This window comes from Paenibacillus sp. FSL P4-0176 (assembly GCF_037975265.1).
Taxonomy (GTDB): domain Bacteria; phylum Bacillota; class Bacilli; order Paenibacillales; family Paenibacillaceae; genus Paenibacillus; species Paenibacillus amylolyticus.
Map to the genome: position 1 here is coordinate 5589783 of NZ_CP150242.1, position 115343 is coordinate 5705125.

General features: G+C 46.9%; 95 protein-coding genes, 9 tRNA genes, 2 rRNA genes, 1 pseudogene and 1 riboswitch (2 of these 108 cut by a window edge). Of the genes and pseudogenes, 17 read left to right on the forward strand and 90 right to left on the reverse strand.

Annotated elements, in window-relative coordinates; translation table 11 throughout:
* From MKY95_RS25890 to MKY95_RS25920, 7 genes are all read right to left on the reverse strand, one after another.
* Window positions 1-63: the start of an S-layer homology domain-containing protein gene (locus MKY95_RS25890; protein WP_339195086.1), read on the reverse strand. Its footprint begins 1206 nt before the window's first position; only the first 63 of its 1269 coding nucleotides appear in the window; its start codon is at window positions 61-63; its stop codon lies off the left edge, out of view.
* Window positions 64-409: 346 nt separating this feature from the next.
* A complete protein-coding gene (locus MKY95_RS25895; protein ID WP_282320451.1) occupies window positions 410-1921 on the reverse strand; it encodes an extracellular solute-binding protein in 1512 nt (503 codons plus the stop codon).
* Between the two features lie 218 nt (window positions 1922-2139).
* The gene (locus MKY95_RS25900; RefSeq protein WP_339195089.1) at window positions 2140-3252 is read right to left on the reverse strand and encodes a glycoside hydrolase family 88 protein; all 1113 of its coding nucleotides are present in this window, start codon (window positions 3250-3252) and stop codon (window positions 2140-2142) included.
* 24 nt (window positions 3253-3276) lie between these two features.
* Window positions 3277-4776: an extracellular solute-binding protein gene (locus MKY95_RS25905; protein WP_339195092.1), complete on the reverse strand. Its 1500-nt coding sequence runs from the start codon at window positions 4774-4776 to the stop codon at window positions 3277-3279.
* Between the two features lie 62 nt (window positions 4777-4838).
* A complete protein-coding gene (locus tag MKY95_RS25910; RefSeq protein WP_017686862.1) occupies window positions 4839-5711 on the reverse strand; it encodes a carbohydrate ABC transporter permease in 873 nt (290 codons plus the stop codon).
* A 45-nt stretch (window positions 5712-5756) separates the two neighbouring features.
* Window positions 5757-6710, reverse strand: a complete 954-nt coding sequence (locus tag MKY95_RS25915; RefSeq protein ID WP_017686861.1) for a sugar ABC transporter permease — start codon at window positions 6708-6710, stop codon at window positions 5757-5759.
* Window positions 6711-6992: 282 nt separating this feature from the next.
* Complete coding sequence (locus tag MKY95_RS25920) at window positions 6993-9329, reverse strand: helix-turn-helix domain-containing protein (protein ID WP_339195095.1); 2337 nt, start codon at window positions 9327-9329, stop codon at window positions 6993-6995.
* Between the two features lie 527 nt (window positions 9330-9856).
* Between MKY95_RS25920 and MKY95_RS25925 the strand changes: the two genes are divergently transcribed.
* Window positions 9857-11860, forward strand: a complete 2004-nt coding sequence (locus MKY95_RS25925) for a DNA mismatch repair protein MutS (RefSeq protein ID WP_339195098.1) — start codon at window positions 9857-9859, stop codon at window positions 11858-11860.
* Between the two features lie 139 nt (window positions 11861-11999).
* On the forward strand, window positions 12000-12251 hold the full coding sequence (locus MKY95_RS25930; protein ID WP_074096180.1) for a cysteine-rich CWC family protein: 252 nt from the start codon (window positions 12000-12002) through the stop codon (window positions 12249-12251).
* A 60-nt stretch (window positions 12252-12311) separates the two neighbouring features.
* Here the strand turns inward: MKY95_RS25930 and MKY95_RS25935 are convergent, their stop codons facing one another.
* The 5 genes from MKY95_RS25935 to gcvH form a co-directional block, all read right to left on the reverse strand.
* Window positions 12312-13457, reverse strand: a complete 1146-nt coding sequence (locus MKY95_RS25935; RefSeq protein WP_339195101.1) for a mannitol-1-phosphate 5-dehydrogenase — start codon at window positions 13455-13457, stop codon at window positions 12312-12314.
* Complete coding sequence (locus tag MKY95_RS25940) at window positions 13454-13888, reverse strand: PTS sugar transporter subunit IIA (RefSeq protein ID WP_101314543.1); 435 nt, start codon at window positions 13886-13888, stop codon at window positions 13454-13456. The genes MKY95_RS25935 and MKY95_RS25940 overlap by 4 nt, the downstream gene beginning before the upstream one ends.
* Window positions 13885-15987 carry a BglG family transcription antiterminator gene (locus MKY95_RS25945; protein ID WP_339195105.1) on the reverse strand — a complete coding sequence of 701 codons (2103 nt, stop codon included), beginning with the start codon at window positions 15985-15987 and terminating at the stop codon, window positions 13885-13887. Before MKY95_RS25945 ends, MKY95_RS25940 begins: the two co-directional genes overlap by 4 nt.
* Window positions 15988-16025: 38 nt before the next feature.
* Window positions 16026-17480 carry a PTS mannitol transporter subunit IICB gene (locus MKY95_RS25950; RefSeq protein WP_076319876.1) on the reverse strand — a complete coding sequence of 485 codons (1455 nt, stop codon included), beginning with the start codon at window positions 17478-17480 and terminating at the stop codon, window positions 16026-16028.
* Window positions 17481-17899: 419 nt separating this feature from the next.
* Entirely contained in the window at window positions 17900-18292 is a 393-nt protein-coding gene (gcvH, locus tag MKY95_RS25955) for a glycine cleavage system protein GcvH (protein ID WP_047844042.1), read from the reverse strand.
* A 344-nt stretch (window positions 18293-18636) separates the two neighbouring features.
* A riboswitch (glycine riboswitch) is annotated at window positions 18637-18759 on the forward strand.
* A gap of 320 nt (window positions 18760-19079) precedes the next feature.
* Between gcvH and gcvT the strand changes: the two genes are divergently transcribed.
* The 3 genes from gcvT (at window position 19080) to gcvPB (ending at window position 23145) form a co-directional block, all read left to right on the forward strand.
* Window positions 19080-20216: a glycine cleavage system aminomethyltransferase GcvT gene (gene gcvT / locus MKY95_RS25960; protein ID WP_339195108.1), complete on the forward strand. Its 1137-nt coding sequence runs from the start codon at window positions 19080-19082 to the stop codon at window positions 20214-20216.
* Complete coding sequence (gene gcvPA / locus MKY95_RS25965) at window positions 20213-21568, forward strand: aminomethyl-transferring glycine dehydrogenase subunit GcvPA (RefSeq protein WP_339195111.1); 1356 nt, start codon at window positions 20213-20215, stop codon at window positions 21566-21568. Before gcvT ends, gcvPA begins: the two co-directional genes overlap by 4 nt.
* 137 nt (window positions 21569-21705) lie before the next feature.
* Window positions 21706-23145 (forward strand): aminomethyl-transferring glycine dehydrogenase subunit GcvPB, encoded by a 1440-nt coding sequence (gene gcvPB, locus MKY95_RS25970; RefSeq protein WP_339200050.1) that lies wholly within the window; start codon window positions 21706-21708, stop codon window positions 23143-23145.
* A gap of 237 nt (window positions 23146-23382) precedes the next feature.
* Here gcvPB and ptsP read toward each other — a convergent pair whose 3' ends face one another.
* The 8 genes from ptsP to MKY95_RS26010 all read right to left on the reverse strand — a co-directional run bounded on the left by ptsP (window position 23383) and on the right by MKY95_RS26010 (window position 33080).
* Window positions 23383-25095, reverse strand: a complete 1713-nt coding sequence (ptsP, locus tag MKY95_RS25975; RefSeq protein ID WP_047844045.1) for a phosphoenolpyruvate--protein phosphotransferase — start codon at window positions 25093-25095, stop codon at window positions 23383-23385.
* Window positions 25088-25363 (reverse strand): HPr family phosphocarrier protein, encoded by a 276-nt coding sequence (locus tag MKY95_RS25980; RefSeq protein WP_339195115.1) that lies wholly within the window; start codon window positions 25361-25363, stop codon window positions 25088-25090. The genes ptsP and MKY95_RS25980 overlap by 8 nt, the downstream gene beginning before the upstream one ends.
* Before the next feature lie 77 nt (window positions 25364-25440).
* The gene (ptsG, locus tag MKY95_RS25985; RefSeq protein WP_074096186.1) at window positions 25441-27492 is read right to left on the reverse strand and encodes a glucose-specific PTS transporter subunit IIBC; all 2052 of its coding nucleotides are present in this window, start codon (window positions 27490-27492) and stop codon (window positions 25441-25443) included.
* Between the two features lie 287 nt (window positions 27493-27779).
* Window positions 27780-28634 (reverse strand): PRD domain-containing protein, encoded by an 855-nt coding sequence (locus tag MKY95_RS25990; protein WP_047844046.1) that lies wholly within the window; start codon window positions 28632-28634, stop codon window positions 27780-27782.
* 165 nt (window positions 28635-28799) lie between these two features.
* Entirely contained in the window at window positions 28800-30356 is a 1557-nt protein-coding gene (locus MKY95_RS25995) for a flotillin family protein (RefSeq protein WP_036617002.1), read from the reverse strand.
* Window positions 30357-30419: 63 nt separating this feature from the next.
* A complete protein-coding gene (locus MKY95_RS26000) occupies window positions 30420-30956 on the reverse strand; it encodes a hypothetical protein (RefSeq protein WP_017686844.1) in 537 nt (178 codons plus the stop codon).
* A gap of 280 nt (window positions 30957-31236) precedes the next feature.
* Window positions 31237-32400: an iron-containing alcohol dehydrogenase gene (locus MKY95_RS26005; protein WP_076319873.1), complete on the reverse strand. Its 1164-nt coding sequence runs from the start codon at window positions 32398-32400 to the stop codon at window positions 31237-31239.
* A gap of 92 nt (window positions 32401-32492) precedes the next feature.
* Complete coding sequence (locus MKY95_RS26010; protein ID WP_256721343.1) at window positions 32493-33080, reverse strand: MSMEG_1061 family FMN-dependent PPOX-type flavoprotein; 588 nt, start codon at window positions 33078-33080, stop codon at window positions 32493-32495.
* 239 nt (window positions 33081-33319) lie between these two features.
* On the opposite strand from MKY95_RS26010, the gene MKY95_RS26015 reads away from it, so the two are divergent.
* Window positions 33320-35344: a leucine-rich repeat protein gene (locus tag MKY95_RS26015; protein ID WP_076319872.1), complete on the forward strand. Its 2025-nt coding sequence runs from the start codon at window positions 33320-33322 to the stop codon at window positions 35342-35344.
* A 62-nt stretch (window positions 35345-35406) separates the two neighbouring features.
* Here the strand turns inward: MKY95_RS26015 and MKY95_RS26020 are convergent, their stop codons facing one another.
* The 3 genes from MKY95_RS26020 to MKY95_RS26030 are packed head-to-tail and all read right to left on the reverse strand — an operon-like array spanning window position 35407 to window position 39192.
* The gene (locus MKY95_RS26020) at window positions 35407-37005 is read right to left on the reverse strand and encodes a UDP-glucose--hexose-1-phosphate uridylyltransferase (RefSeq protein WP_339195123.1); all 1599 of its coding nucleotides are present in this window, start codon (window positions 37003-37005) and stop codon (window positions 35407-35409) included.
* 14 nt (window positions 37006-37019) lie between these two features.
* Window positions 37020-38009: a UDP-glucose 4-epimerase GalE gene (gene galE, locus MKY95_RS26025; protein ID WP_017686840.1), complete on the reverse strand. Its 990-nt coding sequence runs from the start codon at window positions 38007-38009 to the stop codon at window positions 37020-37022.
* 1 nt (window position 38010) lies between these two features.
* Entirely contained in the window at window positions 38011-39192 is a 1182-nt protein-coding gene (locus tag MKY95_RS26030) for a galactokinase (RefSeq protein WP_076319870.1), read from the reverse strand.
* A gap of 153 nt (window positions 39193-39345) precedes the next feature.
* Here MKY95_RS26030 and MKY95_RS26035 point away from each other — a divergent pair, with 153 nt between their 5' ends.
* Window positions 39346-40317: an AraC family transcriptional regulator gene (locus tag MKY95_RS26035; RefSeq protein ID WP_256721342.1), complete on the forward strand. Its 972-nt coding sequence runs from the start codon at window positions 39346-39348 to the stop codon at window positions 40315-40317.
* A gap of 81 nt (window positions 40318-40398) precedes the next feature.
* Here the strand turns inward: MKY95_RS26035 and mgrA are convergent, their stop codons facing one another.
* The 6 genes from mgrA to MKY95_RS26065 form a co-directional block, all read right to left on the reverse strand.
* Complete coding sequence (mgrA, locus tag MKY95_RS26040) at window positions 40399-41406, reverse strand: L-glyceraldehyde 3-phosphate reductase (protein WP_036616991.1); 1008 nt, start codon at window positions 41404-41406, stop codon at window positions 40399-40401.
* A gap of 78 nt (window positions 41407-41484) precedes the next feature.
* On the reverse strand, window positions 41485-42225 hold the full coding sequence (locus tag MKY95_RS26045; RefSeq protein WP_076319869.1) for an NAD-dependent protein deacylase: 741 nt from the start codon (window positions 42223-42225) through the stop codon (window positions 41485-41487).
* A 42-nt stretch (window positions 42226-42267) separates the two neighbouring features.
* Window positions 42268-43035 carry an HAD family hydrolase gene (locus tag MKY95_RS26050; RefSeq protein WP_076319868.1) on the reverse strand — a complete coding sequence of 256 codons (768 nt, stop codon included), beginning with the start codon at window positions 43033-43035 and terminating at the stop codon, window positions 42268-42270.
* A gap of 64 nt (window positions 43036-43099) precedes the next feature.
* On the reverse strand, window positions 43100-43864 hold the full coding sequence (locus tag MKY95_RS26055) for an alpha/beta fold hydrolase (protein WP_076319867.1): 765 nt from the start codon (window positions 43862-43864) through the stop codon (window positions 43100-43102).
* A gap of 94 nt (window positions 43865-43958) precedes the next feature.
* Window positions 43959-44624, reverse strand: coding sequence for a bifunctional 2-keto-4-hydroxyglutarate aldolase/2-keto-3-deoxy-6-phosphogluconate aldolase (locus tag MKY95_RS26060; protein ID WP_017686833.1), 666 nt, complete (start codon window positions 44622-44624; stop codon window positions 43959-43961).
* A gap of 88 nt (window positions 44625-44712) precedes the next feature.
* Window positions 44713-45678, reverse strand: coding sequence for a sugar kinase (locus tag MKY95_RS26065; protein WP_076319866.1), 966 nt, complete (start codon window positions 45676-45678; stop codon window positions 44713-44715).
* A 222-nt stretch (window positions 45679-45900) separates the two neighbouring features.
* Between MKY95_RS26065 and MKY95_RS26070 the strand changes: the two genes are divergently transcribed.
* The 3 genes and pseudogenes from MKY95_RS26070 to ilvD all read left to right on the forward strand — a co-directional run bounded on the left by MKY95_RS26070 (window position 45901) and on the right by ilvD (window position 49310).
* On the forward strand, window positions 45901-46941 hold the full coding sequence (locus tag MKY95_RS26070; RefSeq protein WP_076319865.1) for a fucose 4-O-acetylase: 1041 nt from the start codon (window positions 45901-45903) through the stop codon (window positions 46939-46941).
* Between the two features lie 123 nt (window positions 46942-47064).
* Window positions 47065-47307 (forward strand): annotated as a pseudogene (locus MKY95_RS26075) (general stress protein); the annotation flags it as partial.
* Window positions 47308-47624: 317 nt separating this feature from the next.
* Window positions 47625-49310: a dihydroxy-acid dehydratase gene (ilvD, locus tag MKY95_RS26080; RefSeq protein WP_036616973.1), complete on the forward strand. Its 1686-nt coding sequence runs from the start codon at window positions 47625-47627 to the stop codon at window positions 49308-49310.
* Between the two features lie 85 nt (window positions 49311-49395).
* Here the strand turns inward: ilvD and MKY95_RS26085 are convergent, their stop codons facing one another.
* Window positions 49396-50799, reverse strand: coding sequence for a polysaccharide deacetylase family protein (locus tag MKY95_RS26085; protein ID WP_076319864.1), 1404 nt, complete (start codon window positions 50797-50799; stop codon window positions 49396-49398).
* 174 nt (window positions 50800-50973) lie between these two features.
* Between MKY95_RS26085 and MKY95_RS26090 the strand changes: the two genes are divergently transcribed.
* Window positions 50974-52170 carry an AI-2E family transporter gene (locus MKY95_RS26090; protein WP_076319863.1) on the forward strand — a complete coding sequence of 399 codons (1197 nt, stop codon included), beginning with the start codon at window positions 50974-50976 and terminating at the stop codon, window positions 52168-52170.
* Here MKY95_RS26090 and MKY95_RS26095 read toward each other — a convergent pair.
* The 15 genes from MKY95_RS26095 to MKY95_RS26165 form a co-directional block, all read right to left on the reverse strand.
* Entirely contained in the window at window positions 52149-53846 is a 1698-nt protein-coding gene (locus tag MKY95_RS26095) for a penicillin-binding transpeptidase domain-containing protein (protein WP_339195134.1), read from the reverse strand. The two genes, MKY95_RS26090 and MKY95_RS26095, sit on opposite strands and share 22 nt — an antisense overlap.
* 236 nt (window positions 53847-54082) lie before the next feature.
* On the reverse strand, window positions 54083-56371 hold the full coding sequence (locus tag MKY95_RS26100) for a methyl-accepting chemotaxis protein (protein WP_339195137.1): 2289 nt from the start codon (window positions 56369-56371) through the stop codon (window positions 54083-54085).
* Between the two features lie 234 nt (window positions 56372-56605).
* Complete coding sequence (locus MKY95_RS26105) at window positions 56606-57934, reverse strand: U32 family peptidase (protein ID WP_047844064.1); 1329 nt, start codon at window positions 57932-57934, stop codon at window positions 56606-56608.
* Window positions 57935-57951: 17 nt separating this feature from the next.
* Entirely contained in the window at window positions 57952-58881 is a 930-nt protein-coding gene (locus tag MKY95_RS26110; protein WP_047844065.1) for a peptidase U32 family protein, read from the reverse strand.
* 14 nt (window positions 58882-58895) lie between these two features.
* Window positions 58896-59936, reverse strand: a complete 1041-nt coding sequence (mltG, locus tag MKY95_RS26115; protein WP_339195142.1) for an endolytic transglycosylase MltG — start codon at window positions 59934-59936, stop codon at window positions 58896-58898.
* 76 nt (window positions 59937-60012) lie between these two features.
* Complete coding sequence (locus tag MKY95_RS26120; RefSeq protein WP_047844066.1) at window positions 60013-60327, reverse strand: DUF1292 domain-containing protein; 315 nt, start codon at window positions 60325-60327, stop codon at window positions 60013-60015.
* Window positions 60328-60627: a DUF1292 domain-containing protein gene (locus MKY95_RS26125; protein WP_017686820.1), complete on the reverse strand. Its 300-nt coding sequence runs from the start codon at window positions 60625-60627 to the stop codon at window positions 60328-60330.
* Window positions 60628-60639: 12 nt separating this feature from the next.
* Window positions 60640-61056, reverse strand: coding sequence for a Holliday junction resolvase RuvX (gene ruvX, locus MKY95_RS26130; RefSeq protein WP_036616953.1), 417 nt, complete (start codon window positions 61054-61056; stop codon window positions 60640-60642).
* Window positions 61057-61183: 127 nt separating this feature from the next.
* Window positions 61184-61444: an IreB family regulatory phosphoprotein gene (locus MKY95_RS26135; protein ID WP_036616950.1), complete on the reverse strand. Its 261-nt coding sequence runs from the start codon at window positions 61442-61444 to the stop codon at window positions 61184-61186.
* A 241-nt stretch (window positions 61445-61685) separates the two neighbouring features.
* Entirely contained in the window at window positions 61686-64316 is a 2631-nt protein-coding gene (alaS, locus tag MKY95_RS26140; RefSeq protein WP_105601814.1) for an alanine--tRNA ligase, read from the reverse strand.
* A gap of 435 nt (window positions 64317-64751) precedes the next feature.
* Window positions 64752-65819 carry an AI-2E family transporter gene (locus tag MKY95_RS26145; protein ID WP_339195147.1) on the reverse strand — a complete coding sequence of 356 codons (1068 nt, stop codon included), beginning with the start codon at window positions 65817-65819 and terminating at the stop codon, window positions 64752-64754.
* 296 nt (window positions 65820-66115) lie between these two features.
* Window positions 66116-66325 (reverse strand): hypothetical protein, encoded by a 210-nt coding sequence (locus MKY95_RS26150; protein ID WP_017686815.1) that lies wholly within the window; start codon window positions 66323-66325, stop codon window positions 66116-66118.
* Between the two features lie 10 nt (window positions 66326-66335).
* Window positions 66336-66857 (reverse strand): PRC-barrel domain-containing protein, encoded by a 522-nt coding sequence (locus MKY95_RS26155; protein ID WP_017686814.1) that lies wholly within the window; start codon window positions 66855-66857, stop codon window positions 66336-66338.
* 164 nt (window positions 66858-67021) lie between these two features.
* Entirely contained in the window at window positions 67022-68173 is a 1152-nt protein-coding gene (locus tag MKY95_RS26160) for a cysteine desulfurase family protein (protein WP_036674524.1), read from the reverse strand.
* 120 nt (window positions 68174-68293) lie between these two features.
* A complete protein-coding gene (locus tag MKY95_RS26165; protein WP_017686811.1) occupies window positions 68294-68713 on the reverse strand; it encodes an Rrf2 family transcriptional regulator in 420 nt (139 codons plus the stop codon).
* A 321-nt stretch (window positions 68714-69034) separates the two neighbouring features.
* Here MKY95_RS26165 and mnmA point away from each other — a divergent pair, with 321 nt between their 5' ends.
* The gene (gene mnmA, locus MKY95_RS26170) at window positions 69035-70159 is read left to right on the forward strand and encodes a tRNA 2-thiouridine(34) synthase MnmA (protein WP_036616942.1); all 1125 of its coding nucleotides are present in this window, start codon (window positions 69035-69037) and stop codon (window positions 70157-70159) included.
* Between the two features lie 131 nt (window positions 70160-70290).
* On the opposite strand, the gene crcB is transcribed toward mnmA, so the two are convergent.
* Genes crcB through MKY95_RS26190 form a run of 4 tightly spaced genes read right to left on the reverse strand, consistent with a single transcriptional unit; the run spans window position 70291 to window position 73322 of the window.
* Entirely contained in the window at window positions 70291-70650 is a 360-nt protein-coding gene (gene crcB / locus MKY95_RS26175; protein WP_036616940.1) for a fluoride efflux transporter CrcB, read from the reverse strand.
* Window positions 70647-71048 (reverse strand): CrcB family protein, encoded by a 402-nt coding sequence (locus MKY95_RS26180; protein ID WP_036616937.1) that lies wholly within the window; start codon window positions 71046-71048, stop codon window positions 70647-70649. The genes crcB and MKY95_RS26180 overlap by 4 nt, the downstream gene beginning before the upstream one ends.
* 33 nt (window positions 71049-71081) lie before the next feature.
* Window positions 71082-72389: a replication-associated recombination protein A gene (locus MKY95_RS26185; protein ID WP_036616934.1), complete on the reverse strand. Its 1308-nt coding sequence runs from the start codon at window positions 72387-72389 to the stop codon at window positions 71082-71084.
* Window positions 72390-72431: 42 nt separating this feature from the next.
* Window positions 72432-73322, reverse strand: coding sequence for a LysR family transcriptional regulator (locus tag MKY95_RS26190; protein WP_036616931.1), 891 nt, complete (start codon window positions 73320-73322; stop codon window positions 72432-72434).
* A gap of 136 nt (window positions 73323-73458) precedes the next feature.
* Here MKY95_RS26190 and MKY95_RS26195 point away from each other — a divergent pair, with 136 nt between their 5' ends.
* Both MKY95_RS26195 and MKY95_RS26200 read left to right on the forward strand, forming a co-directional pair.
* Complete coding sequence (locus tag MKY95_RS26195) at window positions 73459-74202, forward strand: SDR family NAD(P)-dependent oxidoreductase (RefSeq protein WP_036616929.1); 744 nt, start codon at window positions 73459-73461, stop codon at window positions 74200-74202.
* A gap of 53 nt (window positions 74203-74255) precedes the next feature.
* Window positions 74256-75101 carry an EamA family transporter gene (locus MKY95_RS26200; protein ID WP_327196678.1) on the forward strand — a complete coding sequence of 282 codons (846 nt, stop codon included), beginning with the start codon at window positions 74256-74258 and terminating at the stop codon, window positions 75099-75101.
* A 123-nt stretch (window positions 75102-75224) separates the two neighbouring features.
* Here the strand turns inward: MKY95_RS26200 and MKY95_RS26205 are convergent, their stop codons facing one another.
* From MKY95_RS26205 to MKY95_RS26275, 15 genes are all read right to left on the reverse strand, one after another.
* Window positions 75225-77405: a UvrD-helicase domain-containing protein gene (locus MKY95_RS26205; protein ID WP_339195153.1), complete on the reverse strand. Its 2181-nt coding sequence runs from the start codon at window positions 77403-77405 to the stop codon at window positions 75225-75227.
* Between the two features lie 137 nt (window positions 77406-77542).
* The gene (locus tag MKY95_RS26210) at window positions 77543-77713 is read right to left on the reverse strand and encodes a hypothetical protein (protein WP_179086561.1); all 171 of its coding nucleotides are present in this window, start codon (window positions 77711-77713) and stop codon (window positions 77543-77545) included.
* 45 nt (window positions 77714-77758) lie between these two features.
* On the reverse strand, window positions 77759-78550 hold the full coding sequence (locus MKY95_RS26215; RefSeq protein ID WP_179086562.1) for a DUF4097 family beta strand repeat-containing protein: 792 nt from the start codon (window positions 78548-78550) through the stop codon (window positions 77759-77761).
* 36 nt (window positions 78551-78586) lie between these two features.
* Window positions 78587-79252 (reverse strand): TetR/AcrR family transcriptional regulator, encoded by a 666-nt coding sequence (locus MKY95_RS26220; protein ID WP_076329180.1) that lies wholly within the window; start codon window positions 79250-79252, stop codon window positions 78587-78589.
* Window positions 79253-79398: 146 nt separating this feature from the next.
* Window positions 79399-81198 (reverse strand): ABC transporter ATP-binding protein, encoded by a 1800-nt coding sequence (locus MKY95_RS26225; protein ID WP_339195157.1) that lies wholly within the window; start codon window positions 81196-81198, stop codon window positions 79399-79401.
* A gap of 73 nt (window positions 81199-81271) precedes the next feature.
* Entirely contained in the window at window positions 81272-82570 is a 1299-nt protein-coding gene (locus tag MKY95_RS26230) for an NCS2 family permease (RefSeq protein ID WP_036616916.1), read from the reverse strand.
* 244 nt (window positions 82571-82814) lie between these two features.
* Complete coding sequence (locus tag MKY95_RS26235) at window positions 82815-83573, reverse strand: tRNA threonylcarbamoyladenosine dehydratase (protein ID WP_036616913.1); 759 nt, start codon at window positions 83571-83573, stop codon at window positions 82815-82817.
* An 18-nt stretch (window positions 83574-83591) separates the two neighbouring features.
* Window positions 83592-85370 carry an aspartate--tRNA ligase gene (gene aspS, locus MKY95_RS26240; protein ID WP_036616911.1) on the reverse strand — a complete coding sequence of 593 codons (1779 nt, stop codon included), beginning with the start codon at window positions 85368-85370 and terminating at the stop codon, window positions 83592-83594.
* A gap of 213 nt (window positions 85371-85583) precedes the next feature.
* Complete coding sequence (gene hisS, locus MKY95_RS26245) at window positions 85584-86837, reverse strand: histidine--tRNA ligase (RefSeq protein ID WP_036616908.1); 1254 nt, start codon at window positions 86835-86837, stop codon at window positions 85584-85586.
* A gap of 812 nt (window positions 86838-87649) precedes the next feature.
* Window positions 87650-88918, reverse strand: coding sequence for a tetratricopeptide repeat protein (locus MKY95_RS26250; RefSeq protein ID WP_076320349.1), 1269 nt, complete (start codon window positions 88916-88918; stop codon window positions 87650-87652).
* A gap of 631 nt (window positions 88919-89549) precedes the next feature.
* Window positions 89550-89996 carry a hypothetical protein gene (locus tag MKY95_RS26255; RefSeq protein WP_036616903.1) on the reverse strand — a complete coding sequence of 149 codons (447 nt, stop codon included), beginning with the start codon at window positions 89994-89996 and terminating at the stop codon, window positions 89550-89552.
* A 104-nt stretch (window positions 89997-90100) separates the two neighbouring features.
* Window positions 90101-90607, reverse strand: a complete 507-nt coding sequence (locus MKY95_RS26260; RefSeq protein ID WP_036616900.1) for a type 1 glutamine amidotransferase domain-containing protein — start codon at window positions 90605-90607, stop codon at window positions 90101-90103.
* 266 nt (window positions 90608-90873) lie between these two features.
* Window positions 90874-91041 (reverse strand): hypothetical protein, encoded by a 168-nt coding sequence (locus MKY95_RS26265; RefSeq protein WP_179086564.1) that lies wholly within the window; start codon window positions 91039-91041, stop codon window positions 90874-90876.
* Between the two features lie 76 nt (window positions 91042-91117).
* Window positions 91118-91579, reverse strand: coding sequence for a D-aminoacyl-tRNA deacylase (gene dtd, locus MKY95_RS26270; RefSeq protein WP_076320348.1), 462 nt, complete (start codon window positions 91577-91579; stop codon window positions 91118-91120).
* Window positions 91580-91591: 12 nt separating this feature from the next.
* Complete coding sequence (locus MKY95_RS26275; protein WP_036616894.1) at window positions 91592-93769, reverse strand: bifunctional (p)ppGpp synthetase/guanosine-3',5'-bis(diphosphate) 3'-pyrophosphohydrolase; 2178 nt, start codon at window positions 93767-93769, stop codon at window positions 91592-91594.
* Between the two features lie 373 nt (window positions 93770-94142).
* On the opposite strand from MKY95_RS26275, the gene uraA reads away from it, so the two are divergent.
* A complete protein-coding gene (gene uraA / locus MKY95_RS26280; protein WP_076320347.1) occupies window positions 94143-95459 on the forward strand; it encodes a uracil permease in 1317 nt (438 codons plus the stop codon).
* 153 nt (window positions 95460-95612) lie between these two features.
* On the opposite strand, the gene MKY95_RS26285 is transcribed toward uraA, so the two are convergent.
* The 6 genes from MKY95_RS26285 to MKY95_RS26310 form a co-directional block, all read right to left on the reverse strand.
* Window positions 95613-96125, reverse strand: a complete 513-nt coding sequence (locus MKY95_RS26285) for an adenine phosphoribosyltransferase (protein WP_017686780.1) — start codon at window positions 96123-96125, stop codon at window positions 95613-95615.
* Window positions 96126-96162: 37 nt separating this feature from the next.
* Window positions 96163-98571, reverse strand: coding sequence for a single-stranded-DNA-specific exonuclease RecJ (gene recJ / locus MKY95_RS26290; protein ID WP_047844085.1), 2409 nt, complete (start codon window positions 98569-98571; stop codon window positions 96163-96165).
* Window positions 98572-98611: 40 nt separating this feature from the next.
* The gene (locus MKY95_RS26295) at window positions 98612-99571 is read right to left on the reverse strand and encodes a cation diffusion facilitator family transporter (protein ID WP_076320346.1); all 960 of its coding nucleotides are present in this window, start codon (window positions 99569-99571) and stop codon (window positions 98612-98614) included.
* 73 nt (window positions 99572-99644) lie between these two features.
* Window positions 99645-100553 (reverse strand): protein translocase subunit SecF, encoded by a 909-nt coding sequence (gene secF / locus MKY95_RS26300; protein ID WP_076320345.1) that lies wholly within the window; start codon window positions 100551-100553, stop codon window positions 99645-99647.
* Window positions 100543-101793 (reverse strand): protein translocase subunit SecD, encoded by a 1251-nt coding sequence (gene secD, locus MKY95_RS26305; RefSeq protein WP_076252966.1) that lies wholly within the window; start codon window positions 101791-101793, stop codon window positions 100543-100545. The genes secF and secD overlap by 11 nt, the downstream gene beginning before the upstream one ends.
* 91 nt (window positions 101794-101884) lie before the next feature.
* The gene (locus tag MKY95_RS26310) at window positions 101885-102124 is read right to left on the reverse strand and encodes a post-transcriptional regulator (protein WP_036617497.1); all 240 of its coding nucleotides are present in this window, start codon (window positions 102122-102124) and stop codon (window positions 101885-101887) included.
* Window positions 102125-102351: 227 nt separating this feature from the next.
* On the opposite strand from MKY95_RS26310, the gene spoVB reads away from it, so the two are divergent.
* Window positions 102352-103986 carry a stage V sporulation protein B gene (gene spoVB / locus MKY95_RS26315; protein WP_076320344.1) on the forward strand — a complete coding sequence of 545 codons (1635 nt, stop codon included), beginning with the start codon at window positions 102352-102354 and terminating at the stop codon, window positions 103984-103986.
* A gap of 3 nt (window positions 103987-103989) precedes the next feature.
* Here the strand turns inward: spoVB and MKY95_RS26320 are convergent, their stop codons facing one another.
* Window positions 103990-104748, reverse strand: coding sequence for a DUF421 domain-containing protein (locus tag MKY95_RS26320; RefSeq protein WP_245838416.1), 759 nt, complete (start codon window positions 104746-104748; stop codon window positions 103990-103992).
* Between the two features lie 183 nt (window positions 104749-104931).
* Here MKY95_RS26320 and MKY95_RS26325 point away from each other — a divergent pair, with 183 nt between their 5' ends.
* Window positions 104932-105324, forward strand: a complete 393-nt coding sequence (locus tag MKY95_RS26325) for a TIGR04086 family membrane protein (RefSeq protein WP_036616878.1) — start codon at window positions 104932-104934, stop codon at window positions 105322-105324.
* 125 nt (window positions 105325-105449) lie between these two features.
* On the opposite strand, the gene yajC is transcribed toward MKY95_RS26325, so the two are convergent.
* The 19 genes from yajC to MKY95_RS26420 all read right to left on the reverse strand — a co-directional run.
* The gene (gene yajC / locus MKY95_RS26330; protein WP_036616875.1) at window positions 105450-105761 is read right to left on the reverse strand and encodes a preprotein translocase subunit YajC; all 312 of its coding nucleotides are present in this window, start codon (window positions 105759-105761) and stop codon (window positions 105450-105452) included.
* A 67-nt stretch (window positions 105762-105828) separates the two neighbouring features.
* Window positions 105829-106965: a tRNA guanosine(34) transglycosylase Tgt gene (tgt, locus tag MKY95_RS26335; protein ID WP_036616872.1), complete on the reverse strand. Its 1137-nt coding sequence runs from the start codon at window positions 106963-106965 to the stop codon at window positions 105829-105831.
* A gap of 35 nt (window positions 106966-107000) precedes the next feature.
* Window positions 107001-108029: a tRNA preQ1(34) S-adenosylmethionine ribosyltransferase-isomerase QueA gene (gene queA / locus MKY95_RS26340; RefSeq protein ID WP_076252968.1), complete on the reverse strand. Its 1029-nt coding sequence runs from the start codon at window positions 108027-108029 to the stop codon at window positions 107001-107003.
* 6 nt (window positions 108030-108035) lie between these two features.
* On the reverse strand, window positions 108036-110123 hold the full coding sequence (locus MKY95_RS26345) for a SpoIID/LytB domain-containing protein (RefSeq protein ID WP_143781167.1): 2088 nt from the start codon (window positions 110121-110123) through the stop codon (window positions 108036-108038).
* A gap of 105 nt (window positions 110124-110228) precedes the next feature.
* Window positions 110229-111239, reverse strand: coding sequence for a Holliday junction branch migration DNA helicase RuvB (gene ruvB / locus MKY95_RS26350; RefSeq protein WP_036616868.1), 1011 nt, complete (start codon window positions 111237-111239; stop codon window positions 110229-110231).
* Window positions 111240-111294: 55 nt separating this feature from the next.
* Window positions 111295-111909, reverse strand: a complete 615-nt coding sequence (ruvA, locus tag MKY95_RS26355; protein ID WP_036616866.1) for a Holliday junction branch migration protein RuvA — start codon at window positions 111907-111909, stop codon at window positions 111295-111297.
* A complete protein-coding gene (gene ruvC / locus MKY95_RS26360; protein WP_017686765.1) occupies window positions 111906-112409 on the reverse strand; it encodes a crossover junction endodeoxyribonuclease RuvC in 504 nt (167 codons plus the stop codon). Before ruvC ends, ruvA begins: the two co-directional genes overlap by 4 nt.
* Before the next feature lie 308 nt (window positions 112410-112717).
* Complete coding sequence (locus MKY95_RS26365) at window positions 112718-113410, reverse strand: BofC C-terminal domain-containing protein (protein ID WP_076320342.1); 693 nt, start codon at window positions 113408-113410, stop codon at window positions 112718-112720.
* Window positions 113411-113612: 202 nt separating this feature from the next.
* Window positions 113613-113686: transfer RNA gene (locus tag MKY95_RS26370), tRNA-Pro, on the reverse strand.
* A gap of 7 nt (window positions 113687-113693) precedes the next feature.
* A tRNA-Leu gene (locus MKY95_RS26375) sits at window positions 113694-113772 on the reverse strand.
* Between the two features lie 16 nt (window positions 113773-113788).
* Window positions 113789-113865 (reverse strand) — tRNA-Arg (locus MKY95_RS26380).
* A gap of 6 nt (window positions 113866-113871) precedes the next feature.
* A tRNA-Gly gene (locus tag MKY95_RS26385) sits at window positions 113872-113946 on the reverse strand.
* Window positions 113947-113969: 23 nt separating this feature from the next.
* Window positions 113970-114047 (reverse strand) — tRNA-Asp (locus MKY95_RS26390).
* Window positions 114048-114074: 27 nt separating this feature from the next.
* Window positions 114075-114148 (reverse strand) — tRNA-Met (locus tag MKY95_RS26395).
* A gap of 17 nt (window positions 114149-114165) precedes the next feature.
* Window positions 114166-114241, reverse strand: a tRNA-Val gene (locus MKY95_RS26400).
* A 6-nt stretch (window positions 114242-114247) separates the two neighbouring features.
* Window positions 114248-114319: transfer RNA gene (locus MKY95_RS26405), tRNA-Glu, on the reverse strand.
* 4 nt (window positions 114320-114323) lie between these two features.
* Window positions 114324-114399, reverse strand: a tRNA-Asn gene (locus tag MKY95_RS26410).
* An 83-nt stretch (window positions 114400-114482) separates the two neighbouring features.
* Window positions 114483-114599, reverse strand: a 5S ribosomal RNA gene (gene rrf, locus MKY95_RS26415).
* A gap of 76 nt (window positions 114600-114675) precedes the next feature.
* A 23S ribosomal RNA gene (locus MKY95_RS26420) occupies window positions 114676-115343 on the reverse strand; it runs 2258 nt beyond the window's last position.

Below are 115343 nucleotides of genomic sequence, written 5' to 3' on the forward strand. Positions count from 1 at the left end.
CAACCCGACGATCCAACCGTTCCGTTTTTTCTTCTTCTCGTGTCCTTTAATCTGCTTCTTCAATCTACTCACGCTCCTATGTACCTTAGTATGGGGATGCTTTACTTGGTCAGCCTAGTCACTTCTCTTCATAACCAAAACCTAAATTTGCCATAATAATCAATATTCTACCATGTTGTACTAGGCTATTGGTATTATTTTTCGTCCATCCCCATCACGTTAAGGCGTGCGCCCCTCCTTCCATAGACCCACTTCATTCGCCTAAAACACAAAAAAAGGCCATGAATCCGCAGATTCATAGCCTTATGCTTTAAGGGTGTGGTCTTTCTTATGATATTGGAAAATGAATTCACTCATAGAATAAACCATATCATTCCATTTGATCAACCTTTTTTTATTTCACCCAGCTTTATTTTCCGTTCAATTCCTTATAGGAAGCTTCCAATTCCGTAATCAATTGATCACCACCAGCTTTTCTCCAGCTTGCGATTTCCTGCTCCCAACCTGCATCATCGATTTTACCCATAATGTACTTGGTCTGGGCATCCCAGATCATCTGATCCAACTCCTGACCACGCTCGGTATAGATCGCCGAAGACAAGGTGAGTGCCGGATTGGCAATGGCATACTGCTCATTCTCACGCGCCATCTTTGTACCTTTCATACCAATGGGAACATCAACCAGTTCAGGTACATTATAACCTTCAATACTTAACAGATTATCCCGGTATGGCTTCACTTCACGCTGATAAGCGTCAAAATCTTTGAGTTCGGTTTTCCCATCCGCAGTCTTGGTGTAATGCACATCGAGCAACCCACGGAGCTGCAACGCGCTCAATTCCTCATCCATCAACTGATCCAGGAACGTGAGAACCTGCTTCAATTGCTCCTCATCCGTTACGGATGCCTTCGGGATGACCAGCATTCCGTAGTTTCCTGGCTCGCCGGCGATGCGAATACCATCGGTTCCTTGGAACGGAGCCACATCAATTTCTCCATCGGGTGCGTTAGGCGTAAGCCGCTGCTGAGAGGACTTTCCGTTCTGAGCCACACCATTCAGCTTCATGCCAACCAGGCCGGAATCCATTTTTTTGTCCGCATCAGAAGGGTCCAGAGCAGGAAAATCACTATTAATCAGTCCCTCGCTGAACAGTCGCTTGAAGAGTTTCATCGTATCCACGTATTCCGAGGTCAAGAACTCCGGGGTCAGTTTCCCAGCATCATCCACTCCCCATTTGTTAACACCGCCAATACTTACAGCAATCCGCGTCAGTGGGGAAGAGACACCCTCATTATACTTTTTGAAAAGCAGTGCACCGTACGTATCTTCCTTACCATTCCCGTCAGGGTCATCCTTACGAATAGAGCGCATCACTTCATACCAGTCATCTAGCGTTTTTGGTATATCCAGCTTCAACGTATCAAACCAGTCCTTGCGATATACGATCGCAGTCCGTCCAATATCCCGGAAGTTCGGAATACCGTAGACCTTGCCTTCAATTTTGATATTGTTAAAATAAGCTTCGGATTGGGCAGACAAATTTTTATAATCCTTCAAGTAAGGTCCCAGTTCCCAGAACAGTCCCGTTTTGGCGGCATTAAATGTTGTCGGTACATAATTCACACGCATAATGGTCGGCATCTCGCCTGAAGCAACCATAACATTCACCTTATCATCAAAAGCAGACTGCGGAATCCACTGTACATTAACATCCGTATTTGTATATTCCTCAATCTTCTTTTCAATCCCGTTCTCCTTGGCCGGTATATCTCCTACCTGCATTAAAGAGATGGAAATGGGAAGTTTACCTTCCCCTGCAGCAGGTGCTTTTTCTCCCCCGCAACCTGCAAGCAATCCAGCGGACATTGCACCAATTACAACGATTCCGCCTAAACGGGACATTGGACCTTTTGGACTCATGAACCATCTCTCCTTTTGGATAAGGTTATGTACATAGACCACTCCGATGACAGAACAACCTTCAGATCGCTGTTATCCCCAGATTTTTTGATTCCCTTTTAAAAAGGGGAAAATCCGGGGATAGCCTATGCTTCCGATGTAGCTTTCTTTCAGAAAGCTTTTAGGCGAACGCTTCGCTTCCTCAGATTATTTCTGCCCTCTCCGTTCTCATGTACATGTTAGTTGGACTTGTAAAGTTCAATCTCCACTCCCGCCAAAATGAACGGAGCGACCGACTTCGGATCATTAATCCGAATGGACTCGGTCACATAATACTCATAGGACCCGTCACGATACGGGCTTCCTCCAAGACCGGCTCCGCCATTACACTGCGTCAAGGACAGCACACCTTCACGGTCCGTTTGCAGCAGATGCTGTAGCAGACCCTGATACCCTTTTTCCGCAACCGCTTTGAACTTGCCACTCAGATATCCTTTACGCACACCTTTGGCCAATGCATAGACAAACATTGAGGTCCCGGAAGCCTCCAGATAGTTCCGCTCACGTCCCGGTTGATCCAACAAATGTGGCCATAGCCCGGTCTGCTGATCCTGCACATGCACTAGTGCGTTTGCTACCCGTTCGAAGATACCCACAATCTGCCCGCGCTGCGGATGATCTACCGGCAGATAATCCAAGGTATCCACAACCGCCATCACATACCAGCCCATCGCCCGACTCCAGACATGTGGTGAACATCCCGTCTCACCCGAACTCCAGCGTTGCTCTTTGCTCTCATCCCAGGCATGGTACAAGAGACCGCTACGCGGATCACGTGTACGTTGCTCCACCAGCAAGAGCTGCAGAGCCGCCTTGTCAAACCACTTCTCTTCACCCGTCACTGCGCCATACTGGGTCAGATACGGAGTAGCCATGTACAATCCATCCAGCCACATCTGGAAAGGGTAAATCTTTTTGTGCCAGAACCCGCCTTCACTCGTATGTGGCTGTCCCTTAAGCTGAGTCATAAGCAACTCCGCAGCTTTGCGATACTTCTCTTCTCCCGTTTTCTCATGCAACAGGAATAGTGATTTCCCCTGATTGATCTGATCCAGATTATATTCCTCGATTGTATAGGAGCGAATGGAGCCATCTTCCTGAACAAAATGATCCATCAGCTCACGGATATAGTCAAAATACTTTTGCTCCCCCGTGTGCGTATACAGCTCCTCCAGCGCTTTCAGTAAGCAGCCGTTCTCATAATGCCAAGTGGAATACAGCTCATGGTTGCGATAACTTTCCATGAATTGCTGTGCCATGCGCACCGATGTGAGTTGCAGTGTTTCCTTCATGATCAAGCCTCCGCTTCCGGCTCTTTATTGAGCCTGTTTTTTGTAATCTTCGGCATATTCCTCACGAATCTTGTTTCCACCAGCATTGCCCCAATTCTCAATTTCCTTTTCCCAGCCACTTTGATCGATCTTGCCCATAATGTATTTGGTTTGCGCATCGGCAATCACCTGATCTAGGTCTGCCCCACGGTCACCATACGTTGGAGAATATAACGTCAGCGCAGGGTTTGGCACAGCGTGCTCCGCCAGTTCCTTAGCAAGTGCAGTACCTTTTTCACCAAGTTCGGTATCCTTCAATTTCGGTACGTTATATCCTTCCACATAAGGAAGGTTGTCACGGTAAGGTTTCACTTCACGCTGGAATGCATCGAAGTCACTCATCTCCACCTGATCTTCGCCCACTTTGGTGTAATGTTTGTCTTCCATACCACGCATCAACAGGGTCGCCATCTCAGGGTCCATCAGTTTATCCAGGAAGGAGAGCAGGTTTTTGAGTTCTTCTTCCGATTTCACCGTTGATTTAGGGAATGCCAGAATCCCGGAGTTACCCGTCTGTCCTGCAACACGATCTCCGTTCGCGCCAAGCAAACCAGCGATGTCTACCACACCATCCGGATTGTTTTTGGACAGACGCTCTTGCTGACTTTTTCCGTTCTGCGCAACACCAACACGGATACCGACAACACCGGAATCATACTTTTTCTCCGCTTCCGTAGAGTCGAATACGGCAAAATCTTGATTCAGCAGTTTCTCATCGTACAAACGTTTCAGCAGATCCAGCACCTGCATATATTCCGGTGTCATGAATTCCGGCGTGAAGCTGCCATCATCTTCGACCTTCCACTTGTTAGGTGCACCAAAACTTACGCCAAGGCGCGTCGTGAAGGAGTATTGATCCTCATTATATTTTTTGAAAAGCATTAGTCCAAACGTATTATCCTGACCATCTCCATCCGGATCGGAGGTTGCCAGTGTTTTGATCGTTTCATACCATTCATCCGGTGTGGCTGGCACCTTGAGATTCAGCTTCTCGAACCAGTCCTTGCGATAGATCACTGTAGCCCGCGCAATATCGGAGAAAACAGGAACCCCGTAGATTTTGCCCTCTACCTTGATGTTGTCAAAAAAACGCTCGTTCTGTGCCGACAGATTTTTGTAATCTTTCAGCAATGGCCCCACTTCCCAAAACACGTCATTACGCATCGCGCTGGTCACCGTTGGGTTATATTGCACCTTCACAATTTTTGGCATATCGCTTGAAGCGATCATCACGTTAATTTTGTCATTGTAGGCCGAAGCCGGAATCCACTGGATATCCAGTTTGGTATTGGTATACGCTTCAATCTTTTGCTGAATTTCATTGCCCTTGCTTGGCACATCACCAACCTGTGCAATGGCTATGGACACATTTTGTACGCCGCCCTCGGCAGCCTGACCCTCGTCTGATCCGCATCCTGCCAGCAAACCTGTCACCAGTGCCAGTGTGCTCAAGACAGCTACGGCTTTCTTTTTTGTTGCTTTCATAACATGAAAACCTCCCTTTTTTTATGCAGTCATACTGAACTGACTTTGAACCATGTACCGACTCAACCTTTCACCGAACCCAGCATCACTCCTTTTGCAAAGTGCTTTTGCAGGAATGGATATACCAGCATAATCGGGATCGTGGAGAATACGATAACGGCCATACGAATGGTAAGCGGCTGGATCTCGGTCTCTTCGATACTTGTGTCTCCAATTCGGCTCTGTGCCAGAATGACAATCTCACGCAGCCAGACTTGGACAGGCCACTTCTCACTATCATTGATATAGATAACAGCGCTGAAGAAACTGTTCCAGTGAGCCACCGCGTAAAAGAGTGAAAATGTCGCCATGGCTGGCATGGACAACGGCAGTACAATCCGGAACAATACGCTGACATCGTTACATCCATCAATTTTGGCTGCATCCTCCAGTTCATCGGGAATGGCTTGGAAGAAGTTTTTCAGTACAATCAAGTTAAATGCACTAATAGCAGTAGGTAACATCAGTGACCACAACGTATCCGTCAGGTGCAAGGATTTCACGACAAAGTATGTTGGAATCATCCCGCCACTGAAGAGCATTGTGAACAATACACCCAGCAAAATGGGCTGGCGTCCACGCAAATATCTTCTGGAGAGCGGATACGCCATAAGTGATGTAAACAGCAGGTTAATGAAGGTACCGATCACGGTAATATAGACCGATACACCCAGACTGCGAATCAAGGTATCTGTAGAGAAAATGTAACGGTACGCAGCCAGAGAGAACTCTTTTGGAAAAAGAATGAATCCTCCCTTAGCCACTTCATGCGGACTGGTAAACGAGACGGCCAAAATATACATGAACGGGATGACCGTCACGATTCCAATCAACAGCAGCAAGCCGTGATTGAGAAAATCAAAGATCCGGTTGCCCCACGTTTTATCCTGTTGCATCTTAATGTTCACTCCTGTCTGGTGAAGAACGTCTGCTCCCGAGGGTTAGTAGACGCCTTCCTCCCCGAATTTTTTGGCCAGCGTATTGGCACCAAGAACAAGCGCCAGCCCGACAACCGATTTGAACAACCCGACAGCAGCACTATAACTGTACTGTGCCTGGGTAAGCCCCTTCGTGTACACGTAGGTATCAAACACCTCGCCCACATCCCGGTTTGTCGGAGTTAGCATCAGGAAGATCTGTTCAAAGCCTGTATCCAGGAAATTGCCCAGACGCAGAATGAGCAAAATGACGATTGTACTGCGAATGGCCGGTAGAGTAATGTGCCAGGTTTGGCGCCACCGATTGGCACCATCAATCCGTGCAGCTTCATAGAGCTGTGTATCAACACCGGAGAGCGCCGCCAGGAAGATAATTGTGCCCCAACCAACTTCTTTCCAGATGGATTGTCCGACAATCATCGTTCGGAACCATCCGGGTTCAAGCAGGAACGCCACTTTTTGGCCCGTCAGGTTATAGAGCAATTCATTAATCGCACCACCCTCAGTTGTGAACAGCATGTAGAACACACCGACAACAACAACCCAGGAAACAAAGTGTGGAACATAAACAAGAGTTTGTACAAATCGTTTGAAGCGTTCACGGCGAACTTCATTCATCATGAGTGCCAGTACAATCGGCAGTGGGAAAAAGAACACAATGTTATAAATGGCAAGTAAAAATGTATTCCGAAATAATGTCCAGAACTGCGGTTCTCCGAAGAAACGCTGGAAATGTTTGAACCCTACCCAGTCACTTCCCAAGATGCCCTTGTAAGGCGTGTAATCCTGAAAAGCCATCGTGATGCCATACATGGGTATGTATTTGAAAATAACAAAGTAAAGCACACCCGGTATTAACATGATATACAGCCACCGGTTTTTGATAATGTCCCTCCACAGCAGGTTTTTGTCACTGCGGGTAGCGGGCCGTGTTCGAGCCGCCGTTTCGGCTTTCATATTGTCTTCCTCCCCACATTGGAAACGATTACAAAATATCACTTCCTGAATTCATGTCTTCATTGTGGAGGATAAACGAATGACTGGCTATCGTCTCGTTTTAGCCTTTTGTTTTTCCTTATGTAGCAACGGTTTAGCTCATTTACATCACAGAGTTCAAAGGCGCAATGAACTGCTTTCAACCTCTATATTCCTGTCTTAACTTCATAGAGAAAAGTGGTCTTCTTCCTTCATCCAAACATAAAAAAGCCTGCCTGCCATGGCGGGCAGAGCAGGTTTGTTTTATCGCTGCTGCTCCCGGTACTTGCCGGGGGTGGTTCCTGTGATTTTGCGAAATGTACGGATAAATGCGGTTGGGTTGGTATAGTTTAATTTCTCGGCAATCTCCGATATTTTAAGATTTGTTGTTTGCAGCCAGGTCTTTGCTTTTTCCATACGATACTCTGCGAGATATTCCGTAAAATTGACTCCTGCTTCCTTCTTGAATACCCGACTTAGGTAAACAGGGTGAAAATTAAGCTCAGCGGCACAGGCTTCCAGCGATAATTCACGATCATAACGTTCCTCAATCAAACGAATCATACGTCTCGCAATATTCATGTATTGGGATTCTTCTTGCTCTCGCCAGAAACGGATGACGGGCAGGAACAGCCGCTTGCGGAACCAATTGGTCATTTCGTCCAATGTGGACAACTTCAGCAAATGTGACATGGATGCTTTTTCACCCAGTACTTCGGCTACATCTCCACCTTGCTCCTGCACAAGCTGATATACACGAGACAATAACTGAACCATAATGACGGGGTATTCACTGAAATGAAGCTTTTTGTCTGCAAGCAACCCCAAATATTGCTTAAAGTAGGCGTCCGTCTTCTCTTCATCTCCTTGCTTGAGCGCAGACGCGAGCTGATCCTCGATCATACGTAACTGGGTATACAACGCGGCCTCCATCTGACCACGTGGCTGAATATCCTCGTAATGCAAAATAATACGGCTGCCCAGACTGACCCGGCCCTGCAGAGCCTCTCGGCTCTCTTGAACCGCTCTTGGCGTATCTCCGATACAAGCGTAAGAACGACTGATGCCAATACTTACGGGCAGATTCAGGTAGGTCACGACACGTTCGCGAATCCAGTCTGCCTGAGTATGCATCCATTCCTTCAGTTTCACCTCATCCGTGAGTTCGGAGGCAAGAACGGTGACCTGAGCATCATCCAGCATGACTGGGGTGAACCGAACTGCCGAAGGGAGGAGCTCACCTACCATATTATTGACAGCAAACAGCAGCAGATCGCGATCTTGTTCCTCATATCGGGTCCCTTCCAAGGTATCGATCTGGAGCATGAGTACACCAAGACTCGCCCAGCCTGTCGGGAAATCGTACAATTCTCCCTGATATCTGAAATCTTCTTCCGAGATTTTACCTGTCAGCAGTTTGGTCATAAAAAACTCCTGGAGGTGCACATGCTGCCCCTTCATCTGCTCACGCATCGTTTTCTCCGAACTGAACAAGGTTGACAATTGCTCCTCAATATAGATAAATTCATCTTGACGGCGTCCTGACGGGGCAACTGGGGAATCCAAACCCTTCGTAAATTGTAGCAGTCTGGAGATTGGTGAGTACATCCGCCGACTGCCGTATATGGCGAACAATCCCGTTACACATAACATGACCAGTGTAGCGATACCAGTAACCAATGCAATTTTCTGTGACTGGGCCGTGATCTGTCCAAGAGATACAACGGACACGTATAACCAGCCATTGAGCGGAGATTGTCTATAGCTAACCGCCACTTGATTACCTTCCACCTCCGCACTGAAGAAACCCTCTGGCTGGCCCGTCGTTTGCACCATTTCCTGAATTTCCTTATTCAGCCCGTCATATTTCCCGCCTTGCTGCATATCGTTCAGAAAATACTTCTGCTCCCGATCCAGAACGTACATATCTCCAGAATTCGTATTTCGGCTCAAGTATGTACTCAGTTCCGTATCAGCGATATCAATTACAAGAAATCCCTTTGGTTTCACATTGGTTGGTATCATCGGGATTTTGAATACCATACTGACCACATTATCCGATGATATAAGAGCAGGTGCCTGTTCGGGTGTTAGTTCACCCATACCTGCTGACACAGGTACACTTTCTTTGGCTGAACTAGCATTCTGAGTGACCCAGAACAGGCTGTTGGTATAACTTAGGTAGGAGCCAATTCGGTCTCGAATGCTGAAATCATCCAATTTGCCAAAAGAACGCATCGAAACGACCCAATCTTCATCCAGATTAACCAGATAGGCTTGGTCAATGTTCGTAACCGCTTGCAAGTTGTTAAAACCGGAGGTTAGATCACGAATCTCCTGAAACTCGCTGCTGTCTAGTGGTTTCTTCATCGCTTGTAGTACCAGGGGCGAATTAACATACTGGATGGATGATAATTGCAGGCTACGCAGAACTTGTTCTACCCTCATTTGGGTCTGATGTAATATCTGAAGATTGCTCTCACGCACTTTCTGTTCAATGTCACGTGATGCAATCGTATACGAGACCGAACCAATAACAATGACCGGAAGGGCTCCGAGGATCAGGGTAAAACAGAGCAAACGCAGTAAATACTTCGGCAAGAAGAGCATCCTCCTTTATACGTATGTTTATTAAAATAAATCGCTTTCATTGGATTAATTTACTATTGTTATTTTAAAACCCATTCTTATTCAAGTCCACTCATTTATTCTAAAGGTTGACTTCAAACCAATTTCCAGTTTATATTGGTTGCATATTCCTCAATCAAAGGAGAGATTTTTAATGTCGGTGAATGTTCTTAACTAACCAAGTTTCATATTCAGGAGTTTGGCCTTTCATTGCGCTTGTGCCCATATGGCATACGTGTATTTCATGATGCGCCAGATCCCTGTACTTAGTTAAGAACAGCGGATATCATAAATCGCCTCCGGGATCGTAATTGTCCGGGTCTATTTCCGCGCTGAGTTCAGCGCGGATTTTTTAATATAGACCTGTAGTGGACTTTGCTTTCCCATACGTTTAGGGCGGAGAATGACGTTTGTTCATTCTCCGCCCTTTTTGCGTTTTCCAGGAATATGTTTCAGCGCGTCAACTGAAATTCCAATTCCAATTCAAGGAGAGATTACGCATGAATGAGAACACATTAAACAGTTTGGGCTATCCACAAATTCAAAAAAATGTTGCAGACTGCGCCCTGTCTTATCTGGGCAAACGTTATGCGAGAGAACTAAAACCGATGGTAGATGCTCACCTGATCGAGATTCGCCTGGAAGAAACAGCAGAAGCTGCTACATTGATTCGCTTCGGGGCCAGTATCCCCCTCCCTTCACTCGACGGAATGGAAACCATTATGGATCTGCTTGGCACCGGTTATCTATTCAGTGAACGCGACTTCAGTCATCTCGCTCAGTTCCTGCGGAGCTGTGCACAACTCATGAAATACATGGAGGGCAAATCCGGGGCCGCTCCCACCGTCAGTCGTTATGCAGCGTCCATGATCATGATCGAACCTTTGCTGAGTGAGATTGAGCGCTGCATCCATAGTGGAAGCATTCAGGATCAGGCGAGCAAGGAACTGATTCGTATTCGTAAAAAAATAACGGTGAATGCGGAACGCATGAAACGAAAACTTGATTCTCTGGTGAGTAAACATCGCTCCATTATGCAGGAACATGTCATCAGCCAACGGGGAGGAAGAACGGTGCTGCCCATTAAGAAAGAGTTTCGCAAACAGGTGAAAGGCAGTGTGCTGGATGAATCGGGGAGCGGGCAAACCGTGTATATTGAACCCGTTGAATTAGTAAGTCTGCAGATGGAATTGGCTGCTCTACAAGCCGAGGAGTCCCGAGAGGAGATGAGAATTCTCGGTGATTTAACCTCTCTGGCCGAATCGTATAACCGTGAAATCGCCCTCAACACCGAAACGGTAGGTGTATTGGACTTCCTGTTTGCCAAAGCCAAATATGCGGCCACCATGGATGGGCGTACCGTTCGAGTCAATACTCAGGGCCACATTAGCCTTCAACGTGCACGTCATCCGTTCATGGGTTCTTCTATGGTTCCCCTCGATTTTGCCATCGGCAGAACGTACTCGTCGCTCATTATTACGGGCCCGAATACCGGTGGTAAAACGGTCGCACTCAAAACACTTGGTTTGTTAACCCTGATGATGCAATCCGGTTTGCTTATTCCGGTCGAGGAAGGTGGCGAGATGGCTGTTTATAACGAGGTAGCGGTTGATATTGGTGACGGACAGAGTATGGAACAAGCACTCAGTACATTCTCTGCACACATTCGCAATATGATCGGCATACTGGAACAGGCCAATACTTCGACGCTGGTGCTCATTGATGAGATGGCTTCCGGCACAGATCCCGGTGAAGGCGTCGGACTGTCCATCGCCATGCTGGAGGAACTTCACAGCCGCGGAGCAACCGTTGTGGCGACAACACATTTTGGTGAAATCAAACATTTTGCAGCTGCCACGCCAGGATTCGAAAATGCCCGTATGGAATTTGATACCGTATCTCTCCAGCCGCTGTATCGATTGCGTATCGGAGAAGCTGGTGAAAGTTACGCCTATTCCATTGCATTGAAGCTGGGCATGCCACAGCGAATTATAGAGCGCTCCAAGTCCCTGTCCGATCAAAGTATTTCGAGAGATCGTACATTAGGGTTCACGTCACCTCCTTCCGAAACTAAGGCCCTGACGCCTGCTCGTTCTGGTACAGAATCAGTCAGCCCAGCAGAGTTATCCAGAAAGAACCAGTCGAAACAGTCAAAGGATCCAATCCGTCTCAACAAAAAGACAACAACCAGAGAGTCGGATTCTCCTGCTCCTGCCAAAACTTTTCGCAAAGGAGATCGGGTGTATGCGGCCTATCTTAATCAGTCGGGCATCGTCTGTGATGTAGAGGATAGCCGTGGAAATATCGGGGTCATGTTACGTGGACGCAAAATAAAAATCCATAAGAAACGCCTGACCCTGCATATATCTGCCGATGAGCTTTATCCGGGTGACGATTATGACTTGGACATTGTGCTAGAAACAAAGGAAAATCGAAAGAAACGTAAGTTGATGGGACGCAAACATGTGGAAGGCCTACAGATCGAATTACCGCCTGAAGAATAGCCGATGGGAGAAACAGATGTGGTGAACTGGAAGTCATATATACAGAGTGAAATCCATAATCACCAACACATTTCTGTTATACTGGGACCAGTATGTTTAACTTCAGCTCGTAGCTATTGCACAGGGAGGGAAGAACTGAATGTCTGCAGAACAAGACGATCAAGAGCACATCCATATCGATGTTCTTGTCTGCCCATTATGCGGGGAAGCTAATCGCTGTTCCTATGCCGCAGGACATCCCCATTCGGAATGCTGGTGTAACCGGGCTACTTTCCCCGAAGGTGTATTTGACCGCATTCCGGCAGAGCAGCGCCGAAAATCGTGCATATGTCAACGCTGTTTGGATGACTATGCCGATAAACATCAACCAAAAGAAGAGCCACACAGTTAACGACTGTATGGCTCTTCTTCATTATGCATCATCTATACTATTAGCTGGCTAACACTACTCTTACATTTGGTTATACTGGGCAACAGCCTGTTCAAGCACCGGATGTTGCTCATCCATGGACGTATAATGGTGGAGGGCAACTGTAATCCCCTTCTCGCGGATCATATCCTGCAGTTCAACTGCTTCCGGATCATCGGAGACATCGAACTTGCAGGCTGCTGCCATGCCCATAGCCAGATAAGTTGTTTCGCTTCCATCCGCATAGGCCTGAAGGGCCGGACGAACCAGACGATCATTTGGAGACAACTTGCGCAGCGGGGAACGACCAACACGAGTAACCTCATCGGTAAGGTACGGGTTGACAAACCGTCCCAATATTTTGAAAATATACTGCTCATGTTCTTCCGGGTTGAATGCAAAACGCTTCACTAGAACTTTTCCAGTTTCCTGCAAAGCGCCGTATACAATGGATTTCACCTTTTCATCAGCAATAGCCTTCTGAATCGTGTCATACCCGTGCACATTACCGATATATGCTGCAACGCAGTGTCCTGTATTAACCGTGAACAGTTTACGTTCGATATATGGCTCCAGATCATCGACATATACAATGCCCTCAACCGGTTTGAATGCAGGAGCCATCTGGGAACGATCCACCACCCACTCGTAAAAAGGCTCCACCTGTACATGAAGAGGATCTTCATGATGCTGAATAGGTACAATCCGGTCTACGGCCGAGTCGGGAAAATAAATGTACTGATCTGCAAGGGAACGTACCTTTTCATCGAGCAGACCATATACATGCTCTTTCAATTGCGTACTGGCTCCAATGGCGTTCTCGCAAGCGATAATGTGAAGCGGGTTTTGTACCGGACCCGAATTCAGTCTTTTCTCAAGTCCCCTTGCAATACCTGGTGCAATATGTTTCAGCACGCCTACGCCCACCGCGGTTGTAATCAGATCCGCTTCCACCACGGTTTGGGCAACCGTCTCCAGCTGGGTTCCATCGATTGCATTTACACCTGTGACGGTCTCCTGATCCTTGCTCTCGTTGGCCAGTTCCACCGTATATTGTCCCCGTTGCTGGAGAGCCGTTACCAAGGTCTGATTCACGTCGGAGAAAATCACCTCATACCCTGCACGGGAGAGAATCAATCCGATAAACCCGCGTCCAATGTTACCTGCGCCAAAGTGTAGGGCCTTCATAGCTCCATTTCACTTTCCAGAATAGTTATAACTTCTTCGGCTGTTTTCGCCAGACGCAAGGCCTCCATATTCTCATCCTCAGCACAGATCACCGCGATGCTAGTCAAGATCTCCATATGTTCCCCGCCTTGAGCCGCGATACCAATGACCATATAAGCCTTTTCTTCGCCAAAATCAACACCCTGTGGATACTGAATGACAGAGATACCTGTGGATAAAATGAAAGCTTTGGACTCCTTTGTACCATGCGGAATAGCCAGGCCGTTCCCTACATAGGTCGAGACAATCTCTTCACGTTCAATCATCTTCTCAATGTAATCAGCGGTAATATGTCCCGCATCCTTCAGAATCTGTCCTGCCATACGAATCGCTTCGTATTTGTCCTGAGCCGTCGCATTCATGATGACTTTATCTGTTGTTAACATACTCATAATGGTTGACCTCCAATTTCGGTTTTACTGCGATAAAATCCAACAAGTTCCTGGGACAGGTAATGAATGAGTTCATCCCTGATTCCTTTTTCCAGCAATGTAATCATTTCTTCCTGTAATAACAGGGCGCTGATCTCACTGAGAACCTCCAGGCTTTCCTTGGATAATTCTCTGGGACCAAGCATCAAGAGGACATGGGTAACTCCTGCCGGATCATCCGGCGTACAGAGGAGTGGCTCAGTGAGCTGAAACAAGCTAATGGACGGCCTGTAGATTCCCTCACTGCGTGTATGAAACAGCGCAAGTCTTGTACCGGGAATCTTCTGACTCCCCACTGCTTCACGTGCCTCCAACCGTTTTGCGATCTCCCCCGGTTCCTTCAGCACACCAGATCCATGGAGTACGTTGCACATCGCATATACGGTTTTATAGAAACCGATATCTTGGTTATCCAGCGGATACACCTGAAACTTGCCAATAATTCGGACGATTTCAACTAAAATAGCTTCCAGTCCATCCGGGTCGGAGTAACGACTTGTCGTCTGAACCTCTGCTTCACGGGGTTTATTATGCTGTCGTTGTAATGTTGTTGTTCGGATAAAATGACGCAGACGTTCGCTCTCTTCTGCCGTAAGCAGTGGACTCACTTTGTAATACTGATGCTCATCCATCGGCAGATCAACAGTGGATAACACCAGATCATATTGATCTGTAGGCATCCGGGCAGCTTCATACCAGGACACGCTATCCATGATCCGAATCTCGGGAATCTCCTTGGACAGTCGGCTGGAGAGCATACGTGATGAGCCGATTCCGCTTGTACACACGATGATCGCCCTGATCTCCCGTTTCAATGCACGTAACCTCTCGATGGAAGCCCCAAAATGCATGACCAGGAAACCAATTTCTTCATCCGGAACGTCTGTACCTGGCCAAGCTTGATGCACGGATTGTTTGACCTCTTCGAAGAGGGAATCATAATCCTTGCGAATCTGCTGCAGTAGCGGGTTACGAATCATCTGTTGTCCTTCAATTCGCTCCATGACAGGTTGCATATGACCAAGCAGACCTTCACGAAGCAAACGATCCTCATGAAAGGCGTAATGCGTTCTCGCCTGCATCTGATCAATCAGTGAATGTACCCTGTCCAGTAAAATCAAATCGTCTATTGGCAACAGCCGCGAAGAATGAATCCGCTGCTCTGTCTCAACTAATAGTCTGTGAAAATAAGCTTGCTCATCTTGGGAGAATGTCAGCCCCAGCTGGGTCGATAACACACCACACAAGCGGGAAGCCATATAAGGTGGAACCTTCATCTCATCCTGCTCTGCGACTTCATCTCCATTGTTCTCCAGGGGAGGTATACGGCCAATGCCAGAGCCTTTACGAATACGTACAACCGCTACGGATAATTGAATCAGCAACTTCATGTATTGGCGTTCCGGGATGTTCTCCAGCCATTCGATGTCTGGTTGCCATAATGCATTTTCGACCGTAAGCACATCACCGTGTCCAATCATATCCAACAATTTTTGGTTTACGATGGAGCCTCCCTGTTCTGGCTGTCTTCCGAACAGGTCGGACTCATCCAGAAATTCCAGAGCAAGTGCAGCTATGGCTGTGCGATGAATCGTCTCACTTCCGTTAATCTTGACGCCATATCCTCGTCTGCGAACCAGCTTTAGTCCCGCCTGACGAATTCGTGACTCCAGATCGTCCAGATCAGTGGTTACGGTGGATACGGTCACTTTCAGATCCGAAGCCAAGGCGAGTAACTTTACAGGCTCCGGTTCATCCAGCAGGATGCAAAGCATGAAGAGCTTACGCTCTTCTGGCGTAAACTCTACATATTCTTTACCCTCTAGTTGCTGGCGCAATACAGCCAGATCATCGGAACCGGCATCGATTCGGATACCGGTTCCTGATTTTTTTTCCAGCTTCATACCCAAAGGTTCAAGCCATTGTTCAATCATTTGCAGCTCCCGGTGAACCGTTCGGGTACTGACCTTTACTTCAACGGCGATTTCGCCGGCAGTTACTTCATGTGGATGCTCCAGCAGGAACTCCACGATTTCACGTTGTCTTTTGGTAATACTCATATCTCAGCCTCCGGCTCAGGGAAAACAAATGCGTGCAATTACTTCAGACGTTCAACGAGCGCATCGTATTCCGGGCTTTTTAGGAAGTTGTCGATGGATATATGTTCTGCGTTCGGCGCAACGGAGCGGGCACGATCGGTCAATACTTGTTGTGTGATCACCACGTCTGCATCCGGCGGGATATCACTGATAGCCGTATTGGTCACCGTAACGTCAATCCCCTCTGCCTTCATCTTCTTGCGTAGAATGGAAGCACCCATGGCACTTGACCCCATGCCTGCATCACAGGAGAAGACAATTTTCTTCACGTCTGTTTTGACGGTAGAAGAAGCCATATCTGCGGCTCTGTCTGCTTCACGTTGATTAGCCGTAATACCAGCGTTTGGCAGGGTTCCTTGACTCTTCATGTCTTTCATCCGACTGGATGCGGACTCCAGATCTTCGTCCTTTTGTTTACCCGTTTTCAGCAACACTGCTGCAACCAGGAAAGAAACGACGGCTGCTACAAGCACCCCTGCGAACATCGGTAGGTATCCACCTTTTGGTGTTAAGAAGAAATACGCGATAATACTACCCGGTGATGGTGCTGAAACAAGTCCTGCTCCGGTGAGCATGAATGTTAATGTACCTGCGACGCCACCCGCAATTGCGGCAAGAATCAGAATCGGTCTCATCAGAATGTAAGGGAAGTAGATCTCATGAATTCCCCCGAAGAAATGAATGATTACGGCACCCGGTGCAGAAGATTTGGCCATTCCGCGTCCGAAGAAACAGTAAGCAAGTAAGATACCAAGTCCCGGACCCGGGTTTGATTCAAGCATGTATAATACGGATTTCCCTAATTCTCTCGCTTGATCTGTTGCAATTGGTGTAAGAATCCCGTGGTTGATTGCATTGTTCAGGAACAATACTTTACCTGGTTCAATGATTAGGTTGACCAGCGGCAGCAAACCAAGATTCATTAAGCCTTGTACCCCGGCAGATAATACTTTGCTAATCGCTTCTACAGCAGGCCCGATGCCCAGTAGCGCAAAAATCCCCAATATCCCACCAATAATACCGGCTGAGAAGTTGTTAACAAGCATTTCAAATCCGGCTTTAACTTTACCTTCAATGGATTTATCAAACTTTTTAATGATCCATGCTGCCAGTGGTCCGGCAATCATGGCACCGAGGAACATCGGAATATCACTACCCACGATGACCCCGATGGTCATAATGGCACCCACGACACCACCACGCTGACCATGCACCATCGTACCCCCGGTGTAACCAATTAACAGTGGCAGCAAATATTTGATCATCGGATCGACTAGCTGTGCAAGCGTCTCGTTAGGGAACCAGCCTGTTGGAATGAACAGAGCTGTAATTAATCCCCAGGCGATGAACGCTCCCATATTTGGCATGACCATACCACTCAGGAATCGGCCAAAACGCTGAACACCTACCCGTAGCCCACCTTTGGAATTGGACGATTGGTCCAAATTACTCATTGTATTATCCTCCTTGGATCAAGTGATTATGATTTATGAAAGGGGTATCATTTCTCCCCTGCTGTAATCCTAAGCGAGAATGCTCTCCTGTTCAATGAAATGAAAGCGTACTTTCGTCATGAACAATGATGACAACATTAGGTTATGTAATCGTTTTAATGGATGCATAATGGCTGAACCCATTGATACACAAGGCTTTTCTTGCCTATGACTTTTATCATTTCCAGAATAATTTTCCTACCTATAGCTTGGTCCAATCTGGTGATGTACATCCACAATCTGCTCAAATCCGCATTGGAAACCATTCTTGGAAAGCACAAAAAACCTGTGCAAGCATCCGGCTCACACAGGTCGAAACAATATGAAGCTCATATCATTTAATTATAAAATATATGTTAATAAGTACAAGTTCGTTGATACTATTCTTCCGTATGTTTCCGATACGCGTCTGCATTCATCAATGTAGACAATGCTGCTGTCAGATCTCCCTCAACACGGATCTCAATCATCCAGCCTTCCTCGTAAGGAGAGCTGTTCACAAGTTCAGGGGAGTCCTGCAACGAATCATTCACTGCAATAATTGAACCTGTGACGGGAGAGAACAAGTCCGAAACCGTTTTGACCGATTCGATCGTTCCAATGCTGTCCTCTGCTTTTACATTGGTTTCAAGGTCAGGCAATTCCACAAACACAATGTCACCCAGCTGATGCTGCGCGAACTCGGTAATGCCAATACGTACAGTATCCTCCCCTACGGTTTGCACCCATTCGTGCTCTTCACTGTACAGGAAATCACTTTTCAATTCGCTCATCGATATCCGCCTCGCTTTTCATTAAATGAGTGCATGCGTTCTTTGACCTTAACCTTTTTCCCAGAACATAGCGTATGACATTTTTGAATCAAATGTCAAGATACCTCACAATTTATTTGCTGAACACCTCTAAATCCTGTAACCGGATTACACTCTTTCTTCATATACTGGTGAATATTAGAATAGTAAGCGCAGTCTTTTTAAATAGACGAACAATAATATCGAAAGAAAAATAAATATTCGGTTTTTAATTATTATCTATGACATCGTTCTTGACATCAGCAGTGGATTCACGTTTTAATGAGAGGAGTAAAAGTGTTTATTGGACTATGTTATACCCGCGGATGAATGTAAAGGGAGAGATTACCCGTGACACCCGATTCGGGATGTACATGAGGTAACGCCGAAGGAGTAAACCACCGATAAGCGGAGGTGAATCTCTCAGGCAAAAGGACTTTTACGGGACGCAACTCTGGAGAGCATCTATTCGCCCTGTGCGGGCGTTATGATCACCCAAGGGGAAACCTGCTGCACAACGCAGCGGGGTAACTCTCAGGTACAAGGGACAGAGCCTTAGAATACAGCGTGCTACTTGGCATGCCGATTCTTTGGCCTGTCCTTTTCCTTTTTCCCAAAAAACGAAAAACAGGATGTAGAACGGCGCTGCCATAGCTGCCTTACCATACTTATGTGATGAAAATATCTAGCTAAAAATTTAAAAATACCCTGGTTCATTGATCCACGATTGTATATCCGGCCGGCTCACGGCCCATGACGAGGTGATTTGATGTCCGATTTGCTTAGAACACCACTCTTCCCACTATATCAGCAATACGAAGGCGTACGGTGCATTGATTTTGGAGGCTGGGAGCTTCCGGTACAATTTAGCGGAATCCAGAAAGAACATGAAGCGGTACGCGAGCGCGCGGGACTGTTCGATGTATCCCATATGGGCGAATTCACGGTACAGGGTGAGCAGGCTGAAGTTTTTTTGCAACAAATGATGACTAATGATGTGACCACGCTGGTTCCCGGTCAAGCCCAGTACACCCTGATGTGTTATCCAGATGGCGGTGTGGTGGATGATCTGCTCGTGTATAAGCTGGAAGATCAGCATTATATGCTTGTGGTTAACGCCTCCAACATCGACAAGGATTGGGCGTGGCTGCAAGAGCACTTGATCCCCGGCGTAAGTATGACCAATGATTCGGAGCAGACAGCGCTGCTCGCCTTGCAAGGTCCACTGGCTGTAGACATTATCGGGAAAGTTACAGATACGGATCTATCCTCGATTGAACCGTTTCGTTTTGTTCAGGATGCTGAAGTATGTGGAGTAAAATTACTGTTGTCCCGTACCGGTTATACCGGTGAAGATGGCTTTGAGCTATATGTTCCTGCGGACCAGGCCGCTGTGGTCTGGAATGGATTAATGCAAGCCGGTGAAGGTTACGGACTCGTACCAACCGGACTTGGTGCCCGGGATACACTGCGCTTTGAAGCAAAGCTCCCTCTGTATGGACAGGAATTGTCGGCAACTATCTCTCCACTCGAAGCTGGCGTAGGTATGTTTGTGAAGCTGAATGCCGGACCTTTTATCGGACACGAAGCCTTGTTACAGCAAAAAACTGACGGGCCCGCCCGCAAACTGGTCGGCATCGAAGTGTTGGAGCGCGGTATTCCCCGCCCCCACTATCCGATTTACGCCGAAGGCGTACAGATTGGTGAAGTGACAACAGGCACACAATCACCTTCATTGAAGCGTAATCTGGGTCTTGCCCTCATCGACAGCAAATACGCTGCGCTGGGAACCCCACTTGAGATTGAGATCCGCGGCAAGAAACTAAAAGCCGAGGTCGTAAAGACCCCTTTTCATAAACGGACACGTACGTCGAAGACACCTACTCAAGGAGCTGATCAAGCATGAGCAAGCACCGTTACATTCCCATGACTGAGCAAGATCAGAGCGCCATGCTCGCAACCATCGGTGTGGATACGCTGGAGGATTTGTTTCAGGACATTCCAAAAGAGATTCGTTATCAGGGCGAGCTACCTGTATCCTCCAAACTCGATGAATATGCGCTGACACGTCACATGTCCAAACAAGCCGGCGCCAACGCCAATTTTGAAACACACGCCAGCTTCCTCGGCGCAGGCATATACGATCATCATGTTCCTTCCGTCATCAATCATGTCATTTCCCGTTCCGAGTTCTACACTGCCTACACACCTTATCAGCCTGAGATCAGCCAAGGTGAACTACAGGCCATTTTCGAATTTCAATCCTACATCTGTGAATTAACCGGTATGGCTGTAGCCAATGCCAGTATGTATGACGGCGCAACAGCTTTTGCGGAAGCCGGTAATTTGGCCGCAGCGGCAACTCGTCGCAAACAGCTCATCGTACCCCGTACCGTTCATCCGGAAGCCCGTCAGGTATTGCAGGCATATGCGCACGGACTCCGTCTGGAGATTGTCGAGATTGGTTATAAGGATGGCGTCACTGACTGGGATGCCCTGCAAACCGCCATATCAGACGATACCGCTGCTGTCATGATCCAGAGTCCGAACTTCTTCGGTGCCGTGGAAAATGTGAAGCAGGCTGCCGACCTCGTGCATGCGCACAAGGGCCTGCTCGTTGTAAGTGCCAACCCGCTATCGCTGGGTCTGCTGGAAGCCCCAGGCAAGCTGGGTGCCGACATCGTTGTTGGCGATGCGCAGCCCCTCGGTATCGCCGCTTCACTCGGCGGCCCGACATGCGGATATTTCGCCGTGTCCCAGCCTCATATGCGCCGAATTCCTGGCCGAATTGTAGGCCAGACCACGGATCGCAACGGCAAACGTGGTTTTGTACTCACACTGCAAGCACGTGAACAGCATATCCGCCGCGAAAAAGCGACATCCAACATCTGTTCCAACCAAGCTTTGCTTGCACTCAGCGCATCTGTGTATATGTCCATCATGGGTAAACAGGGTATGATCGATGTCGCGGATCTGAATTTGCAAAAGAGTCATTACACCCTGAATACATTAACTGCAATTCCTGGAGTTTGTCTTACTTTTAATGCACCAACATTTAATGAATTCGTGATTAAACTTCCTGAAGGAACAGACGTGGATGCTCTTCAGTTGAAACTGCTGGATGCAGGCTTTATTGGTGGCTACGAACTTGGACGTTATTATCCTGAGCTTGCCGGACATATGCTGATTGCTGTTACCGAACGGCGCACTAAGGAAGAGATTGACGAATTCGCACGAGCATTGGAGGGATCGCTGTGACTCAGGAAACGACGACGACAACGACAACATCGGTACACGGACAATCGAAAACAGGTACCTCTGTCTCCACCTCGGTTCAACCTGAGACGGATACAACATTTAGTGCACAGACCTTATCTCCTGCTCCAGAAAAATCATTGATTTTTGAACTCAGCAGCCCCGGACGTGTCGCTTATTCCTTGCCAGAATGTGACGTTCCTCGCCAGTCTGCCGATACGTTGATTCCCCGGGAAATGCTCCGTTCGGAAGCAGCGGCACTACCGGAAGTGTTCGAGGTAGATGTTATTCGACATTATACTGCGCTCTCCCGTCGCAACTTCGGTGTAGATAACGGATTTTATCCACTGGGCTCTTGTACGATGAAATACAATCCAAAGATCAATGAGGATGTTGCTCGTTACAATGGATTCGCCAAAATCCATCCGTACCAGCATGAATCCAGCATTCAAGGTGCACTTGAACTGTTATATACGTTGCAAAACGACCTTGCAGGTCTGACAGGTATGGACGCTGTGACCCTGCAACCAGCCGCTGGTGCTCATGGAGAATGGACTGGACTTATGATGATTCGTGCCTACCACGAAGGTCGTGGCGAACAACGTACCAAAGTCATCGTGCCCGATTCCTCTCATGGTACCAACCCGGCAAGTGCAACCGTTGCAGGATTTGAGACTGTGACAATTCCGTCCCGTGCAGACGGACTGGTCGATCTGGACGCACTCCGTGCAGCCGTTGGTTCCGATACAGCAGCATTGATGCTGACAAACCCGAATACACTTGGTTTGTTCGAGAAAGACATTCAGGAGATTGCATCCATCGTACATCAGGCTGGTGGCTTGTTGTACTACGATGGAGCCAACTCCAATGCCATTATGGGCATTACCCGTCCGGGTGATATGGGCTTTGACGTGGTGCATCTGAACTTGCACAAAACGATGAGTACGCCTCATGGCGGTGGTGGACCAGGCGCCGGACCAGTCGGCGTGAAGAGTCGTTTAGTTCCGTTCCTGCCTAAGCCAATGGTAATCAAAAATGATGATGGTATGTATGCATTCGATCGTGAAGGCGATCAATCCATTGGGCGGGTAAAAGCCTACTACGGCAACTTCGGTATTTTGGTACGTGCCTATGCCTACATTCGCACCTATGGGCCGGAAGGGTTACGCCGAGTCTCTGAATGCGCGGTACTGAATGCTAATTATATGATGGCCCGTCTCGCACCTTACTACGAGATTCCGTATCCAGGCGTATGTAAACATGAATTTGTCATGTCTGGTCGGGGTTTGAAGCAATACGGTGTGCGCACACTTGATGTTGCCAAACGATTGCTTGATTTTGGATATCACCCACCTACGGTGTACTTCCCGCTCAACGTGGAGGAATGCATCATGATCGAGCCGACAGAAACCGAAAGTAAAGAAACGCTGGATGGCTTCATTGATACGATGATACGGATTGCCAAAGAAGCGGAAGAGACACCAGAATTGGTACTCAACGCACCTTACGGAACACCGGTCACTCGTCTGGATGAAACCACCGCCGCTCGCAAACCTGTACTGAACTGCGCTTGCAGTTAAGCACTAAGTGTATTACTAATCATGCTCTTGTTGATGTTAACTACATCAGTAAGAGCATTTTTTTGGCTAGACATTACAGGACCTTTCTCCTCGTACTCCCCTTCTAATTCCTATACGTTCGAGCAACAAAAAAAGCCAGTACCCGCTGTAACAGCGGATACCGGCAAAATCGCTGCATGGATGCAGCTCATTATCGGAAAAAGAAAAACCTCAAATACGGAGGAAACCCCGGCAAAATTACGCTTGAATGCTTTGAACCAATTCAACGACTTGTTCAGCCGTTTGCATATCCAGAGCTTTAGCAGCCAGTTCCTGCATATCCGCACGGGACAGCTTGGTGATCTGACTACGAGCTGGCAGAATGGAGGTTGCGCTCATGCTGAACTCATCCAATCCAAGACCAAGCAGCAATGGAATTGCTGTTTCGTCTCCTGCCATCTCACCACACATGCCAACCCATTTGCCTTCACGATGCGCTGCATCGATAACCATTTTAACCAAACGCAAAATGGCCGGGTTGTAAGGTTGATACAGATACGCCACTCGTTCGTTCATACGGTCAGCAGCCATCGTGTATTGAATCAGATCGTTCGTTCCGATACTGAAGAAATCCACTTCTTTTGCAAACTGATCCGCCAGAACTGCAGTCGAAGGAATTTCGACCATGATTCCGAGTTGAATGCTGTCAGAAACAGCAATACCTTCAGCAACCAGCTTTTCTTTCTCTTCGAGCAAGACAGCTTTTGCTTCACGGAATTCACCGAGTGTTGCGATCATTGGGAACATGACACGCAGGTTTCCATGTACGCTTGCACGCAGCAATGCACGCAATTGTGTACGGAAGATATCCAGACGGTCCAGACACAGACGAACTGCGCGGAAGCCGAGGAATGGATTCATTTCTTTTGGCAGATCCAGGTATGGAAGCTCTTTGTCTCCACCGATGTCCAGTGTACGAACAACGACAGGTTTGCCTTCCATTTTTTCCAGTACCGCTTTGTAAGCATTATACTGAATGTCTTCGGAAGGAAGCTTGTCTCTGCCCATGTACAAGAACTCGGTACGGTACAGGCCTACAGCCTCGCCGCCGTTTTCCAGAACACCCGTTACGTCATTTGGTGTACCAATGTTAGCTGCAAGTTCAACATGAACGTTGTCCACCGTTACCGTTGGCTCATCACGAAGTTTTCTCCACTCTGCACGTTGTGCATCATACTGTTCCTGTTTGGCACGGTATTCAGCAATAACTTCATCAGTAGGGTTAACCAGTACGTGACCATCCAGACCGTCAACAATAATCATATCGCCTTGTTTCGCTTGAGCCAAGATGTCCTTGGTTCCAACAACAGCCGGAATCTCAAGAGAGCGAGCCATAATTGCCGAGTGAGAAGTACGTCCACCAATGTTGGTTGCAAAACCTTTAACAAATTGGCGGTTCAATTGAGCCGTGTCGGAAGGTGTTAGATCCTCCGCAAGCACAATCACTTCTTCATTGATCTCAGCGGGACTCATGAAGTCGATACCAAGCAAGTGATTTAGCACACGTTTGGTAACGTCACGCATATCTGCAGCACGTTCCTGCAGGTAAGCACTCTTCATGTTCTCAAACATGGAGATAAATTGCGATGCTGTTTCGTTCAAAGCAAATTCTGCATTGATCATGTCATCCGCAATTCTAGCTTTAACCGGATCAATGAGTTCAGGGTCATTCAGAATGAGCAAATGCGAAGCAAAAATTTCAGCTTTTTTCTCGCCAAGCTCTTGTAAAGTACGCTCTTTGATCGCCTCAAGCTCAGCCTGGGATTTACCCAGAGCTGAGTCGAGTTTCGCGATCTCTGCGTCAACGTCGTTAATTTGGCGTTTTTCTACAGAGTAGTCAGGATGCTCCAAGATAAACGCCTTGGCGATAGCAATACCCGCCGAAGCCGCGATCCCGGAGACATTAAGCATTAATTTCGCCCAACCCTTCGTTAACCATAACGTCAGTCAAAGCTTGAAGAGCTTCAGATTCGCCTTCGCCTTCAACGATGATGCTGATGGTGTCGCCTTGTTCCAATCCGAGGGAAAGAACACCCAGGATGGATTTCAAAGTTACTTTTTTACCGTTAGCTTCTGCAAAGGATTCTGCACCTTTGAATTTGTTTGCTGTATTAACCAGGGCTGTCGCCGGACGTGCGTGGATACCATCTTCGTCTGTAATTCTGAATGTTTGTTGCATTACAATCATCTCACTTTCAGTAGTTTGGTTTAGGCATTGCATATATTTACACTTGCTTGCCATCGTCGTAACACTTCTTATTTTATCTCAATGATTGGCTGTTCGCCAACTTTCAGCACTCCACTCTTCTTCAGAGTTACTGTAGAGCCCTCTGGCAGGTTAGTGAAAATAACTGGTGAAATGATCGAAGGAGCGTTTGCTTTGACATACTCCAGATCCACTTCCATAATCGGCTGACCTGCCGATACCAGATCACCTTCCTGTACCAGTACGTTAAAGCCTTGACCTTTCAGCTTCACCGTATTAACACCTATATGAACAAGCACTTCCTTACCACCATCGGACATGATGCCCACGGCATGTTTGCTTGGAAATACATTAAACACTTTACCATACACAGGAGAAGTTATCGTACCATCATGTGGCAAAATTGCGAATCCATCACCTGTCATTTTCTCAGCAAAGACCGGATCAGGTACGTTTGTAATGTCCAGCAATTCACCATTGACTGGCATGACGATATCCTCAGCAACGATGCGCTCGCCCTGCTCACCTTGTGCCTTCTCCTCTTCAGGAGTTGGTTTGGCAGCTGCTGGCGTTGGTGCTGGTGTTCGACCTGCAATAATATCCTGCATTTGAGATTTGATCGTGTCGGAACGTGTTCCGAAGATGGCTTGAACATTATTACCCACTTCAAGTACACCAGATGCACCCAATTGTTTCAAACGATCTTTTTTCACATTGGATTTCTCATTAACTTCAATCCGCAAACGAGTAATACAAGCGTCCAGATGTTTGATATTCTCTTTGCCACCAAAAGCTTCGAGAATGTTATGTGGCAGGTCATCCGTTGAACCAGAGCCTCCGCCAGATTCGGTTTCAGGCGTTGCATCTTCACGTCCTGGTGTTTTGAGATTGAATTTGCGAATGATAAACCGGAAACCGAAGTAATAGATCACCGCAAGAATCAATCCGACAATAATAACGTCCCACCATGGTGTACGGTTCGGAATAATCCCGAAGATCAGGAAGTCAATGAACCCACCGGAGAAGGTCATACCGATCTTGACACCCAGAATTTGCATGGTCATGAAAGACAAACCTGCAAAGATACAGTGTACTGCAAACAGGATTGGTGCTACAAACAGGAACGAGAATTCAAGTGGTTCTGTGATACCTGTCAGGAACGAGGTCAGCGCAGCTGAACCCATGATCCCTGCAACATACTTTTTGTGTTCCGGTCTTGCTTCATGGTACATCGCAAGTGCCGCTGCTGGCAAACCGAACATCATGAACGGGAATTTACCAACTTGGAATGTTCCCGCTGTGAGGTTCACACCATCACGCAATTGATTGAAGAAGATTTGCTGGTCACCACGGATGACATCTCCAGCTTTGTTCACATACTCACCAAACTCAAACCAGAATGGGGAGTAGAAAATGTGGTGAAGACCAAACGGAATTAATGACCGTTCTACAACTCCGAAGATGAATGCCGACAATGTCGGGCTTGTATCTACCATGAAGTGAGATACAGTATTCAATCCATTTTGAATCGGCGGCCAGATAATCACCAGAAGCAACCCGATTAAGAGGGAAACAACCGAAGTGATAATCGGTACAAATCGTTTACCTGCAAAGAAACCGAGGTAAGACGGCAGTTCGATTTTGAAAAATCGATTGTAACACAGCGCGGCGGCAATACCTATAATTATACCTCCGAACACGCCTGTACTTAATGTTGGGATGCCCAAGATGCTGGCATAACCCGGTACTTCACCGATCATGGCCGGAGTAACCCCTACTGCGGTACCCAGTGTGACGTTCATGACCAGATAACCGATGATCGCTGCCAGACCTGCAACCCCTTCGCCACCAGCCAATCCGACGGCTACACCGACGGCGAACAGCAATGCCAGATTATCGAATACGATCTGACCTGCGTTCATCATAATTGTTGCGATCGAGTTCACCCAAGGGGTGTCGAGCGCCGTTACATATTGCAAGAAATCTGGATTAACCAACATGTTACCGATTCCGAGCAGCAAACCTGCCGCAGGTAGAATGGCTACAGGCAACATGAGAGCTTTACCTACTCTTTGCAATACACCAAAAAGCTTTTTGAACATCGCGTCGTTTCTCCCTTTCGTCTAATTTATATGTTGTGATGCAAGCAAGGGAACACAAAAAAAGGCATGAATTAATAAAGTAAACTGTGCCAACCTTGGGGTATAGCATACCCTGTACAAGGAAAGAACAATCACACTTTAATTAACTCATGCCTGATCGAGTCAGTAACACGTCGCTTATGTTTATTCAGTTGCTTGATTACGGAAACCATTGTAGCACCAGTTCTAATCTATTGCAAGCCTTTACACCAAAAAAATAAATTCCGCATTCCATCACTGGAATGATCTCACTTATTCTCTTCTTCCTTCCGCTGATTCAGCCTTTGCAGATGAATGGTCAGATAACCTACCTCCGCAGGATAAACCGGCAGTTTCAGTCTTTTCTCCATTACTTTGGTCAGTTTCCATGCAAGCGAGTACATTTCGGGATACTCCAACTTAAGCAGGGAATCCAACTTATGAAGCTCTTCCACTTTGTCTCCACGGCGAACACGCTCAAGGGCGAACCGAAGATGAGTCAGCAAACGAGAGTAATCCAGCGATTCCGTTTCAAACGAATAATCGAGTTGATCAGACACCAGGTTCACCAAATCAGTGATCAATTGTGAATGCTCACGTACCTGGGATATATTTTGATTGGTCATTGCGCTATAGATATGGAGGGCAACAAAACCAATCTCGTCCATCCCCAGATCTACACCCATTTTCTCTTTGATCAGACGAACAGCGTATTCTCCCATTCGATATTCTTCAGGGTAAATCTCGCGGGTTTCATATAAAAATGGATTTTGTATGATAATGCCCTGCTCCTTGCGTTTTAACGCGAAAGAAATGTGATCGGTTAATGCAATATGGATATGTTCATTCAGAGGAACGTCCGTACGCTCTGCAATATACGTAATAACTTCGTTAATAATCTCGATCAGTGCTTCATCCACCTGTGGAAGAAGCTGCTTGTACTGCTCTTGCTCCTGCTGGTTTTTCAAAATAAACATTTTCTCCACAGCCATCAATGGAATGTGATCACTCGGTTTTCGGTTAAAGCCAATGCCTTTACCAATAACAACGACTTCCCCGTGTTCTGGATGCTGTGCAATGATTACATTATTATTTAGCGCTTTATCTACATGCAAGCTGCTCATTGTTTGCACCTCTTTTTCACACCATCTTAGGTGTGGTTAAGTCACACCCTGTTACGAACGAAAAGACACCCGGAGCGGGCAAACCGCGCCGGACGTCTCGCTTAAAAAGTAACAAAAATTCGCCTTAAGGTCAATAGAGCAACCATGCAAGATTGGAAGTGCTTCTTACTCGTCAACTCCAGCTCTTTCCACAATCTTGTCGATTATAGAAGGAGTTGTAACAGCCTCGCTCTGTTGAATGGCAACTGGCGCAGGTGTTTTAGACTTCGTAAGGCCTTTAATCAGCTGCTCTACATCGATGCCGGATACACTTTTGAGCATCTCTGGAGCGGTCGCCATAAGTTCGGTAACATAGTTACTCACTCGTGCTGCACCTTCACCTTTACCTGTATCTACCACCGTCAGTTTATCAATGGATGCAATTGGCTCTGCAATTTTGCCAGCCAGTTCAGGCAGCATTTTGACAATGATATCGAGTACAGCCGCTTCGCCAAACTTCTGGAACGCTTCTGCCAGTTTTTCTTTTGCTTCTGCTTCTGCAAGACCACGCAAACGAATAACTTCTGCATCTGCTGTACCTTTGGCAAGTTCTGCATCCGCCATGGCCTGACCTTCAAGTCGCTTCTGTTCAGCTGTTGCTTTGGCATGTGTTTCGATGGAATACTGTACTGCATCAGCTTCACGCATTCTTTTGGCTTTATCCGCTTCGGCAGCCTGCTCTACCGCATAACGATCCGCTTCTGCCTTTTTCTTCACTTCGGCATCGTATTGCTTCTCACGTACAACGATTTCTTTTTCTTGGAGATCGATCTCACGTTCTTTACGAACGAGTTCAACCTTCATTTCTTCTTCCACCACGGTCTGTCTCGCACGAGCTTCATGGATATGGTACGCCTGGTCGGCTTCCGCTTTGGCTGTATCCTGATCCCGCTTAAACGTGGCTACTTTCAGTTCTTTCTCTTTGGCTGCCTCAGCGATATTGGTATCACGCAGCAACTCTGCTTTTTGACCCTGCTCTTCCGCATTGGCCTTCTGAATACGTGCATCACGCATCGCTTCCGCTTCAGCTATCTCGGCATCACGCTTCACAGCAGCAATTCTCGGTTTACCGAGAGCATCCAGGTAACCCTGTTTGTCACGCACATCCTTGATGGTAAATGAGACAATTTGAAGGCCCATTTTCTTCAGATCTCTAGCTGCTACGCCTTGAACCTCTTGCGCAAACCGATCCCGGTTCCGATATACTTCTTCCACCGTCATTGTACCGAGGATGGCCCGCAAATGCCCCTCCAGTACCTCCTGTGCTTCGCTTCTCAGCGCTTCTACAGGTTTACCGATGAATTGCTCAGCTGCCGTAGCAACGTCTTCTACAGCGCCTCCAACCTTGATAATAGCTACACCGTCAGCAATAACCGGAACCCCTTGCTCCGTGTACACTTCAGGTGTGGAGACATCCAGCTTGTGGGACAATAAGGAGATAAATTCGGATTGCTGGAATATCGGCAGGATAAATGCACCGCCACCACGAACAATCTTAATTTTTCGGCCAGAATCATCATCGGAGATATTTTTGCTACCCAGGAATGATCCCGTAACGATCATCGCCTCATCCGGTCCAACCGTTTTGTATCTCGCCCAGAAAGCCAAACCTAAAATTAGAATGACACCGACTACAACTATAGGAATCAGCAATACATCCCAATTCAAATTCAAATTATCCATTCCACATCTCTCCCCTTATTCATTCATGATGAGTGCTTAAACTACTTAGGTGATAAGAATACTTTATAAATCTTTAAGTACATTTTCATCCCATTCCGACACACGCAGTACACCATCTACAACATCCACCACAACTACACGTGCTCCCGCCGCAATGGGGAGGTGTTCAAAGCTGGATGCCGTTTGAATCGTACTTCCGGAAGCAAAACGAATCATCACTTCGCCAAAACCTTTTTCCGGCACCGGAATGGTAATTTCCCCAATTTTCCCAGATAACTCTTTCATTGAAAATGCAATCGAGACATCGCTGTTACGCATCGGTTTGATATATGCGAAGAATACCAGCATGGCTGCAGCAATACCTATAAGTAGGGATAGTATTAGACCCGACATCGCACTTAATGAACTATAACGTGTCAGCATAATGCCTGCCCCACCGAAGGTTGTAATGGAACCAGCTAACACAACGGGTTTGAAAAAATCAAGACCTGGCATTTCGAAGGCTCCGTCCAGCAAGCCGTCAATCAAGTCACCCAGCACAAGGCTGACAACCGCAAATATCGCTCCTCCGATTAGACACCCCCAATAAATTGTCTCCATCCCCTGTTCCTCCTCTCTCTGCCGCAAATTCATCCTAACTGGGCATTCCACATGTAAATAAATACGTAGCTAACATCAAAATGTTTCAAAATCTTTCCTCAAATGTATTCTGAACCCGATAATGGGTATTATCACGACATTCTGTTCTTCTTGCTTCATGTTCCTCCATCATTCACGTGTACAGCCCGAATACATGAAAAAACCGCAAGGCCCCCATGAAGGAGACTTGCGGTTTATTGGACAACAGGATGTGTCCGTTCACTTGTCAGTGATTATAGAATTACAGAGAATCCTTGTAGATGGATACAACATCTTCCCGTTGCAGTTTCTTGAAATTACCGAATGGGCCAAACAGCATCGCTTTGTCTGCCATTACGTCGATCTGGTTATCATCGATATCGTAATCAGCCAAACGGTTAGGTGCACCAATGGATGTCCAGAATTTGCTGAGCGCATCGATACCTTCTTCGGCAATCTGTCTGTCCGACTTGCCTTCAGGGTTCACTTCGAATACATTAATTGCCAGACGTTTGAATCGATCCACATTCACGTCCAGGTTATGTTTCATCCAATGTGGGAACAAGATTGCAAGTCCACCGCCGTGTGGGATATCATACACTGCGGAAACCGCATGTTCAATATTATGTGTTGCCCAATCTCCTGCGAGACCCATATTCAGCACGCCATTCAGTGCCATTGTTCCGCAATACAGAATTGTTTCGCGCAGTTCATAGTTCTCCAGGTCTTCAACCAGACGAGGCGCTGCTTCCATGACAGTACGCAGAATCGTCTCACAGAAGCCGAGTTGAACCGGTGTATTGGCATCCAGATGGAAGTAATGCTCCAATACGTGGGACATCATATCCACCATGCCGTATACCGTTTGGTCCAGCGGAACAGTGTATGTATTCACCGGATCCAGGATAGAGAATGCAGGGAATGAGTATGCGCTACCCCAACCCAGTTTTTCTTGTGTATCCTGATTCGTAATAACCGAACCGGAGTTCATTTCCGAACCAGTTGCCGCCATGGTCAATACGGTACCGAGTGGAAGAGCGTCCTGTGCAACGGCTTTGCGCTGAGCAAAATCCCACATATCGCCATCATATTTGGCACCTACAGCAATAGCTTTGGAGCAGTCCAGTACACTGCCGCCACCTACAGCGAGGATCAGGTCGATGTTATTTGTTTTACAGAGGTCTACCCCTTTATGCACCGTAGAAAGACGTGGGTTAGGTTCCACACCTGCCAGTTCAGTCACTTCTGCTCCAGCTTCCTTAAGCAAACCGATCACTTGATCGTACAGACCACTGCGTTTGATACTGCCGCCACCATATACAAGCAGAACCCGTTTACCGTATTTCGGCACTTCTGTCTTTAATGCTTCCAGTTGTCCTTTGCCGAAAATCAGCCGGGTTGGATTATAGAATTGGAAAGATCTCATATCTATTGTCGCCTCCAATGGAGTTTAGTATTTTTGTGCAACTCCAATTATAGTACCCTGTTTATAGAAAAACAAATCGATAGTCACTCACTTTATAACAACCCGTTAATCTCCAAATGAGCTCGAAACATCTCGCTTGATGAAGGCAAATTCTCAGCATCCACCCATGTTTCTGAGGCCCATAATCCAGCCTGTTTAAATGCCCGCGGACAATGGATAAAACACTCTTCCACATCTACAATGACAGCCGCACCTATGGTTTTACCACTCCAGCCCATACTGGCGATGAATTCCTCATCCTTAGTAATGGATGCTGTGCCATTAATACGCAGCACTTCATTCATACCCGGAATCAAAAAGAGCATACCAATACCAGGGTTCGACAACATGTTCAACAACGAGTCTATCCGCCGATTGCCTGGGCGTTCGGGATAAACGAGCCGATATGTATCATAGACTTTCACAAATCCTGCTCCATCACCCCGAGGTGACACATCACTTTTTCCATCACGATCGGAGGTGGAGAGGAAAAATAATGGTGACATGGATATAAAGTTCTGAACATGTGAATCCACAAATGAAATTGCCTTGTTACGCACATGTTCATGCGGTTCACCCACCATGCCTTGCAGTTCCTCAGCATCTGTAATCAACGGAATATTCAATACCTGCTTTTCCAATTATTCGTCCCCGTTTCTTCATTGAGTTATGTTTTCAATGGCTTTCCACCATTATACATGCGGGAACTGACATCTTCCATTTCTGAGAACGAATATGAGTGCCGTCATCCAAATACCGCGCCCCCATGTCCCCTCGGGTCACCTATTGGAGATTCAGTATTGTTAATCTCATCGAACAGTTGTACTGTAACCAAAAGAACTTCAAAATTCTTAAAATAAATATTAAGGAGGTTATTGGATTGAAAAAAGCAAGCATCTTCGTCTTTGCTCTGCTAATGTTCCTCGTACCCTGGGGACAGATGGTTATGTATGCTGAGCCGAATAAAGAAAAAGACTTCATAACGAGCGCTAATGCTCATGGAATCACAATAAACGACTATGTGGGCACTTCGAAAGATGTCATTATTCCCGAAACCATTGGCGGTCAACCAGTTACTTCTATTGGTGAAAAAGCATTTTACAGCGATCATTTGACTTCTGTAGTTATTCCGCATACCGTCTCCACTATTGGAGAAAGGGCATTTGAAATCAATCAACTGACTTCTATCGTCATTCCAGAGACTGTCACGACTATTGGAGACTTGGCATTTGCATACAACCGGCTGACCTCTGTCGTCATTCCGGACAGTGTATCCACAATTGGGAACTCCACATTCACTAACAACCAACTGGCCTCTGTCGTTATTCCCGAGACTGTTATGTCGATCGGAAATAGTGCATTTACAAACAATAAACTGACTACTGTCGTTATCCCAGAGAATGTCTCAACTATTGGATACTGGGCATTTGCATCTAACCAGCTGACTTCCATTGTTATTCCAAATCGTGTCTCTTCCATTGGACATGCTACATTTATGGACAATCAACTGACTTCTGTCGTCATTCCGGATAGTGTCTCCTCTATCGGGGCGATGGCATTTGCGGACAATCGGTTGGCGACTGTCTTCATTCCAGCTAGTGTCTTGTCAATTGGTTTCTTAGCGTTTGATGGTAACTCATCCCTTATTATTACGGGTTTTGATCCTTCAGAGGCTCAAGATTTCGCTTACTGGGATGACATTCCCTTTCAAAAACTAAATGTGGTCGTCTCCTTTGACTCCATTGGAGGGAACACGGTTGCAGTCACTCAAGCCACTTATGGGCAAACCATTGTACCTCCCAATCAACCTACCAAGGACGGGTTTTCGTTTGAAGGCTGGTACATAGATTCGGTATACTCCCTTCCCTGGGATTTTGCCAGAGATATCGTGACTGGGGACATCACGCTATACGCCAAGTGGACGAGTTCAGTGACAACTGTGTCCAAAGATACGAATAAGGACGATCCCATTTCAACTTTGACCGTCTCTTTTGACTCTCAAGGCGGAAGCCCCGTTTCCTCTACTATTACTAGGAATAATCAAGCAATAGCGACTCCCACTCAGCCCAGCAAAAGCGGGTTTTCATTTGATGGATGGTACATAGATTCGGCATTATCTCTTCCCTGGAATTTTGACCGAGATACCGTAACTCGGGCCATAACGCTATATGCCAAATGGGTAAAGACTAATAGCTCTGAAAACCATGGTGGCAGTCCTTCTTTCTGGACCAGTAGCTCTATTACTGACGCATCATCCCACGAACCTGATACAGGAATGGAACTTAAAACCGAACCTAAACTTAAAGTTGAACCTGAACCTAAAGAACCAACAATATCATTGACCCCAGTTGTGTTCAGTGATATTTCAACCCACTGGGCACGCTTGATGATTGAAAGTATCGCTGCACGTGGTCTGATAAAGGGATATCCCGATGCCACATTCAGACCTAACCAGCCAATCTTGCGTAAACATATGGCTCGTATAATCAACGGAGCGTTTGAGCTACCGATAATCCGAAAGGCTGCTCCCTTTGAAGATGTAGAGTCCACACATCCCTACTTTGATGCTATATCTCGACTACAAGAGATCGGCCTTATTGATGGATTCCATATTTCAAACGGCTTAAATGATTTCTTCCATCCGGATGCGGTACTTACACGGGCTGAGGCAGCAAAAATTCTGGTACTCGCGCTGGACCTGCCGCTGATCCAAACGAGTTCTTTTGAGGATGTGCCCTCCTCCCACTGGGCTCACGACTACATAGCCACACTGGCCGAGACTCGAATGGTTGTGGGATATCACGGACAGTTCAGGCCGGATGACTCCCTAACCCGAGCCGAGCTGGCTGCCCTGATCTATCGTTCAATTCCAACAGAACAAACGACTGGCTTACAACTCCGTTAAAAATCATATTCAAAAAAACACCAGCCCTTGTATTATGGGCTGGTGTTCATCGTTATACATGTCTATTCAGTATATCCCATGCTGCTTACAAAACGACGGAAAGCCTGGCGTCCTGCTTCATCATATTTGTAGACCCCTGCATGTTCCAGAATCTCGGCAAATTTCAAGCCAACTTCCTGCTGTACAATGGCAACGGCTTGTTCTTTGTCCAGGTTAGGACCAAACCGTTCAATCAATTCTTCCGCCCAGCCCAGATGTTTGTTCAACACATGATCAGAAGCTTTGGCGGCTTCAGCAAGTTTGGCATCTCCAGCGAGAATATCCGCGATACTGTCGAGTTCTTCTTTCAAACGACCTGGCAGGATGGCAAGCCCCATCACTTCGATCAGACCAATGTTTTCTTTCTTCAGATGGTGCATTTCACGGTGCGGATGGAAAATGCCTTCTGGATGCACATCATTCGTACGATTGTTACGTAATACAAGATCCATCTCATAACCACCATCTGCACTGCGACGAACGATTGGTGTTACCGTATTGTGTGGCACTTGTTCCCCGTCCACTTCACTGAATGCTTCGATATCCACTGTTGAATCACTGTAGACCTTCCACGCTTCATATACGGCGTTACCCGCTTCAAGCAACTCTGCAGGATCGTGTGAAGCCAGACGCATTACAGACATTGGCCATTTTACAAGACTCAATGTAAGTCCAGGTGCATCCGCATGGCGGAAGACCGCCTCTGGCTGTGCATTTTGAATGGCGAATGTATGACGTCCACCCTGGAAATGGTCATGTGTCAGGATAGAACCGCCTACAATCGGCAGATCCGCGTTAGATCCGATAAAGTAATGCGGGTACTCCCCGACAAAGGCAAGCAGTCTGCGCAGTGTATCCTTCGTCAGCTTCATCGGCACATGATCATGATGGAAAATGATGCAGTGCTCGTTGTAGTACACATACGGCGAGTATTGGAACAACCAAGGCTCGCTGTTAAGTTCCAACGGAATGACTCTCAGATTCTGGCGGGCCGGGTGATTCACCCGACCAGCATAACCTACATTTTCACGACACAGTTGGCATTTAGGATATACCGGCGGCGGAAGCAATTTCGCCATGGCAATTTCCTTTGGACTTTTCTCCGGCTTCGACAGGTTGATAGTAATCTCCATGTCTCCATAGGCCGTGTCCTGTGTCCAGTAGACGTTCTTCGAGATCCGATCCATACGGATGTAGTTGGAGTTAATCGACAAGTCATAGAATTGAGATGTGGCCACCTCAATGCCTTCCGTCTGCTCCGTGTGGCGGAATGCGCGTACCACCTCGGATGGACGAGCCATCAAATGACCCATGATTTTGGCATCCAGCAAATCACGGAACGTATCACTATTTTCAGGAATGAGTCCAATGGAAAATCCATAATCGATCAACGTATCCAGCATAGCCTGTGGGCCATCGGGCACATTCGTGTCCAACTCGCCGGCATAAGGCTCTGAGAATCCGAATTGTTCCAGCAAGAGGTTGCGGCTGTAATCCCAATCCGCTTCCTCGATTAATTGTTTCTGCAAGGCAAATGCAACCAGACGTTCAATGGCATGCAGTGCTTCCTGCTGCTCCGGTGTCCGCTCTGTGGCACCTGCTGCAATATGAGTCTGTGACATAAGGTGTTCGCCTCCTAGTTTTTTCCGTAGCCGTCAGGACGTGATTGGTGCCAGCTCCAAGCGCTTTGAATGACATCTTCCAGATTGGTCCATTTTGGATTCCAACCCAGGACAGATCTTGCTTTTGCAGATGAAGCTACCAGCACAGCCGGATCACCTGCACGACGTGGCTCCTGTACAACCGGGATATCCAGGCCAGTCACTTTTTTAGCTGTTTCGATCACTTGTTTTACCGAGAATCCTGTACCGTTACCAAGATTGAACACATTACTGTTCTCACCTTTACGAAGATAATCTACTGCACGCAGATGTGCATCAGCCAAGTCGCTCACGTGGATATAGTCACGGATACATGTGCCATCTTCTGTTGCATAGTCGTCACCAAACACGGCGATGTGCGGGCGTTGTTTCAATGCTGTTTGCAGTACAAGTGGAATCAAGTGACTCTCTGGTTGGTGATCTTCACCAATTTTACCGCTGTCATGTGCACCAGCTGCATTGAAGTAACGCAGGGAAACGTATTTGATATCCTGAACTTTATCGAACCATGACATCATGCGTTCCATCATCAGCTTTGTTTCACCGTATACGTTGGTTGGTTCTGTACGATCGCTCTCTTCGATTGGCACTTTCTCAGGCTCACCGTAGGTAGCTGCTGTAGAGGAGAAGACGATGCGGCGTACGTTCGCTGCATTCATCGCTTCCAACAGACAGAGTGTACCAAACACGTTGTTGTCATAATATTTAACCGGGTCTTTCATACTCTCGCCTACGAGTGAGTTGGCTGCAAAGTGAATGACTGCATCGATTGAATTCTCAGCGAACAGCTTCGCCAGAATTTCTTTGTCACGCAGATCCCCTTCATACAACTTACCGCCGAGCAACGCTTCACGATGCCCTGTCTGCAAGTTATCCAGTACAACAACCTCTTCTCCACGTTCCAACAATGCTGCTACCGTATGAGAACCAATATACCCTGCTCCACCTGTCACCAAAATTGCCATTTTACTTCGCCTCCTTCAATTCTTTAACACCGTCACCTACACCGCATACATAGAAATCACCTTTGAGACGGGTACGCGCTTCATATGCAGCGCCCACTTCACTTACAAAACGCTCGACATCATCTTCATGCACAAGTGATACGGTACAACCGCCAAATCCTGCGCCAGTCATCCGGGCACCAAGCGTGCCTGGAATCCGCTGAGCTTCTTCAACCATAACATCCAGCTCATCACAGCTTACTTCGTACAAGTCACGAAGTGATTCATGAGAAGCGTTCATCAGCTTGCCGAAGGTTTCCAGATCGTTACCCTGCAATGCTTCGACTGATGCGAGAACACGTGCGTTCTCTTCCACGACATGCTGCGCACGCTGCCTTACTTTCTCATCCTTGATCTGATCCTGTAGTGTTACGAACTGCTCTGGCGTCAATTGAGCCAGATAATTCAGTGCAGGCAGCTGTTCCTTCAAGATGGCAAGTGCCTGCTCGCATTGGGAGCGACGTTCATTGTAAGCCGAATCCACCAGCCCGCGGCGTTTGTTTGTGTTACCGATGACCAATTTGTAGGAGCCTGTACGGAAAGGAACCTTTTCGTACTCCAGTGTGTCACACATCAGCAGGATCGCGTGATCTTGTGCACCGTTTGCGACAGCGAACTGATCCATGATTCCACAGTTGACACCTACGAACTCATTTTCCGCTTTCTGGGACAAAAGCGCCAGTTGAACCGTATCAATATCCGCTACGCCCTCCAGAGACTGAATCGCGAAGCCCGTGAGCACCTCCAGTGATGCAGACGATGAAAGTCCTGCCCCATTCGGAATCTCCCCGTGATACAGGAAGTCATACCCTTTTGTTACATTCACGCCTTTGCCCTGCAATTCAACCATGACACCAACAGGATAGTCGGTCCATTCTCCGGTTTTTTCCTTACCTATGGAGGAAGTGTCTAGTACCCCTTCATAAGACATGTTCGTGGAAGCCAGTTGCAGCTTGTTGTCCTCACGCTCACGAATGATCAATGTTGTTCCGAATTCAAGTGCTGCCGGAAGCACGTAGCCACCGTTATAGTCAATGTGCTCACCGATCAGATTCACACGCCCAGGGGCATGAAATACACGGATGTCCGCTCCACTCTCTCCGTACTTCTCAATAAACTTTTGTTTCAATTCAGTTACGTTCACTGCTGGTGCACCTCGCCTCGTTGTTGTGGTTTTCTTAATGTTATTATATAAGAAAGCGGTGCCTCTTGTAATGCAACCATGTGTGTTTCATATGGATAAATGTGACCTTAAGGCGTATAATGATCGGAGCATCCCGGAAAGAAGGAAACGACCATGTCAGATCAATCCAACCCCAAGAAAGAATCCCTTGCATCTTCTAACGAAAAAATACAGGAATCACCTTCCGGTAAAAGCGGAGCACTCAGTTATTCGGTTGCCTCCAATCCGGTCTATTATGAACAAGGCGCACTGCATGTCCTGTTTGCCGGAGCAAGCCAGACCCTTCCGGGTCACGCCCTCGGTCCTAAATTGTTTGATTATTATCTGCTGCATTATGTAGAAAAAGGGGCGGGTACGTTCCGTACCGAACTGCACACCTACGAGTTATCCGCAGGTGATTGTTTCCTCATTCATCCTGGGCAACTGGTAAGTTACCAGTCTCACGCCCGCAACCCATGGCAATATCGCTGGATTGCCTTCACAGGTAGCCAGGCTGGCCAACATACCGAGGAAGCCGGGTTCCGCCCGGAGAAGTCCGTTTTTCATGCTGGACCATCCTGTGGAATATCCGATTGGCTATCCGTGATGCAGGATGCTTTTGCCGAGCGCAAAGAAAGCTCCCATTTCACATCACTGGGTACGTTATATATGATTCTAGCCGAAGCACAGAATCACCTTTCGCAGGGCCAAACCTTAATTCCAGGTGAATCCTCCATCCGACGTACGGTGAAACAGATGATTCAATATATGTCTACCCAATATGCCTACCCTGTCTCCATTGAACAAATGTCTGCGAGTCTTGGATACAACCGCGCGTATTTATCCCGTATTTTCAAACAGGAAACCGGTCTTTCACCAGTCACCTATCTGCTAAAACTACGGATCGACAAGTCGCGCCAACTCCTGAGAGAACGCCCGGATCTGTCCATCGAACAGGTATCTGCATCGGTTGGACTGCCAGACGCACTATATTTCTCCAAACAGTTCAAACGATTTCACGGTGAAGCGCCCAGCTTGTATCGAGAGAAAATACTGTCCCGTTTTCATCAGGGTTTACAGAAAAATGCTCAACAAATCAAACGGTGAGCAACATAACGGACGGAACCACGTACGACAAAAAAAGGTGCCTTCCGCCATTATGGCTAAGATGCACCTTTTACACTTTATTTATTTGTCATCAGGCTCCGGAGACAGGATGGATTCAATCCGTTCCAATTCCTCTGTAGAGAAATCCAGCTGACTGAGCGCAGCCACATTCTCTTCAATCTGGGAAGGACGACTTGCGCCAATCAGCGCAGAAGTTACCCTGCCATTACGCAGCACCCACGAAAGTGAAAATTGGGCCAAACTCTGACCACGGGCTGCTGCAATCTGGTTCAGCGCACGCACTTTGCGGAGCGTCTCTGGAGAGATGTTGTTTTCATTCAGGAATACCGACGGTCCTTTGGCACGTGAGTCTTCCGGGATACCATTCAAGTATTTGTTCGTGAGCACACCTTGTGCCAATGGACAGAATGCAATACTGCCTGTTCCATACTCATCCAGCACGTCCTGCAAACCATCTTCAATCCAGCGGTCCAGCAGCGAGTATTTCGGTTGATGGATTAACAGGGGCGTACCCAGACCTTTCAGAATTTCGGCAGCCTGTCTTGTCTGCTCTGCGGGATAGTTGGATATCCCCACATAAAGGGCTTTGCCCGAGCGAACAATATGATCCAGTGCCATCATCGTTTCTTCCAAAGGTGTTTCGGGATCATAACGATGTGAATAGAAAATATCCACATAATCCAGGCCCATACGCTTCAAGCTCTGATTCAGACTGGATACCAGATTTTTGCGTGAACCCCACTCGCCATACGGCCCGGGCCACATATAATACCCCGCTTTGGTGGAGATCACCAGTTCATCACGATAAGGTTTCAGATCCTGGGCCAGTACCTGTCCAAATAACTGCTCTGCCGAACCTGCCGGTGGGCCATAATTGTTGGCAAGATCAAAATGTGTAATACCCAGATCAAATGATCGGGTAATCATATTACGGCCATTCTCAGCGTTATTAATACCGCCAAAATTATGCCACAGCCCCAGTGAAATCGCTGGCAGTTTCAAACCTGAACGTCCAACGCGGTTATATTTCATCGTTTCATAGCGAGTATCGCTTGCTACGTAGACCATTATGAATCCCTTCTTTCCCCAGGTTCCGCCTCTTGTATCCGGTCTATACCGGAGAATGCGGTTAATCAGTCCATACGTTTAACCAAGAAGCTGGTCCACATTATTCATTACCTCGCCAATTGGCTCTGTAATCAGCAAATCAGCCCTGCGGTCGTAAGCGGTAGGTGTAGCGTTGAGCAGAACGGTATGTTTTCCCTGAAAATACGTAATTAACTGGGCCGCTGGATACACCGTCAGTGACGTGCCTCCCACGAGTAACAGATCTGCAGAAGACAGTGCATCAATGGAACGATACAATGTCGTCTGATCCAGCTCCTCTTCGTACAGCACCACATCCGGTTTGATCACACCACCACATGTGTTACAGCGAGGCACGGTATCTTGGGACTGTATAATATCATTCAGCGTATAAAACTGCTTGCAATCCATGCAGGCATTACGATGAATTGAACCGTGAAGCTCAAAAACATTGCTACTGCCTGCCTTCTGATGTAGTCCGTCGATATTTTGCGTGATCACTGCCTGAAGTTTTCCCTCCTGCTCCAGACGGGCCAATAGTCGATGGCACCCATTCGGTTCCGCATCTGGATGAAGCATTTTGCCACGATAAAAATCATAAAAAATATCGGCATGTTGATCAAAAAAATGTCGGCTTAATAACTCTTCCGGTGGATAAGGCGAATGCTGCTCCGTCTGATACAGACCCGCAGCCGAGCGAAAGTCGGGAATCCCGCTTTCCGTTGAAGTCCCGGCCCCTCCGAAAAAAACAATCCGGGAGCTTTCCTGAATCCAGGCAGCCAGTTGTTCTGTTGCGTTCATCCTCTCTCCTCCTTTTATATCGTTCAATCAGGTCAGGGTGACTTATAAAATAACGCTTATCTCATTATAATGACGAATAATGGCATGGGCATCAACCAGGTGAGATCCTTGATCTAACTGCGGACAGTAACCGAGCGTATAGGATACCTCTGCGTGCCGCCCCATCTGCATATCCCCATTGCTGTCTCCAATTACAACGACCTCCGCAGGATCGATATGTAATTCACGGCAAGCCAAGAGTGCTGCTTCTCTATCCGGTTTGCCCTGGGTCACCCGATCACAGCCCACAATGGATGTGAAAAAGGACCGAATCCCCATCCAATCCAGATGTGTTTCTGCTGCCGCTGTACTATCTGAAGTGACGACCGCCAGTGGTATGTCTGCTGCCCTGCATTTCTGCAAGAAATCCAGCAATCCTGGCATCGGTTCAGCCGATTTGCGCTCTCTTACCGATCTCATGGCTACACTTGAAAATTTGCGTATCGTTGTGATCGCTTCATTCCATGGTATGCCTGCTGCATATAGTTGCCCGGCAAGCAATCCCGTGCACTCATCCACAGTCGCAATGGCCAGCGGGCCTTGCGGATCATAGCCGACAATGTGACCTTCTGCATTATGAATGGTGCCTAAGACGTGCTCCCGTTCAACCGTAAATGAAGCTCCAAGCTCATTCATACGTGCTTGTAACTGACTCAGCAACGTCTCTGCCCACGGCCCCCATAGCTGAAGGAATTCCAGCAGTGTTCCATCTTTATCGAACAGGATCCCTTTACATGGGATCTGCACTCCATTCACTTGAAGCATGGTCATCCATATCACCTCCATCAAGTTATGCTATAAATGCATTCAACCCTTAATGCAGAATAATCAAAACCTACTTCATGGTACTTAACCAAGCGAGTACAGTCTTGACCGTCTGATTCAGCTGTTCTTCCCCACTCACTTCCGCCTCGCCATCTCCTTTTTGATGACCATAATCACCGAACTGGGCGTGGTTACCACCTTCAATGGTGTAATATACCGTGTCTTCTGGAAGATACATCCGTCCACTCTGATACTTCGTAGCATTCACGACTTCATCTTTAGTACCTAGAATAGATAAAGCAGGTATTCCAAGTGACTTTACGCTTCCTTTTTCATCCGGGTAAGATGCCAAGAAGAAAATCCCGTGAAGTGCATCAGGATGTGCCGCTACATAACGTGCAGCCATCGACCCGCCGAGAGAGTGTCCACCCATAACAAATTGTTCGTCCGGATATGCGGCCAGAATCTCATCTGCCAAGTTTGGCTTAAGCACTGCCAGGTTAACTGGCATCTTGGCAATAATCGTGTGATGACCCGCAGCAGCCAGCTCATGCGCAAGTGGTGCATAACTTTCCGGTTTTACCAGTCCACCAGGGTAGAAAAGCACACTTTTCCCCGTCGGTTTATCTGGCACAAAATCAATCCAGTTCTCTTGTTCACTCACCGTCACCGAATTGGCTGTTTCCATAGCTGTTTGAGCTGTTTCCTGTGGACCGTATGGTGTGAATAATTTCCACGCAACAAATCCACATCCAATGACAATGAGCGCCAGAAGTACGAGCAGGAATTTCCCGATGCCCCTCTTCTTGCGCCCTGTATTATACCGATTTCTCAACGTTAATCACCTTTCTTCACTTCCGCAGGTGCCGCGGCTCACAGAATTGGGAGCCTTTGTTTATCAGGCTCCCCTTCTACGAATTGAAAAAATATTATTCAGCCTTGGCCTTGCGGTAAGCATCCATATATTGTTCCGCTTTGCGACGGACATGACTCAGGTCACCCGTCTTCACAGCTTCCGATGTCAAGTCGGAGCCGATCCCTACAGCCACTGCTCCACCCTTGATCCAATCTCCCAGATTAGACAAGGATACCCCGCCAGTTGGCATAAAATTCGCCTGCGGCATAGGGCCCTTCATCGTTTTGATAATCGAAGGATCATACAGATTACCCGGGAACAACTTCACAATGTCCACACCGAGTTCCAATGCGCGTTGAACATCAGCAATCGTCATCACACCCGGCAGAATCGGAATTCGATACAGGTTGCAGATCTGAACCGTATCCGGGTTCAGGGAAGGTCCGACTACAAACTCGGCACCAGACATGATAGCCGCTCTTGCCGTTTGCGGTTCAAGCACCGTTCCCGCACCAATAATCGCGAATTTCTCTGGATCTTGTGTGTTCCAATGGTATACACGGCTTAATTTTTCAATGGCTTTGAGTGCACTGGGTACTGTCATCGTAATCTCGATAACTTTAATGCCACCCGCAATCGCTTGCTCGGCCATGGCAATGACTTGATCAGCAGAATCTGCACGCAGAACTGCCACAACCCCATTGTCCGTAATCTTTTGCAACAGCTGAAGCTTCTTCATTTCATTCTCTCCCTTGTCAATGTGGTGGTTGTGTATACAAGCCTTACATTTAAGAACGAAGATGAGCCATATATGATTTCAGCAGCGACTAACGCTCAACATGAGCAACGTTGTTCAGCTTGGCCTCGACCTGCCCCCACGTCGGGAGCGCCTCCCAATCGCCAACAGCCTGTATAACCATGGAACCGGTCAAATTGCCGAGACGGGTTGCTTCCTGCGGGGGGTATCCTTTTAATATACCCGATAAAAATCCCGCGCAGAATCCGTCTCCTGCTCCTACCGTATCCAGAACATTATCCGCCTTAAAGTACGGAACTTCAGTTAGGGTACCATTCGCCAATACGTAGGTCAAATCAGGGCCACCCTTCACGATGCACACAGCATTCATGGCAGATAAACGCTCAAGTACTTTTTGATCATTTTCTTCGTTATATAGAAGTTTCATCTCGTCCAGACCCGGTAAAAAGTAGTCCGCCAGTTCAGCTAAACGCAGTATAACCGGACGGGCCTCATCCGCAGACCATAGTTTGAGACGCAGATTTGGATCAAAGCTTACTTTCACACCTGCCTGTTTGGCAATATGTATGGCAGCCTCTACCGTAGCAAGTCCGGACGGGCTTATCGCTGCCGTTATACCCGTAACGTGCAATATCTTCGCCCCGGCAATATAATCAGGATCCAGATCATCAGGTGTGATCGCACTTGCAGCAGATAACTTCCTATAATAATGCACCGAGGCTTTCCCGGAAGCGTTCTCACGAATCATTAAACCAGTGGGCTCGTGATCACTCAACCTTACCCTGGATACATCTACGCCTTCACCGCGAATGGCTTTCAGAATCATACTGCCAATAGGATCATTGCCCAAGCGTCCAAACCAACCACTGGTATGCCCCAGGCGGGATACGCCAATAGCCAGATTGCTCTCAGCACCCCCGAAAGACTTGTCCAGTGTGGCTGCATATTCCAGCCCTCTTGTATCCTTGGCAGTCAGCAAACCCATACTCTCCCCAAACGTAATAATTTCCGGGCTTGGATAGGGACTCGTTGACATGATTTCTTCCCTCCTTATAGTTACATTCCCTCATCTTCTTTTTCTATTGTCATCCTCTATGCAACCGTTGTCAATCCCGTTGCGTTCATTTTGTTGTCACAGCTTTGATAAAAGATAACGCTTACTAATGTGAATTAAATCACAATAGATAATGAACATCCATATTACCCTTATTACAGATGCAAATGACCTTGCAAACAGGGTCTATAAGGGGGCTACACCATGAAAAATCAGACACTGATCCGGGATGATCAGGAATCTTTCTTTTACAATCTGCGCTTTATGCTTATCGTCTGTGTCCTAGCTGGTAATGCACTTGAACCACTCATTACACGTTTTGCAGGAGCGGAAGCTCTGTTCCTGTGGATATATACGTTTCACATGCCACTCTTTGTATGGGTAACCGGGTATTTTGCGACACACTCACTCCAAGGTGCATCTGGACGAAACGTTCTGAAGCAGATTGCACTACAGTATGTACTGTTTCAGTCCTTATACGCATTGATGGACTTTACCGTATTCCACACACCCCATATGCGGCTATCCTTCTTTGCACCTTACTTGCTGTTATGGTTTCTCGCGAGTCATTTCTGTTGGCGACTGTTGCTTCGTCTGACGATTTCCTGGAAACCGATATATCGGCTGATTGGATCAATTGCGCTCGGTGTAATTGCCGGGTATTTGCCCATCGACGGGTTCTGGCTCAGCTTCAGCCGTACGTTTGTATTTCTGCCGTTTTTTGTCATCGGTTATGACTATGGAGCAACCATCCGTTCACGTTTATTATCCGGTTGGGGGCGAAAAACCGCAGCCATCCTCTCTGCTGCACTGTTGGTATGGATCGGGTATGGTGGTTTGAACATTTCATCCGGATGGTTACTAGGCAGCATGACGTACGCCGAACTGGGTCACCACGAATGGTATGCCGGTATCTTCCGACTCGGAGTCTACCTATTGGAAATCGCATCGGCAGCACTGTTCTTGGCTTGGGTACCTTCCTTGACTTCCAGACTGACGGACCTTGGACGACGCACACTCTATGTGTTCCTGCTGCATGGGTTTCTCGTTCGTCTCGCGATCTGGTCCGGAGTCTACAGTTATATGGGAAGCTCGGCATATATTCCAGTCATACTGGTCATTGCCGTACTCTTTGCAGTCACACTGGCTCTGCCGGCTGTACGCCACACGTTCAAACCCTTAATTGAACCGGATATATCCCGCTTTTCTTTCAATCGTCATGAGGTGTTTAAACGGTCGGCCTAATGCTCTGACGGATCTCTTCACCATCGATTCTATCCTAGTGAATTGTTTCAGGCTGGAAATAAGGTGGTAAATTAGGGATACGCGCTACAAAAAACAACTTATCGTTGTAAGGAGTGATTTGTAATGGCACGTCAACCGACGTCAGAACACAAGATGAGCCGTGAGGAAGCTGGCAGATTAGGTGGCAAAGCGACTTCCAAGAACCATGACCGAAGCTTCTACCAGATGATTGGAAAAAAAGGTGGAGAAGCGACTTCAGATGCCCATGACACTGACTTTTACAAGCAGATTGGTCGCAAGGGCGGCGAAGCAACCTCCGAAACTCATAATAAGGAATTCTATCGTGAGATTGGACGCAAAGGCGGAAGCAACTAATTAATTCCGCTCGCCACATCGAAACATGATCATAGCTTTCCCGTAAATCAAGAAGTCTAATTCCATGAAAATGGTTTGAGGCTTCTTTCTATTGATTGTAGAAATATGACGACGGTTGTGATAGACTCAATAGAAAAACCGGGTGTTCACGGGTTTAAAGCAGCAAAGAATTTCACAAACTACGGGGAGCTCGACACCGGCATGCCGGTCCTTTTTTTTAGAGTACGGATGAAATTAAACGACAGATGCACTGCCATTTACTTTTCCATTCATGTTGCTCAATATTATATATTTGGGGGGAATACACCATGTCAGCCAAGAAGATGCGTTCCGATATGATCAAAAAAGGTTTTGACCGTGCACCACACCGGAGTTTGCTCCGCGCAGCGGGCGTTAAAGAAGAGGATTTCGGCAAGCCGTTTATTGCCGTATGTAACTCATACATCGATATCGTGCCCGGCCACGTCCACCTTCAGGAATTCGGTAAAATTGTAAAGGATGCTATTCGTGAAGCCGGTGGCGTTCCATTCGAATTCAACACCATCGGAGTAGATGATGGTATTGCCATGGGACACATTGGTATGCGTTACTCGCTGCCAAGCCGTGACATTATCGCGGATTCCGTGGAAACCGTTGTATCTGCACACTGGTTCGACGGCATGGTATGTATCCCGAACTGTGACAAAATTACACCAGGCATGATGATGGGTGCGCTTCGCGTAAACATCCCTACCCTGTTCGTAAGTGGTGGACCAATGAAAGCTGGTCGTGACAGCAATGGTAAAGCTCTTTCCCTGACTTCCGTATTTGAAGGTGTAGGTGCTTACCAAGCAGGTAAAATCGATGATAAGAGCTTGCTTGAACTTGAACAGTTCGGCTGTCCAACATGTGGATCATGTTCCGGTATGTTTACGGCAAACTCCATGAACTGTCTGGCAGAAGCGATGGGACTGGCTATGCCAGGTAACGGAACCATCCTTGCCGTTGCTCCTGAGCGTCGTGAGTTTGTTAAACAATCCGCTACCCAATTGATGGAACTCATCAAAATGGACTTGAAACCACGTGATATCGTAACTGTAGAAGCGATCGATAATGCGTTTGCACTGGATATGGCGATGGGCGGATCTACGAATACAGTACTGCACACGCTGGCACTGGCTCATGAAGCAGGTATCGAGTATCCAATCGAACGTATTAATGAAGTAGCTAACCGCGTTCCACATCTGGCGAAACTTGCACCTGCTTCCGATCTCCACATCGAAGACGTTCACAATGCAGGCGGCGTAAGCGCAGTGCTGAACGAATTGCTCAAGAAACCAGGCGCAATTCATGGAGACTGCATTACAGTAACAGGTAAAACAATCCGTGAGAACGTTGAAGGAAAAGAAATTCAGGATACAAATGTCATTCATCACCTGGATAACCCGCATTCCGAAAAAGGCGGCCTGGCTGTATTGTTTGGTAACCTTGCACCACAAGGCGCTATCATCAAAGTTGGTGCAGTTGATGCTTCGGTTGGCGGATACCACAAAGGTCCTGCCATCTGCTTTGACTCCCAGGAGCAAGCGCTCGAAGGTATTGCTAACGGCAAAGTAAAAGAAGGACATGTTGTTGTTATCCGTTATGAAGGACCAAAAGGCGGACCAGGTATGCCTGAGATGCTGGCTCCTACTTCCCAGATCGTAGGTATGGGATTGGGTGCCAAAGTTGGTCTGATCACCGATGGACGCTTCTCTGGAGCATCCCGCGGAATCAGTATCGGACATATCTCTCCGGAAGCAGCTGAGGGTGGTCCAATCGCCTTTGTTGAAGAAGGAGACATCATCGAGCTGGATCTGAACAACCGTATCATCGAATTGCACATCAGTGACGAAGAGTTTGAACGTCGTCGCGCAGGTTGGAAAGGCTTTGAACCGAAAGTAAAAACCGGTTACTTGGCTCGTTATTCCAAACTGGTTACCAATGCAAGCAACGGTGGCGTACTGAGTATCTAATTCACTAATAAATAAAGGGTTGCTCTTCTGCCAAATCTGGCGAACGGCAACCCTTTTCTTTTGCTGGTAGGTGTGATCAGTCCGTTTAGTTCCGCTCTGGCAGTATCTCTTGTTCAATTAACAACGATTCATCTCTGGATTCTTCTACCGTTGCTGCCACCTGCATCGTATGTTGACCGTAACGTTCCAACAGTAGATCCAGCGGCATGGCAATCATCTTGGGTACCAGTTGTTCTGTACGCTGTTTCAAACGTTTGGTTCCTGCCGGGTGGATTACACTTAACAGCAGCTTCAAGTATACTTTGGATGCAGCACTGAACGGTCCAGGAGGCAAGTCTTGTATGGTAAATCCGAATTTTTCTGGGCCTCTGTTAATCATGCTCACACCGTATATAGCCTTGGCAGAGCGTAATTCAGGTTCGAGTGCCACCATGCGTGCCAGATCCGGCAATTGCTGTTCCATGGTCCGAATCATGCGAATAGCCAAGTGCATACTGGAACGTGACGTCACTCCAAGTTCAAACAACTTCTGATTGTCAAAATGTAGTTCTATTACCGGATCTCCATTTTGAATGACATGGCCATCATTCATCTCCACCCGTGCTCCGTGATATACACGTGATCTGAAGTGCAGCATGGGGTCCTCTGGCGAAGCCGTCCGTAGATGATATACCCAGTGGAACAACTTCTCCCAGCCCAGCCATAGGGCAACAACGATTCGTTTCCATAGCTTCAATGGTGTCTGTAATTGCGTTTTGTTCTGAGATTCGCTCACTATGATACCTCCCATCAACGTATCAACGCGTACGCTTTGCAGGCCTAACCGTTCAGCTTCCTGTAATACGACTTCCAGCGCCTGAAGCATCTGCTCCGGCGCGCGTGCATCAGCACCAAGGGTCGTTCCTCGATCATGCAGCAGCATGACCTCTCCGCCTCTCAGTTCCTTCAGCATCCGTTCGGTCAATCTCTGGGCACCTACTCGGCTTCTCCAGTCTTCAAACATGGAAGACCACAGTACAATCTTTCGTTCTTTCTTGCTGAAAAAATCAAAAAAATTCATAATCCCCCACGGTGGACGATAATAACAAGTCTTCACGCCGGTTACTTCATGAATAATCTGACCTGTTCGCTGAATCTGATCTCGAACGGTACGTGGCCGCATGAGCCAGTTCGTCTTGTGAATATAATTATGAATGCCAATAAGATGACCTTCCTCATGTATGCGCTGTATGAGTTCAGGATGACTCGCTGCATGTTCTCCAACGACAAAAAATGTGGCTTTTGCTTGATGCTGACGAAGCAGATCGAGCAGTCTTGGCGTATAATGTGGATCTGGCCCATCGTCAAACGTTAATGCAAATTGTGTATCACTTCTTCCCCGTCGAAATACACGAAAACCAAAAAGCCTGCTGATCAAACTTGGAATAAAGGCGTAAAAAGATGAAAGATACAATAACCACAGTAAAATACTATGAAGTATCGTTGTCATGTTGCGAGCTCCCCACTTCTGCTGCTGAATTACGGTGCACTATGGCACTATCTAAAATAAACCGCCTTTAATTTTATCATAGTTCAGACTTTTCTTGAATCCTGTTTTCCCAAAAAGATAGCTATCGTGTACAATAAATACAATCTAATTATTGCCATCAAAGGAGCCATGTCCATGCTACCGCTTTACAAAAAATACGGGCGAACTGTCTTTGACATCGCATTGCTCGTATTAACCGTGTATGTGATCATGTACGGTTTCAGTCAATTATACCATGTGGCTGCACCGGTCTTTCTATCATTCATTGTGTATTGGATGATTGAACCGCTGGCCAAATTTTTACATCGCAAAGGATTGCCCAAGACACTTGGAGCCGCCATCTCCGTCTTGTTGTTTCTTGCATTAATTGTCGCTGCCTTTTTTGGGGTAGGCTTGATTATCATTTCACAAATTTCCAATCTTCAAGATAATTTCCCCGTATACATTGAAATGATACAACGTGAATTCACCAATCTGGTGTTATTCATTCAGGACAAGTCAGACGCTCTCCCTGATGGAGTTATGGAAAAAGCGAATGATTACTTTGCAACACTGACCGGGTTCCTGTCCAAATGGGTAACTAGCGGAGCGCAATTCGTCGTAGGTTTCCTCAGTTCATTCTCTTCGTTTATTACGAACTTCGGAATTGCGATTATTCTGGCATTTTTCCTCAGTATCGAGATTGAATCCTGGCGCAAGTTCGCCCGTGCGAAAACGCCCAAAACATTAAAGTTAGCTATTGAATTCATGCGTAATCACGTGTTCAAGACAATCCGCTCGTATCTGAAAGCACAGATGATCATGATGCTCATTACGTTTGTATTGATTTATGCAGGGCTGTTGATTTTGGGAACCTCTAACGCCTTTACCATTGCAGCAGTCTGTGCGGTTTTTGATCTGGTACCCTTGCTTGGCGTTCCTGTTGTATTTATTCCATGGATCGTCTACTTATTCATTATTGGCAATAGTAGCCTGGCGATTGGCCTGATTGTGATTCTGGCAGTGACGATGCTGACAAGACAATTGCTGGAACCAAAAATATCGGGTAACTCGATTGGTGTATCTTCGGCGTACTTGATGCTTTCGTTTATGCTGATCTCCCTTTCGATCTTTGGCCTGGCTGGTGTAGTGTTATCTCCAGTGCTTCTGATCCTTCTGAAAGAACTGTTACAACAAGGCTACCTGCAAAAGTGGATTCACCTGCCAAAAGATGAATTTGAATCCTCTCCATTGGTCATGGACCCACCCGTTAATAAGGCCTCAGCGAATTCTGCCGAATCTACTGTACAACGTCCCGTTCCTGCGAAGGATCATGAGGACTCCGCCAAATAGTCCATCACCTTCCTGAAGAGAGCCGTCGCCTGATGTTGGCTGTCAGGAGAGACATTTTGAACAAGAACAGCTACAGCATATTGGGGTTGTTCTACCGGTCCATAACCAATGAACCATTGATTGTTGCGCTTCTCTCCATGTTTCTGTACCTGAGCTGTACCTGACTTCCCTGCAACATGCCACCGCGCACGCTGCAGGGATTTTCCTGTTCCCTCACGAACTACCTTATTCATCCAGGATAACAGTTTATGCGCTGTTGCGGGAGCAATCTGTCCTGATGCTGAAGGTGAATCATGCAAGGGCATTTCCAACATGGTGCCACCATCCGCATATCGGATGCGCTTAACGAGACGTGGGGCACTAACCTTTCCATCATGTAACAGTGTAACGATCAGATTGGCAGCTTGCAGCGGTGTGACCAAGACATCTCGCTGACCAATTGCTGTCTGTATTTTTGCACCTTCATCAGCAGAAGAAACAGCCTCTGTTCTCACACGCCCGTGATCCTCATGATCAAAGTGTCGTAACACAGGCATTCCTGCCATCTGCTTCCCTTCCCAGCCAATTGGACGCGCGAGTCCCAGACGATCAGCCGTGTTCTCCAGTTGTTCCATACTCAGCCTGCGCGCCGTTTCCGCAAATACGATGTTGCAAGACTCAGCGAATCCTTGCTCCAGATTCAGGTCTCCATGCCCATGCTCCTTCCAGCAAGACAACCCATATCTTCCGTACTCACCACCACAATGGAATTTTTCTCCGTTAGAAACCGCATGATACTCCAAAGCAGCAGCCGCAGTGACAATTTTGAAAATGGAACCCGGTACGGCTCCCTGTACTGCACGATTCCCCCAGGCCGATTCTTTAGGGTCCACATGTTGTGGCTGATAGAAAGGACGGGAGATCATGGCGCGAACATCTGCGTTAGCGGTATCTAACACAACAATGGCCCCTTCTTGTAATCCAGATTCTTGCGTCAACTCCTCCAACCCACGCTGTAACTCAGCATCCACAGTGGTTTCTACACGTAAAGGATAATGGCTATTGGTCGGTGCAATGACGTGCGGCTGAATATCAGGGATAATCTCTCCACCACCTGAGACCATGCGTGATACAAGCGTAGGGCCAATTCCCCTTAACAGCGGTTCAAGTGTCCTCTCCAGTCCAGCTGCTCCTGCTTTCATGGCAAATGGCTGTTTCACTTCATCCTGATGCCCAGTTAGAACTTTGGAGGACTCAGGCTGTTCAGCCAGATATCCCATCCACTGCATTCCTGTATGCTCATGAAGATACCTTGTCATCATCGGATAGATGCCAGCTCCTTGCAGGTGCAAACTACGTAGGCGCTCCACCTGGGCAACGGTCAAATGAACAGGCTGATGTGTACCTGCTGTCCAGAAATGAGGTATACTTTCCTGATTCCATTCCTTCTTCAATTGATCCGGATCGGTATGTAATATAGCTGCCAACTGTACCATCTCGGAGCCTTCTAATGCCCCTTGCTTGCGTAATTTCTCTAACGGACTTGCCTGTGGAAAAAGAACCAGTCCCCATTGCAGCTTACCGGTCAACGCCTCACCCTTGTAATCCGTAAATTGCCCCCGCCCCGGGTCAAGCATCACCCCGCGTTCACGCTGCAATACAGACATTTCACGTACCGTTCGGTGAAATCCAGGCATCGTCTGATTCACCTGAACGATCTGGACCCATCCCAATCGTAATATAAGCAATCCAAAGACAAGAGTTAGAAGAATACAAGTTATATAGATTCGCCGTTTCGCAAGGAGATGCATCCCAATCTCACCTTTTGTCGTTTTGACATATTATTGCTGATATGGCTTGGAATTATCCGGTAAACAAAAAGAAAACCTGTCCGATGTGCGGGACAGGTTCTCCTCATTTCAACCTTGACTTGTTACACCGTAAAGCGTGACAAGGTTTCTTTCAGTTCAGTAGACACATTCTCCAGTTTGCCAGACAGATTGACCAGCTGGTTACTGATATTTTGCTGTTCACTGCTCAAGGAAGCTACTTCTTGGGACGTTGCAGAAGATTCTTCAGCTACAGCGCTGACATTGCTCATGGCTTCAGACAACGTACCTTGAGATTTGTTCAAATCTCCAATAGAACCTGTCACCATACCCAGACGTTCCACAAATGCACCCATCTGTTCCTGCACGGAAGCAAAGATGACGTTGGTGTCTTTAACCGCATCCATCTGTTCCTTGAATAACGGATAGGCTGCAGACAAAGCATCCACGGTCTCATTCATTTCAGTCATGATTTTGTCTGTAATCTCTCCAACCATCTCAATGGATTGTCTGGATTGAGCCGCGAGCTGACGAACCTCATCAGCCACCACCATGAATCCGCGTCCGGCAGCACCGGCACGTGCTGCTTCAATGGTTGCATTCAGGGAAAGGATATTTGTCTGTTTCGTTATGTTTTGAAGCACTTCAAGCACTTTCAGAACAGAAGACGTACTCTCTTTCAGTGAATCAACCTTATTCACCAGTGCACCAATCATTTCTTCTGTCTTCTGCGTTTTGGTCATCAACTGATTCAGATGTTGTGTTCCTGTCTGACTGGACTTCTCTACATGACGAGCAGAATCACCCATCTGTTCATTAGCAGCGATTACACTCTGCATCTGACGAGAGATATTGTCAGTTAATTCATTGCCACGTTCCGCTTCGGTTGCCAAACTGCCTGCACCGCCTGCGATCTCTTCTGTAGCTACGGCAATCTCCGAAGCAGACACAGCCGTTTTCTTGGATGCACTGCTCAGCTCAGAGGCCGTATCCAATACTTCCTGCGCAGAACGATTGGTTTGTTCAACCAGCTTAGTGATCTGCTCCATCATCAGATTGAAGGCAGTCGAGAGCTGACCAATTTCATCCTGGGAGCTATATGGTGTACGAACTTTAAGATTACCTTTTGCACCTTCCTGCATCAGGTCTTTCAATTTGCCAAGTGGACGAGCGATCATACGCACCATCCAGATCCCGATCAATACTGCAATCCCCGCATCAATCAGCGCCATCCACAGGGTCAGAGTCAGAATGCCTTTTGCGTCCTGAACCAAAACAGAGGTAGGTATCATACCAACCAGTTTCCAACTGGATGTATCCATCGTACTGTATACAGCCAGCATTTCCGTAGATTTGCCATCTACCGTATACTCCGTATTTGTACTACCTGCTGGTTCGGTCAACTCTTTGACAAATGCAAGCTCTGTTTCTTGTCCTGTACGATCCGAGATGGAGGATGCAACCACTTTATTATCCGGAGCAATTAGTTGAAGAATAGCTCCTGGCCCAAGATCAAGCGATTTCAATTGTTCCTCCAAAACTTCCAGTTTCAGTTCAATAACCAGAACATACGACTGAGTCGTCCCCTGCAAGTTTTTCATGGAACGTGCAATTTTAAACGTTGGCGTTGAGCCATCTTCTTTGACCTCTGTTGGAAGCCAGCGATAACCGCCCGCCTCAATTAACTCACTGTACCAAGCTTCCTGGCGAATGCTGCCCATGGATGAACTATTGCTGCCGGTACCCATAATGGACTTTGTATCGTCCGTAGGTACCAAATAAATCGCTTCCATAGATTTATTTGTAAATGCAACATTGGACAGTTGCTTGTTGATGGAACTTGAGTTCACGAATGTATCATACGCAGTCAAATTCGTATCTGACATTTTTTGTAGCAAGGACTGCATTTCCGGATCAAAGAAAATCTGTGTGGATGTATCGACAAACCTCTCCAAAATGATGTCCATTTTTTGCTTGGTCTGATCAATGGTCTCCTGATTGGCACGCGAGGCATTTTTCTCTATCGTACCTTTGGCCTTCGAATAGGATAATAGACCTAAACTCACTACAAAAATCATAATTCCCGCAAAAAAGATCAAGAACAATTTAACCCCTACGGATTTAACCGGATTTGCCTTCTTAATCTGTTGGAAAGAAGACCCTCCAAGGTTTTTCCAATCCCGGTTTTTAAATTGTTTCTTCACCCAATCAGTCTTGATCCAGCCCAGCTTGAGCTTGCTGCGGTCAATCTTAAACAATCTTTTGCCATTACCTGTTGTTTTGCTTTTGACTACTTTTTCTTTCTTCACTTTCTGAACCTTCTCAGGATTAACCTGCTCGACTTTTGTCACTTGCTCCCCACTGTCTTCCTGCTTCTTTTGAACCAATCCCATTCACCTGCCAGTAATTTACTTGTTAGATTTTTCTTTCTCTCCCCTATAAATATGTAGTATTCGACAGCTTTCTTCGTTCCCCTTTCACTTCCCAGAAATATTTTACAACTTTATTCCTATTTTTCTATAAAAAAAAGACCCCCATCTGCCGATAAACGGAGGTCCCCATGTAAATTCCATAACACTATGTTGTTAAATCATAATACAATATTGACACATTATAGGTATTTGAGCCTACTTCTTTTTTCTCATCATATCGAAGTACGAAACCGGTTGATCTACCTTCATTTTAATCAGTTGCAACGGGTGACGAGCAGCATCTAGAACATTGCCTACTTCATCCTGTATTTCACCGACGACCTGTTTGAAAAAGTGACCTCCCGGACCGAAAAATTCGATTTCCTGTCCTGGTTTGAAGTGATTGCGCTGTTGAATGGTTGCCATTCCTGTTTCAGCATCATACCCCATGACCAATCCAGCAAAGTCAAAAGGTACGGCCTTTTCTTCCGGTTCATAGATATGATCTTCATGGTCTGGTGTATCATAGAAAAATCCGGTATTCAGCGGGCGATTTGCCGCTTTGTTCATTTCTTCAACCCATTCAGGTTTCAGAACATAATTTTCCGGGTCCGCCATATAGGCATCAATAGCTTGACGGTAGACGTTAACCACAGTTGCCACGTAGTGGATCGATTTCATACGTCCTTCGATCTTGAAACTGTCCACACCCACATCAATCAACTCGGGAATATGGCCAATCATGCACAGATCCTTAGATCCCATGGAGAATGAATTATCTTGTTCCTGGAAAAGGGGAAGCTGGTTCTCACCTAGTTTGAATGGCGCAGGGGCCTTCATCTGCATGTCCTCTTCGCTGACCCACACCGTATCTTCTCTCGCATCCTCAAACAGATCATACTTCCAGCGACAAGATTGGCAACAGCCGCCGCGGTTGGAGTCCCGATCCGTAAAGTGATTGGAGAGCACACAACGTCCGGAATACGAGGAGCACATCGCCCCGTGAATAAAGGCTTCAATTTCGATATCCACATTGGCCTTGATCTCTTCGATCTCTTCAAAGCTGGTCTCACGTCCGAGAACAACACGTGGAAGTCCTTCATCTTTCCAGAACTTCACGGCTTGCCAGTTGAGTGTGGATTGTTGAGTACTTAGATGTACCTCAAGGCCTGGCACAGCACGAAGCGCTACTTCAATAATAGCCGGATCGGCTACGATGATCGCAGAGATTCCCGCATTATAGAGGTTTTGCAGGTACGTTTCGATACCCTCAACATCCTCATTATGTGCATAGATGTTTGTCGCTACGAACACCTTGGCTCCATACTTTTTGGCAAACTCCACACCTTCACGCATCTCTTCAAAGCTGAAGTTATCCGCGTTGGAACGCAGTCCATAGGCCTGTCCACCGATATATACGGCATCTGCACCGTAATGGATCGCAAATTTCAGTTTTTCCAGATTACCCGCCGGAGCTAGCAGCTCCGGTTTGTCCAGACGGTTACGTTTCCCCGAGAACTTCCGCTGTACCGCCACTGTTTCCATTCTGTTCACCTCGTCTATTAATACACTTGTTCTTTATAGAAAAATCCAAACGACAATTCACGTTCAGGGTCCTGTAACTTCCGCACCTCAGCGAGCCACTCTTCAGAGAACGCATATGCATCAGCATCGGCTACATAACTGTCAATCGCTGTCCGATATGCACGTACAACAGCTTCATTGTAGGTGAGTGATTTTAACATACCTTCAATTTTGAAACTGTGCACACCCGCCTCCATCAACAGATGAAGATCTTCGAGGATACATATATCCTCTGAGCTCATAATGTGTGTACCGTTAATATCCTCGTAGATCGGGAATTTCTCATCCCGACGTTCAGCCTCGATCAGGAACAATCCCCGCTCTTTCCCCAGATGTCCCTCAACCGGCCGCCCTTGATGAGCCATGTAACTTTGTACCAGACTGCGCTTGGAATGATAAATATTCGTCATGCCATGCACCTGAACCTGAGCTTCCACCTTCAAAAAAGGAACCATTTCCGTCAACTCGTCCATATTCAACTCTCGGGCAAGTACAACTCGACTAGCTCCCTTGGTTCCCCAATAGTTAGCCGTCGCATAGTTCGTTGAAGTCATCTCCGCATTCCAGTGCAGCTTCACATGTGGAGCGTATTCCTTCATGGTAGCCAGCACGGATGGATCATTAAACTCCACACCATCAATACCGATTCTGCCAAGTGCTTGAACATATTCAGGCAATTCTTTCAACAGTTCGTTGGACATCAGATTAGTCATGGATACATACACACGCGCCTGATGTTTGGCTGCAATGGCAACCACCTCTGCTGTCTCTTCCACGCTAAAGTTGCCTGGAAGACGCATGCCGAATCGATCATCTCCAATGACCAGAGCATCTGCTCCAGCCTGGAGCAGCACTTCTGCCTCTTTCACATTCGCTGCTGTAACGAGCAGTTCATGTTTCTTACTCATATAATCCCCTCCGCTTATTGCGCAGCCTTACTTTTGGCTATATTTTGCTGGTGTTCCTTATACGTTTTGGCAAATAGATGTCCAGACGAGCCATCCTTTTTTGTCACATAGAACAGATACTCCGAAGCTTCCGGATTTAGCGCTGCCTCAATGGACGGAAGACTTGGACTGGCAATTGGACCGGGTGGCAAGCCTTTGTTCAGATACGTATTATAGGGACTTTTCACCTTTAGATCCTTGAAAAACAATCGTTCCTTCGGTCTGTCGAGCAGATATTGCACGGTAGCATCAATCTCCAGCTTCATATCCTGATTGATCCGATTGTAGATTACACCTGCAACCAGAGCACGCTCCTCGTCCACTACAACTTCTTTCTCCACGAGTGACGCAATCGTCAGCAGTTCATGCAGGGAAAGGTTCTTTTCCTGGAGCTTGGCTTCCAAATCAGGAATGGAATTAATCTTGGTCTGGAATTCTTCCAGCATCCGTTGCATCACATCATGCGTGGAACTTCCCTTTTTCAGCTCATACGTCTCCGGGAATAGATACCCTTCCAATACGTAGCGAAGTTCTTCATCCACTGGAATATCTTTGATGATATCTACATCAAAGGCCGAAGGATCATTGGCCAGCTTGATGAATTCATCTCGATCTACAACATGCTCATAAGAAAGCTTACCCGCCATTTGCAGAACGTTATAACCCTCCGGAATCGTAAATTTCACCATTTCCTCCGGTACAACTTCACCACTACTCAGCTTGCTAACAATCTCATCATATGTCACGCCAGGATTCATTGAATATGTACCCGCCATGAAATTAGAACCTAGTTTTTTCCACTTTAAATACCCTTTAAAGGTTAACCCACTTCGAATGAGGCCTTCTTCTTGAAGCTGATCCGCGATTTTCGAAGTTCCCGATCCGCTCTTAATCTCGAATATGACCGGTTCTGTAGAAGCTTCCACAGGACGCATCATACTCCATACGTAACCGCCTGCGCCTCCGGCAAGAACTACAATGATAAGCAGTATGACTACAATTGCTTTCCCTTTCAAAAAAGAAACAACTCCTTTACACAACCAAAAAGAGCGGACTTCTCCGCCCTCCCGGTTTCTTCAATTTGAAGCTGATTTAATCTTCGTCAATGGGGAGTGTACACTCATCATACAGTTCCGAGATGTTCTCCCACTCATCATCATCGTCGATCGTAACTAACTCTGGCATGATCTGGTCTTCACTTCCAGGTGATACCCGCAGAAGTTCAACCTCGTCATAAGGTCGCAACGAACTGCGGAGCACCGCGTACTGCTGACCGTTCACTTCGAACTCAGCCAACAAGTCATACGGTTGTGATTTACCGTTCTCTTCCTCGAGCTCAACATGAGCACCGAATGCCAGACGCAGTGAATCTGTCCATTTCAGGTCTTTGCGGCTATATTCCGTCATTTAGTTCGCTTCCTCTTCATCTTCAGCAAGAAATGTATTAAACGTCTCCTCGACGATATCCCATTCAGCATCATCTTGGATGACGAAAAGTTTAATATCGTCGCCCTCTTCTTCATAACGGAATGCATATACATCCGTTTCGCCATCTTCAGGTTCAACCGGAGCAACCATCATGTACTTGGCCTCCGAACCATCTACTTCAAACTTCATGATGACTTCAAATTCCTCTTCATTACCCTCGTCATCCGCAATGTAAATAATTTCCGCTTCTTCTTCCATACCCAGTTGATCTTCAGCCATTGTTGATCCCCCTCACCTTCTACTATTGGCATCCAAATAATTTTGCAAAATCAAGCTTGCGGCCATTTTGTCCACAACCTGCTTGCGTTTTTTCCGACTGACATCCGCTTCAATCAGCGTACGTTCTGCTGCCATGGTTGTCAGCCGTTCATCCCAAAGGTGAACAGGTAAATTCAGTTCATCCCGCAGGCGATCGGCAAAAGCAATGCATATCTCACCGCGCGGTCCTACGGTGCCGTTCATGTTTTTGGGAAGTCCGACTACGATCTCACTAATCTCATGCTCACGCACAAGTTCGGCAATCCGAGCGAACTCGCCTTCATCACGGCGGCGTTCTAGCACTTCCAATCCCTGGGCAGTCCAACCGAAGGCGTCACTCGCGGCAACTCCGATTCTTCGGTCCCCATAGTCCAAACCTAATATTTTCATCCATGCTCTCCCATCCTGTGCCTGCTCAGGTCGATTACGAATAATCGCCTTCTCAAGCTTCAGGCTGTCTTCTGTCGGTTCATTTCCCGCTGTCTGCAAGGCTGCAACACAGCGGAAGCGGCGTACATTACCGGTGATTGGCCAGATAGGAACGTACAAGCTCTTCAATCAGCTCATCGCGCTCCTTTTTACGGACCAGACTACGTGCGTTGTTGTGACGAGGAATGTATGCCGGGTCTCCGGAAATCAGATACCCAACAATCTGGTTGATTGGATTATACTCCTTATCGACCAATGCATCATATACCGTGAGAAGAATCTCTTTGGATGATGCTTCCTGTTCGTCACCTTTCACATTAAATTTAACCGTCTTATCCATGGAGTCCATTGATGACACCTCGCTCCTGCATGAACATGGGGACCATGTCCTGCCGAATTGATTTCTGTTTATATAATAACATATTCTGACTGCCACAAGTAAACAAAGGATAAGGCAATTGTGTTTTTTGCTTGTCCTTTACTGGCTTCAGCATATTGCATCATTCGATTCCACACGCTCTCGGGTACAAAAAATAAACGAACAGAACCATTTCGATTTATTTTTGACGATTGAAAGCCACTCAATGGATTTATGCATTATGCCCGCTAACCAGCGAAACTGCCAGTTTCAGCGCTTCATCCAGCTTGGTCGCATCCTTACCTCCGGCTTGCGCCATATCTGGACGTCCACCGCCACCGCCGCCGCAAACTGCTGCGACTTCTTTGACTATTTTGCCTGCGTGTAATCCTTGTTTCACTTGTTCAGCAGGTACTGCTACAACAAAATTCACTTTGCCGTCCGCTGGAGCACCCAATACGAGTACCGCGTTAGGCAATTTTACTTTCAACTCATCTGCCACTGTACGCAGCGCATCCATGTTCGGAGCATCTACGCGTGCTGCCAGCAATTGTGTATTTCCTGCTTGTACCACTTGATCCGTCAATTGACCAGCTTCCATGGCACTCAGCTTGCTTTGCAGGGATTCAGTCTCTCTGGCTGCTTCTTTCAGTTGTTGGTTCAGACCTTCAATCCGTTTAGGTACATCAGCCACATTTGCTTTGAGCAGTGCTGCTGATTGTTTAAGCAGTTCCAACTGGCTTTCCACATACAGATATGCGCCGCGGCCAGTTACAGCTTCGATCCGGCGTACGCCGGAGCCAATTCCGCTCTCGCTCACCAGTTTGAAGATTCCGATCTCTGAAGTATTATTTACGTGACAGCCGCCACAAAGTTCCAAACTGTAGTCTCCGACTTGAACAACACGTACAATATCTCCATATTTTTCGCCAAACAGGGCCATCGCACCCATTTCTTTGGCTTCATCAATAGCTTTCAGCTCGATGTTCACGTTCAGACGATTCCAGATCTGTTCGTTCACCTGACGCTCAATTTCTGTCAACTCTTCCGGCGTAATGCTGCCGAAGTGAGAGAAGTCAAACCGCAGACGCTGTGGCTCTACGAGCGACCCTGCCTGGTTTACGTGTGTGCCGAGCACATCTTTGAGTGCCTTGTGCAGCAAGTGGGTGGCCGTATGGTTTTTGATAATGTCGCCACGTTTCGCTGAGTCTACTTCGGCGTTGATCACATCACCTACACGCAGTTCACCAGACTCCACAGTCACCAGATGTACATGTTGTCCAAGTGGAGCTTTGAACAAACCTTGTACTTTCGCTGTTACACCAGCACCTCGCAGCAAGCCCTGATCACTCACTTGACCGCCACTTTCCGCGTAGAACGGAGTCTTGTCCAGAACAACCTGACACGTCTGTCCTTCGCCTACAGATTCAACAAGGGCGTCACCAGCTACGATGGCTACCACTTTTGCTTCCGTCAACAGGTCAGTATAACCAACAAACTCGCTTTTAACCTCCAGGTCAGCAAGTGGTCCGCCTTGGACTTTCATGCTCTCGTTCTCTTGACGTCCAGCACGCCCAAGCTCACGTTGTTTCTGCATGGAAGCATCAAAACCTTCACGGTCCACAGTCAGACCATGCTCTGCTGCATAATCTTCTGTCAGGTCAAACGGGAAACCGTACGTATCATACAGTTTGAAAGCTTCAGGTCCGCTAATAACGGTGCGTCCTTCGGATTTGGCTGTGCCGCTGATATCAGCCAGAATAGCCAGACCATCTGTGAGTGTTTCGTGGAAACGCTCTTCCTCGGTTTTGATTACTTTGGCGATGAACTCCTGTTTGTCTACTACCTCAGGGTAGTACATGCCCATCACTTCACCAACGGTTGTAGTCAGTTCATACAGGAATGGACGGTCGAGTCCAAGCACTTTTCCATAACGAACTGCACGGCGAAGCAAGCGACGGATGACATATCCACGTCCTTCATTACTTGGCAGAACGCCATCACCTACTGCAAAAGCAACCGTACGGATATGATCGGCAATGACTTTCAATGCAACATCAATCTCTACGCTGTCGTTATATTTCACACCCGCAAGAGCGGCTGTTCTTTGAATCATCGGTTGGAACAGGTCTGTGTCGAAGTTGGAATCCACATTTTGCAGAATGGAAGCAAAACGCTCCAAACCTGCACCTGTATCAATGTTTTTGTTAGGAAGCGGTGTGTAGCTACCGTCCTTGTTATGGTTGAACTGGGAGAATACCAGATTCCATACTTCCAGGTAACGTTCGTTTTCCCCACCTGGATACATTTCAGGATCGCTCATGTCGTTTCCGTAAGCTTCGCCGCGGTCATAGAAGATCTCGGTACAAGGTCCACATGGGCCTTCGCCGATATCCCAGAAGTTTTCATCCAATTTAATGATACGCTCAGCAGGCAGTCCTACTTTTTCGTTCCACAGTTTGAAAGCTTCTTCATCTTCCGGATATACCGTTACGGAAAGACGTTCCGGATCGAATCCGATCCACTCTTTGCTGGTCAAGAATTCCCAAGCCCATGTTACGGTCTCCTCCTTGAAGTAATCTCCAATAGAGAAGTTGCCAAGCATTTCGAAGAACGTATGGTGACGACGCGTTTTACCAACATTCTCAATATCATTGGTACGGATACATTTTTGGGAGTTCGCTAGACGCGGGTTCTCCGGCTTCTCACGTCCGTCAAAATATGGTTTGAGCGGTGCCATACCTGCATTGATCCACAAAAGAGAAGGATCGTTGTGAGGTACGAGCGATGCGCTTGGCTCGATTTTGTGACCTTTACTTGCAAAAAACTCTATCCATTTGGACCGGATTTCACTGGCTTTCATACTGGATGCCCCCATTAAATTATAATAGTCCGTTGCGTATTCGCTCCGGTTGGTCAACATTGTTTTTGTAAAAATAAACACAAAAAACGCCCCTGAATAATCAGGGACGATGTTATCGCGGTACCACCCTGGTTATTGCTGTTTATCCCTTGCTGCCCGGACAAACAAACAATCTCCTCGTTCATGCGAAATAACGGTCGCTCCCGGCAGGGTTGTCCTGCACTCCGAAATTAGCTTTCCGCCGCTTCATCTTTCAAGACTCTTCCAGCCATCAGTTCAGGCTCACCCTGATCCGATGAAGTCTATTCTCTGAGGAAAGGAACCCTCGGCGTACTTTATTTCATCATCGATTTCATGTTCTCAACATACACACTCATTATATCGGTAGCACAAGCGGGTGTCAACGCGGCCTCGTTGATGTTTTAACCCTGCTATTTAGTCGGTCCTTCGTTTGATGTAATAGGCGAAAAAGTGTTGCACAATCACCTTCAGCACGGCAAAAACAGGTACTGCCAAAATTAAACCTACAATGCCTGCCAATTCACCCCCGACGAGCAGTGCAAATATAATCGACAGTGGATGCAGATGCAACGTACGTCCCACCACCTGAGGAGAAATAACGTTACTCTCCAACACCTGGCACAGTGTGTTCACAATGGCAACAAGTAGTACCATTTTAAACGATACGGTTGATGCCATGACCACAGCAGGAGCAGCTCCAAGGAACGGCCCCAAGTAGGGCACAATGTTAAACACAGCTACAATGCTTGCAAGTAGCAGGGCATACGGCATATCAATGATGATATAACCAATGTAGGCAAAGATACCAACAATGACACAGACAATAAACTGTCCCCGAATGTAGTTCCCCAGTGCAGTATCGATCTCTTTCATCACCGAGACAATCGCTTTACGACGTGAACGCGGAAGATACGCCACAATGGTGCGCTCAAACACCTCAAAGTCTTTTAACATATAAAAGATCAGAAATGGCACGATAAACACATTGAATAACACATTAATGGTCGCCCCGATATTGTCCATGAGCACGGTAATCCCCTGAGTTAGTCGATCCTCCATCTGAAAAAACCAGCTGTTCATGCCTGTTCGCACACTTGGCGGCATTAATTTGTGATCCATATTGTTCATCAGGCTCTGGGCACGCATGGACAGTTCCGGCATATGCTCGTTGAGTTCTCCCAGCTGTTCAATCAATACCGGAATGACATTCATCAGAATGACACCGAGGCAGGTCAGGAAAAAGGCATATATGAGTAGTACCGCAATCGTACGCGGCACCTTGCGCCCTCCCAGCATGCTGACAATCGGATTAAGTACATAGGATATGATAAGGGATACGATAAAGGGTGCCAGCACTGTTTTCAGGAACGCATATATGTGAAGCAGTAAAGGCCGCAGCAGCCAAATAAAATATAAAATGATCAATCCGAGCAGCAGCCAGATCGCGTAACGGAACAGCTTGTTTTTGGTTAATTGCTCCACTTGCATCTCTCCTTTTGGACTGGCTCTGAGAGTCAGTATATGTAGGAAAGGTAATATTTATTAACACAGCGCAAAAGTGGAAAGGAGTAATCCGAACATTTTTTTCTTAAAAACCAAAAAACGCCTCCTTCATTAGAGAAGAAAGCGCATTTTGCAGTACGGGTTAGCATATAATCAACCATACACCAGCCCAACCATTATGTAACCGCATCTATATACATCTGCCAACAATTAACGACAGCCTCCCATGACAGACATTGTCATGAAACCGCATATAGAGGAAGTTATTCTGCTTATTAAGAAGAAGCGTGAAGATGAGGGAAGTCTTGTGGCAGCTCGTCCCCGAAAAACAGATCATCCAGGGAACTCAGCGTACCATCTTCTTCCACCTGATATACAGACATTTTCTCACCGTTCACCGTTAATTCGATAAAGCATCCCCAGCAATAAAACTGGTGGGAACCAATTTTCCCGATATCTTTGGAACTACAGTTTGGACATTTCATATTCATTCACCTATCCATTAACAGAATGAATGGCATTTTCCAAGCGTTGTTCACTCAGAGACGGCACCATAATGGCACTTTCCCCGATGGACATATCGCTTGTACATGGCAGCCATTTGCGGCCCTCGATCAGATCGGACACAAAACCGTCCGTAATTTCAATCCCTATTATTGTATTTCCCAACTCTTGGTCAAAATAAACATCGGAGACACGCCCAAGCAGCAAACCTTCTTCGGTGAGCACGGACATCTCCTTCAATTTAGACCGACCGAGGAGGTACGTGTATTTTATGTCGTCGGCTCCCGTCTTGCGGACAGCCTGTTGATTACGGATCATGACGGCATCTTCGCCGTAGGCAACGATATCTTGCCACTGCACGATTTTGACATGATTGGTAAACAGACCTTTGTTCTCAAGCTCAATGCCTTCGATCTCCCAATCATCATTCACAATGAAATCCTGGATTTTACCGACCTGCTTCCCGTCCTCAACATCAAAAACGGCAAGTCCGATCATTTCCTGAAGCTTCATCGCTGGGTCCCCCTCATCTTCTTATCATTAAATAGGCGCGGCGCTATTGCTAGGTATGCCCAAAGTTGATGAGTGGCAATCAGACGCCGTTCATCAAAACCGCTTCTATCCAACCGATGAAATGGAACTTCTTCCCTCCTTCTGTTCCATGTGTAAAGTTCCCCTTAGGGTCTATTACGCAGTCGTCCAAGAATGGTTCCAATTTTTTCGGCGGTTATCATGATTTCTTCCGTAGTATTACCCAATCCCCAGCTAAATCGAATCGCAGAGTGTAAAAATGTTTCAGGCAATTTCATCGCTTTGAGCACATGAGAGACTTCAAGTGAACCGGAAGTGCAGGCAGAACCGCTTGCAACAGCAATTCCTTCCATATCCAGATTCATTAACATCGTCTCTGTGGACACTTCCGGAAAGCTGATATTCAGGATGTTTGGCAGCGTATGCTCCAGGTGTCCATTCACGTGAAAGTGCTCCGTACCCACATGAATTTCAAGCTGTTCCAACAAAAGTTTACGCAATTCCAAATCATGCTGACGATGCACCTCCGTCTGTGCTGATGCAATCTTGAGAGCCTCTGCAAATCCGGTAATACCTGCGATATTTTCCGTACCAGCCCGACGCTGACGCTCTTGCAACCCACCGTGAGCTCTTGCTTCCAGCACAATTCCTCGCCGTACATAGAGTGCACCCACGCCCTGAGGTCCGTTGATTTTATGCGCAGAGAAGCTGATCAGATCCACAGGCAGTTCCTTACAGGAAATATTCTGGCTGCCCAGAGCCTGAACCGCATCGGTATGGAAAAGGATATTATGCTGACGGGCAAGCTCACCTACCTCGCGAATCGGCTGAATGGTGCCCACTTCATTGTTGGCATACATCATGGTAATCAGCACCGTATCCGGCCGAATGGCCTCTTGCAACTCATCCAGATTTATTCGTCCATGACGATCCACAGATAGATAGGTTACTTCATAACCTTGCCGCTCCAATTCCTGACACGTATGCAAGACAGCGTGGTGCTCAATTGCGGTCGTAATGACGTGTTTCCCCTTATCCTGCCTGGATGAGACTGCTCCAAAGATTGCCAGATTGTCGCTCTCCGTGCCACCTCCGGTGAATACCAATTCGTCCGGGAAACAGCCCAAAGACGCCGCAATGACATCCCTTGCTCCGCTGACAGTCCGTTTGGCCTCACGCCCAAAGGCATGGATACTTGATGCATTGCCAAATTGTCCTGTCATGACGTTCATCATCGCTTCTGCGACTTGTGGATGCATAGGTGTCGATGCGGCGTGATCCAAATAAATTCGTTTCATTTATCTTCACCCCGTTATATGTTAAAATATCTTATTTTTTTATTTTTCTGTTAAGGCATGGATAAAGCCCCCAAATGGGGGCTCAAGTATGTTACCATGTCATGCTCATCGCAGTCATTGTTAAATGTAAAACATGTAGCTATCTTTTTTGTCCTGATCCTGGAAGGTAATCAAGTCTTTCAGTGTTGTGGAATCCAACACTTCCGCAATGCCGTCACGAATACGCAACCACAGATCACGTTTCGCCGGATCATCTTCCTCCGTGAAATCTACTGGAGAGATTGGCCCTTCCAGTACACGGATTACATCGCCTGCAGTCACAGTTGCAGGATCACCCGCAAGGATATAACCGCCGTAAGCACCTCTAATGCTTTTCACCAGTCCTGCATTACGCAGTGGAGCAATCAGTTGCTCCAAGTAATGCTCCGAGAGCTGGTTGCGCTCAGCAATGCTTTTAAGTGATGTAGGGCCTTCGCCTATTCTGGCAGCAAGCTCCATCATGATTGTGAGGCCGTAACGGCCTTTTGTCGATATTTTCAAAGGAGTCACCTCTTTCAATTTTCAGAAACGATTGGAAACTTTATATTTAATCCTATGGTCCATGACCGTCTATTTCACGATCTGTCCACAGCGGAGATGCATTGAGATTAGCATAAACCTTCTAATCCTCCGTATTCCGATCATAACCCTCAGCTAATGTTAACATATCTGCATGCTTTATGGAAAAGAAAGATTGACGATATTCCAAAATGTGCGTCTGTGGTGGACACTATCCAAAATTGGCCGGGTGTATCGTATCTTGAGTCCGGTTATGCTAGAATAAGAAACGAAACACATTTATATATAGAAATGGTGATAACGATGTCCAAAACAATTGAAAATACACGGGTCGTCGTTGGCATGTCCGGAGGTGTCGATTCTTCCGTTACCGCACTGCTGCTGAAAGAGCAAGGGTACGATGTCATCGGCATTTTCATGAAAAACTGGGATGACACCGACGAGTTCGGCCACTGTACCGCTGAAGAAGATTCAGAGGATGTACGCCGCGTATGTGAACAGATCGGCATTCCTTACTACACTGTCAACTTCGAGAAAGAATATTTTGATAAAGTATTTACCTATTTCCTTGATGAATATAAGTCGGGCCGCACGCCAAATCCGGATGTCATGTGTAATCGTGAGATCAAATTTGGTGAATTCCTGAACAAAGCTCTGGATCTCGGCGCAGATTATGTAGCTACAGGACACTATGCTCGCCTGATTGAAGAAGATGGCACACTCAAGTTGCTTCGTGGTGTGGACAACAATAAGGATCAGACCTATTTCCTTAACGCGCTCAATCAGAACCAGCTGTCCAAAGCCATGTTCCCGATTGGTCATCTGCCCAAACCCGAAGTACGCAAAATCGCAGAAGCGGCTGGTTTGTATACTGCCAAGAAAAAAGACAGCACAGGTGTCTGCTTCATCGGTGAGCGTAATTTCAAAGAGTTCCTGAGTAACTATCTGCCTGCCAAAGGCGGAGACATGGTTGATATCGCAACCGGTGAAGTCAAAGGTCGTCATGACGGTCTGATGTACTACACACTTGGACAGCGCCAAGGTCTTGGCATTGGCGGTTCCGGCAATGGTGAACCTTGGTTCGTTGCAGACAAGAATCTGGAGAAGAATCAACTGCTTGTTGTTCAGGGCGATGCCCATGCAAGCCTGTACTCCACAGGTCTAACCGCAACGGGTGTGAACTGGATTGCTGGTGCAGAGCACATGCCTAATGTGCCATACCGTTGTACTGCCAAATTCCGCTATCGTCAGCCGGATCAAGGTGTAACATTGACCTGGCAAGAAGATGGAAGTGTCGATGTCCAATTTGACCAGCAGCAAAAAGCCATTACACCAGGACAAGCCGTTGTTTTCTACGACGGAGAGGTCTGCCTGGGTGGGGGTACGATCGATCAGGTGCAAAAAGTACCTGTACCCGCAATGCAATAATAGAGCTTGTCCATTAAAATGCGGATTATACACAATACCGTGTATCCCTATTAAAAAAGCCGTCTTTCATGTATACCATGAAGGATGGCTTTTTTCCTGCTTATTTTTGCAAAAAAATTAAAAATAGTTCGTTATGCAGTCAACCAGACTCCTGCCCAGGCGGCCAACACCCCAACTACAACCGAACTGATGACGTAGAGCGCCGCGCTTGCATATCGTTGTCGACCCATAAGTCCTAAGGTTTCATAACCAAAGGTAGAGAACGTCGTGTACGCACCGCAAAATCCGGTTCCCCAAATCACCCAGATTCCATCTGAGATCATTGCAGATTCATGCCATCCATATAACAACCCAAGCAACAATGAACCACTGATGTTGATGATCCATGTTCCCCATGGAAAAGCCGTTCCCAGCAAGCCAGAGACCCATTTTCCCAGACTGTAACGCAGTACCGCACCCAGCACACCTGCAAAACCAATCCACAGGATCATGAGGCATCACCCTCTTGTTTTTGTGCTCCCAACATACGATGTCCAAGGCTCATTCCCAGCGCACAGAGCAACAATCCTGCCAACAGACTCACGATCATATAAATAGCGGCACTGATCCATTCGCCCCCTTCGGATAAACGAACAATATCAAGCGTAAACGTGGAGAATGTCGTAAATGCGCCAGTAAAACCTGTACCAATCGCCAGTCGAAGTTGTGGTGTTATTTTGCCTGGAACAGCTATGGTAAAGAACCAACCCAAAAAAAGGCTGCCCATCGCATTGATTAACAGCACTGCCCATGGGAACCCCCCATGGACAGTTGGTATCCCTAACTGTATGGCATATCGGGTCAATGTACCGAGAGATCCACCCGCCCCTATATACAAAAGCTCTTTCATGTTGTGTGCATCTCCCGAGTGATCTGACTGATCTTATAGATCTCTGCGCCGCTGTTGGTTCAGCCTGATCTTCGATTCGTTACCCTGCTCCGTTGCCTCATAGAATACTCTCCGTGAGAGCTGCTTTGGCAAATATTCTTGTTTCACGTAATGCCCCGGATAGTTGTGTGGATATTGATAGCCCTCATGTCCAAGCTTCACGGCACCTGAGTAATGCGTATCTCGCAAGTGAAGCGGAACTTCTGCCGATTTCACCTCATCAATCGCGTTCATGGCTTTGGAAATGGCGGTGTACACCGCATTTGATTTTGGACTTTCGACCGCGAACAGAATCGCTTGTGCAATGTTCAGCTTGGCTTCGGGCCAGCCGTTATTTCGGTACGCATCAAGTGCTCCAATCGCCTGAGTCATGGCTTGCGGGTTCGCAAGTCCAATATCTTCACTGCTCGCTGCAATCAGACGCCGAATGAAGGTCATCGGGTCCATGCCGAGCTTCTCCACCGCGTATAGAAACCAAAACAACGCCGCATCACTGGAACCCCGAATACTCTTGTGAAATGCAGACAGCACATCATACTGGGTAGATTCATCTGCCTTCACAATAGGGCGCCGAATAGACTCTTCAGCTACACCAAGCGTAATATGAATGGACCCATCCTTCTCCGGTGGCGTCGTCAACGCAGCCAGTTCAAGCGCATTAAGCGCACGCCGAATATCTCCGTTGGCCATCGTAGCAATATGTTCAAGCGCCTCATCGTCCGCCTGCAGCTCCATGAACCCCAGACCTTTGTCCGCATCACTCAATGCTCTGCGCATTGCAATTAGGGAATGATCCTTATTTAGCGATTCTAGCTGAAACAGGGTGGAACGGCTCATCAAGGCTCCATTGACATAATGAAAGGGATTCTCTGTTGTCGCGCCGATAAAAATAATCGTGCCCTTCTCTACCGCTGGCAATAGCGCATCCTGACGTGAACTGTTAAATCGATGTACCTCGTCGAGGAACAGAATGGTTTTGGTTCCATACAGCTGTTTGTTCGTTTGCGCCTGTTCGATGACTTCACGCACATCCTTAACGGAAGCTTCCACTGCATTCAGACGTACGAACTGTCCTTGCGTTTGCTGAGAAATAATATGTGCCAAGGTAGTCTTGCCACATCCCGGCGGGCCGTATAACAAGATTGACGAAATCTGATCAGCCTCGATGGCGCGCCGGAGTAATTTCCCCGGTCCAATAATATGTTCCTGTCCAATATATTCATCCAGATGCTCTGGCCGCAAGCGGTCCGCGAGCAGTCTAGCTTGTGGTTTTGAGTCCTGTTGAAACGAAAATAAATCCATTGCTCATCACTTCCTTAACGGATTGCCTTGCCTTGAATACAATTACACTTCTGATGGTTCTCCACTCTCTATCATATCATACTCTCGCGGTAACATAGCCATAAATGCATGAAGTGCACTGCTGACAAAGGCATCCTTGCGAGTAATAAAATGAGTCATCATGCGATTCATACCTACGGGGAGTGTATGCGTGCGCAATAATCCATTTTCGATCTGATGCCTAATCACAATCTCTGGTAATAAGGAAATTCCCATACCGGACGTAACTCCACTAATAATCGCTTCAAGGGTTCCGAATTCCATAATTACTGGGCGGGTAACACCACCCACCTCTAACCATTCCTCCAAAACCTGACGATAGGAACACCCCATGCTGTAGACAAGAATGGGTTTACTCTTAAGATCTTCATCCGTAGGACCCATACCAGAACAGACAACAAATAGTTCCTCATCAAATACGGGAATAGAAACGATATCAGGATGATCACAGGGACAGCCTATAAATGCTCCCTCCAATTCATACCCAATAACCTGATCCATAAGCATCTGCGAATTGCCAGTAACCAGTGACAAGGAGACATCTGGATACTGTTTATAATATCTGACGAAAAGTTCAGGTAGTCGCACGGCCGCTGCGGTTTGTGTAGACCCTATTCGCATTGGACCCGATGGTGTGCTCGTCGCCCGAAGCGCCTTGGAAGCATCATTCAGCAAACCAATAATTTTATCTGCATAGGTCAGCAACATCTCTCCGGCTGGAGATAATGTCATACCTCGGTTATGACGAATAAACAACGTTGTACCTACTTCTGCTTCCAGATGCCGGATTCGTGCCGTTACGTTGGATTGCACATACCCCAGTTTAGAAGCAGCTTTGGTCAGATTCCCTTCCTGTGCAACACACTGAAATATTCTAAGATCCCCGCTCTCCATGGTCCCTCCACTCTGACATCATTCAAAATGATATCCGCTTCATTACCAATCATTATACTTCATGTGTAAACCGGACTACAATTCATGTAGATCCCAAACCAGTCAGCTGACTGGATGATGATAAGGAGTGTTCAGCATGACATACTGGAAAAATAGAGTTGCTCTGATCACAGGTGGCGGAACGGGTATAGGACGTGCTGTAAGTGAGATGCTCGCTGAACGCGGAGCCTTAGTCGCTGTCAACTATTCCCGCTCACAAGATGCAGCAAGAGAGACTGTTCAACACATTTTGGATACGGGAGGCCATGCATTCGCCGTTCAAGCCAATGTTGCCAATGATCTTGATGTCCGGCGGATGGTCACTACAGTAACTGAAACCTATGGCCCAATCACTGCACTTGTAAATAACGCTGGAATTACGCGTCATATTCCCATGCACGATCTGGAATCGGTTACAGATGACATCTGGGATGAACTGGTTGATGTGAATGTGAAAGGCATGTTTCATTGCGCTCGTGCTGTGACGGAAGGCATGCAGCAGGCAGGTGGTGGTTCCATAGTGAATCTGGGCAGCATTGCAGGCAGTACGGGCTCGGGCTCTTCCCTCCCTTACGCCGTCTCCAAAGCGGCAGTTCACGGTCTAACTTTATCACTTGCGCACGCACTCTCACCATACATTCGGGTGAATGCCGTCGTCCCTGGCGCAGTTGCTACAAGGTGGTGGGCTGGAAACGAGGATCGAATGTATCGTCTTGGTGGAGAAGTGTTATTACAACATATTGCCTCACCTGAAGATATCGCACACATGATCTGTGCTGCGCTGGAACAGCAATCCATGACCGGGCAGCTAATTACTGTAGATAGCGGACAGACGTTATGAGCTCCAGTCATAATAAAGATACCCGGATTATACAACCCTTGAAGTATACAATTTTGATCATTTTAACAACGCTAATCATGGGTACTTCTTTTCCCGTTGGCAAGATCGGCATGTTATATGCCCCACCTTTCCTGCTCATGGGCATACGTTATGTACTGGCTGGTGGATTGATGGCCTTGTTCCTTCGTAAACGTCCTTTGCCTACTGGATGGCAGTCTTGGTTGAAAATAATCCTCATTGGTCTGTTCCAATCCGCAGGAGTGATGGGCTGCGCCTACTACAGCATGAACTGGATTACATCCGGTGAATCCGCCATTATTACGTTTACCAATCCGCTACTGGTCATTATCCTCAGTGCTCTTTTATATAGAGTGACCTACCGTTTCAGTCAGTGGATCGGTGTTATACTCGGTTTCATCGGGATTATGTTAACTTTTGGATGGCAGATGAGCTTTAGCCCTGGAACCTGGATTGGATTTGGTGGTGCGATCTCCTTTGCCGTGTCCACATTGCTCATCAAACGCTGGGGTGATGGTTACGATACTTTTGTCTTAACTGCCTATCAGATGCTCGCGGGAGGTGCTGCGCTTCTTCTACTGAGCGTATGGACTGAACAGCCTCACTTTATGGTCAATACCACCTCGGTTATGGCGCTGCTCTGGTTAACGCTTGTTTGCTCCATCATTCAGTTCTCACTCTGGTTTTATCTGCTTCAGAATAGTGACCCAGCCCAAACCAGTTCGTATCTGTTTCTGGCACCGTTCTTTGGTGTATTATCGAGTTGGATTTTACTAAGAGAACACGTTCAGTGGTTTGCATTGGCAGGCGGTCTACTCATTGGTGTTGGCATATTCCTGGTGAACCGTCGCTCATCCAGAATGAGAAATAGCGTAACATAACTTGAACTTCTTCATCGTTCTTCCTTGGAAACTCAAGCGATTTTCGCACAAAAGCAAAAAAGGCATGCGCTTATGGGACTTTCCCATGAACGTCATGCCTTTTGTTGCATAAGTAAACTCTATCTAACCAAGCTCTGGCCAACCCTGAATGGTTACGGACTCGCCATCGGGATTATGTGTTGCAGCCGCATAGATCGGCAGTACACCGTCATGGAACAACCACAATTCGTGCAAGGCCCGTGTACAACCAACGTACAACAGCTTTGCATCACCCGCATTTGGCAAATAATGCTTCTGGTCTACGTCTGCCACAATAACGGCATCAAACTCCAACCCTTTGGACAGATAGACAGGTAAAACGGAGTGTCCACCCGTGTACTGCTTTTTGCCACCATCGATCAGATTTAGATCCCAGCCTGCGGCCTGAAGGTCACGGTGAAGTTCCTCTGCTTCATGCAGTGTACGGGTCAGAATGGAGACCGTTCGGTAGTCTTTGACGGTTAACACCTTCAAAGCCTCTTCAAGGCTCGCCGTCCGCCCTTCGCCTCCATAAGCCAACGTCCGAACCGGATCACCACTACGGAAAACAGGAATCGCCGTAATCCCACTCTTGACGCCACGTTCCAGAATCGTGTTTGCATAGTCGATAATTTCCATCGTTGAACGATAACTTCGGGTCAATGCAAAGTATGCATTCTGTTCCTCAGGAAATAGAGAACTCATCTCTTCCCACGCATGAACACCACGGTACTCATGAATGCCTTGAGACAAGTCACCCAGTATGGTGAAGGAATGCCCTTTGACGAACTGATCCAATAACGCCACATGAAAAGGGGAAAAGTCCTGCGCTTCATCAATCACGACATGATCAAACCGCTCCGAACCCTCAATATCATGGACCAATGTATGAATGTATACCAATGCAGGCAGATCCTCTTCACGGACGATATCCTGCTTCAGATCTGCTGCCGTTTGTTTCATGACTAGTTTTGGAATAAGCCCGCTGAGCGAGGCTGGCACAGAGCCACCCTTTGCAGCTTTGAACAACTGTTTATATAACGTAAGCGGCTCGTATTGAGGCCATTTTTTGGCATAGGCTTTCTCACGAGTAGACGCTTTTTTCTTGCGTTCTTTGCGCACAGCTTCTGGCATCGGTTTCTTAAGTTCCATCTCAATCCAGCGGTGAACTCTCGCCATGACCCGTTCTTTGCGTTTGGCCAGCGGATAATGTTTATATTCCTCACCGAACCAGTTCTCGATCTCCGTCTTGCTGAGCACCTTACCGTCCCATGGACTGAAGTCCATATCCGGTACGGAATCCGCTTCCATGCCCGAGAGCCACTCTCGAATAAGCTCCATGAAACGGATGGATCCTTTGTAACGTCCAGGTACATCATCATTCAATTCAGGTCGTGCATCTGGAGTTTCGAACCAGGTGTTCAATGTATCCGACGTATTCGCCAAAGGCATATCCAACCCCAGCAGGTTCATCGCCCAATCCGGGAATGTCCGTTGCTGGATATCACCTACTCCGAGTTCCGGAAGCACATCCGAGATGTAATCCAGAAACATGTGGTTGGGTGCAAAAATAACCATTTTCTCTGCAGATACCTGCTCCTTATACTGATATAGCAAAAAGGCAAGCCGATGCAGGGCAACCGTTGTTTTCCCTGATCCGGCCACACCTTGAATGATTAATGCGGTATTTCGCGCCGCACGAATGATTAGATCCTGCTCCGCCTGAATCGTGGATACGATGTCACGCAGTTTGTTATCCTTGTTCTCTCCCAGACGATAAACGAGGAATTCATCAGATACCGCTGGCTGGTCGCTGTCACGGTTATATGTATCCGCCACACGTTCCAATATCCGCTGCCGAATGACAACGTTTCGTTTCAGATATACGAGACCTTCAATAAGCCCTTCCGGGGCTTCATACGTAGCGGAGGCTTCCCCTCCGGTAAATGAGTAAAACAGGCTCGCGACAGGAGCACGCCAGTCGATGACAAGCGGATGCTCTCCCACCTCTTCGCGGTCTACGCCGATTTTGCCAATATACAGCGGTTTCCGTGCACCACTGCCCTGTTCTTCGAAATCCAAGCGTCCGAAATAGGGTTGCTGCGCGCTCTTGGACAAGGCGGTGCGGCGCTCTTCGCGTCCAGCTTCCAGCACTTGTTCTGTGAAGTCGTGGCCGGTATACACCGGAATGTTCTGCAGTCGTTCCAGCTGACTATCCACTTCCTCCATCGTTCGCTCTAACCTGTACTCTTCTTCTTGATAGGCACTTTGAAAGCTGTCTGACATGTTTCAGTTACCTCCTAAGAATATGTTTTGCTCTGTATCTCCTAGATCTGGAAATACAAAAGGATACTTACTATATCACATAGGGCAATTGAAAGCCACATCCGTTTTTGTAGGCTTACTTTTGTATTATATGAGGCTCATCTGAATTGATAATTAATGATGGCACTGACAAGCGCACAACAACCAAACAGAATAAACCACCAGGCCCAATTGTTTCTGGCCAGCCTGCGCCTGCTGTTTAATGCGCCGTAAATCCCGATTAGCAGTACGATGGTGGAAAAACTAATCCCTACAATCCAACCAGCCATTATACCTACCGCCCCCCTTTGTTTTCAGTACACACGAACAGTCTCTCATTTCCTGGATTTTAGATGAAAAGCTCCTCCTCGAATATCCACTTGGAATTCACTTTTTCCACTTTTGTGTATTAGACAGTTGCTGTCCCCATGAAGGGGAGTTAAATCAAATTCGCTTTTTAACGCTCCTGATCTTCTTTTAAGTAAAATTCGGAAACCTTCGTTATCTGGAATGGAAACCACTACTTTTGATCCTGTGGATACGGAATGCAAGCTCTCCGGCATCTTGAGACAATCCATATTCAATCCTCTGCCTGTAGTTGTATACTGCAAGTGACGGAATTCCCCTGATATGTCGATCTTGGCTGAACTGGATTGAAGATTGAATTTATCTGCACTAAGGTGCTGCCCTTTCACTATCGATGCCAATGCGCACAGTTCAAGCTCATCCATCCTCCCTGATAGGTCTACACGACCTGAGGTGATCTTACATTGACAGCGAGTGGCCAGAAGCCGATTCAACCGGAGGTGTCCTCCTGTGGAGTTTAGTAAAATACGATCAAAAACCCGATCAGGAAGCTGAATCTCCAATGCTGTTCTACCAATATTTATTCCAACGAGGCCTCTCCTTTTTCTCCCGTCCACAATGATTAAGGTATCCCCTCGTATGTTAACTTGCATCAGCCTCCGCTTGGAAAAGCACGCATCCGCAAATTGTATGACGTGGATCAGTTCATCCACACTCGGAAGAACTCTGATATCTCCTGACAACCAATTTAACTGTATATCATGAATGGATTGATCAATGTCTATGCTCTTGCATATGGCAAGCTCACTACTTTTCAACATCTTCTCCCTCTCCATTTCAAACAATCAGGTGTATGTTTATTCCGCCTCCGCATAGCCTCCTGTGCCGGCATGGCGATTCGTAATTCGCTGAATGAGCTGTTCGCTAACGATATCTGCTCCCAAGAGCTTCATCATGTGTTGCAAAAACTTAAGCCTTTCCAATGTCTGCTCCTGATCTCTGCCAAATAGAAGAGGGTTGATCCAAATGTTAACAAGCAGCATGAAGATTTCAGCACACTCCAGCGGATATTCGACTGAAATGGACCCATCTTCCTTGCCTTGTTCCATAATATTGGCAATAATTCGTGCATCCTTCAGAACACCTTTTCTGATCCCTCCAAGAACAAACTGCGGATTCTTGATCTGAGTGCTAAGAACCTGATCAATTGAGTTGGACTGAATTCCAGGATCAACGATAATATTTTCCAAAATACTGATGAGCTTCTGTCTGGCATTCGGAGCATGCGTGTTCTGGATGAGTTCCATAAACATGTCTTCTGCCCGCCCGAGCTCCTTCTCCATCACTGCACTAAGGATATCCTCCTTGGATTTGAAATGATGATATATCGCACCTTTAGACATACCTAATTCATCTATAATGTCTTGAATACTGGTTTTTTCATATCCCTTTTCGGTAAACATTTGAGTTGAGACAGTCAGAATCAGGTCCAGTGTCTGCTCAGGATATTTATTTCTGGCCATAAGTTCCTCCTTATACATACCAACGGTCGGTATCTATAATATAGAGTATGTTGGTCTTACTGTCAATATGAGGAATTTTAGAAAAAGAAAAAGGATCTCCGTTGAAATACCTCATGGGTATTACGGAGACCCTGCATTAATGAGAATTACTCTTCGTTTTGTACTGTAGTTGCATTGCCTTCCTGTGCCACAAACTGTTTTTGAGCTAACTCACGGTATACCGGATGATTGCTAATTAATTCCGTATGCGTTCCTGTTCCGGTAACATGTCCATGCTCCAATACAACAATCTGATCGGAATCCACCACTGTGGACAATCGGTGCGCGATCACGATCGTAGTTCTTCCTTCCATCAGGTTGGACAAAGCCTGTTGTACTTCATACTCTGAGGTACTGTCCAGACTGGATGTCGCTTCATCCAACATAAGAATATCCGGACTGCGCAGTAAGGCACGAGCAATAGCAATCCGCTGACGTTGGCCCCCGGATAACTTGATTCCCCTCTCGCCCACTTCCGTGTCATAGCCCTGTGGCAGCTTGTCGATAAAGTCGGCAGAATAGGCCATCTCAGCAGCTCGTCGGATCTCATCCATCGTGGCCTCACGACCTAATCCGTACGTGATGTTGTCTTTGATCGTACCCGCCATAAGTGGACTTTCCTGAGATACATACCCAATCTTGCTGCGCCAAGAGGCCAAAGAATAATCTGTTATGGCTTGTCCCCCATATGAAATATGGCCTGAATCGGGCATATAAAACTGCTCCATCAAAGAGAACAGTGTTGATTTGCCGCTACCGCTTGGACCGACAATGGCTGTCACTTTTTGTGTAGGTACCATCAAATTGATTCCGTGCAACACTTCCTCACCTGTAACATAGGAAAAATGTACATCATGGAATGCAATCGTCTCATTTCCTTTTGGAGCTACCTTGGTGCTGTCATGTGGCTCTTCCTCATCGGCAAGGATCGCTTGTATGCGCTCCGTTGCACCGACGACTTTTTGCAAACGGGAGTATAAGGTCGTGAATTGTCCCATTGGCATAATGACCTGGAACAACAGTAAAATGAACGCAACCAGTTCACCAGGCGACAAAAGTCCAGACGCTACGCGCATTCCCCCCACACCCAGAATAACGACCAGTACGGCAGTCATGACAAATGTAAACAAAGGACCGATCAGAGCAAGAATGCGCGCTTCCTGCAAGCCAAAAGCAAACATTTTACGAATCCGGGAATCTCCTGCTTCCACTTCCTGTTTCTCCGTTCCGTAAGCTTTCACCAAGCGGATCTCGCCAATAACCTGACTGAGCACGGACGTAAGACCTGCCATCTCATCCTGCTGCTTCTTGGAGATCTTGTACATTTTCTTCCCGACCGGCAACAGAATCAAAAGCGTAAGCGGCACCAGACTCAGAATAATGAGCGACATCACCCAATCCAAGTAAAATAGTAATGCCACGCCACCCACAACAGCAACGATGTTGGACACAAAGGAAACCAGATAATCTGCGATCAACGTCATGATCTGGCTTGTATCATTCGTAATCCGGCTCATCGTATCTCCTGTACGATTCCGATCGAAATACGGCATTCGTAGCGACAATACCTTGTTCCACAGCTTGGTGCGAAGTGTTGCGACGACGCGTTGTCCGGCGTAATTTAACATATAAATGCTAATACCCGAGGCAATCGCCTGAATCACAAATGCCCCAAGCAATAACAAAATAACAGATTTGTTCAATGCCGAAGTGGTTAATCCATCAATCAGACCTTTGGTCATCAATGGCACGATCAGTCCGGCTGTAGTTTGAATCAGGGTTAAGATGAGGGCCAGAATCAAGATCAGTTTTGGCGGGTTCGTGGAGGCGATAAGCTTGACGAAATCCTTAAATCCCTTTTTTCCTACCTTCGGTTCATTCTGCCCTGTTTGTTGCTGCTCTTCCATTCCCGTTCCTCCCGTTCTCCATCTGCTCACCAGAGATCATACGTATGAACTTACATGACGTTGCCTTTTGTTATTACAAAACTCCATGCAACACAAAGTTGGCTAAAAAGAGGATGGAAATGCCATACATGACCACAGGCACCTGTTTACCTTGACCTGCTGCCAGCTTCGCTAATGGATAGGCAATAAATCCAAACGCCATACCGTCCACGATGCTATATGTAAATGGAATCATGACCATGATCAGAAATGCCGGGAATGCCTCTGTGAAGTCACCAAAATCCATATCTTTCACACCTTGTACCATCAGGCCACCAATAATGATCAAAATGGGCGCAATTGCACTGTCCGGAATGTAACCGAGCAGTGGGATGAAGAAAAAAGTAGCTCCGAATAACACGGCTGTAACGAGCGGAGTCAAACCTGTGCGACCGCCTGCTGCAATTCCGGCTGTAGTCTCGGCTGCAGCAACTGGAGGGCTACTTCCGAATACGCCTGCCAATACGGTACTAATGGATAGTGCACGTAGACTTCCTTTGAACCGCTCTGGACGACCAATCATCTGTGTCTGAGCGGTAATTAATCCGATATTTTCGAACACCACAATTAGCAGTAGCAAAAATACCGCGATCCAGAATGCAACATCAGCCAGTTTCATCAAAGATAATTCACCAAACAAGCCGCCGTATTGACGCAGCGCATCCATAGCTGATACGGACTCACCCGGGTTCACTGCACCAAGTACATAGGCAAGGCCTGTCCCGACCAGAATACTGATCAGAAGTCCACCCTGTACGTTACGTATAAATAAAATCAAGGCAAGCACCAGCGTAACGCAGGCTGTAATGACATTGGGATCATTGAAATGCCCAATCGCAACAAACGTGGTCTGATGTGCGATAACGATTCCACTTTTTTGCAAACCGATAAATGTCAGAAACAAACCAATCCCGACCGTAATGCCATGCTGCAGATTTTTCGGGATTGCTTCGCTGATCATTTTGTATAGTGACGTAAACGCAACAATGGCAAACAGTATACCTGTAACGGTTACAACAGCCAGCGCTTCTTGCCAGCTTAATTTCATGGAATGTACAAGTGTATACGTGAAAAATGCATTAATCCCCATTCCGGGTACCACGATAATCGGTGATTTTCCGCCAAATGCCATGAGCAAACATCCTGCAATGGACGTCAGCAGTGTTCCAACCATAGCTGCCTGCAAAGGCATCCCGGCATCGGAAAGAATTGTAGCATTGACCATAACGATATAGACCACGGCAAAATAGGAAATGGCTCCCGCCACAACTTCCTTCTTCCACTGGTCTCCTGGCTCCATGCCAAGACGTCTGGTCATCCATCCGTGTTTCATTTCGTTCTATTCCCCTCTCTGTAGCCGCAAATTCATTATGTATGTATCATCATTTCGCGCAGCAGTGAATATCATACACGGTTTTGACTTTGAAGTACATGACGTAACTCTGACATTTATCTAGGAATACAGTTCGGCTATCATAGACGATTGACGTCCCATCCGCTCCTCTCTTGCGAAGTATGATCACACAAAAAAGCGCAGATGCCTTATCAGCATCCACGCTTCTTCAGTTGGCAGCAAGTTACTGCTGCTCGTTCTCTGCAATTTCTAACAAATCCTTAATCGCAACACTGACCATAATCAGTCCGGCTACCGGAGGCACAAATGAGTTACTCGCAGGTGGCTGTTTAGCCTTGCGAATTTCCGGAGCATTCTCGGGAACGATTTTTTGTGTTACGTCCTCACGTGGTTTCATCGGCTTTTCAGTCGAGAAGACCACTTTCACACCTTTTTTGATGCCGTCTTTACGAAGTGTCGTACGCACAACACGGGCAATCGGGTCCATGGTCGTTTTCGAAATATCTGCAACCTGGAATTTCGTCGGGTCCATTTTATTCGCCGCACCCATACTCGAAATCATCGGAATTTTACGTTTCAGGCACTCTTTAATGAGATGGATTTTGTAGATAATCGTGTCGGATGCATCCAGCACATAATCCAGATCATATTTGAACAATTCCTCATATGTTTCTTCCGTGTAAAACATATTCAGGGCAATTGCATCACATTCCGGATTGATCAGTTTCACACGTTCCACCATCAGATCCGCTTTTTTCTGCCCCACTGTCGTAGTCAGAGCATGAATCTGGCGGTTAATATTGGTGATGTCCACGACGTCCTTATCAATCAGGATGATACGCCCAACGCCGCTACGGGCAAGAGCTTCTACAGCAATACCACCTACGCCGCCAATACCGAGCACAGCGACTGTACTATTCTTCAACGTGTCCAGACCTTCAGGTCCGATCGCAAGTTCTGTTCTTGAAAATTGATGGAGCATTGAGAATCGATGCCTCCTTTATTTCTTTTCCGCTACCGGTTTACGGGCTACACGGATGTGAAGTTGTTCCAATTGAGAGTCATCCACTTCAGAAGGTGCATTCATGAGCAGATCCGTTGCACTTGCCGTTTTTGGGAAGGCAATCGTTTCACGCAGATTCGTGCGGCCCGCCAGCAACATCACGAGGCGGTCCAAACCAAAGGCAATACCACCATGCGGTGGAGTTCCATATTCGAATGCTTCCAGCAGGTAGCCGAATTTCTCATTCGCTACTTCTGTAGAGAGTCCAAGGGCAGCAAACATTTTCTCCTGAACATCACGTTTGTAGATACGCATTGAACCGCCACCTACTTCATAACCATTGAGAACAAGGTCATAGGCTTGAGCGCGGATTGCACCTGGATCTGTGTCAAACAGATGTACATCTTCGTCTTTTGGACGAGTGAACGGATGGTGTTCTGCCACATAACGTTTCGCATCTTCATCATATCCGAGGAGTGGGAAGTCCACAACCCAAGCAAATTTGAATTTGCTGTCATCAATCAGACCCAGTTGACGGCCGATTTTCAGACGCAAAGCGCCCAGAACGTCAGCAACCACTTTTTTCGTGTCCGCGGAGAAGAGCAACAAGTCGCCATCTTCAGCACCTGTACGTTCTTTGACAGCTTCGATTTCTTCAGGCGTGAAGAACTTCACGATTGGCCCTTTGAACTCGCCGTCTTTTACTTGAATCCAAGCCAGACCTTTAGCACCGTAACGTGCAGCAAATGGTCCGAGATCATCGATCTCTTTACGACTCCATGTGCCACAGCCTTTAGCGTTCAGCACTTTCACTTCTCCACCTTTTTCGATGACAGAAGCAAATACTTTTACACCGCTGTTCGCTACGATATCGTTCATTTCAACCAGTTCCATACCAAAGCGCAGATCTGGTTTGTCTGAACCGTATTTACCCATTGCATCTGCATACGTAATCCGTTGGAAAGGCAGTTCCAGCTCAATACCTTTCGTTTCACGCAGCAATTTGGCCATCAGTTCTTCCATCATTGGCAGCAGGTCATCCTGTTGCAAGAAAGAAGTCTCGATGTCGACTTGAGTGAATTCTGGTTGACGGTCTGCACGCAGATCTTCATCCCGGAAACAACGAGCGATCTGATAATAACGCTCAACGCCACCAACCATCAGCAATTGTTTGTAGATTTGTGGGGATTGTGGCAAGGCGAAGAATTCACCTTCATGCACACGGCTCGGTACGAGATAATCACGTGCACCTTCCGGGGAGCTCTTAGTCAGGATTGGTGTTTCCACTTCAACGAACTCTTCTCCATCCAGGTAGTCACGGAACACTTTGGATGCTTTGGAACGCAGTTTCAATGTTTCGAACATTTCCGGACGACGCAGGTCCAGGTAACGATATTTCAAACGAAGGGATTCATCAACTTCGACACCATCTTCAATGAAGAATGGAGGTGTTTTGGCTGCATTGAGCACTTCGATTTCTGTGATTTGAACTTCAATTTCGCCAGTAGGCAGGTTTTTGTTAACTGTTTCAGCATCACGTTTAACGACTTTACCCGTTACAGCGATAACATACTCGCTACGTACGCGATCTGCGATTTGCAGAGCTTCACCGGAATAAGCCGGGTTAAAGACAACTTGTACAATCCCGCTGCGATCACGCAGGTCGATGAAGAGTACGCCCCCCAAGTCACGGCGGGTCTGAACCCAACCGTTCAATGTTACTGTTTCACCGATGTGTGCGGGTGTTAATGCGCCGCAATGATGACTTCTTTTCATAACCAAACTCCTCATTATGTGAATTTCCGTTCTGTATGGGCAGTTAGTGCCTGCTCTTCAACAGTCCGGTTACGTGTAGATCATGTATTCGAAAAGGCATGTTACCTCTGGCTCGCCAACTTCCGCTTAATTGGAAACGTCGGTGAACCTCAGTACTATTGCCGGATCAATTGTTTTACTTGAATGTTTAAGATTTAATGTAACACCTCATGCTTATTTACCTTCGCGAATTGCCTCTACCAGATCATCAAGCTTCACGGTTTGTTGCTCACCCGTATCCATCGACTTGAGGGCGATCTCACCACGCTCCAGCTCGTCATCACCAAGGATGGCAGTGTAGCGGGATTTGAAACGGTCAGCTGATTTCATCTGTGCTTTCATCTTGCGGCCCAGATAATCACGTTCCCCAGACAGTCCAGACTGACGAAGTTTGAACAACAGACGGTTCACTTCACGATCAGCTGCCTCTCCCAGAGCAACAAAGTACACATCCAGTGGAGCCAGCGTAGTGACCTCAATATTTTGGTGCTCCAGAATCAGTTGGATGCGCTCCAGACCAATACCGAAGCCGATGCCTGGCTGATCAGGTCCGCCGATATCTCCAACCAGACCATTGTAACGACCACCGCCGCCAACCGTATCTATTGCTCCAATACCTTGGGCTTTTAATTCAAACGCAGTCAGTGTGTAATAATCCAAGCCCCGTACCAGACGATTATTCACAGCATAATCTACTCCGAAATCATCCAGGTATGCCTGCAGCTTGGCAAAGTGATTCAAAGACTCTTCATCCAGGCTATCCAGTATGGACGGTGCCCCAACGAATTTGTCCTGATCGACTTTACAGTCGAGTACACGCAGCGGATTACGCTCCATGCGGGACTGACAGTCCTTACACAGGCTGTCTTTCATCGGTCTGAGGAACCCAAGTAACGTCTCGCGGTATTCTGCACGGCTGGTTGAGTTACCAACGGAGTTGATCTCCACTTTGACATCCTTCAAGCCGAGCTCGACGCACAACTGGTAACCTAGTGCGATTACTTCGGCATCAATCGCAGGGTCCAGCGCACCGATGGCTTCTACACCAAACTGGTGGAACTGACGCTGACGACCTGCCTGCGGACGCTCATACCGGAACATCGGACCGATGTAATAGAGCTTGCTCACATCCGGTTCACCGTAGATTTTATTCTCTACATACGCACGGACAACACCTGCTGTTCCCTCTGGACGAAGAGTCATGCTGCGATTGCCTTTGTCATCAAAGGTATACATTTCTTTCTCAACGATATCGGTAGTCTCTCCTACACCGCGTACAAATAAAGAAGTCTGTTCGAAGATCGGTGTACGAATCTCACGGTAATTAAACCGTCGACACAGATCTCGTGCTTTTTCTTCTACGTACTGCCATTTCTCGACAACTCCAGGCAGTAAGTCCTGCGTTCCAGTCGGTTTTTGAAAAGCCATCTTGATCCCTCCAGCATTGATTTTTTTCTCTAAAAGTTAAAAAACTCTACACGTGATCACTGCTCGGGCAGAACAACCTTACAATCGCTGTTATCCCCAGATTTTTTGAATTAATTTTACAATGTGGAAATCCGGTGATAGCATATGCTTCCGATGCAGCTTTCTTTCAGAAATCTTTTAGGCGAACGCTTCGCTTTTACAGGTTTTTTCTGCCCTCTCCGTTTTCGTGTATTTCTTTTAAATCAACTTATATAACAAAAAAATCCCTCGCCCTGTCGCTGTATATACAGCAAACAAAGGGACGAGAGATTGTGTAATATACATTCACCCGTGGTACCACCCACATTCCGGAAACCTGACACTTTAGCCGTTCAGGTGATCTCTGATGATTCAGGATTGCACAGAGCAACCTGATCAAGCAGATATTCCGCTCTACGTGTAACGCACGTCCTGCGCAGGCCAGCTACTGGTCACCAGATCATCTCTGCTGTGTTCGCCGTCTGTTCTCGGGGAAGTCATTCGTCCGCTCATCAAGAGAATCCTTACAGCCTTGGGATTCCTCTCTGGTCATGTGGGCACGGAGTACTTGGTCCCGTCATCAAATCAGTAATATTTTTAAATAGTATTATTTTATCATCATTACTTTTTCTGATTGTAATGAACCGCAGTGCTAAAGTCAAGGGTTAACACGAAAAGATAGCTCTAAAAAATTTTACTCACACGCTGCACCGGATGGGGGAGTGACAGAAATCACGGATAATAGAAGCTGGATTCATCATATGAATTCCAACTTCTATTCGCTTCTTATTCCTCTATTGTTGCAGCATCCACTTCAACAGATCCGGCGCGCTCGCCCATAAACGGGAATGCATAATGACATATTCAATCGCTTCGTCGGAGTCGCCCATGCCGACAAAGTCAGGGAGGTTATGCGGCAGCCGTTTCAAACCCAACAGGTAATCAGGCACATGTTTGTTCACACCCCGGGCCACACGGTACAGCATTTTGAGCTGGGAGGTGATTCCGTTTTTCTTATACTCCAGAATGATCTTGTCATAGGCAAAGGCCGTTGCGGCGTCACCTCTTCCATACTCCTCCAGCAATTGCTCTGCCTGATCCAATTGGTTGCTGTACAAATACACAGCAACGAGCAGGTAACGTGCTCCGGTATTGTCTTCCGTATTAAGCTCTAGCATATGCTCCAGAATCTGTGCTGCTTCTTTGGTATCTCCACCAAACCAGCAGGATTCCGCATAACTTTTGCATATCCGGATATAGGGACGAGTCTCATGAAGCCCCCAGAAGTCCCCTTTGTTCTCCTCAAAGAACAGTTCGCCCAGTTCACGTTTGCCAGCAGCGATTCCTTCCTTGAGGTAAGATCGTGCATCATTCTCATTGTCCGATTCCTCAGCTAGAATAAGATATGCATCAGAGCTGTCAGGATACATCTCCAGGGCTGTTTCCGCCAGATGTACTCTCCGTTTGGAAGAGCTCGTTTCCCTCGCCTTAGACAGCAGAGCCTGTGCTTTGTCTTTCGATGTGCCTGGACCGTTCAGCATCAATAGCTCGTCCGTTTCACCGCCCATGCCGTATTCTTCGATGTAACTATTCATCTCCTTAACCTTCCGGGAGATCGTGCCTGTCGTTACCTCATATTTATCAGCCAGCTCAGCCTTTGAGACATGGAAGCCGTATTCCTCGGACAGCAAATACTCAATTGCAGCAGAGAACGAGCCTGTCTTCTTCACAGTAGGGCGGGTCTGACGGGAGTAGCCGTTCCATAACACCAGAGCTTCCAAAATTACCTCGGGCTCGTATTGGCTCCTCATGTTCTCAATAGTCTGCAGGGCCAGCTGTTCGTGAGCCGGGTGCTCCCATTTCAAATCGCTTGCCACCATCTTTTTCAGCTTGGTCAAGGTCAGTTTGCTCTCAGGCTGCATGGAGGCTTCCCGAACCGGTTGCTCCGTTGATATTATCCCCAGTATGGATTCTACTGCAGAGGACTCCTTGTACAGACAACATTTCTTATATTTTTTCCCACTACCGCATGGGCATAAATCATTTCTTCCAACCTTACTCAAAACTAATTCCCCCTTAAATCTGTCTCTAGCCATTCGCATGAGAACTCTGTTGCTTTAGCATTGTAGGTGTCAATTCTCAAACGAGGCATTCTATATAACTTTCAAATTCCATCGATCAAGCAGAAACGGTTGCCCCGTACTTATATAAAAAAGGTGGGGCCGTTTCAGCGAGTATATGTTCATCTGGAATATGACGGATCACTCTGGCGATGAGTTCCTCATACTCTCTGTCATAGGATTGGATTCGTCTGAACCCAATCGCTGGAGCTAGATTTACCGTCCAATGTAGCCCAACTATGAAAACAATTCGCTGTAGAATATATAAACCCATCTCTCTATTCTAGCAAAAATTGAATAAAGGGGTAAGCTCTGCCCAAAACATACATATTCTCAGCTCAAAAAAAATAGCCTGCACACGGTGTGCAGGCTCAAAGGATATATAAAAAAAGGGGGTCATGTGTGTTATTATAAGCCCACTATGTTAAAGGCTTATGTATCTAATATTACAGTAATATTACAAAAATGATAGCGCTTTATAAATTAGTTTTTTAATATCCTCATGATCAAAAAGCCCTTGCACATCACTCGACTGTGTGGTCGAGCAGTGCAAGGGCCAAGAAGTATCTACACGTTAATTCAAATCTTCCACATAGGCATGATTGGAACGAAGCTTATGAACAATCTCGTCATAATCCTCATCCCTTACTTTGGCAGACAGAACATAATGCAGATCATCATAATCGGCCGAAGACACATCTGCAGCATTCAGCAGGTCTCCATCCTCATTCACTCTGTCACGAGTATCCCGTTCTGCATCACGGTCCACATTGGCTACTACAGGGATCACATTTTCGCTAGCTGGAACACCAGGGGCTGCACCTACACCCATTGCTCCGTTGGTGCCTACGCCACCTGCTGTATTATAAGGCACCAGTGGCACCATAACACGCGTGTCTCTACCTACCGCACTGTCCAGTTGACCTACTTCCAAATGCTCTGTACGGAAAGTCTGAAGTGAAGTTCTTGCTCCCTCTGCCTCGTCCTCGGTTCGAAAATACGCCTGAATATGTTTTGTCATGTCAAACCCTCCTTTTTCGGAATGAAATGCAACGTGAAGTTTCGTAACCCCACGATGTAACGTAGTTAAGATACATCAATATATGTCAGTTGCACTAGCTGAAGTTATATAACTTTTAGCAGTTCACGTACAAACGCTGGCTCATCTTCAGGTGTTCGGGATGTAATATAGTTTCCATCCACAACGGCCTCATGATCCTTGAACTCTGCTCCTGCGTTTACCATATCATCCTTAAGTGGTGGATAGGATGTAATGGTACGGCCTTTCAACAGACCGGCACTAGCCAAAATTTGCGGACCATGACAGATCGCAGCAATTGGTTTCTTCGCACTGTTGATCTCGGTGACAAACTTCAAGATATGCGCATCACTTCGCAAATTCTCAGGGGATGATCCACCAGGAATCACGACTGCATCATAATCTGAAGCGGAAGCATCACCAATCGCCTTATCTGTGGTATAGGAGGCCTTTCCTCCTTTACCTTTAAGGGTCTCACCGGCTTTTAATCCGATAATCTCCACTTCATGTCCAGCTTTTTTTACTTCGTCATACGGGACCTGCATCTCCGAATCTTCAAAGTCATTCGCCAATAAAAAAGCAACTTTACTCATAACGTATGTTCTCCTTTCCGTGTTCGAACTTTCTTTATAAAATCGGGTCTTGCAGTACATTGGCACTTCGTTGTGCCTCGTTTTGTTATTACCCTCACCAGAGCAATTTATAACAATTCAATGTAATTTCATTTTGTAACGAAGTCTTCAAACGAATAGTTAAAAAGATCAACTCACGACAAAAAGTCCTGATTCGGGAAGGAATCAGGACTTTTTCAAAATCTGTATAATCCAAATATCGGATGTTTATATCCCTGTGTAGACATTCAAGATCGCGGAAGATGACTCTGCTTCCCTTTGTCCGAATCCTGAAGTGCCCAGATCGTTGCAACATACTCAGCAGCCGAACGGGCAAGGTGCAATGATTCATACAGGTTGCCAGGGAGTAACAAAGGTTCTGAACTGGTACGTGTTTCTTTCGCAGATTGGCGCATAATTGGATGGATACTCCTTTGATCATGAAATGGTCATCAACGAATTATCCCTTATTATGGCCTGAACCCCATGGAATTATGCACGTGGTTCCTGACGAACCGGACTTTCAAGCATCAAAGTCACGGGTCCCCAGTTGGTAAATGTTACATCCATCATCGCTCCGAAACGCCCGGTTTCAACCTGGATACCTTTATCCCGTAGCAGTTGATTAAACGTTTCATATAACAGTTCTGCCGCTTCAGGTCGGGCCGCAGCCGCAAAGCTCGGACGCTTTCCTTTGCGACAATCTCCGTATAGGGTGAACTGGGAAACAGACAATACAGCACTGCCTACATCAAGCAGACTGAGATTCATCTTCTCCTGATCATCCTCAAATATCCGCAACCCACTAACTTTGTCAGCCAGATACTGGGCATCCTTCGCGGTATCCTCATGGGTAATGCCCACGAGTAGCATTAATCCGGATTCGATCTTACCTGTCAGCTCGTCTCCCACAGTCACCTGAGCCTCTTTACAACGTTGTACAAGCACCCTCATCTTACAGGCTCCTTACTGCATAATCCGATGCACCGAATAGACATCTTTCACACGTTTGATCCGTTCTACAACGGATTGCAGATGATCCGTATTACGAATCAGAATTGTGACGTGCACCAATGCTAATTTATTTTTATCTGTCCGTCCTGTAACGGCAGATATATTGGTTTTACTTTCAGATACAGCCTGAAGTACCTCGTTGAGCAAGCCATTCCGATCATGGCCTGTAATCTCAATATCCACACTGTAACTTGCTTCGATATTCTCTTCCCACTCGACCTCAATAACACGTGCTGCTTCCTCACCGTCTGCACTTGTCGGGATATTCGGACAGTCACTACGGTGTACGGAAACGCCGCGTCCACGTGTAACGTATCCGATAATGTCATCCCCAGGTACAGGATTACAGCAACGTGCGAATCGAACAAGCAGATTATCGATGCCTTTAACACGAATACCGTTGGTTGGACGATTTCTGCGCTCAGGCGCAGGTTTCAGCTCGCGCATCTCGGAATTTAATTCCAGCAAACTGGACTCTTCCTGCTCTTTACGCAGTTTTTCGGTTGCTTTGGTTACAATCTGTGCAGCAGTAATCCCACCGAATCCAACAGCCGCAAGCATGTCATCAATATCGTTAAACGCATATTTTTTGGCAGCTTCCATCAACTTGTCATCCGTCATCCACGCAGAAGGGTCAAGCCCCATACGCTTCAGTTCGCGCTCACAGCTCTCCCGACCTTTTTCAACGTTTTCTTCACGGCGTTCCTTCTTGAACCATTGCTTGATCTTCGCTCGTGCATGAGAAGATTTCGCAATTTTCATCCAGTCCTGGCTCGGTCCGTAAGAATGTTTGGACGTCAAAATTTCGATTATATCACCTGTCTTCAGATGATAATCGAGCGGAACAATCCGACCGTTTACTTTGGCACCAATGGTCCGATTACCCACCTCCGTATGGATTCGATAAGCAAAATCCAAAGGAACAGAGCCGATCGGCAATTCGATGACTTCTCCTTTTGGCGTAAATACAAATACCAGATCCGAGAAGAAATCCATTTTGAGTGACTCTACGAATTCTGATGCATCCTGTGCTTCGTTTTGAAGTTCAAGTATTTCACGGAAGAACGTAATCTTGTCTTCAAAATGATTTCCGTTCGCAGCGCCTTCTTTGTAGGCCCAGTGGGCAGCAATACCAAATTCAGCAGTCCGGTGCATATCCCATGTCCGGATCTGTACTTCCGTTGGTTCGCCATTGGGACCAACTACCGTTGTATGCAGCGATTGATACATATTCGCCTTTGGCATCGCAATGTAGTCTTTGAAGCGTCCAGGCATCGGTTTCCATAGCGTGTGTATAATTCCCAAGGTAGCATAACAATCCTTGATATTATCCACAATAATACGAATGGCAAGCAGATCATAAATTTCGTTAAACTGCTTGTTTTTGGTGGTCATTTTCTTGAACACGCTGTAGATATGTTTCGGGCGGCCCGAGAGGTCTGCCTGAATTCCCATCTCATCGAGCTTGTTCGTAATTCCATCCATAACCGTATCAATATATTGCTCCCGTTCCGCACGTTTTTTGTGCATTAGGTTAGCAATTCGGTAATACTGTTGCGGATTCAAATAACGGAGGGCGATGTCCTCCATTTCCCATTTGATTGCAGAGATACCCAAACGGTTTGCAATCGGACAGAAAATTTCCAGCGTCTCATATGAAATCCGGCGCTGGCTTTCTTCCGACTGAAACTTGAGTGTCCGCATATTATGCAGACGGTCAGCCAATTTAATCACGATGACACGGATGTCCTGCGCCATGGCGATGAACATTTTGCGGTAGTTCTCGTTCTGCTGTTCTTCCTTGGAGCGAAACTGAATACGTTCCAGCTTCGTCAAGCCGTCAACAAGCATGGCACACGTATTGCCGAAATGATTGCGGATCTCTTCAAGTGAGACCGTAGTATCCTCTACTACATCATGAAGAAGCGCTGCTATTATGGAGATGGTGTCCATCTGCATGTTCACAACAATGTCGGCAACCGCAAGCGGATGCAGAATATACGGTTCTCCCGATTTTCGCGTCTGTCCATGGTGGGCCTGATCAGCAAATTCGTAAGCTTCTCGTATGCGCACCAAATCGGGTTCTTTGATATATGCCCCGGCCTTCTCGAGTAATTGCTCTATGCCCATTCTGATCTGTTCCGTGTCCTTTCTATACCAAATGGAACCCGTGACAGTGCTGCAACACAGGTTCCCCGTAAAAGTAATTTCCTATAATTATGACGCTTCGCCCGTTTCCCGTCAACTGCTGACGAATAAGAGCGCTTATCCAATTTTTATATTGGTGATCTGAATTACTTCTATCTCGTTTCCCTATGACTCACAGGGGATTGGATGTATTTCTTATTTCTTATGTATTATTGCCGTTATTTGCTGAAATAGAAGGAAAATTCATGAAAATATTAATTCTATCGCTCTGTTACGTCAAAAATGTTATTGATTAATTAAGAGAAACTCTGTAATCTATTGAAAGTTTGTGTTTCGGAAAAGGAGATGAAATTCATTGCAACGCGAAATTCAGGTTAATCAAAAGATGCCACTTGGCTCAGGTTCACTGCTTAGCCTTCAGCATTTGTTCGCCATGTTTGGCAGCACGGTGCTTGTACCAAACCTGTTTGGTGTTGATCCAAGTATGATCCTGCTGATGAACGGAATTGGAACACTGTTGTACATACTGATGTGTAAAGGAAAGATTCCTGCATATCTCGGGTCCAGTTTTGCCTTTATTGCTCCTGTCACAATGGTATTAAAACAACATCCTGAGAATGGCTACTCCATGGCACTTGGAGCTTTTATCATAACAGGACTTGTTTTCTGTTTCGTGGCCCTCATTATTAAATTTGCGGGTACCGGATGGATTAACGTAGTCTTCCCACCAGCGGTTATGGGCGCCATCGTTGCTCTGATCGGACTGGAGCTTGTACCCGTGGCTGCCGGTATGGCAGGTCTGATTAACTCTGATCCTGTTGCCAACCCGAACTGGGTGCCGCAGGCCAAACCCATTATTTTATCCATGGCCACGCTTGGTATCACTGTCATTGGGGCCGTAACGTTCCGTGGATTCCCCAAAATCATTCATATTCTAATCGGTATTGTAGTCGGTTATATCCTCGGCTATTCTATGGGTCTGGTTGATAAACAGGCTATTGGAAATGCTGATTTCATCTCACTACCAACCGTAACAACGCCTACATTTGACTGGTCCGTTATTTTCACCATTTTACCTGTAGCGCTTGTGGTTATCGTTGAACATATTGGACATTTGCTTGTAACGAGCAGCATTGTAGGCAAAGATCTTTCGAAAGACCCTGGGCTTCATCGTTCCCTGCTTGGTAATGGGGTCTCCACCATTCTGTCCGGTTTTGTGGGATCAACTCCCAATACAACCTATGGTGAGAACATCGGTGTAATGGCCCTGACTCGCGTATACTCCACATATGTCATTGGTGGCGCAGCAGTCATTGCAATCGTACTCTCCTTCTCAGGAACATTCTCGGCGCTTGTAGCCAATATTCCTGTGCCAGTTATGGGTGGCGTATCCCTGCTTCTGTTCGGGGTTATTGCAGCATCTGGTCTGCGTATTCTGGTTGAACAGAAAGTCGATTTTGCCAAACCGACCAATCTGCTGCTTACTACACTTGTATTGGTCATTGGACTGAGTGGTACAGAAGTTACCTTCTATGGCGTTCATCTGAAAGGGATGGCATTGGCAACCATCGTCGGAATCCTGATGAGCTTGTTGTTCAAACTGTTTGAAGTGCTAGGTTGGTTGAATGACGATTCGCGTAAACAGCCTATCACTGAAAAAACGCCCGATTAATTTCCATCGTATACACATCAAAAAGCCTGTTCTCCCTAACCTTACAGTTGGAAGAACAGGCTTTTTGATAATCATTAATGCTGTATATTATTTCCCGGGAAACGGAAAAAACAATTCATGTTTCGTCACAGCGGTACATGTGGAGCTTTCAGCTTAATAATTCATCAATGTGAATACATCGATTTCTGGCAATTTAGCACGACCATTCAGATCAGACAGCTCAATCAGGAAGGCAGCTCCGACAACTTTACCCCCCAATTGTTCAATCAAGTTGATGGAAGTTGCAATCGTTCCACCCGTTGCGAGCAGATCATCAGCGATCAGGACATTTTGACCTTTTTCAATCGCATCTGTGTGCATCGCGAGTGTATCCTTGCCATACTCGAGATCATAACCAACTTCAATCGTCTCTCCAGGCAGTTTTCCACTTTTGCGAATCGGAGCAAAACCGACACCAAGAGCGTATGCCAGAGGGGCGCCCACAACGAAACCACGTGCTTCAGGTCCAGCAATAACGTCAATTTTGAGATCAGAAACCATCACTTTCAGTTCATTGATCGCATTGCGGTACATTTCTCCATCCTTCAACAATGTTGTAATGTCCTTAAAGCTGATTCCCGGTTGTGGAAAGTCAGGAATGACACGAATATAATCTTTAAAATCCAAAATAATCTCCTCCTAAAATAAATACACAAACTTCCATCTAAGATACGCCCTTCATCCGGGATATCATCCATTGTGTCAGTTGCGGTGTGGCTGCATCCAGCATCACCTGTTCTATCTCGGCCATATTTTCGAGCGCCTGATAGTGACGTGAAGCGGTTAGTTCACGCTTAGGCGGGTTATCCACAAACGCAATTTTGCCGTTATCACGGGTAATGAAGGATAACTCTTCGAATACATCCAACATCATCGTAATCATGCGCGGCGAACAACCACACTGACGACTGAGCACAGGAGTAATCTCTTGTTCCTCCACGGGTTCAGCTTTCCATTTCAACACCTGCATATAAATACGCTTAAAGAGTTCTCTGGAAGGCATCTGAAGGCGATCTCGGCGGTTGCCTGATCCGTGCAGAAGGATGATATTCTCAGCTCCACTGAACAAAGCCAGCATGGCATTAAGTTGTTCCGGGGTTTCCGGCGTATCAAACACAAATAACGTCCGGACTTGTTCCTGTCCATAATGCTGTGCAGCAGCATTACACGGAAATAACCCGACCTTTCTATCATATACCCAAAGGCAAGGTTCATACAATGAATTTCCCTCGGAAACATCTGTTTCTTTCCGAACAATAGCACCAACAGAACCAGATTTATATCGCAGATGCACCTCAAGTGAGCTCAAGAAATGTTTCATCGCATTTAATGGCTCGGCATTACCGCGCAAATCAAACACTTGGACCTGAGGAACATGAATGTCCTGAAGCATCAATTGAGGTTTTCTCATCCCATTCCATTCATTGATGGACAGTTCTCCCATCACATCAATAACGGAACCTGGGAGAAGAAAATCTGCTAACGCTCCCTTGCCAAAAGCGACGGTTTCCAGTTGCTGACCATCCTGTTCCAGAACCAGTTTCAGATGGCGTTTCTCTCGTCCCATTGTTCTGGTTTCCTTCACAGTTACACTTCTCAATACAAACCGTGGCGAAGGATTGCTCATTCCAAAAGGCTGCAATCTGTCGATCTCCTGGATCACTTTCAGCGGAACATCACTGATTCTGCATTCATCATCCGCAAGACGTTGAGGTACAAAGTCCTCTTCAGTTAATACAGATGCAGCAAACTCATTCAAACCAGCCTCAAGTTCCTCCAGCTGATCCCGATGCAAGGTCATACCTGCTGCTGCAGGGTGTCCCCCGTAATGGTCCATAGTGTGTTTATTGACTGTGAGTGCCTGATAGATATCCAAGCCCTCAATGGAGCGCGCAGAGCCCTTGCAGACACCGCTCTCTGGATCGATCCCAAGGATAAGTGTAGGTCGGTAATAACGCTCCAGCAATTTGGAAGCCACAATACCAACCACTCCAACGTTCCAGCCCTCACCAGCCAATACGATTACATCTGGAACGGATCCTGAACGAAGCTGTATCTTTTGTTCCAACTGTGCAGTTGCTTCTTGTAATATGCCCTCTACGACTTGCTGCCGCTCCCGATTCAATAGATCAAGCTGGCCCGCAAGCGTATGAGCTTCATCCAGATTCTCGGTGGTGAGAAGCGATACCGCTCTCCCGGCATGATCCAAACGTCCACTGGCATTAATACGAGGTGCCATGGCAAAGGCAATATTAATGGAAGTCACCTGACTCTGATCCACACCACTGATTTCCAGCAATGCACTTACACCAGGAAGACGTGAACCACGCATCGATTCTATTCCATAACTGACAATAACCCGGTTCTCCCCTTCCAAAGGCATCAGATCGGCAACGGTGCCGATGGCCGCAATCTCCATCCATTCACCGGGCACTTCCCCGATTAATGCCTGAGCGAGCTTCAAGGCTACTCCCGCTCCTGCCAAACCTTTAAAAGGATACGGGCATCCCGGAAGTTTTGGATTAATAAGTGTAAAGGCTTCGGGCAAAATTTCAGGCGGCTCATGGTGATCTGTCACAATGACTTCGATGCCCAGCGTGGCCGCATAGGCAATCTGTTCAACAGCACTGATTCCGGTGTCCACGGTAATAATCAATGAAACGCCTTGCTGATGCGCCCAATCCAACGCATGGTTGTGCAATCCATACCCTTCATTCGAGCGATGAGGGATATATATATCGTACGAAGCCCCAAGATGACGCATCAAATGGATCATGAGCGATGTGCTGGATACGCCATCAGCGTCATAATCCCCGTAGATCAAAATATGTTCTTCCCGCTCCAATGCCAGCTTGATACGTGGCACAGCTTCATTCATGCCGAGGAGCAGATAGGGATCATGCATCTGATTCAGGTCAGGATGCAAAAAACGTTCGGCCTCCTTCTCATTGTGCACTCCTCGACTCACAAGCAAACGTCCAACAAGGGGTGAAACGGAAAGCGCCTGCGAGAGTCCCGCAGCCGCCTCCAAATCGATATTCGGTGTATTCCACCGGTATTGCGAATAAAGCAATGATAACGCTCCTTTCCTGATCTACTGGACCCACGCTTCACTACTGAATTAATGTCGCTTCGTGATCGGGCAGTTCATGATTGGATTTATAGGGATAACCTGGATCATAAGGTATCGCTTGAATCTGTACTTCTTTCACATGACTGAAACGGGTGAGCAGTAATGTCTTGGCACGATTTGCAATCTCCTGTGCTTCCAGTATCGAGATCCTCGGATTCACACTAATGACCAGCTCAATCGTAACGTCATGTTCCTGTTCACGTGCAACCAAATGCTCAATGGTAATGATGCCATATACCCGCTGTACGGTCTCTTTAAAATCGGACGCTTCTTCCTGCTCCAGCTCCTGAACGAGTGAACCATAGACTGTGTCCACAATCATTCGGTAACCCTTGTGAAGCACAAAACAGGAAGCAATCAACGCAGCCGTGGGGTCCAGGTAGAGCAGCATGCTCAAACCCGTCTCTTCACCAGCCATCGATCCTATAATGCCGATTAACACGGTGAGCGAACAATAGAGTGCACGGCGATGTTGCTGTGCATAGGCCAGCGCCTGAGACTGGTTTCGTTTACGGAAATATCTGTACTGAAATTGAAAAATCGCTTCTTTCACAGCCAAAGCTGCAACAGCCACCAAAAGTACCGACTTGCCGGGTGCTTCCGGTTCACTTCCGGAGAGACTACCCAATGCGGAGATCGCAAGCTGTAATCCACCCATTAGAATCAGCACAGATAACAATACTGAGATTCCGGGTCTAGCAACACTTGAATGTTCTTTATACCGTCCCCTGCGAGCCTTGCTCTTATCGCGTACAGACTTGGAGGGAAAGAGACCAGCCAGGGCAGAACCAGCTTCAGTAGCAGAATACAAGCCGTCAGCGAGCAATGATTTGCTGTTTGCCATATAACCGACTCCCGCTTTGATCACCGCAAGTCCCATATTACCGGCAATACCGCTCCATGTGGCAGCCTGAACAGATGGGATATGTTCTCTGGTCATGAATATTCCCCCTTAATTCTGTACATAAAGTTGCAAAACCGCGCCTGGCAGACGCGGCTTCACAATAAGATGTTTAGTTAGATTCTTTAGCTACTGTTTTTGGCTTATCCACTTGTTTACCTTTGAGCATCAGCCATAGTGGAGCGGCGATATAGATTGAAGAATATGCACCAAACAGTGTTCCGATAACCATCGCAAGCGAGAACATGCGAATGGATTCTCCACCAAATATGAACAAACAGATTGAAGCTGCAAACACGGTGAATGTTGTATTCAGGGAACGTGTCATCGTTTGAGCCAAACTGCGATTGACTACCTCACGCAAGTCGGCTTTGGTTGTCTTTTTGGCAAAACGCAGATTCTCACGAATCCGGTCAAAGATAACGATCGTATCGTTGATCGAGAACCCGACAATAGTCAATACTGCAGTAATAAAGGTCAGATCGACTTCCAAACGGAAGATGGAGAACACACTTATTACGACAAATGCGTCATGGAAGAGTGCGATAACCGCAGCCAAACCAAAGCGCCACTCAAACCGGATCGCAACATAGATCATGATCCCGATACTTGCAATGAGTACCGCGTAGATCGCGTTGCGCTCCAATTCTTTGGCCATCTCTGGATCAACGGTATTTACTTCATAGGAAGCCGATGCATCCAGTTTGCTAAATTCCTGTTTAAATTTGCTCTCTTGGGTCTCATCCAGTTCATTGGAGAAACGAACATTTACACGGTCAGCCCCCGGTGTAATGGTAACATCACCCTCATCAACACCGATGTCCTTAACGATAGGTTTAATCTGCTCCGCTGTGATTGCTTTGGATACCGAGATATCCACATTCGATCCAGCACGGAAATCAACGGCATAATTCAAACCCAAAGCCAGAATGCTGATGATCCCCGTAATCGTCAGAATAATCGAGAAGATATAGGCAATCTTACTACCTTTAACATAATCATAATTCCAATTAAAGCGCACGAATTTCACTCTCCTTCACTCCGAAGTACTTAGGCTTCTTCAACACGTTAGCCCGTACGAGCAGGGTCAACAGGAAGCGGGAGAAGAAAATATTCGTGATGATACTGGTGACAATATCAAAGATCAGCACGAGTGCAAAACCTTTAACCGCACCTGTACCCAGGAAGAACATAACAGCGGCCGCAATAATGGTAGTGACATTGGAGTCAATGATTGTACGGAAGGAATGTTTGCTCCCCGCTTTAACCGATGACAAAATCGACTTACCACTTCGCATCTCTTCCTTAATCCGTTCGTACGTGATGATATTGGCATCGACCGCCATCCCTATACCCAGGATAAACGCCGCAATACCTGGAAGGGTAAGTACGAATTCTCCCATATAGAAGATTGCAAGTACCAGCCACGTATGTGTGATCAAGGCAAAACTCGCAATAATACCAGGAATGCGATAAAGCCCAATCATGAACACTAGAATAATAACGGAACCAATCAATCCCGCTTTAATGGTCTGATCCAAAGAAAGCTTACCAAGTGTTGCACCAACACTTTGTGAATACTTCTCTGTAAGTTTTAGTGGCAATGCACCCAGGTTAATGGTGTCACGAAGCTGGTTTGCTTCGTCACGTGTGTAAGCACCCGAAATCTGAGCGGAACCATCTGTCAACTGTTGTCTAACGGTTGGAGCAGATAACAGCTCATCGTCCAAATAAATCGCGAGAGGTTGTCCGATCAAACGTTTGGTAATCTCGGAAAATTTGGCTTTGTCTTTCACTTGAATGTCAATCATCGGCTCATTCAATTGAGTGAACACAACTTTGGCTGCATTCTCAACAAATTCATTTCCGCGAAGCTCAATTTTGGTGTATTCGCCTTCCTTGTCGTTCTCAGCTTTACTACGGAAGGTCAAAACAGCCGGTTCTTTCATTTTGGCTCTAACTTCAGCCTCATCCGTAACCCCTGCCAACTTCAATCGAATCCGGTTGCTTCCTTCAGTGGTTACCTCCGGTTCGCTTGTTCCGAGCGCATTGGCGCGGCTTTCAAGACTTTTGGCCGTTTGCACCAAAGATGCTTTGGTGACTTGTTGACCTGCTTCGAGCGGCTCTGCTTCATATAAGATCTCGTAGCCTCCCTTTAAATCAAGGCCCAAGCGTATATTTTTGAGCAGTTCCGGGCTTGTTCCCACCATTACCCCTGTGGTGACAAGCACGACCAGAATGAAACTGATAATTCTTTTCATGCCGTTCCTAGATCCCCTTTCGTTCTCAATATTCCTATTATAGCGATGCCGTAAAAAGCAGTCAATTTTCAACAAAAAAGATCCCTTTCGTCTAGAAAGAGGACCCCCGGTATGCAGACACGGTCATAAAGTTCATAAAGCTTGTTGCTTTCAGTGACAAAATGTCGTTCACCAGCTGGTGAAGCGGTGGAATGCCCTGTTTTTCATATTTATGACTGACGCAATTCCAGACATCTTTGCTGGTGACATATTCGTAACCGACAAGCCTTAATTCTTCCGCTTTGCTACGGCAGAGCATCTCTATTGACTGTTCCAACTCCACATCATTCATTTCTTCCAACGGGGAGCCTCCCTTCGTACATCCAAGCCTTTATGCGGCATCAATATTACATGATTCGACTTCGCCTGATCATATTCCTTCTTGCTGAATATGGTTCTTTTTGTTAATCGTGTCCAAGTTGTCATGAGAAGATAAAGGACTGGCATAGGATGAAGAACAACGGCTTTGTCCCGTTTATGTTGATAGCCTGTACTTTCAACCGGGAAAGAGGGGTAGTCTTGAAGAAACAGACATTTATTCAGGGGGCCATGATCCTGCTCGCGGCAGGCATAATTAATCGAATACTTGGTTTCATCCCGCGCATTGCGCTGCCACGAGTCATTGGTGCAGAAGGTGTTGGCATCTACCAATTGAGCTATCCCTTTTTTATCGTACTGGTGACATTAATTACGGGTGGTATTCCGCTCGCCGTAGCCAAGCTCGTAGCCGAAGCTGATACCGGTGCCAATCGTTATTCCCCCCAGCGAATCCTGCAAGTAAGCTTAAGCTTTACGTTGACCTTGGGTGTAGTATTCATGTTTTTATGCATCCTATTTGCACCCTGGGTTACCAAGTACGTGCTCACAGATGAGCGGGTATACCATACGTTCGTTAGTATGAGCCCCATGATTGCCATTATCGCCGTATCTGCTGTCTACAGAGGGTATTTCCAAGGTAAGCAAAACATGATGCCTACTGCCATTTCATCCATTGTTGAAACCATCATTCGTATCGTCTGTGTCATTTGGTTTGCCTGGCTTCTCCTCCCCCACGGTATTGCCCAAGCTGCTGCTGGTGCCATGCTGGGAGCGCTCGTTGGAGAATTCGGCGGTATGCTTGTACTCTTGTGGAAGTATAACAGGCAGAAGAAAGAGTTACCGCTCGCTATGCAACAGAACATGTCCAATCTCACAACCAAACCTTCAGCCATACCTTTAAACCCAATACCTTCAGTTCTGAAAGAGGCGGGTACTCCACAGCCCGGATTAATCCGGCGTTTGCTTGCAATCTCTATTCCTGTTACAGCAGGCCGATTGGTTGGCTCCTTATCCTATTTGGCCGAAACCATCGTTACTGCCCAGAGTCTGGCTCTGGCAGGCATATCCAAAGGGCTCGCTACAGCACAATATGGTGCATTACAAGGTATGATTATTCCTTTGCTGCTGCTGCCGGGGGCACTAACCTCATCGCTCGCGACATCACTTGTGCCTTCACTGTCCGAAGCTTCTGCTCAGGGAGATCGCGCACTGATTCACAAAAGAATGCATCAGGCATTACGCTTGGCACTTGTGACAGGTGCTCCGTTTTCCGTGTTTATGTATGTGCTTGCCGAACCGATGTGTCTTGTTCTGTATAATGATGCATCGATCGGAAGCATGCTGAAGCTAATGGCTCCTTTTGCTTTGTTCATTTATATTCAAGCTCCTCTTCAAGCTGCATTACAAGCTCTTGACCGTCCGGGTAAAGCATTGCTAAATACGTTTATCGGTGCTGTTATCAAAATTACGTTGATTTTAACGCTTGCTTCCCGGCCTGAATATGGCATCTTCGGTGCAGTCATCGCCATCTGTGCGAATTCTACGGTAGTTACCCTGTTACATGCCCAAAGCGTACGCAGTCTGCTACAGTTCCGCTTCAAAATGATGGATTGGGTCAAGACGGGTGCAGGAATGTTTATTATGGGAGCAGCAACCCTACTCGTATACGAAGAGACTGCCATGATATTGCCTTTTTGGGTGAGGATGCTTCTCGCTCCTTTTGTCGGGCTTATCGTGTATTTCATCGTCATGGGCTGGACCAAAATGATTGACTTTCATGATCTGTCCCGTGCTCCTTTAATTGGTTCATGGTTCAAGCGCCGCTCAGGCAAATGATTTTCATTTTTTATCATCTTTTGGACTGACATATATCTTCCCATTGTGGTCAATGGAGCATATAAATACATCTTTGAAATCCATAATTCCGTTCTGTTGAATTTGATTTTTCAGCCAAAATCTCGTTTTCTGGATGATCTCCAGATTCTGATCCTGGACCTTTCCGTCCATAATTAAGGGGAGTGGCAGACCTTCATATTTGATATTTGGAAATCCGTCAATCTGATTTTTCTCTGTTTTGGATTTACCGGAAGAAACCCCTTCTGAATCAGAGCCGGAAGAACTGCTGCCGTTAGAAGTATTCTCATCCTTGGGAAAAACGGTCAGCTTGCCTGTGGTCTCCAAAATAGCGAAATCAACCTCACCGATACTGTCTACATTCTGTTCACGGAGTTGTTGTAATAGATCATCCAGATTATATCGTTGCTTCCGCATCTCATCCCGGTGAAGAACGCCTTTGGAGATCAAAACAGTAGGTTTCCCATCAATCATCAGGCGAAGACGCCGACTTTTAAGGCCTATAAAGGCCATTCCGATCTGTACAATGATCAAGGTAAGCATGGGGGCAATCCCGTGAGAGAGCGGTTTATCAATATCTTCAATGACAAAAGCAGCCATTTCAGCAAGCATAATGGAGACAACAAGATCAAACATGGATAGCTTACCAATCTCACGTTTACCCATAACCCTCATTGCACAGTACACCAGAAAGTACATGAGAATGGTTCGAAAGATATGTGATCCGACATCTGGGAAGTTCACAACAGGGGTCCTCCTTCGAAACTGAGTTTTTAACAGTTAGCTGGGTAGTGCAATCCCTATTTTGACCTGAACCTTACATGCTCATGCAGAAATAATCCGTTCATTTAATGGAAAACAGTTCATAAGTCCGAAGGCTTGACCATACACTGTATTAACTTATAACTTGTACAAGGGGGTTGCTTCATGCAATTGATCCGCCGCTTGGTTTCGTTTCGAGTGTCCAATCCGATTCTGTCAGGCCTCTGTCAGGCTTTTGTATGGATGTTTATCGGGGCATTTATTCTCTCCTTGTTTCTCTGGATGAGCGGAATGCGGGAACAGGACCTCTCATTGTATACCTATGTTGTTCATGGCTTGTCATTATTGGTTGGTGGTTTTGTCGCAGGCAAACGTTCTGGTGAAAAAGGATGGTACTACGGAGGGATTACCGGAATCGTATATGGACTGCTTGTGCTGTTGATCGGATTTCTCGCGCTGGATGCTTCGTTTAATTGGAAGGATAGTTTACAACTGCTTAGCGCGTTCTTCATTTCAGCTCTCGGTGGCATGTTCGGTGTTAATACGCATCGCTCCTAACTGACTGGTAAAGAACATCGACCTTCCCTCATAAATCAAAAAAGAGAACCGGGTCTCCAAGGAGATCCGGTTCTCTACTAGGGAATACGCCACAAACGCACCCTCGTTATTCTATGTTACAGTAACTATTCAACAGCCGTATCACGAGCTACAGCCGTGCTGATTGCATTACGGTCAAATGTAAGCTTAGTTACATCGTTTACACGCAATACAACCACATCGTCCGTAATCTCAGCGATCGTACCGTGAAGGCCACCAATCGTTACAATTTTATCGCCTTTTTTCAATTGGCTTAGCATGGAATTCCGTTGCTTTTGCTTTTTGTTCTGTGGACGAATCATTAAGAAGTAGAAAATCGCAACCATGAGTACTAAAGGTACAATCAAAGATACGATCCCACCGCCTTGCGCTCCTGCTAGAGGCATTCCTTGAAACATTCAAACTCCCCCTTATCGACTATACATACAGATATTGCTTGTTACGCCGGTTTCCTCAAAAACTCAATCAGAAACCTTTGTCATTGTCATGAAGACCATATTGATCGAAAAATTCATCCCGGAAATCAAGCAAACGATCTTCCATAATGGCTTTACGTACATTACGCATCAGATTCTGCAAGAAATGAAGATTATGGATCGTTGTCAAACGCAGGCCAAATGTTTCATCTGCTTTGATCAAATGACGCAGATAAGCTCTGGAATAGTTGCGACAAGTGTAGCAATCACATTCAGGGTCAAGTGGCCCAAAATCAGTTGCAAACTTGGCATTGCGAACTACCAGACGTCCTTGGCTGGTCATCGTTGTTCCGTTACGGGCAATCCGAGTTGGCAGAACACAGTCGAACATGTCCACTCCACGAATTGATCCCTCAATCAACGCATCGGGCGAACCTACCCCCATCAAATAACGTGGTTTATTGGATGGCAACAAAGGTAACGTATAATCCAATACACCATACATCAAATGTTTCGGTTCTCCAACACTCAGTCCACCAATAGCATACCCCGGGAAATCCATGGAAGTCAAATCTGCGGCGCTTTGACGGCGAAGATCTTCATGCATGCCTCCCTGTACGATGGCAAACAGACCTTGGTCATGCGGACGAGCGTGACTTTCGAGACAACGTTCTGCCCAGCGGCTCGTTCTTTCGAGTGATTTTTTTACATATTCATATTCAGCCGGATACGGTGGGCATTCGTCAAACGCCATCATAATATCGGAGCCAAGTGCATTCTGGATTTCCATCGCCACTTCAGGAGAAAGGAACTTCTTGTCTCCATTCAGATGAGAACGGAAGTTAACGCCTTCTTCCGTAATCTTGCGCATCTCGCTGAGAGAAAACACTTGGAATCCGCCGCTGTCCGTCAGAATTGGACGATCCCAGTTCATGAATTTGTGCAACCCGCCAGCTTCACGGATGATTTCATGTCCTGGTCTCAGAAACAGGTGATAGGTATTACTCAAAATAATCTGAGCATCCATTTCTTTCAACTCTTCAGGGCTCATTGTTTTGACAGTCGCCTGTGTACCTACTGGCATAAAGGTTGGTGTCTCAATAATACCGTGAGGTGTATGTACACGTCCCAGACGTGCACCGGATTGTTTGCAAGTTTTGATATGTTCATACGTAATTGCTGCCATTGGTTTTAATCATCCTCTAAAAGTTAATCGTTATACTAATATATCAACATGGCATCGCCGAAGCTGAAGAACCGGTATTTCTCTTGGATGGCTTCCTCATATGCCTGCATAATATGTTCCCTGCCTGCTAGTGCACTAACCAACATAACCAACGTGGATTTCGGGAGATGAAAATTCGTAAGCATCCCATCGATCACTTTGAAGGAATAGCCCGGATAGATGAAAATGCTGGTCCATCCGCTGCTCGCTTGCAGTATTCCATTTTCAAATTTGCTGCCTACCGTTTCCAAAGTCCGACAGCTCGTTGTCCCAACCGCAAAAACACGGTGTCCATTCGTTTTAGTCTGGTTAATCAGATCTGCCGTTTCTTGTGACAAGGAGTAATACTCCTCATGCATAACATGATCTTCAACAACGTCAACCGACATTGGTCTGAATGTTCCCAGTCCTACATGAAGCGTGATGAAGGCCACATTAACACCTTTGGCACGAATCTGATCCAACAATTCATCCGTAAAGTGCAGTCCCGCTGTAGGTGCAGCCGCCGATCCTTCATGCTTGGCATACACGGTCTGATACCGTTCGCGGTCATCCAATGTCTCCTTGATATAAGGTGGCAACGGCATCTCACCCAGACGGTCCAAAATCTCTTGGAAGATTCCATCATACGTAAACGTAAGCGTACGTGCCCCCATCTCGCCCTCTTCTTCAATGATTGCCTTGAGTTCATCACCGAATACGATGACTGAACCGGCTTTCAGCTTTTTACCCGGCTTAACCAGTGCTTCCCACTTGTCGCCTTCCACATTTTTGAGCAATAACACTTCCGCTTTTGCTCCGGTATCTTCTTTTGTACCGAACAGACGGGCTGGTAGAACACGTGTATCATTCAGAATCAATGTATCACCGGGATTCAGAAAATCGATAATATCAGGAAACGTTTGATGATTAATCTCACCACTATCTTTGTTCAAGGTGAGCAAACGGGATGCCGTGCGATCAAGCAACGGTGTCTGTGCTATCAATTGCTCTGGTAATTCAAAATCATATAAGTTCACATTCATTTAGTTTCATTCCTTAACAATAGTCGCATTTTGATAATAGTGTTTCAATATTGCCTGGTAATCATACCCTTCATCTGCCATGCCTTTGGCTCCCCATTGGGACAAGCCCAATCCGTGGCCATTGCCCTGACCGATGAACATGAAGGTCTGACCCTGCGTTACCGCTCTCGCTTGACCATCACCACTCATAACCACAAGTGCATTACCGGATGATGTTCCTGCGCCAGAAGAAGACAATACAGAGGCACCATTTGAGCCGGTTTTACTGGCTGTTTTGCCGTCAGCGCCTAATACAGTATAACTTCCGGTCCCTGCAATATCAAATAGAGTGCTCGGTAATCCACCGAGTGCAGAGCGGTATGTATCGGCATATTTCACCGTCATAGCGTGTCCGTTGGCAGTGACTTCAAGTGCTCTTCCGGAAGGTCCACGCTTGGTCACTTCCAAGGTTGAGATTGAAGCAGGAACAGACGCTGTTGTTTTACCCTGAAGGGATTTAACCAACTGGGCAGACGTGAAAGGTCCTCTCACCCAAGCATAATCGTTGGATTGAGCTACTTTTGCCAGTACAACAGCTTCGTTGCCTGGATTCATTTTGGCTACAGGTTCAACGGTGGATTGAATTAACGGAACGGCACGCACATTGGTGTTCTGAGCCGTTACCGTTACTTTTGCCAGTCCCGCATTGGTCTTGGTCGTTAATTCTTTGATGTTATCCTCACGAATGTACCCACTAACACCTGAACTCAGCAGCACATGGTACCACGTATGTAATCCTGCCTGGGCTGATGTATCTCCTGAACTAACCACATTGGTGAACACACCTGCTCCGCCGTTCCATACCTCAGAAGGATGAGCCGTCTGGCCGCCAGCATTAGAGGAGAATACAGCTTCGATGATTTTCCCACCGCTCTTGACCACTTCTCCAGCAGTTGCATCCACTGCACTGGTTACTTTATCGTTCTCCGAACCAATCCCGTTGTAGGCTTGGCTGAGCGTTGTATCCACGACATTCGCAATTTTGAAACGTTCACCCTGTTGAAGCGCGTAGGATCGAGCAGCTACGGCTTGAACTTTCAGAGCTTCAGCAGGCCAGGAGGAATACACCTCTGCCCCTACGACAGAGTACAGGTATTGCTCCAGTGGAACGACGTTGACCAACGCCAGATCACCACTTACGATACTGATTTCCATATCTCCACGATATGTTCGCTGAGAACGTTCCACTACCTTGATACCATTGCCATTCCCTTGTACCAATGCTTTGGATTCAGTACCTGCAATGGTGTAATGCGGAGCTGTTTTGAGTGCATCCGTACTTAATCCTGCGTCCTGGCGGATGATGAGTCCTGCACTATTGTTGACAGGTGAAAGGCTTACCCCCAGAGCTTTGGTTTCCACACTGTTCTTCAATGCGGTTAATTCCGCATCCGTTGAAGCTTCACCCACCCATACCGCGTATGCTTGGCTTCCCCCGCTCAGTTGAAGGACTGGATAGACACTACTAACTCCTGCTGATAAAAGATTGGCTTGTGCTGCCTCTGCTTCCTGAATCGAACCATAGGTTCCAGCAGACAGGCGTTTACTTCCCGTTACAGCTGGCTTTTGACCAGCCAATTGAGCTGCTGCTACCTTTTGTACCCGTGTAACAGCTTGTCCAGCAAGTGCCTCCGTTGCATAGTTGCCTGTGTAGAGCTGATAAATGGCATTTCCATTCACAGACGTTGTAAACAGCAAAGGTTTATCCGCTGTTGCTTGCAACAATTTTGCTGCTGCAGATGCTGCCTTGAAATCCGCTGTTTCCAACACTTTCACTCGGAATCCATCTGCACTGAAACGGACTTGCCCTGCCGGAAGGCTTACATTTGCGCCACTCTCCGATTGGATGCTCCATTGTCCCGTCGATTCAAGCGTAATGAGTGGTGTAGTTGATTTATACGTACTGCCCAGATTCGCAAACATGGCTACCCGGATCGTCTGTCCATCATTTCCTGCTGCATATGCAGGCACTTGCAGACAACCCACTGTCAAAAGAGCTGCCGCCAGTACCTTCAATCGACGACTCCACTTCTTCGTTCGTATTGCTTTTCCCACAATCAGACTCCTCCCCATGCATTTCTTTCACTTTATATCGGGTTAACCCGTGATTATTCCAATGTTTATGATGAATATCCAAATGAGCATGTTCAACAGGTTCGACTATTTACCGTCTCTTGGTGGAACAGGCAGACCCAAATGATGATAGGCGAGATCTGTTACGATCCTGCCCCTTGGTGTACGCTGAATCATACCAATCTGAAGCAGATACGGTTCATAAACATCCTCGATCGTCTGACTTTCTTCACCAATCGTAGCAGCAATGGTATCGAGCCCTACCGGGCCTCCCCGGAAGCTGTTGATCATCGATTTAAGCATCTTATGGTCAATGTCGTCCAAGCCACGTGGATCGATCTGGAGACGTTGCAGCGCTTCTTCCGCCAGTGTCTGCGTTATAATCCCATCACCACGTACCTGTGCAAAGTCGCGTACTCGTTTTAACAAACGGTTCGCAATCCTCGGTGTCCCACGTGAGCGCAATGCAATCTCTTGCGCAGCATCTCCCACAATCTCCACACCCAAAATTTCGGTAGAGCGTGAAACGATATAAGCCAGCTCATCAACCGTGTAGAATTCCAATCGACTGATAACACCAAATCGGTCTCGAAGTGGAGCAGACAGCAAGCCAGCACGCGTTGTAGCCCCAATCAGAGTGAATGGTGGCAGATCCAGCCGAACGGAACGTGCACTTGGACCTTTACCAATCATAATATCCAATGCCGAATCTTCCATAGCGGGGTACATGACTTCTTCAACCGTACGATGCAAACGATGAATCTCATCAATAAACAGGACATCACCTTCCTGCAGATTGGTTAACAATGCTGCAAGATCACCCGGGCGTTCAATGGCCGGGCCTGACGTAGTTCGTAAATTAACGCCCAATTCGTTGGCAATAATGTTGGCAAGTGTTGTTTTACCAAGCCCAGGTGGGCCATATAACAAAACGTGATCCAATGCCTCATTACGAAATTTGGCAGCTTCAATATATATCTTTAAATTTTCCTTCACCTGATTCTGCCCGATATACTCATTCAGATACCGGGGACGAAGACTCAACTCAACATTTTGGTCCTCCATCATCAGGTTCGCGGAAATAATCCGGTCATCCATGTTCATCCCTACCTTTTTTTGCAGGCTACAGCTATATTATAATATGCAATTTGTATTATCCCGTAAACAGCATTTGCAGCGCCTTTTTCATCAACACATCAACGGAATCTGCTGTAGTAACATCCTTTTTCAATTTGAGCCATACTTTATCAAGCTCACTGTCAGTATACCCAAGTGCCTTGAGACCTTCACGTGCCTCATCCCAGGCTGAACCACTTCCCGACTCTTCCGATGGAGGAGCGAACAACCCTGTTGCATACGCTGCCGCGCCAAAACTATCCAGCTTATCCTTGAGATCCAGAATCATGCGTTGTGCAGTCTTCTTGCCGATGCCTGGCAATTTGGTCAAGAACGTAAGATTCTCCTGATAAATCGCCGTAACCACATGTTCTGGTGTACCTCCAGCGAGTATGCCCAGAGCTACTTTTGGCCCAATACCGGATACTTCAATCAGTTTACGGAACAAACGCTGCTCATCCCGTGTAACAAATCCAAACAGCAACATCGCATCCTCACGCACATGATGGTGAGTGTACACGGTAATTTCGCCTTCTTGCTTCGCAAACGCAAATGGATTTGGACAGAATACGCGATACCCTACACCATGAACATCCAGCACAATATAATCATTCTCTACATGAATGAACTGTCCTCTTAGAAAATCAATCATTTTCGCAATACCTCATTCAACTTGGAATTTAATGTATAAGAGTGTGCGTGGCACACCGCTACAGCCAATGCATCCGCTACGTCATCCGGCTTAGGAACGACCTGAAGACGCAAGAACATTTTGACCATCTCCTGTACTTGCTTCTTCTCCGCTTTACCGTACCCCACAACAGCCTGCTTGATCTGCATTGGCGTATATTCTGCAATAGGCAAACCCTTCTGTGCCGCAGCGAGTACCATGACGCCTCTCGCCTGACTGACAGACATCGCTGTTGTAACGTTCCGATTGAAAAAAAGTTTCTCCAACGCTACTGCGTCCGGTTTGTATTTATCAATCAATTGCACCATACCTTCATATACGTGAAGCAACCGTTCCTCTTCAGGGGTATGAGCTTCCGTCTGAATACATCCATATTGTACGGGTACCACCTTACTGCCGATTTTATCCACAAAACCAAAACCAACAATCGCAATCCCCGGGTCAATTCCCAAAAAACGCAAAACCATCTCTCCCTCACAAAAGCGAACATATGTATCGTTCATTTCATTATAACAAAAGATAGACCCTGCGGCAGGAAAAACTTTGTCTAACTGATTACTCGTCTTTATTCGCGGATTTTTTACATGTTTATTCGTATTTTCATGTATTTCAGTTCAAACGACAAAAAGGACATCTCTTCGATGTCCTTCACCACATTCCACGTATTTTAGATTCAATCGCTTGGTTACGTAAACCACCAATGTTATTGCTATTGCCAGCATCGTTTCAGTACTTCACAATTTTAATACCGTAGGTGAAGACGTTTGGATTACCCGCCATTACGGATTAAATGATGGTCTTCATCCACGGCATAGTCACTGAACGTAGAGATTACGCTATCATATTCATCCTTGTCCTGAATCCGAATACCCTGCTGCAATTGCTCGAGCACCCCTTCAGGCAAAGAACTTTCCAACGTCCCAACATCCAATTGAAAGAACGTACGAATAACCTTCTCTTCTGCAGGCTTACCCTCGTACAAATTAAGGTTCCCTACAGCATCTATGCTGATATAAGCCTGCTGTTTACAAAGCGGTGAAAGGTCATCTACACGTTGCTTCAGATGCAACTCATCTGATGTTCCAACGGTAGCATCCCATTCCGGATGTTGAGCTAGTAACATCTTCAACTGCGGTCTAGCCATCTTGCCTAACTGCTCTGTCTCCACTCCGCAGATGTACTGTGTTTCCAAAACCACACTTGTTAAATGATCCGGATCAGAATCAAGTTGCTCTACTAACGCCTGAATCTCCTGTTCAGATCTTGTTTCCTGCGTAACAGGCCCCATCACACTGGTTGCCTCACTAAAATTAGTTGTCAGCAAACGCTCTATCGCCGATGAGATAGACAACCCGCTGTAAGCCAATATCGTAACTGCAAGCAGAGCCGCCGTCATCCATACTGTTCGTTTCCACCGTCTCCAGCGTCTCTTGAATTGTTTTCTGAAGTTAAACGTGTTCACATGAACCCCTTCTATCACTTTTTAAACCTATTGTGACCTAAAGATTGAGGCTTTATGCACAATTAACTTGTTGTCTGAAGAAGGAACACGCATGTGTTAGCTTAGAGAATTTGTCATAGTTAATATCGAACCTGCATTTATAGAATCTTATATAGATAAATATAAAAAAACACTATCTAATTATAGATAGTGTTTTTAGAGATCGGGATGACACGATTTGAACATGCGACCCCCTGGTCCCAAACCAGGTGCTCTACCAAGCTGAGCTACATCCCGTTATATATACCGGCGAGAGGACTCGAACCTCCACGGTTTCCCACTCGATTTTGAGTCGAGCGCGTCTGCCATTCCGCCACGCCGGCAAATTTGAAGTTATAATGGCGCGCCCTGAGAGATTCGAACTCCCGGCCTTTTGATTCGTAGTCAAACGCTCTATCCAGCTGAGCTAAGGGCGCAAATATTGGAGCGGAAGACGGGAATCGAACCCGCGACCCTCGCCTTGGCAAGGCGATGCTCTACCGCTGAGCCACTTCCGCACACGGTATTATTAATATAAAAATGGCGGAACCGACGGGATTCGAACCCGCGATCTCCTGCGTGACAGGCAGGCATGTTAGGCCAACTACACCACGGTTCCAGATCACTTTCTCAAAGGAAAGTATAATTGCGGGGGCAGGATTTGAACCTGCGGCCTTCGGGTTATGAGCCCGACGAGCTACCGGGCTGCTCCACCCCGCGTCGTTATAAAGTTTATATGGTGGAGGCTGAGGGGATCGAACCCCCGACCCTCTGCTTGTAAGGCAGATGCTCTCCCAGCTGAGCTAAGCCTCCATAATATGACCCGTAGGGGATTCGAACCCCTGTTACCTCCGTGAAAGGGAGGTGTCTTAACCCCTTGACCAACGGGCCCTAATGGCTCCCCGAACAGGGCTCGAACCTGTGACAACTCGATTAACAGTCGAGTGCTCTACCAACTGAGCTATCAGGGAATATATGCATTTGCAGTGCAAATGCAATTCATCGTACAACATCAACATGCAGAGCCTGTTTTCTATGTATGATGAAAGAGTTCGCTTGGCGGCGTCCTACTCTCCCAGGACCCTGCGGTCCAAGTACCATCGGCGCTAGAGGGCTTAACGGTCGTGTTCGGGATGGGTACGTGTGGAACCCCTCCGCCATCGCCACCAAACGCGTAGCTTACATTTCAGAGTTGTTGTTCTCTGAAAACTAGATTCGAAACGAAACATGCGAATTACAACTTGCTATTGGATAAGCCCTCGACCGATTAGTACTGGTCAGCTCCATGCATTGCTGCACTTCCACCCCCAGCCTATCTACCTCGTCGTCTTCAAGGGGTCTTACATACTGGGAAATCTCATCTTGAGGGGGGCTTCACGCTTAGATGCTTTCAGCGTTTATCCCGTCCGTACATAGCTACCCAGCGGTGCTCCTGGCGGAACAACTGGTACACCAGCGGTACGTCCATCCCGGTCCTCTCGTACTAAGGACAGCTCCTCTCAAATTTCCTACGCCCACGACAGATAGGGACCGAACTGTCTCACGACGTTCTGAACCCAGCTCGCGTACCGCTTTAATGGGCGAACAGCCCAACCCTTGGGACCTACTTCAGCCCCAGGATGCGATGAGCCGACATCGAGGTGCCAAACCTCCCCGTCGATGTGGACTCTTGGGGGAGATAAGCCTGTTATCCCCAGGGTAGCTTTTATCCGTTGAGCGATGGCCCTTCCATGCGGTACCACCGGATCACTAAGCCCGACTTTCGTCCCTGCTCGACTTGTAGGTCTCGCAGTCAAGCTCCCTTATGCCTTTGCACTCTTCGAATGATTTCCAACCATTCTGAGGGAACCTTTGGGCGCCTCCGTTACTCTTTAGGAGGCGACCGCCCCAGTCAAACTGCCCACCTGACACTGTC

Excerpts from the sequence above, each read along its gene's own strand:
- MKY95_RS26235 (WP_036616913.1), bottom strand. The coding sequence starts at position 83,573 with ATGCTCCATCAATTTTCAAGAACAGAACTTGCGATCGGACCTGAAGGT.
- MKY95_RS25925 (WP_339195098.1), top strand. The coding sequence starts at position 9,857 with ATGAATGAGAACACATTAAACAGTTTGGGCTATCCACAAATTCAAAAA.
- ruvX (WP_036616953.1), bottom strand. The coding sequence starts at position 61,056 with ATGAAAATATTAGGTTTGGACTATGGGGACCGAAGAATCGGAGTTGCC.
- MKY95_RS26220 (WP_076329180.1), bottom strand. The coding sequence starts at position 79,252 with ATGGCCAGAAATAAATATCCTGAGCAGACACTGGACCTGATTCTGACT.
- MKY95_RS26005 (WP_076319873.1), bottom strand. The coding sequence starts at position 32,400 with ATGAGATCTTTCCAATTCTATAATCCAACCCGGCTGATTTTCGGCAAA.
- MKY95_RS26295 (WP_076320346.1), bottom strand. The coding sequence starts at position 99,571 with ATGACCAGAGAACATATCCCATCTGTTCAGGCTGCCACATGGAGCGGT.
- MKY95_RS26065 (WP_076319866.1), bottom strand. The coding sequence starts at position 45,678 with ATGTCAACGAGTCCCTATCCAAGCCCGGAAATTATTACGTTTGGGGAG.
- dtd (WP_076320348.1), bottom strand. The coding sequence starts at position 91,579 with ATGAGGGTGCTTGTACAACGTTGTAAAGAGGCTCAGGTGACTGTGGGA.
- MKY95_RS25910 (WP_017686862.1), bottom strand. The coding sequence starts at position 5,711 with ATGCAACAGGATAAAACGTGGGGCAACCGGATCTTTGATTTTCTCAAT.
- mgrA (WP_036616991.1), bottom strand. The coding sequence starts at position 41,406 with ATGGTCTACGTAGCAAGCGATACTCGCTATGAAACGATGAAATATAAC.
- MKY95_RS26275 (WP_036616894.1), bottom strand. The coding sequence starts at position 93,769 with ATGGGCATAGAGCAATTACTCGAGAAGGCCGGGGCATATATCAAAGAA.
- MKY95_RS26160 (WP_036674524.1), bottom strand. The coding sequence starts at position 68,173 with ATGAAACGAATTTATTTGGATCACGCCGCATCGACACCTATGCATCCA.
- MKY95_RS26195 (WP_036616929.1), top strand. The coding sequence starts at position 73,459 with ATGACATACTGGAAAAATAGAGTTGCTCTGATCACAGGTGGCGGAACG.
- MKY95_RS26150 (WP_017686815.1), bottom strand. The coding sequence starts at position 66,325 with ATGAAATGTCCAAACTGTAGTTCCAAAGATATCGGGAAAATTGGTTCC.
- MKY95_RS25995 (WP_036617002.1), bottom strand. The coding sequence starts at position 30,356 with ATGGATAATTTGAATTTGAATTGGGATGTATTGCTGATTCCTATAGTT.
- MKY95_RS26095 (WP_339195134.1), bottom strand. The coding sequence starts at position 53,846 with ATGCCTGGATTTCACCGAACGGTACGTGAAATGTCTGTATTGCAGCGT.
- MKY95_RS26035 (WP_256721342.1), top strand. The coding sequence starts at position 39,346 with ATGTCAGATCAATCCAACCCCAAGAAAGAATCCCTTGCATCTTCTAAC.
- MKY95_RS25950 (WP_076319876.1), bottom strand. The coding sequence starts at position 17,480 with ATGAGTAATTTGGACCAATCGTCCAATTCCAAAGGTGGGCTACGGGTA.
- MKY95_RS26090 (WP_076319863.1), top strand. The coding sequence starts at position 50,974 with ATGCTACCGCTTTACAAAAAATACGGGCGAACTGTCTTTGACATCGCA.
- MKY95_RS25915 (WP_017686861.1), bottom strand. The coding sequence starts at position 6,710 with ATGAAAGCCGAAACGGCGGCTCGAACACGGCCCGCTACCCGCAGTGAC.
- hisS (WP_036616908.1), bottom strand. The coding sequence starts at position 86,837 with ATGGCTTTTCAAAAACCGACTGGAACGCAGGACTTACTGCCTGGAGTT.
- alaS (WP_105601814.1), bottom strand. The coding sequence starts at position 64,316 with ATGAAAGCCAGTGAAATCCGGTCCAAATGGATAGAGTTTTTTGCAAGT.
- ptsP (WP_047844045.1), bottom strand. The coding sequence starts at position 25,095 with ATGCTTAATGTCTCCGGGATCGCGGCTTCGGCGGGTATTGCTATCGCC.
- MKY95_RS25945 (WP_339195105.1), bottom strand. The coding sequence starts at position 15,987 with ATGAGTATTACCAAAAGACAACGTGAAATCGTGGAGTTCCTGCTGGAG.
- MKY95_RS26210 (WP_179086561.1), bottom strand. The coding sequence starts at position 77,713 with ATGGCTGGTTGGATTGTAGGGATTAGTTTTTCCACCATCGTACTGCTA.
- MKY95_RS25905 (WP_339195092.1), bottom strand. The coding sequence starts at position 4,776 with ATGAAAGCAACAAAAAAGAAAGCCGTAGCTGTCTTGAGCACACTGGCA.
- yajC (WP_036616875.1), bottom strand. The coding sequence starts at position 105,761 with ATGTTTCAAGGAATGCCTCTAGCAGGAGCGCAAGGCGGTGGGATCGTA.
- queA (WP_076252968.1), bottom strand. The coding sequence starts at position 108,029 with ATGAATGTGAACTTATATGATTTTGAATTACCAGAGCAATTGATAGCA.
- MKY95_RS25930 (WP_074096180.1), top strand. The coding sequence starts at position 12,000 with ATGTCTGCAGAACAAGACGATCAAGAGCACATCCATATCGATGTTCTT.
- MKY95_RS26085 (WP_076319864.1), bottom strand. The coding sequence starts at position 50,799 with ATGACAACGATACTTCATAGTATTTTACTGTGGTTATTGTATCTTTCA.
- MKY95_RS25900 (WP_339195089.1), bottom strand. The coding sequence starts at position 3,252 with ATGAAGGAAACACTGCAACTCACATCGGTGCGCATGGCACAGCAATTC.
- MKY95_RS25940 (WP_101314543.1), bottom strand. The coding sequence starts at position 13,888 with ATGAGTATGTTAACAACAGATAAAGTCATCATGAATGCGACGGCTCAG.
- ilvD (WP_036616973.1), top strand. The coding sequence starts at position 47,625 with ATGTCAGCCAAGAAGATGCGTTCCGATATGATCAAAAAAGGTTTTGAC.
- crcB (WP_036616940.1), bottom strand. The coding sequence starts at position 70,650 with ATGATCCTGTGGATTGGTTTTGCAGGTGTGCTGGGTGCGGTACTGCGT.
- secD (WP_076252966.1), bottom strand. The coding sequence starts at position 101,793 with ATGAAAAGAATTATCAGTTTCATTCTGGTCGTGCTTGTCACCACAGGG.
- MKY95_RS26325 (WP_036616878.1), top strand. The coding sequence starts at position 104,932 with ATGCAATTGATCCGCCGCTTGGTTTCGTTTCGAGTGTCCAATCCGATT.
- MKY95_RS26260 (WP_036616900.1), bottom strand. The coding sequence starts at position 90,607 with ATGAGTAAAGTTGCTTTTTTATTGGCGAATGACTTTGAAGATTCGGAG.
- MKY95_RS25935 (WP_339195101.1), bottom strand. The coding sequence starts at position 13,457 with ATGAAGGCCCTACACTTTGGCGCAGGTAACATTGGACGCGGGTTTATC.
- MKY95_RS26070 (WP_076319865.1), top strand. The coding sequence starts at position 45,901 with ATGAAAAATCAGACACTGATCCGGGATGATCAGGAATCTTTCTTTTAC.
- ptsG (WP_074096186.1), bottom strand. The coding sequence starts at position 27,492 with ATGTTCAAAAAGCTTTTTGGTGTATTGCAAAGAGTAGGTAAAGCTCTC.
- MKY95_RS26180 (WP_036616937.1), bottom strand. The coding sequence starts at position 71,048 with ATGAAAGAGCTTTTGTATATAGGGGCGGGTGGATCTCTCGGTACATTG.
- MKY95_RS26050 (WP_076319868.1), bottom strand. The coding sequence starts at position 43,035 with ATGACCATGCTTCAAGTGAATGGAGTGCAGATCCCATGTAAAGGGATC.
- ruvB (WP_036616868.1), bottom strand. The coding sequence starts at position 111,239 with ATGGATGACCGGATTATTTCCGCGAACCTGATGATGGAGGACCAAAAT.
- gcvPA (WP_339195111.1), top strand. The coding sequence starts at position 20,213 with ATGAGCAAGCACCGTTACATTCCCATGACTGAGCAAGATCAGAGCGCC.
- MKY95_RS26125 (WP_017686820.1), bottom strand. The coding sequence starts at position 60,627 with ATGGCTGAAGATCAACTGGGTATGGAAGAAGAAGCGGAAATTATTTAC.
- MKY95_RS26100 (WP_339195137.1), bottom strand. The coding sequence starts at position 56,371 with ATGGGATTGGTTCAAAAGAAGCAGGAAGACAGTGGGGAGCAAGTGACA.
- MKY95_RS26265 (WP_179086564.1), bottom strand. The coding sequence starts at position 91,041 with ATGCGCCAATCTGCGAAAGAAACACGTACCAGTTCAGAACCTTTGTTA.
- MKY95_RS26105 (WP_047844064.1), bottom strand. The coding sequence starts at position 57,934 with ATGGAAACAGTGGCGGTACAGCGGAAGTTCTCGGGGAAACGTAACCGT.
- ruvA (WP_036616866.1), bottom strand. The coding sequence starts at position 111,909 with ATGATTGATTTTCTAAGAGGACAGTTCATTCATGTAGAGAATGATTAT.
- MKY95_RS25980 (WP_339195115.1), bottom strand. The coding sequence starts at position 25,363 with ATGCAACAAACATTCAGAATTACAGACGAAGATGGTATCCACGCACGT.
- MKY95_RS26255 (WP_036616903.1), bottom strand. The coding sequence starts at position 89,996 with ATGACAAAACATATTCAGGCGTATTTTCGAACCGAGGACGAGGCAGAG.
- mnmA (WP_036616942.1), top strand. The coding sequence starts at position 69,035 with ATGTCCAAAACAATTGAAAATACACGGGTCGTCGTTGGCATGTCCGGA.
- MKY95_RS26155 (WP_017686814.1), bottom strand. The coding sequence starts at position 66,857 with ATGAAGCTTCAGGAAATGATCGGACTTGCCGTTTTTGATGTTGAGGAC.
- MKY95_RS26225 (WP_339195157.1), bottom strand. The coding sequence starts at position 81,198 with ATGGAAGAGCAGCAACAAACAGGGCAGAATGAACCGAAGGTAGGAAAA.
- gcvT (WP_339195108.1), top strand. The coding sequence starts at position 19,080 with ATGTCCGATTTGCTTAGAACACCACTCTTCCCACTATATCAGCAATAC.
- MKY95_RS26215 (WP_179086562.1), bottom strand. The coding sequence starts at position 78,550 with ATGTTGAAAAGTAGTGAGCTTGCCATATGCAAGAGCATAGACATTGAT.
- MKY95_RS26205 (WP_339195153.1), bottom strand. The coding sequence starts at position 77,405 with ATGTCAGACAGCTTTCAAAGTGCCTATCAAGAAGAAGAGTACAGGTTA.
- galE (WP_017686840.1), bottom strand. The coding sequence starts at position 38,009 with ATGGCAATTTTGGTGACAGGTGGAGCAGGGTATATTGGTTCTCATACG.
- MKY95_RS26230 (WP_036616916.1), bottom strand. The coding sequence starts at position 82,570 with ATGAAACACGGATGGATGACCAGACGTCTTGGCATGGAGCCAGGAGAC.
- MKY95_RS25895 (WP_282320451.1), bottom strand. The coding sequence starts at position 1,921 with ATGAGTCCAAAAGGTCCAATGTCCCGTTTAGGCGGAATCGTTGTAATT.
- MKY95_RS26000 (WP_017686844.1), bottom strand. The coding sequence starts at position 30,956 with ATGGAGACAATTTATTGGGGGTGTCTAATCGGAGGAGCGATATTTGCG.
- gcvH (WP_047844042.1), bottom strand. The coding sequence starts at position 18,292 with ATGAGCGAATTGAAAAGTGATTTCCTGTACAGTGAAGAGCACGAATGG.
- MKY95_RS26045 (WP_076319869.1), bottom strand. The coding sequence starts at position 42,225 with ATGAACGCAACAGAACAACTGGCTGCCTGGATTCAGGAAAGCTCCCGG.
- MKY95_RS26020 (WP_339195123.1), bottom strand. The coding sequence starts at position 37,005 with ATGTCACAGACTCATATTGCAGCAGGTGCCACAGAGCGGACACCGGAG.
- MKY95_RS26060 (WP_017686833.1), bottom strand. The coding sequence starts at position 44,624 with ATGAAGAAGCTTCAGCTGTTGCAAAAGATTACGGACAATGGGGTTGTG.
- MKY95_RS26110 (WP_047844065.1), bottom strand. The coding sequence starts at position 58,881 with ATGAGTAAGAAACATGAACTGCTCGTTACAGCAGCGAATGTGAAAGAG.
- MKY95_RS26185 (WP_036616934.1), bottom strand. The coding sequence starts at position 72,389 with ATGGATTTATTTTCGTTTCAACAGGACTCAAAACCACAAGCTAGACTG.
- aspS (WP_036616911.1), bottom strand. The coding sequence starts at position 85,370 with ATGAAAAGAAGTCATCATTGCGGCGCATTAACACCCGCACACATCGGT.
- MKY95_RS26135 (WP_036616950.1), bottom strand. The coding sequence starts at position 61,444 with ATGGACTCCATGGATAAGACGGTTAAATTTAATGTGAAAGGTGACGAA.
- MKY95_RS26120 (WP_047844066.1), bottom strand. The coding sequence starts at position 60,327 with ATGACGGAATATAGCCGCAAAGACCTGAAATGGACAGATTCACTGCGT.
- MKY95_RS26190 (WP_036616931.1), bottom strand. The coding sequence starts at position 73,322 with ATGGAGAGCGGGGATCTTAGAATATTTCAGTGTGTTGCACAGGAAGGG.
- MKY95_RS25990 (WP_047844046.1), bottom strand. The coding sequence starts at position 28,634 with ATGAGCAGCTTGCATGTAGATAAAGCGCTAAATAATAATGTAATCATT.
- tgt (WP_036616872.1), bottom strand. The coding sequence starts at position 106,965 with ATGGCAGCAATTACGTATGAACATATCAAAACTTGCAAACAATCCGGT.
- MKY95_RS26310 (WP_036617497.1), bottom strand. The coding sequence starts at position 102,124 with ATGAATGATGTGGAGTTGGAACAGTCAATAGAGATGCTCTGCCGTAGC.